Source organism: Hamadaea sp., assembly GCF_013362815.1.
GTDB lineage: Bacteria > Actinomycetota > Actinomycetes > Mycobacteriales > Micromonosporaceae > Hamadaea.
In genome coordinates this window covers 1-82,462 of sequence record NZ_JABFVK010000067.1, presented here as the reverse complement: position 1 = coordinate 82,462, position 82,462 = coordinate 1, and the positions used below count along the sequence as shown (strand labels likewise).

Genomic DNA, 82,462 nt, shown 5'->3' with positions numbered 1-82,462 from the left:
GAGCGCGCCGCAGAGGGTGGGGGTGGGGCTGCGTGCGTTGGCGTTTTGTCCGACTTCCATGATCATGGTCAATTCTGGGCTGTGATAGCGACGCAGAATTGCCCATGATCATGGGTGGCCATGATCAGCGGAAGTTTCGCGGTGTCATAGCCCTGCTTTTTCTCCGTTGATCATGGAAGTCGGACAAATTGCCAACGCGCGAAGCTCCACCCCCCACCCCCTTCGGCGCGCTCTTCCAACAACGAGCCGAACAAAGCCGCATCAAACGGTCAGGTGAAAGTGGAGCGATCAACGCCAAGCGCAAGCGCAACGCCGCCAAGAGCGGAGGCTTGAGCGCCAAGCTGAGTGGGAACGACTTCCACAGCGGAGGCGGCGGCAGCCATGGCGGTGTCGGCGAGCCCACCGCGGAGCGGGTCGAGCAGGAGTTCGGTGGCGGCGCCGAGTTCGCCGCCGAGGACGATGCGTTCGGGGTTGATGAGGTTGAGCAGGCCGCCGAGGGCGAAGCCGAGCTGGCGGCCGGCGTCGGCGAGCAGGCGGCGGCAGCCGGGATCGCCCAACGTGGCGAGGTCGACGAGGTCGACGAGGCTCTCCAACTGCGGATGGGTGGCGCGGGCGTGGCGGAGTAGCGCGCGGCCTCCCGCGGAGAGCTCGACACAGCCTCGGTTGCCGCAGCGGCATACGGGGCCTCGGGCGTCGAGCGTGATGTGGCCGAGTTCGCCGGCGGTTCCGGCGAAGCCTCGGTAGAGCCGTCCATCCAGGACGATCCCCGCGCCGATGCCGGTGGCGACTTTGACGTAGACGAGATCGGCGCTCTGCTGGCCGGCGCCCCAGACGTACTCGCCGAGCGCGCCGAGGTTGGCGTCGTTGTCGACGCGTACGGGCAGGTGGAGGCGGCCGGCCAACTCGTCTTCGGGCAGCAGGTCGGCCCAGGCCGGGAGCAGTGCGGGCGACCCGATCCGACCCGTACGCGTCAACGGCGCGGGGATGCCGAGCCCGACGCCCACCACTTCGGACCGGTCGGCTCCGATCGCGTCGAGGGCCGCGTCGACTTGCCGGGCCGCCGCGTCGAGCGCCGACTCCGGATAGTCGTCCGCGTCGAGGTCGAGGACGGCCGGATAGTCGACCAGTACGCGGTGCCCCAAATCGGCCACGGCGACCCGGACATGGCGGCGTCCGATGTCGACGCCGACGGCGAGGCCGGCTCCCCGGGCCAGCCGGAACACGGTCGCCGGACGGCCGCCCGCCGGCCCGGTCTGAGCGGCTTCCTCGGTGAGCAGCCCTGCGTTGGTGAGGTCGGCCAGCGCCGCCGAGACCGTGGGGCGGGACAGTCCGGTCAGGCCGATCAGCTCCGCCCGCGTACGCGGACCGCGAGACCGCAGCACGGTGGCGACGCGGCGCGCGGTCGAGCCGAGGTGGGCCGGCAGGGTCACGAGAGCAGGGTGCTCCGCATCCACCAGTTCTGTCAAATATTCGCATAACTTCGTTGTCGGACCTGGCAATACTCCCGGGCTGACGACCCTTTTGAGCGCTCTCCCGGCCGATTGTTGCGATCGGATCACAGAGGTAATGCGAGTGATTGACGGAACTATCTCAATGGAGTCATCGTTGCGTCGCAACACCTTCGCCGGCGTACTCCGCCGGCCGACCTAACGACTCACATGGACGTGATCCGATGGAGGGTGTCATGCAAGTCAACCGAAGGCAGCTTCTCGGCGCCGGTGTCGGCGCATCCGCGCTCCTCGCCCTCCCCGCGTGCTCCAGCAGCGGAGACTCCGGCTCGGGCGGAGACAAGAAGGTCGAGGTCTTCTCCTGGTGGTCCGGTCCGGGCGAAGGCGAGGGCCTGGCCGCGCTGATCGAGGACTTCAAGAAGAACAACCCCGGCGTCGAGTTCGTCAACGCCGCCGTGGCCGGTGGTTCGGGCACCCAGGCACGGCAGGTGCTCACCTCGCGCCTGCTGGCCAACCAGCCCCCGGACAGCTACCAGCTGCACGCCGGGCAGGAGGCGGCCAGCGACATCAAGGACGCCAAGCTGGAGGCGATCGACTACCTCTACGACGCCAACGGCTGGCGGGACAAGTTCCCCAAGGGACTGACCGAGAAGCTGACCATCAACGGCAAGATCTACGCCGTGCCGGTCAACATCCACCGGTCCAACCTGCTCTTCTTCAACCCGAAGAAGCTGACCGAGTGGGGCATCACCGCCCCGGGCAAGACCTGGTCGGAGCTGCTCGCTCAGGGCAACACGCTGAAGGGCAAGGGCGTCAAGCTGCTCAGCGTCGCCACCACCTGGGCCCAGATGCATCTCATGGAGAACGTCCTGCTGGGTGAGCTGGGCGCGGACAAGTACAACGGCCTGTGGAACGGGCAGACCGACTGGAACGGCTCGGACGTCGTCGGCGCGCTCGACGTCTTCAAGCAGCTCCTGGCGCTGTCCGCCGTCTCCACCGACGACTGGCAGCCGGCCATCGACAAGGTGATCGCCGGGACCGCCGCCTTCAACGTGATGGGCGACTGGGCGGCGGGCTACCTCCAGGGCGCGAAGGCGCTGAAGTACAAGACCGACTACGACGTGGTCGCCTCGCCCGGCTCGGCCGGGGTCTACAACTTCCTCGCCGACTCGTTCACCCTGCCCAAGGGTGCGCCGCACAAGGCGTACGCCGAGGCTTGGCTGAAGGAGTGCGCGTCCAAGGAAGGCCAGGACCTCTTCAACCCGAAGAAGGGTTCGGTGCCGGCCCGGCTCGACTCCGACAAGTCGAAGTACACCGACTATCTCGCCTGGGCGCTGGGCGAGTGGCAGAACACGTCCACCGTGGTCGTCGGCTCGCTGGTGCACGGCGTCGTCGCCAACAACGCGTGGAAGGCCGAGATCGAGAAGGCATACGGCGTCTTCTTCCAGGACAAGGACTCGAAGAAGTTCGCCGGGGCCATCGCCGCGGCGTACGCCGCCAACAAGTAGGCGCTGATCACGAGGGCCCGGTCGGCCGGCCGGGCCCTCGCTCACGGTATGTCGCGAAGGGAGGGATGACGTGCGCAGAAGTACCCGGCGCGGAGTCCGGAGGTGGCTGCCGGGCCTGATCCTGGTCTCGCCCTCGCTGCTCGCCCTGGGCGTGTTCGTCTACTACTTCATCGGGTGGAACGGGTACTACTCCCTGACCAACTGGAAGGGCCTCGCGCCGCCGGACAAGATGGTCGGGCTGGACAACTACAAGCAGCTGCTGTCCAACGACGAGACCTTCCGCAACGACGTCCGCAACCTCGTCGTCTTCACCGTGGTCTTCATGGTGGGATCGCTGCTGCTCGGGTTGTTCATGGCGCTGCTGATGGACAAGGGCGTACGCGGCGAGGGCGTTCTGCGCGCGATCTTCTTGTTCCCCATGGCGATCTCGTTCATCGCCACCGGGATCATCTGGCGCTGGCTGCTCAACAGCGACTCGGGCGCGGGCACGACCGGCATCAACAAGCTCTTCGACGTCGTGGGGCTGGGATTCCTGCACAGCGACTGGCACAAGAGCGACTCGTCCTTCGCCATCGCCTCGCTCGCCCTTCCGGCCGGCTGGGCGCTGTCGGGGTATGTGATGGCGCTGTTCCTCGCCGGACTGCGCGGCATCCCGGAGGAGCTGCGCGAGGCGGCCCGGGTCGACGGTGCGAGCGAGCTGCGCGTCTACTGGCACGTCGTACGCCCGCTGCTGCTCCCGGTGCTGATGAGTGCGGTCGTCATCCTCGCCCACATCTCCTTGAAGACCTTCGACTTGATCTACGCCATCGATCCGGGCGGCCCGCGTACCGAGACTCCCGCCCTCTACATGTGGCTGACCTCGTTCCGTGGCGGCTTCTTCGCCCGCGGCGCGTCGATCGCGACGATGCTGTTCGGCGCGATCGCGCTGGTGGTCATCCCGTATATCTGGTACTCGATGCGGCAGGAGCGCCGATGACCGCCCAAGCCCCGACCGCCCCGCAGACCCGGGAGCCGGAAGCGCCGCCGCAGCGGTCGGCGAAGCCGTTCCGTTGGGGCCGGTTCCTGCGTCAGCTGATCCTGTTCGCGCTGGCCTGCTTCTTCCTGATGCCGGTGTACGCCCTCCTCGTGACGGCGTTGAAGGACCCGGCGCACGTCGACGTGGTGAAGATGTGGAACCTGCCGGACACGTTCTCGCTGGAGTCGTTCCGGACGGTGATCCCGCAGCTGCTGCCGGGGCTGCGCAACAGCCTGACCGTCAGCATCCTGGCCAGCACGATCTCGTCGCTGCTCGGCGCGGCCAACGGGTTCGTGCTCGCGAAGTGGCGCTTCCCCGGGGCCGACCTGGCCTTCCCGATCATCCTCTTCGGCATGTTCATCCCGTACCAGGCGATCATCATCCCGATGTTCAAGCTGCTCTCCGACGTCCCGGTGATCCATCAGCGGGCGCTCGGCGACACCCTCTTCGGATTGATCCTGGTCCACATCATCTACGGTCTGCCGATCACCACGCTGATCTTCCGGAGCTACTTCGCCGGGCTGCCCGACGAGCTCATCGAGGCGGCCGAGGTCGACGGGGCGGGCATGCTGCGTACCTTCTTCTACATCGCGCTGCCGATCGCGCCGCCCGCCTTCGCCGTCGCCATGATCTGGCAGTTCACCTCGTCGTGGAACGACTTCCTGTTCGGGCTGATCCTCACCGACACCGAGCACTGGCCGGTCACCGTCGCGCTCAACAACATCGCCGGCGGGCAGACCGTCCCGTTCAACCAGGCGATGGCCAGCGCCTTCCTCGCGAGCATCCCCACTCTTCTGGTGTACGCCCTATTGGGTCGGTTCTTCATGCGAGGTCTGATGGCCGGAGCGCTCAAATCGTGATCATGTCCCGAACCGCAACCACGTCTAACGTCCTGCTCTCTGGGATGCTCCGATAGACTTCTGCACCATGAGCAGTGACATCCTGAGCACCATCACCTCGCCTGCGGACCTGAAGGGGATGAGCTACGAGGAGCTGATCCTGCTCAGTGGCGAGATTCGGGAGTTTCTGATCACCAAGGTCGCCAAGACCGGCGGCCACCTGGGCCCCAACCTGGGCGTCGTCGAGCTCACGCTGGCGCTGCACCGGGTCTTCGACTCGCCCCGGGACAAGTTCGTCTTCGACACCGGTCACCAGTCATACGTGCACAAGATGGTCACCGGGCGGCAGGACGGCTTCGACCACCTCAAGCAGCGCGGCGGTCTGACCGGCTACCCGAACCAGGCCGAGAGCGAGCACGACCTGGTGGAGAACTGTCACGCCTCGACTGCTCTCAGTTACGCCGACGGCCTGGCGAAGGCCTTCGCGCTCCGCGGTGAGGACCGTCACGTTGTGGCGATCGTCGGTGACGGGGCTCTCACCGGGGGCATGTGCTGGGAGGCGCTCAACAACATCGCCCACGCCAAGAACCCGGTCATCATCGTCGTCAACGACAACGGCCGCTCCTATGCGCCGACCATTGGCGGGCTCGCCGACCACCTCGCGACGCTGCGCCTCAACCCGGGCTACGAGAAGGTGCTCGACCTGGTCAAGGACTCCCTGGAGCGGACGCCGCTGGTCGGCCGCCCGCTCTACGAGGCGCTCCACGCGATCAAGAAGGGCATCAAGGACGCGGTCGCCCCGCAGGCGATGTTCGAAGACCTCGGAATCAAGTACGTCGGGCCGGTCGACGGCCACGACCAGGCCGCCGTCGAAAGCGCCCTGGAGCGGGCGAAGAAGTTCAACGGACCGATCATCGTCCACGCCGTCACCCGCAAGGGCAACGGCTACCAGCCCGCTCTCGACGACGAGGCCGACAACTTCCACGCCCCCGGCGCGTTCGACCCGCTCACCGGCAAGTCGCTGGCGGCGCCCAGCCTCAAGTGGACGCACGTCTTCGGCGAGGAACTGGTCGAGATCGCCGCCGAGCGCTCCGACATCGTCGGCATCACCGCCGCCATGCCCGAGTCGACCGGCATCGACCGGCTCGCCGCGAAGTACCCCGAGCGGGCGTACGACGTCGGCATCGCCGAGCAGCACGCCACCACTTCGGCGGCCGGGCTCGCCCTGGCCGGCCTCCACCCCGTCGTCGCCGTGTACGCCACCTTCCTCAACCGGGCGTTCGACCAGGTTCTGCTCGACGTCGCACTGCACAAGCTGCCGGTGACCTTCGTCCTCGACCGGGCTGGCATCACCGGTCCCGACGGGCCGAGCCACTACGGCATCTGGGACATGTCCGTCTTCGGCGTCGTCCCGGGCCTGCGCATCGCCGCCCCCCGCGACGCGGCGACCCTGCGGGAAGAGCTGCGGGAAGCGGTCGCCGTCAACGACGGCCCCACCATCGTGCGTTTCCCGACCGGCTCGGTCCCGGCCGCCCTGCCCGCCCTGCGCCGGGTCGGGCCGGTGGACGTCCTCTCCGAGGCCGACCGCAAGGACGTGCTGCTCATCGGGGTCGGTTCGTTCGCGCATACCGGTGTCGCGGTCGCCTCGCTCCTCGCCGAGCAGGGCATCGGCGTCACCGTCGTCGACCCGCGCTGGGTCCGCCCGGCTCCGGCCGAACTCGTCGACCTCGCCCGGGGGCACCGCCTCGTCGTGACCGTCGAGGACGGCGTACGCGACGGCGGCGTCGGCGACGCGGTCAGCAAGGTGCTGCGCGATCACGAGCTCGACGTCCCGGTCCGCGACCTCGGCGTCGAAGCGCGCTGGATTCCGCACGGCACCCGCAACGAGATTCTCGCCGAGCTGGGGCTCACCGCGCCGGAAATCGCGACCAAGGTCGCCGCCTGGTACGCCGGAGTCACCGCGACCGCCTGACCCTCACCGACGCCGAGTTGACCTTGGACACTTTGCGTCGCCATGGCGACGGGAACCGTTCAAGGTCGATTAGCCGGACGAGGTAGCCACGAAACACAACCGGCAAGCAACCGGCTGGCGGGCCGGACGCGTTCCTATGGCGTGACGCTGATCGACCTCGGCGAACCGAGCCGGTACGACCCCGGGCGGCGGCCGCCGCTGCGGGAAGCACTGCGGGAGTCGCTGCACAAGCATGATCCGGTGCGGGTCGGGCGAGCGGCGCTGGCCGCGTTGATGATGCTGCTCGCCGGCCTGGTCGCGGGAACGGCGCCGGTCGGCAAACCGTTGCCGGCCTTGCATCGGGTCGGCCGGTTCGCCGAGTCGCCGTGGCGGTTCGCGAAGGCGGACGTGGTGCTCAACGCCACCGCGGATGGGCAGACCATGGTCGCCTCCGGGTTGGACGGCTCGGGCGAGAAGTGGCGGTTGAACATCGGCAACGTCGGCCCGATCCATGTGATCGCCGACTTCGACTATGTGGTCGTCATCGCGGGTGGGATGCGGCTCGTCGACGAGGATACGAGCACCTACACGACTTCTTTCGTCGCGGTCGACGTGCGTACGGGACGGGAGGTCTGGCGACGTGACGAGGAGCCCGTCTTCGGCGCGGGCAATCTCCTGGTCCTGCGCACCCCGCCTGGTCGGCTGTCCGGGGTCGAGGTCGAGACCGGGCGGGTGGTGTGGCGGATCGATCTGCCGAAATTGCGCATGATGAAGCCACTCGGTGAGGAAGACTTCAGGGAGTTCGTCGTGCTGCAGTCGGACGGCACGGTCGACGTGGTCTCGATCCCCACCGGCGCGATCGAGCAGAGTTGGCGCGTACGCGAGCCGCCGGAGGCGATCTCGTTCGTCTGGCGGGATCTCGTCGGGCTGCAGTACGGCACCACGGCCGGCGTCCAAGTGTGGGTCTACCGGCATGGGGACGCGGAACCCTTGTGGCGCCGGGATTTCGGCCGGACGGAGTTCGTCTTCGGCGTTTGCGGGGAGTGGCTCTGTGATCAGAACGGTCTCGTCGATCCCTACTCCGGCAAGACGGTGACGCCTTCGCAGGAGCCGGCGACGCCGCCGAAGTTCGGCGACTGGGAACCGATCGGGGAGTACGCCGGTCACCAGTTGGTCCGGCTGGACAGCGCATCCTCCGCCGATGCGCAGATGTGGCTGGGCGTGGTGGGGCCGGGCCAGCGCGTACGCCCCCTCATGCCCCTCGGCGGCCGGGCCAACCGCTGTATGTTGATCGGGAACTGGCTTTACTGCGACGGGTCGGCCGTGGTCGACGCCGTCTCGGTGCGGCTGTCCGATCTGGACGGACTGCTGGCGGAGGTGGGAGGACCGGCGTGACGCTGATCGACCTGGGGGAGACCGGACGCGACGAGCCCGGGTGGGAGCCGCCCCGGCGCGACCTCGGGCAGTGGCGGCGCGAGATCCTCGTGGTGCTGATCGCGATCGCCGCGTTGGTGCTGCCTCAGGCCTCCGTCCCGGCCACCGCGTCCGCCCCGCCGATCGTGCTCGAACCGCTGGCCGGGGTGGTCGACGACGTGCAGGTCGTCGGCGACGTCGCGCTCGGCGTCCGGTCCGAGACGCTCGACGTCGCGGCGGTCTCGCTCGAGACGGGTGCGCTGCTGTGGGCCCGCCCCGCCGTGGCAGTCTTCCCGACCGATTCGGCCGCCGGCCACGTCGCGCTGATCAGTCCCGCCGGTGTGCGTACAAGTCGGCTGGAGATCGTGGAAGCGCGGACCGGGCAGCTGGTCGAGACCTGGCCGGACGCGCTGCTCGTCCATGCCCACGGTCGGTGGGCGGTCGCGCGGTCCGCCGTGGCCGAGCCGGTGGGCGAGCGCATGGTGGGTGTGATCGACGGCCTTCTTCTGACGGTACGCGGAAAGCCGGGAGACTACAGCGCGACTTTCTGGCGGCCGGACGGCGAGCGTTACGTTCCCTTGTGGACGGAGCCGGTGTCCCGCCCGGACCACGACTTCCTGTCCTGCGGCGAACTGATCTGCGCGATCGACAGTAGTGGCGTCCGCGGCCTCGACGCGCAGACCGGCCGGCTGGTGTGGGCGGCGGGCCGGTTCACCGTCACGGACGAGACCGACGACCTGTTGATCGGGCGGCTGAGCGACGGGCTCGGCCGGGAGCAGAACGCCGTGCTCGACCCGCGCACCGGCAGCGTCATGGCTCGCCTGGGCGCCTGGCACATCGCCGGAACCGTAGCCGGTCGCACCGCCGCCTACCTGCCCGGATCGGCCGGCCGGGCGTGGCTGGGGACGGTCGACCTGACCGCCGACCACCCCGTCGTGCGGGCCCGCGCCAACCTGACCGCGGCCGTGGACCGCTGTGTCGCCGCCGGTACGCGTCTCGTGTGCTTCAGCGGGGTGGCGGGCCAGCCCCCGTTCTCCCTGATCCTGCCACCCCGCTAGCTCTCGCCCGCGCTCTCGCTTTGCCCTCGCGCGCCGTGCTCTCCGGGACTCTCCGGGGCTCTCCGGGGCTCTCCGCGCGATCATGAACCTTCGGTCATGATCGCGCGGCGTGTCGTGTCCGGAACGCCCTGATCAACTCCGCGAGCGGGTGATCAACTCACCAGTTCGCCTGCGCGGGCGGCGTCGGCAGCGCCCGTCCGGGCGGCGTGATCACGTAGACCACCCCGCGGGACGTGGTCTGCCAGGCGGCCTCCCACTCGGCCCGGCCCACCGTCTTCACCACGACGGCGTCGCTCGCCGACGCGGGGTCGTTGACGATGGGGTCGCCGTTCGCGGCGAAGCCCGACAGCACCATGAGGTGGCCGTTCGTGCCGTAGGTCAGGCCGGGGATCTCGCCCTTCTTGAACGACAGCGAGGTCACGAGCGGCAGGCCCGCTGCGATGAACAGTTCGGCCTCGTTGAGCGAACGCAGCCGGGTGATGAACCCGGTGAGCCCGTAGCGACCGGCGTACGCGGGGTTGAAGGGCCAGTTGCCGCAGCCCGAGTACGCGTAGTCGAAAGTGCCCCGAGCCGCGTGGTCGACCCACGGGTCCTGATAGGACGGATCCACCCAGGCGTAGTCGGCCGCCGGTGGCAGGCTGTTCCAGAAGCCCATGACCATGGAGACCGAGGTCGGGCTGCACCAGGCCTGGCCGCCGTTGTCGTACTCGGGATACTGCCCGGAGTGGATGCTCTGGGAGAAGCCGGGCACGGTCAGCAGCGTGCCCTGCGCCGCCTTCGGGGTGGAGACGGTCCACTTCTTCGGGGCCGCCGGCAGGTGCGACGCCATCGCCCCGAAGCTCAGCAGCACCGGGTTGTCGGTCGTCCCCGGTACGCGCAGCAGGGTCACGCGCAGCTGCCAGCTCGACAGCTCATGACCGGCCGCTGCCGAGAACGTGTCGGTGTAGACCGTGCCGTCGGTGTCGCCCTGACCGGTCACCGAGGTCCGGTGGAAGTCGACGTTGTCGGCGGCCCAGCGGCCCAGCACGTACCACTTGGTGGTGTTGCCCAGCGCGGTGACGCCGCGTACCTCGATCTGCACCCAGCTGCCGCCGGGGGTGGTCGCGGTCCACGAGGCGATCAGCTCCTGGGCGGTGAAACCCGGGGCCACGAAGGCCGAGGTCCAGGTCGCGAAGTCATAGGTCCGCGCCGTCCCGGTCACGATATCCGTGTACGCCGTCTGCCCGGCGGCCGATGCGAAGGTGAGGTGCCCCCCGCTCGCTGCGGTCCCGTTGAACGTTCCGGTGGCATAGTCGGCGTCGGTGGCCCAACGGCGGAAGACGATGTCTTGAGTGGGGTACGGCGTGTCTTTCACCTTGTCTCCGGCCTGCGCGGGGGCCGCCAGCATAGCCGGGACACTCGCGGCGGCGGCGGTCACGGCGGCCGCACGAAGTACACTGCGTCTCTTCATCGAGGAACTCCTTCGAGCAGGGGGTATGCGAAGGACTATCGCCCGACAGCGTGGCGGACGGCTGGTCTGGGCGCAAGAGCTCGGCGGTTAAGAATTTTCTCGACCGGGTGGTTGCTGGTGAAGACGTACCAGTCGATGTCACGGCCGAGTGGCACGAATTGGGGGAGGGATTCGGGCTATGCGCGTACTCGTGATCGAGGACGAGCAGCACCTCGCCGACGCGATCGCGCGCGGTCTGCGCCGCCACGGCATGGCGGTCGACGTGGCCTACGACGGCGACGCCGGGCATGAGGCGGCCTTCGTGACCCGGTATGACGTGGTCGTGCTGGATCGTGACCTGCCGGGAGTGCACGGCGATCAGATCTGCGCGGACCTGGTGGCCTCGGGGACGTTGACCCGAGTGCTGATGCTGACCGCGAGTGGCGCGGTCGCCGATCGGGTCGAGGGACTCAGCCTCGGCGCGGACGACTACCTGCCGAAGCCGTTCGACTTCAGCGAACTGGTGGCGCGCGTGCAGGCGCTCGGCCGCCGGGCCACCCCGGTCACGCCGCCGATCTTGCATGTCGCCGACGTCACCCTCGACCCGGCCAAGCGGATCGCGACCCGGGCCGGTCAACAGCTCGACCTGACGAACAAGGAGTTCGGCCTGCTCGAGGCGTTGCTGCGAGCCGACGGCGCGGTCGTGAGCACCGAGGAACTCCTCGAACGCGTCTGGGACGCCAACGCCGACCCGTTCACCACCATCGTCCGGGTCACCATGCGTACGCTGCGCCGCAAGCTCGGCGACCCGCCGCTGATCGAGACTCTCGTCGGGGCGGGCTACCGGATCACGGCCGAGCCGACGGACCACCCGATCGCGGCCGAGCCGACGGACCAGTCGTGAAGCGCCGCCTGCCGCGGCCGACCCTCCGCCTGCGGCTGACGTTGCTCAATGGACTCCTGCTGGTCGGCGCGGGCGCGCTACTGATCGCGCTCGCCTTCCTGCTGGCGAGCGAGGCGCTCCAACCGGCCGAGCATCTCGATCCGTCCTCCCAGGTCGTGCTGGCCGACGGCCGCCAGCTGCCGGTCGAGGAATGGGAGCGGCGACTGCGTCGCGACGTCGGCGCGGAGCTGTTGGAGAAGGGTCTGCTGGCGCTCGTTTCGATCAGCGTCGTCGGCGTCGCCGGTGGGTACGCCGTCGTCGGCCGCGCGCTGCGTCCACTGCAACAGGTCACCGCCACCGCTCGCCGGCTCGGTGGGCAGAACCTCGACCAGCGCATCCGGTACGAGGGCGCCGACGACGAGGTGGCCGAACTCGCGGGGACCTTCGACGCCATGCTCGACCGGTTGAAGGTCGCCTTCGACTCGCAGCGCCGCTTCGTCGCCAACGCCTCCCACGAACTGCGTACGCCGCTCGCCGTGATGAAGACCGAGATCGACGTGACGCTGTCGGACCCGAAGGCCGATCTGGCCGAACTGCGCCGGATGGGCACGGTCGTCAGGGACGCCTCCGAACGCGCGAACGCCCTCGTCGACGCGCTCCTCGTACTGGCCCGGTCGGAAGCGCAGTCTGCCTTGGCGCGCAAACAAGCCGCAGATCTCGGGGATGGCGTACCCGGGGCGCTGGACGCGATGTCCCGGGAGATCCGGCGACTGCACCTCGACGTCGCGCTCGATCTCGCGCCGGCCCCGGTCGTCGGCGATCCCAGTCTGCTCGAACGCCTGGCGGGCAACCTCATCGAGAACGCCTGCCGCTACAACCACCGGGACGGGCGGATCTGGGTGCGTACCGGGAGTGGGGGCGGGTTCAGCCAGCTCATCGTCGGCAACACCGGCTTCGAGGTCGACCAGGCCGACGTCGAGGGGCTCTTCGAGCCGTTCCGCCGGGGCGGCCGGGAGCGTACCGGGGCGAGGGGTTCCGGCCTCGGCCTGTCCATCGTTCGCGCGGTATGCCACGCGCACGGCGGCAGCGTGCACGCGGTCGCGTTGCCCGGTGGCGGACTGGAGGTCACCGTCTCCGTTCCCTGCGCTGTTCTCGGTGCCGCCGAGGCATTACCATCTGGCCCGTGACTGCCTTGATTCGGCATATCACTGTCGACTGCGCGGACCCTTATTCGCTGGCCGGTTTCTGGAGCGAGGCCACCGGCTATCCGCGGCATCCCTCCGACGAGCCGGGCGCCGACCAGGCGCTGCTCGTCGCGCCGGACGGCGAGGGGCCGGGGCTGCTCTTCGCGCGGGTGCCCGCCGAGAAGATCGGTGAGTCGAGGGCCGGCCGCCGGATCCACCTCGACATCATGCCCACCGACGGTACGCGGGACGCCGAAGTCGAGCGGCTGAAGAAGGCCGGCGCGACCGAGTTCGAGGATCACCGCAACGCCGACGGCACCGGCTGGGTGACGATGGCCGATCCGGAGGGCAACCTCTTCTGCGTGGAGCGCAGCGCCGCCGAGCGGGTCTAGTACCGGGGGACTACTCCTACTTGGCTCCGTGGTGTGACGCGTCGTGTGGGGAAGCACCGTAGCGTCGGTCTCATGACCGAGATCAAGCCGCGCGAGGCCGCCGCGACTACGGCCGTCGGGGTACTGGCGTTGGTACCGATCGCGATGATCGCTCTACTCGTCGCCCGGGGAGCGTTCTACGGACTTGTCGATCGCGGGCCGTATGACAACTCGTGGGGCGGTCCGAGCCTGGCGGGCGCGTGGACCGCTCACTTCCTGATCAGCCTTCCGTTCATCGCCCTCGGTGTGTTCGCGCTGGCCGGGCTCAGGCGGCTGCGCCGGTCCTGGCTGCGCTGGCTGGCTGGGGAACGGCGCCGGTGGTGGGTGCTGCCGGTGACGCTTGTGCTGTACGCGGGTGCCGCGATGTTGGTGATCGCCTGGCTTCACCAGGTTTGACGGCCCCCGCCGGGGCCCGGCGGATGGCAGACTCCGCGCCATGATCGCCGACAGCAAGGAACGCTTGCACCATCAACTGCGGGTAGTCCGGGAAGCGCTGATCTGGAAGCTGGACGGGCTTTCGGAGTACGACGTCCGCCGCCCGATGACGGCCACCGGGACCAACCTCCTCGGGCTGGTCAAGCACCGGGCGTACTCGGACGCACGGTACTTCGGCGACGTCTTCGGCCGGCCGTTCCCGGGGCCGGTGCCGACGTGGAACGCGCCAGAGGCGTGGAAGAACGAGCATTGGGCGGCCGAGGACGAGACTCGCGCGGAGATCCTGGCCCTGCACGCATCCGTGTGCGCACACGCGGACGCGACGATCGAGGCTCTGACCATCGACGCGCCGGGCCATGTGCCCTGGTGGCCGCAGCCCGATGTGCAGCTGTTCACGATCATGGTGCACAGCCTCACCGACACGACTCGGCACGCCGGGCACGCCGACATTCTGCGGGAGCAGCTGGACGGGCGGACGGGAACGACGGCGGAGTACGAGTCAGTGATCGATTTCGACGCCCGCGAGTCGCATCGCGCATTGCTGGAAGAAGCTGCCCGAGCTGCGCATCTGCGCTCCGTGATGCCAAACTGACGCCTGCCTGAGCCATCTTGGCGTCATGCTGAGCCAAGATGGCTTGTGGTGGTGCCATACATGTGCCATAGTGGTGCCATGGACTTGACCACGCATGTGAACAACCTCGGTCGCCAGTTCGCCACGCTGGCCGAATCGGGTGGTGACGAGGCCCGCGCGCTGGTCGAGCGCTTGACCGGCTCGCTGGAGTCGGCGATCCGGATGACGCTGCTCGACGCGCTGTCGGCGGCCACGGACGAGATCACCCAGGATCTGGCTCCCGGCTCGGTGGAGCTGCGCCTGCGCGGGCGTGACCCGAGCTTCGTCGTGACGCTGCCCCCCGCCGAGCCGGCTTCCGCCGAGACCACGGCGACCGCGGAGCGTACGCCGGACGGCGAGTTGCTGTTCGCCGAGGATGGCCCGTCGGCTCGGATCAACGTGCGCCTGCCCGAGCAGCTGAAGGCCGCGATCGAGGAGGCTGCGGCCCGAGAAGGGCGTTCGGTGAACGCCTGGCTGGTCCGGTCGGCGGCCGCTGCCCTGCAGGGCGGCGATCGCGAGCAACGCCCGGAGCCGGCCTCGGCCAAGCGAGCCAAACAGAGCTTCACCGGCTGGGTGCGCTGACCGCACCCCGATCTGACCACCTGCTCACTTCACGTCCCTGACCAGCGGGGACGGCACACCAACCCGGGATGAGGGGACAACCATGCCTACTTTCGAGACTTACGATTCGATCGCCGTCACTCTCGAACTCAGCGTCGGATACCTGCGAGTCACCGCGTCCGACCGCGTCGACACCGTCGTCGAGGTACGCCCGAGCGACGAGTCCGACGAGTCCGACGTGAAGGCCGCGCAGCAGGTCCGGGTCGATTACAGCAACGGAACGCTTCGGGTCATCGGCCCGAAGGCCCGCATGTTCGACTTCTCGCGCAAGCTCAGGTCGGTCGACGTCACCATCGAGCTGCCGACCGGCTCGCAGGTGTCGGCGGAGACGCAGATGGGCGACCTCCGGTGCGCCGGTCAGCTCGGTCAGTGCCGGCTGAAGACGACGGCCGGCAACATCTGGGTCGAACAGACCGGCCCGCTGCGCGCGAACACCTCGGCCGGCAATGTCAGCGCCGACGTCGTCGCGGGTGACGCCGACATCTCGACGGGCACCGGATCGATCCAGGTAGGCCAGATCCAGGGCACCGCCGTCGTCAAGAACTCCAACGGTGAGACCCGGATCGGGGCGGTCACCGGCGACGTCCGCGTACGCGCGGCCAACGGCGACATCATCGTCGACCGAGCCGGCGCCGGGGTCGACGCGAAGACCTCGAACGGCAACGTCAGCGTCGGTGAGGTCGTCCGTGGATCGGTCGTGCTCGGCACCGCCATGGGCAGCCTCGACATCGGCATCGCCGAAGGCACCGCCGCCTGGCTGCAGGTGAACACCGCGTTCGGGCGCGTGAACAACCAGCTCGAGAACACCACCCGGCCCGAGGACGCCGCCGAGACCGTCGAGGTCCGTGGCAGCACCTCCTTCGGCGACATCACGATTCACCGCTCCTGATCACCGCACGACGACACCACCCCCGTGGAACGAAGGGACGATTCACGTGACTGACATGGCGATTCAGGTGGAGGGCTTGCGTAAGTCCTTCACGGGAGTCGAGGTGCTGAAGGGCGTCGACTTCGGCGTACGGCGCGGGGAGATCTTCGCGCTGCTCGGCTCGAACGGCGCGGGCAAGACGACCACCATCAAGGCGCTCGCGACACTCCTCAAGGCGGACGGCGGCACGGCCCGCGTGTGCGGCTACGACGTGGTACGCCAGCCGGACAAGGTCCGCGACGTCATCAGCCTGACCGGTCAGTTCGCGGCAGTGGACGCGATCCTCACCGGCCGGGAGAACCTCGTGATGATCGCGAAGCTGCGGGCGGTCGCCGACCCGCAGAAGACTGCGGCTTCGCTGCTCGACCGGTTCGGCTTGACCGACGCGGCCGACCGCCGGGCCGGGACCTATTCCGGTGGCATGACCCGCCGGCTCGACATCGCGATGAGCCTGGTCGGCTCGCCGCAGGTGATCTTCCTGGACGAGCCGACGACCGGCCTCGATCCGGAGGGCCGGCTCGAAGTGTGGCGGACGGTCAAGGAACTCGCCCAGGGCGGCACCACGATCTTGCTGACCACGCAATACCTGGACGAGGCCGAGCAGCTCGCCGACCGGATCGCGATCCTGCACGGCGGCCGGATCATCGCCGACGGCACGCTCGACCACCTCAAGCAGCTGTTTCCGCCGGCCAAGGTCGAGTACGTCGAGAAACAACCATCCCTCGAAGAGATTTTCCTCGCCATCGTCGGCGAGAAGAAGGGCCAGTGATGAAGGCGCTACGCGACACTTTCGTCCTGTTCGGCCGGTCGATGCGGCACATCGTCCGCAGCCCGGACACCATCATCACCGTGCTGATCACGCCGGTCATGATGATGCTGCTGTTCGTCTACGTCCTCGGCGGCGCGATCCAGACCGGCACCGACAACTACGTGAACTACCTGCTGCCGGGCATCCTCCTGATCGCCATCGCCAGCGGCATCTCGTACACCGCGGTGCGGTTGTTCGCCGACGTCCAGAACGGCCTCTTCTCGCGGTTCAACTCGATGCCCATCGGCCGGTCGTCGTTGCTCTGGGGGCACGTCCTGACCTCGATGGTGTCCAACGCCATCTCGGTCGTCGTCATCATCGGCATCGGACTGATCATGGGCTTCCGGTCGAGCGCCGGAGTGCTGGCGTGGCTGGCGGTGGCGGGCATCCTCGCCTTGTTCACCCTGGCCCTGACGTGGCTCGCCTGCATTCCGGGCCTGACCGCGAAGTTCATCGACGGTGCGAGCGCGTTCGCGTACCCGCTGATCTTCCTGCCGTTCATCAGCTCCGCGTTCGTCCCGACCGAGACCATGCCCACCCCGGTACGCGTCTTCGCGGAGAACCAGCCCGTCACGTCGATCGTCGAGACCTTGCAGGGCCTGTTGCACGACCAGCCCGTCGGCAACGACATCTGGACCGCGTTGGCCTGGTGCGTCGGCATCGCCGCGGTGGCGTACTTCTTCGCCGTTCGCGCGTACAAGCGAGTCGGCTGACAGTTCGGACCCTGGATCAGGGTTCCCGGTCGAATCACTCCTCAAGATTCGACCGGGAACCCTGATCCAGCCCTGTCTGCGGGGTTGCGGGGACTTTAGCTAACCGCTATACATTGTGTGTGCAGGACGTGGTGCTGGCGCTGCTCGTCAAGGAACCCTCGCACGGCTACGACCTGCGACGACGGCTGTCCAACGCACTCGGGCCGGTCGGCGAGACGCTCAACGCGGGGCAGATCTACGTGACCCTCACTCGCCTGGAACGAGCCGGGCTGGTGGTGCAGGAGCGGGAGGACGACCCGACGCGCGGCCCCCGCCGCAAGGTGTACGCGTTGACGCCGCCGGGCCGGGATCGGGTGGTCGAGTGGCTGGCGGAGTCGGCGGGGACGAAACCGGACGTCGCGGAGTTCCACCTGAAGCTGGTGGCGGCGGCGGTCTCCGGCCTGGCCGATCCCCGGGCGCTCGTCGCCGGTCAGCGGCAGGAGCTCATGCGCAGCCTCGGCCAGGTGCAGCGGGCCGCGCTCGAGCAGGCCCCGGAGTCGGAGCCGTGGGTGCTGTTGGAGGGGGTCGCGTTGCGGATGCAGGCCGATCTGCGCTGGCTGGACGTGTGCGAGCGGGTGTGGTCGGCCCGCGTCGGAAGGGCGGAGCGATGACGGTTCAGGATGGGGCGCCGATGGTGCGCGCGGTCGGTCTGTCCAAGGTGTACGGGGAAGACGAGAGCCTCGTCCGTGCGGTCGACGAAGTCGATCTGGAGGTTCCGGCCGGGCAGACGCTGGCGGTCATCGGGGCGAGCGGGTGCGGCAAGTCCACCCTTCTGCAACTGCTCGGTGGGCTGGATCGGCCCAGTTACGGGCAGGTGTGGCTCGGCGGGCGGCGGATCGACCAGGTCGGCGAGCGGGCGTTGGCGCGGCTGCGCCGCAAAGCGATCGGGTTCGTCTTCCAGGCGTACCACTTGATGGACGAGTTGACCGCGGCCGAGAACGTGCAGCTGCCCGCGTTGCTCGCGGGCGTCTCACCGCGGACGGCCCGTCGGCGGGCGATGGAGCTGCTCGACCGGGTGGGGCTGGGCGATCGGGCCCGGCGGCTGCCCGCGGAGCTTTCGGGCGGTCAGCGGCAGCGCGTCGCCGTCGCCCGCGCGCTGGTCAACGAGCCGATGGTGGTCTTCGCCGACGAGCCGACCGGCAATCTCGACAGTGCCGCAACCCACGAGATCCTTCGGTTGTTCGCCGACCTGCGCGCCCGCGGCCAGACCCTGGTGCTGGTCACGCATGACGAACGGGTCGCCGCCACGGCCGACCGCGTGGTCTCGATGCGCGACGGCATGGTCACCAGCGACACGGGCCACCACCCCGGCGGTCGACCGCTCGGCACCCTCCTGAGCTGGGAGGGCTGACGCCGTGGGACACCTGCTGGTGATCTGGCGGCTCGCCGTACGCGACATCCGGCGCTATCCGGTCGAGGCGCTGATCCCGCTGATCGCCGTCACGGTGGCGGTCGCCACTCTGACGGTCGGGCTGGGGCTGACGACTTCGACCGAGACGGCGTACGTCGCGACGAAGGAGGCCACCGCCGGACCGGACGTCATCGCAACGACGGTCGGGGACACGCCGTTGCCGGAGAAGCTCAGTCACGCCCCCGGCGTCGTCGCGTACGCCGGACCCTACTTCGCGTTCTCCACCACCATCCGCGTACGCGGTTTCGAGGTGCGCTCGGCGGTCGAAGGGCGCGACAAGACTGCTGCGGCGGTGGATCAACCCGTCGTGACCGAGGGGACCTGGGTCGAGGACGGCGGTGCGGTGATCGAGCGCGGCTTCGCCCAGGTGATGGGCGTACGCGTCCGCGACGTCGTCACGGTCAACGGCCGCAGCCTGACGATCGTCGGCATCGCCGTGAGCGCCGCGAGCGGCGTCTACCCGGGTTCGGACAACGCACAGGGACGAGGGCCGACCGACCGGGGCGGCAAGATCTGGGTGACCGCCGCCGACGCCCGAGCGGCTTCGGGCGGTGCTGTCGGCGTACGCCTGCTGTATCTGAAGCTGGCCGATCCCGCCGCGACGAAGGACTTCGTCCGATCGATCTCCACCGCGGACTTCCGGGGTGACACCTGGACGCATTACGCGACCTGGCAGCAGGTCGTGGAAGAGGACACCCGGATGATCCGGTTCATGGTGCCGACGCTCGTGGTCGGTGGCTGGCTGATCGCGATCGCCGCCGCGGTCGGGCTGGCGGCGCTCGTAACGTTGCGTGCCGCGCGCTACAACCGGCGTGCCGGACTGCTCAAAGCCGTCGGCGCGACGCCGAGCACGGTCGCGGCAGTGCTGCTGGCCCAGACTCTGCCTTCGGCCACCGCGGCGGCAGTGCTCGGCCTGGTGGTGGGCACGTTCGTGGCCCCACAGCTGACCGATCCGAGTGCCGGGCTGATCAGCACGGTCAGCGCGCCCACCTTCGGGACGATCGTCGCCGCAGCCGTTCTCGCGCTTCTGATCGCGCTCGCCAGTACGCTCGGGCCGGTCGTCCGGGCGGCTCGGCGGAGCACCGTCTCGGCCCTGGCCGACGGCAGCGCCGAGTCCTCGCACGCGTTGGGCCTCTCCGGGGTGATGGCTCATCTACCCACGTCGCTGCTGCTCGGCATGCAATTGATCGCTCGCCGTCCGGGCCGGGCACTGTCGGCCTGCTTCGGGACGGCGGCAACGGCGGCCATGGTGACCGCGTTGATGATCTTCCGGACGCAAACCATCCGGCCGTTGAGCTTCGGGGTGTCGTCGCTCGAAGACGTCCGCGGCGTCGCCCTCAGCCACGTGCTGACCGGTGTCACGCTCGCGCTCGGCGCACTGTCCATACTGAACACACTGGTGATCGGCTGGAGCGCGGCTCATCAGGCCCGCCGTCCGCTCACCGTCGCCCGCACCCTCGGCGCGACTCCCGGCCAGATCGTCACGGCGCTGTGCGTGGTCCAGGTGCTGGCCGCGCTGCCCGGCCTCGCGGTGGGCGTGCCGACCGGCCTCTTCCTCTACTGGATCGTCAGCGTCGAGATGCCGCCGCCACCGGTGACGTCGCTGGTCATCGCCGCGCTGGCCCTCCTGCTCACCGTCGCGGCGACGGCCGCGCTGCCCGCCTGGGCGCATACCCGCAGGCCGGCTGGGGTGTTCCTCAAGTCGGACGCGGTCTGATCCGCGTCCGCGCACGCTTTCCAGCCACGGGTACGCAGCCTGCGGCGGTCTTCGTCAGTTGAGGGAGTAGACCGAACCTGCCACAGGGCGTGGCGGCGGGAGCGACCCTGGGAGCGGCGGCGCGCCAATGATCATCACGTTGGTCATCGACACGTTCAACGTCAACAACAACGGGACCACCTTGTCGGCGACCCGGTTCGCCGAGGCCCTCGTCCACCGTGGCCACACCGTACGCGTCGTGGCCTGCGGCGATCCCGGAGATCCGGTGCCCGACGGACTGGAGGTCTTCTATGTCCCGGAGCTCGTCGTGCCGATCGCCAGCCGGCTCGCGCATCGGCAGAACACCCTGTTCGCCAAGCCGGACACGGAAGTGCTGACGACTGCGATCAAGGGTGCCGACGTCGTCCACATCTACCAGCCGTGGCCGTTGGGTCGGTCCGCCGAGCGGATCGCCCGCAAGCTGGGCGTACCGGCCGTCGCCGCCTTCCACATCCAGCCCGAGAACGTCACTTACAACATCGGGCTGGGTTGGTTCCGGCCGGCTGCGCACCTGGTGTACCTCCTGCTCCGGCTCACCTTCTACGGCCGCTTCGCCGACATCCACTGCCCGTCGACCTTCATCGCCGCTCAGCTGCGCCGCCACGGCTACCGGGCCCGGCTCCACGTGATCTCCAATGGTGTGGACGCCGCCTTCCGGCCGGGGCCTCGCCGGGAGCGTACGCGGGACGAACCGTTCCGCATCCTGATGGTGGGCCGGTTCTCCCCGGAGAAGCGGCAGGACGTGCTGATCCGGGCGGTACGCCGAGCGCGGCATGCCGACCGCGTACAGGTGTGCTTCGCCGGGCACGGCCCGACCGAGAAACGCCTCCGCCGGATGGCCGCGAAACTGCCGAATCCGGCGGTGTTCGGCTACTACTCCCAAGACGAGCTGATCGAGCTCATCCGGCACTCCGACCTCTACGTGCACGCGTCCGACGTCGAGATCGAGGGACTGTCCTGCATGGAGGCGTTCTCCTGCGGGCTCGTCCCGGTCATCTCCGACAGTCGCCGCAGCGCGACCGGGCAGTTCGCGCTCGGCTCGGAGAACCTGTTCCGCTCCGGCGATCCGTCCTCACTCGCCGACCGGATCGACTACTGGATCGACCATCCCGACGCTCGGGCCCAGGCGTCGTCCGCGTACGCCCGCCTCGGTGAACTCTACGAAGTCGACCGCAGCGTCAAGGCGATCGAGCGGGTGTACGCCAAGGCCGACGAGCCCGCGGAACGCCCGGCCGGGTACGCCCACTGGCTCTACCGGACGCTGTCGGCCGCCTTCTACTACGCGATCGTCATTCCCGTGCTGTTCGGGTGGACGCGCGTGTTCCTCGGCGTACGTGCAGAACGCCGGAACCGGCTCTCGTTGCCGGGCGGAGCCTTGACGGTATGCAATCACGTGCACTTCCTCGACAGCGCACTGGTCGCGATCGCGATGTTCCCGCGTCGCGTCGTCTTCACCTCAGCCCCCGTCAATCTCCAGCACCCCTGGTACGGCGGCCTCGTCCGATTCCTGGGCGGCGTCGCGGTGCCGACGGAGCTGTCGAAGTTGCCGCTGTTCTTCGCCGAACTGGAGCTCTTCCTCGCCCAGGGCCGTATCGTGCATTTCTTCCCCGAAGGCGAGCTGATTCCCTACGACACGACCCTGCGGCCCTTCAAACGCGGAGCGTTCCACCTCGCCGCCCAGGCGCGCGTACCCGTGGTGCCGCTGTCGATCCGCTTCATCACCCCGTCCGGCTTTGGCCGTTTGTTCCGCCGCAAACCGACGATGGTCATCGCGCGGGGCGAGCCGATCGCGCCGACGGAGACCGATCCGCAAAGCGATGAGGCCATCCGCCTAGACCTGGCCCACCACCACGTCCGCGACGCGATCCGGTGATTGATCCACATCCCTTGACGTGTCGAAACGGGGCCGCCAAATGACACGTATCGGGCTGTGGATCAATCACCGGGGTTGACGGCGCGGCCAAAATCATTCATGCTCAGAATCATTCAGCAAGAGAATGATTCTGGAGGTACGCGATGACTGCGGTTCTGATCCTGAACGCGCTGCTGGTCCTGGGTTCCGGAGTGTCGGGGGTGCTCGGCGTACTGCGGCCGACGCTCGTGCTCAGCCCGGCCGAGGTGGTGACGCCGGGGGTCACGTTCTTCGCTCAGGCGTACGCCGTGCGCGCGGTTCCGCTGAGTGCGGTGGCGCTGGTCCTCTTCGCGGCGCGTCCGGAGGGCGTGGCGTTGGCGGCGATGTTGGTGCTGCTCGGGCTCGTGCAGGCGGGCGACGGAGTGATCGGGTTCCGGCGGCGCATCTTGGGCATGACGATCGCGTCCACCGTCGGCGCGGTGGTGCACCTGGCTTCCGCGGTCTACGTGGCGGCGGCGTGACGCGTACGCCAAGTCGTCGCGATGGTGGGCAGACGTCGCCCTAGCATTACGAGCGTGAGCGACATCGGGATGCCGGCGACTGTGACCTTCCGGCTCGGCACGCTCGGCGCGCTGGTGACGGAGCGGTTCACGGCGAAGCTCGCCGACCTGGACCTCAAGCCGAAACACGTCGGCGTGCTGACCGTGCTCGCGGGCGGTCCGCCGACCAGCCAGCAGGAGCTGGCCGGGCTCATGGGGGTCGCGCCGAGCCTGATCGTCTCGCTCGCCGATCATCTGGAGAGCATCGGGGCCATCGCGCGTACTCGGGATCCGGGGGATCGTCGGCGCATGGTGCTCACGCTCACGCCGCCTGGGCGCAAGCTGCTCGCGAAGTGCGCCGGGCTCGCCCGCGATCTCGACGCCGAGCTCACCGGCTCACTCTCCGCGGATCAGCGGGATCAGCTCGCCGGTGCGCTCGGCCACTTGGCCGCGGAGAACGGCCTGCCTACCTGACAACCGCCGCGCCGCCGGTCCACACTCGCGGCCCGGTCGCGGTTCGTTCGGCAAGAGCATCAATTGCAGCTGGTACGCCTAAAGCATCGCCCATGTCGACGGTGAGCGTGACGTCCCCGCCGGAGCGATCAGCCAGGTACGCCGCCAGGCAACTGGTGCTGTTGGCGTTCGCGATGTCCTCCGGTACGCCGATCGACGGGGCGAACATCCGGGCGGCGTACCGGCCGGGCGGGGACTGGCAGTAGACATAGCAGCCGAGCAGTCCTAAGTGGTCACAGGCGTACCGGAGCCGGTCGAGATCGGGCGTCAGCCCGGCGAGGACGACCGGGGTGGCGACGGGGACGAGCAGCCGCTCACGCCCGACAGAGGCGACGCACAACCCGGCCACCGGAGTCGCGCCCAGCGCGGCCAGTACGCCGTCGCACTCTCCGGAGGCGGGTTCCCGCAGCTGGACCTGTCCGGCGTCGAAGAGGTATCTACCGCTGTCCGCCCGCCCGAGGAAGCTCCGGTCCCGCGTACGCAGCTGGAAGTCGCGGTCGCCGAACCGATCGGCCAGGTACGCCAACGCCGCGACCGTTCCGTGCCCGCACGACGGCAACTCGCCCGTGCTGGTGAAGAACCGCAAGGCCACCTCGGTCTCGCCGATGTCGACGAAGACGGCGTGCGAGGTCCGCAGCTGCTCGGGAATCGCCCGGCGCTCCTCATCGGACAGACCCGTCTCGGGGAGCACCACGGTGGGCGAGCCGCCCCGGCCGTCCCGTAGGCATGCGTCCACGATCGTCACGAGATCGACTCTAGGCCCTGCGACGAAAGTGCCGCGCGGCTCACCGGGAGCCGCGCGGCGGAAGGGGGATGGGGCTTATGCGGGGAGGGTCGCCACTCCGGCCGGGGCGAACCGGCGGCCGGTGACCTTCTCGGCGACGCCGGTCCGGTCCAGGTACGGCGTGATGCCGCCGAGCCAGAACGGCCAGCCGCCCCCGAGGATCAGGCAGAGGTCGATGTCGGCCGAGTCGGCCACGACGCCCTCGTCCAGCATGATCCGGATCTCCTCGGCGAGGGCGGCAAGCGCGCGCTCGCGTACCTCGTCGGCGGTGAGCGGCGTCTGTCCGCCCGCCAGCAATTCGACCACGGCCGGGTTGATCTCGTCGTCGACCAGCAGCGGCAGCCCGGCGGTCACGATCTTCTCCATGCTGGGGGAGACCTTGAACCGATCCGGGTACGCCACGTGCATCGTCTTGCCGACGTGCGCCGCGACCGCCGGTCCAACCAGCTGCAGCAGCTCCAGCGGCCGCATCGGCAGGCCGAGCGGGTCGAGCGCGGTGTTGGCCACGTCGAGCGGCGTACCGAGGTCGATGGCGTTGTAGATCTCCCCGAAGAACCGGGTCAGGATGCGGTTGAAGACGAACGCGGGCGCGTCCTTCACCAGTACGCACGACTTCTTCAGCTGCTTGCCCAGCGCGAACGCGGTCGCCAGGGTGACGTCGTTCGTGTGCTCGGCCCGGATGATCTCCAGCAGGGGCATCACCGCGACCGGGTTGAAGAAGTGGAAGCCGACCAGACGCTCCGGGTGCTTCAGTTCGGCGCCCATCGCGCTGACCGACAGCGACGAGGTGTTGGTGGCGAGGATGGCCTCCGGCGAGACGATCTCCTCGATCTCGGCCCAGACCTTCTTCTTGACGCCGAGCTCCTCGAAGACCGCCTCGATGACGAAGTCGGCGTCAGCGAACCCGGCCGCCTTGTCGACCGTGCCCGTGACCAGCGTACGCAGCTTGGCCGCCTTGAGCTCCGAAAGCCGTCCCTTGGCGACCGACTTGGCGATCTCGGCCTGGACGTAGGCCAGCCCCTTGTCCACGCGCTCTTGGTCGAGGTCGGTGATCACCACCGGCACCTCGAGTCGGCGAGCGAACAGCAACGCCAGCTGCGACGCCATCAGACCTGCGCCGACGACACCGACCTTGCTGACGTCCCGAGCGAGCGAGCGATCGGGAGCGCCGGCCGGGCGCTTGGCTCGCCGCTGCACCAGGTCGAACGAGTAGATGCCGGCGCGCAGCTCGTCGGACATGATCAGGTCGGTGGCCGCCTCGCGCTCCGCGGTCAGGCCCGCCTCGGTCACGCCGTCCTTGGCCAGCGCCAGCAGGTCCAGCGCCTTGGTCGCGGCCGGCGAGGCTCCATGGAGTTTCTTGTCCAATTCGGTACGCGCGAAGTAGACGACCGCGTCCCACATGTCGCGGTCGATCTCCGGCCGCTGAACCGTCGTCTGTCCAGTGACGACGGACGCCGCCCAAAGCAGCGACCGCTCCAGGAAGTCGGCCGGTTCGAACAGCGCGTCGGCGATGCCGAGTTCGACCGCCTGCTTCGGGCGGAGCTGCTTGTTCATCATGAGCGGGTTCTGCACGATCACCTGAGCCGCGCCGACGACGCCGATCAGATTCGGCAGGAGCTGGGAGCCGCCCCAGCCCGGGATGAGGCCGAGGCCCACCTCGGGGAGCGAGAGCGCCGCCGCGCCTGCGGACAGCGTGCGGTACTGGCAGTGCAGGGCCAGCTCCAGACCGCCGCCCATCGCGGCTCCGTTGACGAATGCGAAGGTGGGCACCGGCGCCGTACGCAGTTTCGCGTACACCTGGTGGCCCAGGGCCTCGATCTCGGCGGCCTGGGACCGTTCGGTGACGAACGGGATGCCGGTGATGTCGGCACCGACGCAGAAGATGTACGGCTTGCCGGTGACCGCGAGGAACGCGGGCTCGGCGGCGAGCGCCTCGTCGATGGCGGTGCTCAGGCCGGCCAGCCCACCGGGTCCCATGGTGTTGGGCTTGGTGTGGTCGAAGCCGTTGTCGAGCGTGATGATCGCGGCCGGTTTGTCCAGACCGGGTACCGCAGTCAACCGAAGCTTGGCCTGCGTGACGACCTCAGCGGGGAAGGTCACTTCGACTCTCCATTCCAGTGCGCGTTCTCCCAGATGACCGTGCCGCCCATGCCGATGCCGATGCACATGGCGGTGATGCCGTAGCGGACCTCGGGGTGCTCGGCGAACTGGCGGGCGAGCTGCGTCATGAGGCGTACGCCGCTGGACGCGAGCGGGTGCCCGACCGCGATGGAACCACCCCACGGGTTGACCCGGGGATCGTCCTCCTTGATCCCGTAGTGGTCCAGGAACGCCAGGACCTGCACGGCGAACGCCTCGTTCAGCTCGAACAGGCCGATGTCGTCGATGGTGAGCCCGGCGACCTTGAGCGCCTTCTCGGTGGACGGGATCGGGCCGTAGCCCATGACCTCCGGCTCCACGCCGACGAAGCCGAAGCTGACCAGCTTCATCGCGACCGGCAGGCCGAGTTCCTCGGCCGCCTCGGCGGAGGCGAGCAGACAGGCGGTCGCACCGTCGTTCAGGCCGGCGGCGTTGCCCGCGGTGACCCGGCCGTGCGGACGGAACGGGGTCTTCAGGGTGGCGAGCTTCTCCAGGCTGGTCTGCCGAGGTGCTTCATCCACAGTCGACAGACCCCAGGCGCCGTTCTCGTCGCGTACGGCGATCGGCACGAGGTCCGGCTGGAGCTTGCCCGCGGCGTACGCGGCGGCCGTCTTCTCCTGCGAGCGCAGGCCGAACCGGTCGGTGCGCTCCTTGGTGATCTCCGGGAGGCGGTCGTGCAGGTTCTCGGCGGTCGACCCCATGACGAGGGCGGACTGGTCGACGACCTTCTCGGCCAGGAACCGCGGGTTCGGGTCGACGCCCTCGCCCATCGGGTGGCGGCCCATGTGCTCGACGCCGCCCGCGATCGCGACGTCGATGGCGCCCATCGCGATGCTGCCCGCGACGGTCGTGACGGCGGTCATCGCGCCCGCGCACATCCGGTCGATCGAGTAGCCGGGAGTGGTCTTGGGCAGACCGGCCAGTAGGGAGGCGGTCCGGCCCAGGGTCAGGCCCTGGTCGCCGATCTGGGTGGTCGCGGCGACGGCCACCTCCTCGACGCGCTCGGGCGGCAGCTGCGGATTGCGGGCGAGCAGTTCACGGATGCATCGGATGACGAGGTCGTCGGCGCGAGTCTGCGCGTAGACACCCCCGGCCTTGCCGAACGGAGTGCGTACGCCGTCGACGAAGACGACATCGCGGACGTTGCGGGGCACAGCGCCTCCTAGGAGTGGTTGGACACTCCCGATGTTACCCGCGAGTAGTTACCGGTAGGTAGGTCGGGTCACTGTGAGGTTTCTGCGTCCGCCGGGCTCTCCTCGACCGGGGCGAGCGCCTTGGCCAGCTCGTCGGCCAGCAGCTCCCGTTGCCAGGGGCGAGCCCCGAACTTGGCGAGCAGCTCGCCGACGGTGCTCAGGTCGGCGGGCGGCTCCCAGGCCAGGCGGCGCACGTACTCGGGGGTGATCAGGTTCTCCGGGGGCATCGACAGCTCCCCGGCGACGTGGGCGACGACCTCCCGGGCGCGGGCCAGCCGGGCGGCCGCGGCCGGATCCCGTTCGGCCCACCGATGCGGCGGAGGCGGTCCCTCGTACGGCGGAGTCGTCGGCAACGCGGTGTCCGGCAGCGCCCGCGCCTCGGCCAGCGCGTCCAGCCAGGTCCCGGCCAGCCGCCGAGTCGACCGGCCGCCGAAACCGGGCAGCAGCAACAGTTCCCGCTCCGTCTTCGGGTCCATCTCGGCGGCCGCCACGATCGAGGAGTCGGGCAGCACCCGGCCGGGCGCGGTGTCCCGGCGCTGGGCGATCTGGTCGCGGGCGTACCAGAGGGACCGGACGCGGGACTGAGCCCGGGCGCCCCGGACGCGGTGCATCCCGGAGGTGCGCCGCCACGGATCGGTACGCGGCTTCGGCGGCTGCGCCCCGCTCACCACGAGGGCGGCGAACTCCTGATCGGCGTACTCGGTCTTGCTCTGCTCGGCGAGCACGGTGACGAGCGCGTCGCGCAACTCCACCAGCAGCTCGACGTCGAGCGCCGCGTAGGTCAGCCAGGACTCGGGAAGGGGACGGCTGGACCAGTCGGCGGCCGAGTGGTGCTTCTCCAGCGTGTAGCCGAGCAGATTTTCGGTCAGCGCGGCCAGTCCGACCCGCTCGAATCCGGCCAGCCGGGCGGCCAGTTCCGTGTCGAACAACTTCCGCGGGCGCAAGCCCAGTTCGGCCAGGCAAGGCAGGTCCTGGCTCGCGGCGTGCAGCACCCATTCGGTGTCGGCGAGCGCGGCGTCCAAACCGGACAGATCGCCCAACGGGATCGGATCGATCAGCGCGGTCCCGGCACCCTGGCGGCGAAGCTGCACCAGATAGGCGCGCTGGCTGTAGCGGTAGCCCGAGGCCCGTTCGGCGTCGATCGCCACCGGACCGGTGCCGGCCGCGAACCTCGCGATCACCTGCTCCAGCTCGGCGGGGCTGGTCACCGGCTGCGGTGTCCCCTCGGCGGGCTCGGTGAGCAGCGTCGAAGGAACCCCTTGCGGGGCTGCTGCGTCAAGGGGGTTGCCGCCGCCGTCGCGCGTGCGGACTCGACGCCGCAGCACGGTTTCGTCGTCGGTCACATGAACAACCTACGGGTACGCCATGCGGTGGTGGGTCAGCCGGTGCGGCGCGTCGGCCCGCCGAGTTGCGAAGCTCACTCGGAACGGGGCCGATGCAGGACTTGAAAGGGGAAGACAGAATGGCCGGTAACCGGTACCTTCTGGCGGGTCAGTGATCACGATGGGGAGGCTCTGACATGACGACGGGCTCGGATCCGACGCAACCACAGGCCCAGCCGCCATACTCACCGCCGGGGCCCTATCCACCGAAGGTGGAAACTGGATTTCAGTCGCCGCAAGTGGGGCAATCTCCGGTTCCGAACCAGCGTCCCGCGTACGCGCCGCCGCCGGTCACCGGTACCGGTTACCAAGCCCCTGCGCAGCCGGTTCAGCCGCAGCCCGCGCAGCCGCAGCCGGTTCAGCCGCAGGTGATGCCGCCGCAGCAGCAGACGCAGTCGACCTTGTCGCAGGCGACGTTGTCCCAGCCGGCGCAGCGTCCCGCGTACGCACCGCCGGTGCCGCAGTCGTCCGTCCCGGCGACCGCCCCGATGTCCGGTTTCCCGGCCGGACCGGTCTCGCCGACGGGCGCGCCCGCCACCCCGGTACGCCGGCTCAGCTGGCCCGGCATCGTCGCGCTCGTGCTTGCCGTGGTGCTGCTCGGAGTGACCGGATTCCAGGCGTACCAGGTGCACAGCCTGAGCAACGACCTGGACGCCACCCGAGCGCAGCTGGCACAGGAGGCGACCGACGCCGACAAGCGGGTCGACGCGGTCGAGAACCAGCTCGCGACGCAGTTCAACGCCGAGAAGATCGCGGCGAAGACGCTGCCCAGCGTGTTCCGCGTACGCACCTCGGACAGCATCGGCTCCGCCTTCGCGGTCGGCACCGCGGCTTCCGACGGCGGCACGAACCTGCTGACCAACTTCCACGTGATCGAAGACGTCTGGGACGACGGCACGAAGAAGGTCAAGATCGAGCACGCCGACCAGCTGTACGACGCCACGGTCGTCGCGGGCGACAAGAAGGCCGACATCGCCCAGCTGCACACCACGGCGAAGATCCCGGGTCTGAAGGTCGCCCCGGTTGAGTCCAAGTCCGGCCAGGAAATCCTGGTCGTGGGCTCGCCGCTCGGCCTGAAGGACACCGTCACCAGCGGCGTGGTCAGCGCCTTCCGCGAGGCCAACACCCAGCACGGCCCGTACATCCAGTTCGACGCGCCGATCAACCCCGGCAACTCGGGCGGGCCGGTCATCAACGCGAGCTATGAGGTCATCGGGATCGCCTCGGCGAAGTTCACCGATGCCGAGGGGCTCGGGCTGGCGATCCCGATCAAGATCGCCTGCGACATGTTCAAGATCTGCTAGCCCTCACGAGCCAGCGGGCGCACAGTCTCGGCAACCGGCCGCCAGCCGGTGCCAACCCCACACGGAGGAACCCCTATGACCAGTCCTGAGCCGGAGCCCTCGCAGGCTCCGGTCTACCCGCCCGCGACCCCGGCGCCCGTCCAGCCGGTCGTCCCGGCTCAGCCGGAAGCCCCGGCCGCCGAGGCCACCGCGCCGCTGAGCGGGTGGACTCCGCCCAGCCAGCCCGCGCAGCCTGCGTACCCGGCTCCCGCTGCTCCCGTGCAGCCGGCCACCCCGGTTCAGCCGGCCGCTCCGGTTCAGCCGACCGCGGCGTACCCGCCGGTGACGCCGCCCGCGACGCCGGCGTACCCGCAGACGACCGCCCCGACGGCCGTGCAGCCCGCGTACCAGCAAGGTGCCGCGGCCGTGCCGACCGCGCAGCCTGCGGTGAACCCGCCGGCCGGTTACCCGACCAGCGCGATCCCGACGCAGCCGGTCAGCTCGGGTGGTTACCCGGCCGCGCCGACCTCGTCGTTCCCCGCGACCGGCGCGCCTTACTCCGCGATTCCCGCGGGCCCGGCTGCGCCGAAGAAGGGCCCGGCGGTCCTGATTCTGTCCATCCTGGTCGGTGTGCTCGTGCTGGCCCTGGGCACGGTCACGACGCTGTACCTCGTGAAGTCGAGTGACGCGTCGAAGAAGGAGAAGGCGGCGGCCACCCAGGCGGCGACCGACGCGAAGAGCCTCGAAGACCTCAAGGCGCAGCTGAGCACCAGCAAGACCGAGGCGGAGAAGCTCAAGCAGGACCTCGAGGGCGCGAAGAACGCCAACGCCGAGAAGATCAAGCTGCTCACCGCGTGCGTCGACGCGGTGGACAAGATGATGTCCTCGACCACCCAGGCGGCCTTCAACAAGGCGTTCCCGGCGATGCGGGCTGCCTGCGCGGCTGCCAACATCGCGACCAACTGAGCACTTCAGCGGTAGGCGGCCGGGCTCCCCGACGGGGGCCCGGCCGTTTCAGCTTTCCCGGCGGCGGTTGGGCAGCGCGGTGACGCCCTCGGGCGGCAGTCCGGCGGTCGAGGCCAGCAGCGTGCACCAGGCCAGCATGTGATCGTCGAGATTCGGGCCGAGCGGCGTCCACGACGCCCGGATCTCCAGGTCCGCGGCGGTCGGTGAGCCGGGCGGCTCTTCTTCCTCGGTCACCCGGGCGAGGTCGCCGAACCGGGTCGACAGCGTCTGCGTCACGGTGCCGGCGATCGCGGTGTACCCCTGCTCGCGACCCGGCCCGGTGTGCGCGTCCAGCGCGTCCACCAGCCACGACCAGCCGACCTGCGGCAGCAGCGGGTCGGCGGCGTACTCGGGTTCCAGCTCCGCGGTCACGTAGGTGACCAGCCGCATCGTCCCGTGCCACGCCTCGTGCCCGGCCGGGTCGTGCAGCAGGATCAACCGGCCGGTGGCCACCTCTTCGCCGTCGCGCAGCACGGTCGCGCCCAGCGCGTGGGCGTACGGCGCGAGGCGGGTCGGCGCACCGACCTCTTCGAGGGAGATCTCCCGGCGGATGGCGGCGGATCGCAGTGCTTCGACCGCCCGGGTGAAGACGTCCGGTGGCGTGCGAAGCGTGGTCGGCATAGCGCAACCCTAGGGCGCATCGCCTTCCCTTGCGTGGTGCGGCACGCCGTGCGGTGCGACGCGCTCGCAGTGGCGTACTCCTCACCGGCGCGCCCCACCGCTCGCGGCACGGGGCAAACGTGGCACGATCTGTGGAATGACCAGCATTGCAGCTGACCCGGTCGACTCAGTCTTCGTCCGTGCGTGCCGGGGCGAGCCGGTCGAACACACTCCGGTCTGGTTCATGCGGCAGGCGGGGCGGTCGTTGCCCGAATACCGCGAACTGCGGGCCGAGGCCGGGCTGTCGATGCTGGAGGCCTGCCGCCGCCCGGATCTGGTCACCGAGATCACCCTGCAACCGGTACGCCGTCACGGCGTGGACGCGGCCGTCTTCTACAGCGACATCGTGGTGCCCGTCGCAGCGGCTGGAGTCGGCGTGGAGATCGTCGCCGGGACGGGACCGGTGGTCGCCGACCCCATCCGGTCCACCGCCGACCTCGCCCGGATCGGGCGCGCCGAACCGGCCGATCTCTCCTTTGTAGAGGAAGCCGTCCGGATGCTGATCCCGCAGCTGGAGGGCACGCCGTTGATCGGCTTCGCCGGGGCGCCGTTCACCCTGGCCAGCTATCTGATCGAGGGCGGACCCTCGAAGTCCCACGCCAAGACCAAGGCACTGATGCACAGCGACCCGCAGCTGTGGCACGGGCTGGCCGAGCGCCTCGCCCAGATCACCTCGACGTTCCTGCGGGTGCAGATCGACGCGGGGGCGAGCGCGGTGCAGCTGTTCGACTCGTGGGCCGGTGCGTTGAGCGAGGCCGACTACCGGCGGTTCGTGCTGCCGCACTCGGCCGCCGTCCTGCAGGGCATCGGCCCGGTCGTACCGCGGATCCACTTCGGCGTCGGGACGGCCCACCTGCTCACGGCGATGGCGGAGGCGGGCGCGGACGTCGTCGGCGTCGACTGGCGTACGCCGCTCGACCAGGCTGCGTCGCTGGTGGCCGACGTCGTCGACCTGCCCGTCGAGGGCGCGCCGCGGCTGGGAGCGCGATCGCGTACGGTGCAAGGAAATCTCGACCCCGCGTTGCTCGGCGCGCCGTGGGAGGTCGTCGATCACGAGGTACGCCGGGTGCTGGCCGAAGGCGAGGCGGCTCCCGGGCACGTCTTCAACCTGGGTCATGGCGTGCCGCCCGACGCCGATCCGGTGATGCTGACCCGGATCGTCGAACTCGTCCACAAGATCAGCGTCCGATGAGCAGTCGTCACGTCGTAGTCGTCGGCGGTGGGATCGCGGGGCTTACCGCAGCCCTGCGGCTTGCCGAGTCCGGCGTACGCGTGTCGCTGATCGAGGCGACCGCCCGGCTGGGCGGCAAGATCCGGACGGCCGACGACGGGATCGAGACCGGTGCCGAGCAGTTCTTGATGCGTACGCCGGACGGCGGCCCCAGCGGGGCGGCCCGGTTGGTTTCCGACCTCGGGCTGGGCGACCGGTTGACGCATCCGGCGTTGAGCGCGGCGGGCCTGTGGGTCGGCGGCCGGTTGCAGTCCATGCCGCCGGGCACGCTGATGGGCGTACCGGGGTTCTCGGCCGCGCTGGACGGCGTCGCGACGCTCGCCGACGACGACCGTGATCTCGGCGTACCGGTGCTGGCGGGTCAGGACGTCGCGGTCGGCGAGCTGGTGCGATCCCGGCTCGGCGGGGAAGTGGTGGAGCATCTGGTCGACCCGCTCCTCGGCGGGGTGTACGCCGGCCAAGCCGACCTGCTCTCGTTGCGGGCCACCATCCCCAACCTGTACGCGGCCCTGCAGACAGCGCACACCTTGCGGGACGGTGTCGGGGCCTCGCTGGTCAAGCGATCGGCGGCCGGACCGGTCTTCGGCACCCTCCGAGGTGGACTGTCCTCGCTGGTCGAGGCGTTGACCGGGCGGCTGCTCGACCTCGGCGTGACCATCCACTATGGAAAGCCGCTACGGTCCCTCGACGACGTCGACGCGGACGGATACGTGCTGGCCTGCCCGGCCAAGCCGGCGGCGGCGCTGCTGCCCGCCCCGGTCGCCGAGCGCGTGAGCGTGCTCGACTACGCCAGCGTCGGCCTCGTCACGCTGCGGCTGCCCGGCGCGGAGTTGCCGCAGCTCACCGGCTTCCTCGTCCCGGCCGACCAGGGCCTCTCGATCAAGGCCGCCACCTTCTTCTCCCGCAAGTGGGAGCACCTTTCCGGGCAACCGGAGCCCGCCGTCCGCGTCTCCGTCGGCCGCTACGGCGAAGTCGGCGCGCTCGCGCTGACTGACGAGGCGCTGGGTGAGGCGGTGCAGGCCGACCTCGCCAAGGTGCTCGGCCCGCTACCGGCTGCCTCGGCGGTACGCGTGACCCGCTGGGGCGGAGCCTTGCCGCAGTACGCCCCGGGGCACGTCGAGCGGGTCGCCGAAGCGCGGTCGCTGCTCGAAGCCGAGCACAGAGCCGGACGTGAAGCCGGACCGAAGCCCGTCGTCCTGGCCGGAGCCGCCTTCGACGGCGTCGGCCTGCCCGTCTGCATCACCTCCGGCGAGAAAGCCGCCGCTGATCTGGGAGAATTCGTCAAGTGACCGAGCAGAGCACCGAACAGGTCGTCGTCACCGAAGAACCGGCGCAGACCAACGCCGCGCGGCTGCGCGAGCTGAACGCCACCATCCGCTACACGATGTGGTCGGTCTTCCGGGCGAGCAGCCCGTTGCCGACCCTCCGGGAAGATCTGATCTCCGAGGTCACCGGCCTGTTCGACCGGCTCGCCGAGAAGGACGTCACGATCCGGGGCACGTATGACGTCTCGGGTCTGCGCGCCGACGCCGACCTGATGATCTGGTGGCACTCGTCCTCAGCCGACGCGCTGCAGGAGGCGTACTCGCTGTTCCGGCGGACGGCGGTGGGCCGGAACCTGACCGGGGTCTGGTCGCAGGCGGCTCTGCACCGCCCGGCCGAGTTCAACCGCAGCCACGTCCCGGCGTTCCTGGCGGGTGAGGAGCCGCGGAACTACATCTGCGTCTACCCGTTCGTGCGGTCTTACGAGTGGTACCTGCTGCCCGACGAGGAGCGCCGGGAGATGCTGGCCGAGCACGGCCGGATGGCTCGGGGCTACCCTGACGTGCGGGCCAACACGGTCGCCTCGTTCGCGCTCGGCGACTACGAGTGGATGCTCGCCTTCGAGGGCGACGAGCTGTACCGCATCGTCGACCTGATGCGGGATCTGCGCGCCTCGCGGGCTCGGCGGCACGTACGCGAGGAGGTCCCGTTCTACACGGGCCGGCGGCGCGACATCGCCGACATCATCACGAACCTGCCGTGACGGCGGGCGACCGCAGCCAGCGGACGGCTTCGTCGAGCGGCATCGGCGGGGAGAACAGGAAGCCCTGTCCGTAGGGACAACCGGCGTCGACCAGGACCGCCCGCGCGTGGTCGGTCTCGACCCCTTCGGCGATCTGGTCGACCCCGATCCGGCGTAGCGTCGCCGAGACGCCCTCGATCAAGCGCTTCGCCCGGGGCGTCAGGTCGCTGAGCATACTGCGGTCGATCTTCACGATGTCGACGCTGTCCTGGCGGAGGTAGCCGAGTGAGGCGTACCCGGTGCCGTAGTCGTCGATGGCGATGCGTACGCCCAGCTCGTGCAACTCGTCCAGGTAAGCCCACGGCCGTTCGTCGTCGTTCTCGATGAGGATGTTCTCGGTCACCTCGAGGACGAGCAGGCGCGGATCGGCCCGGCTGCTCTTCAGCGCTCGGCGTACGGTCGCCGTGAAGTCGCTGCGCCGGAGCTGGCGAGCCGAGACGTTGACGCTGACATAGCACGGATCCCGGTCGGGCAGCTGGAAGGACGGCAGATCGGCCAGCGCCCGGTCGAGGATCCACTCGCCGAGCTGGCCGATCAGCCCGGTACTTTCGGCGGCTGCGATGATCTGCGGCGGCGGCATGTGATCGCCGTCGTCCTCCAGCCGGAGCAACGCCTCCAGACCGGCGGTCTCGCCCGTGACGAGATCGACGATCGGCTGGTAGACCAGGATCAGCTCACCGGACGCCATGGCCGAGCGCAGCCGGCGACCCACTTCGGCGTGGTTGCGCGCAGGGATGCTCATCTCCCCGTCGTACTGCCGCCAGCGGCCCTTGCCGCCCGACTTCGCGGCGTACAGGGCCATGTCGGCCTGGCGCATCAGGAGACTGTCGTCTTCAGTGTTCGCGGCGTGCGCGAGCCCGATGCTGGCCCGGCACTCGATCACCATGTCCTCCACCTCGATCTGTTCGGCCAGCAGGTCGGCGAGCCGTTGCGCGACGTCGCGGGCGACTCCGACGTCGGTGCAGTCGCCGAGCACCACGCCGAACTCGTCGCCCCCGATGCGGGCGGCCAGGTCCGCCGGGCCGATCACGGACTCGATCCGCCGGGCCGAGGCCACCAGTAGCTGATCGCCGATGGGATGCCCGTACGTGTCGTTGACCAGCTTGAAGTCGTCGATGTCGAGCAGCAGCACGGCCGCGCCCGGGGTGCGTACCGCTTCGGCGAGCGCGTGCCGGAACAGCCGCGGATTGCCCAGTCCGGTGATCACGTCATGGCTGGCCTGATGCGCGAGGTCGCGGCGCAGATCCCGTTCGGCGGTCACGTCCCGCAACGTCGTCACGACCCCGGCGACGGTCGGATCACTGGCGAGATCTCGCCGATGCACCAGCACTGCGAGACTGCGGCCGTCTCGGTGAACCTCGCCTTCCTCCGCCTCCACCGTGTCCGGCCAGCCCGCACCACCGCGCCGTGCCACGAGATCGTCGAGGTTCGCGCCCACGACTTCGAGACCGAACAGGACGTGGGCCGACGGAGTCGCGTACTCGATGACGCCCTGCCGGCTGATCAACGTGACATCGGTGCTGGTCTGCACGAGCGTGCGGAAGTACTGCTCGCGCTGTTCGGCGGCGAGCTCCTCGACGGTGCGTACCCGGCTGTAGGCGGACGCGGCCTGGTCGGCGAGCGCTTGCAGGGTCGGCGTGAGCTCGTCCAGCCGGGCGGTCGGCCCGCGGAACACGATCTTTCCCAGCGCGCACGGTGGCTCGCCGCCCTGGAGCTTCAGCGCGAGACCTTCGGGGACCGGCCCGCCGGGCTCGGTGATCGCGACGGTCGCGGTCGGCACCAGCTGCCGGAGTGCCGCGGTCACGCCCGCCTCGATCTGCCGGCGATCGGTCGCGAGCATCAAGGCCCGCGAGGCCATCCGCAGGCTGCTCTCCCGCAAGGCTTTCTGCTGGTACGCACGCGCCGACAAGTAGATCCGCGTGATCATGACGATGCCGATCGCCACCGCAGTGAGCGCGATGGCCAGCCCGGTCGTGACCGGACCCGACGTGGCCGCCACGAGCAGCACCGTCGGCGCGACGAGCAGTCCGATCGCCACCATCACGAGGCGGGCACCGAGCATGTTGCGGGCGTGCGTACGCGACGCGACCTCGCTCATCGACGGCATCAGCGCGGCCGCTCCGCTGAGCGCGAAGAAGATCGGGAAGCCCAAGTCGGCCAGTCCACCCGGAGTCCAGGTGCCCGCGATGATCTCCGTGCCGTAGACGTAGTCGGCGATCAGGAAGGCCACCAGGCCGACGCCGAGAACTCGGAGGGCTGCGTTCGCCCGCCAGGCGACGGCCACGAGAGCCGCGCTGGCGAGGACGGCGGCGTACCCGACATTCCCTGCGATCACTATGTATTTCGCGTACCCGGACAGGTGCAGGCTCAATACGGCCGGGCGTACCAGGGTGATCCATACGACGAGCGTCGCGGCCAGCCCTACGGCGATCGTGTCGAGGATCAGCATCAGATCGGACGAGAGGGTGCGCGGACGCCCCATCAGGATCAAACCCAGCGCCAGGGGCACATACGCCGCCACGAACAGCAGCTCGGGTGCGCCGGGGAAGCTCCGGGCGTCGCCCTGTATCCCGTAAACGGCCTCGCCGAGGCTGATCATGACGATCCCGGCCGCCAGGAGGACCCAAGCCAGCCAACGGTCGGTCCGATGACGGCGTACGCCGATCAAGATCGCGCTCGCGCCGCCCAGCCCGACGAGGACCAAGGCCGTCGTCTGGAACGGAGGTATGAGGTAGTACGCGATGATCAGCCCGATCATCACGGTCGGATACAGCACCTTGCCCCAGCGTTCGATCTTCCGACGCTAACTCGGGGTCTGAGAGCGCGCCGGAGAAACCGTCTAACGTGCTGCGCGTCGCATCGGCGTATGCGGAATGCCGTCCTCGACGAATTCGGGCCCGGCGGAGGCGTACCCGAAGCGTTCGTAGAACCGGCTGAGATGGGATTGTGCGTCGAGCACGCTCGGCCGGTCGCCCACGATCTCCAGCGCCCGCTCCATCAACCGGCCGCCGAGGCCGCGACCGCGCGCCTTCGGCGACGTCACCACCCGGCCGATCCGCAGCTCGTCGCCGTCGTCGAGAATCCGCAGGTACGCGAGGATGTCGCCGGCGTCGTCGGCGGCCCAGACGTGGCGGGTGCCCGGCTCGGGATCGCGCCCGTCCAGCTCCGGGTACGCACACTCCTGCTCGACGACGAAGACGTCGACCCGGAGTTTCAGCAGCCGATAGAGGGTGGCCGCGTCGAGCTCGGCGAACCGGGCGGACCGGAAGATCGTCTCCACGTCGTCATGGTAGTCACGCGGCCAGTCGGCGAACGCTGTGCGTACCGCGACGGGGTCGGCTCCATAGCGGCGGATGTGCTCGTCGGGGCAGGTGTCGAGCTGCCGTACGCAAGCTGCGTAGTCCTCGCCGGTGAGCGCCGGGTCCATCGCGCTCACGAGGTCGAGCAACCGGGCACGGTCGAACCGCCGCAGGAAGGCCGCGACGTCGATGAAGTCGCGGATCTCGGCCCGGTTGACCATGGCGGCGACCTTGATGGCGGCCAGATCTTCCAATGAGGTGATCGGACCTGCGCCGAAATCGGTCGGTGGCGCCGACCGTGGCTGTACGCCGAGCGACACCGGCAGGAAGCCGCCGCCGGGGCCGGTGACCGCCAGCTCGATGAGGATGTCGGCGAGATCGTCGAACAGATCCGTCTCGTCGCCGACCTCCCAGACGGAGAAACCGGCGTCGGCCAAGGCGTCCATCACCGCTTCCGCGGCCGGGCGGACGGCCGAGTCGTCTGCGGTGAACAGGTCCACGCCTTCGGTCGGGCGCTCGGCGACTCCGTACGCCACCAGCGCCCGGCCACCGCCGAGCGCGAAGCCCCAGGATGCGGCGGCGCTGAGGGCGATCCGTTGAATCGCCTCCTGCTCGGCCGGGGTCATGCACGTCTTCCGAACACGTGTTCCATTATGAGCTCGGCTCGACCCCGCCTCAACCCCAGCAGATCAGGGTTCTGGGTCGAATCTTGGGCCAAGATTCGACCCAGAACCCTGATCCAGCGCCCAAAGACTCAGTGGAGGCCGGCAGCGCGGAGTGAGATCGCCTGCAGGAAGATCTCGCCGATCTTGGCGGGGTCCTTGGCGGTGAACACGCCACCCCCGGTCAGATCGGTGACCTGCTTGAGCGGCGCGGCGTTCACCGACGGGCCGATGCCGATGATGATCACCTGGATCGGGCGCTTCGGATCGGCCAGCTGCTTGAGCTTGGCGAGCAGGTCGGCGTGCGAGATGCCGTTGGCGTCGTCGTTGTCGCCGTCGGTCATCATCACGATCGAGTTCACCCGGCCGGGGTCCCAGTCGTGCTGCACCGTCTGGTACGCCGCGAGCAGCGTGTCGTAGAGCCCGGTGTCGCCGGTCTGCTTGGGCTGGATCGTCTCCAGCTTGGCCAGCAGCGACGTGCGCTGCGACGACAGTGGACCGATCGGGATGAGCTGCCGGTAGTCCTTGGTGCCTTCGAGCTCGGTGGAGAAGGTCCAGAGTCCGACCGCCCACGAGTCGTCGAAGAGCCCGAGACCGCGCCGAGCGGCTTCCAGGGTGACCTGCTCCCGGGTGGCGTTGCCCGCCGTCGGTACGCGCTCCAGCATCGAGCCGGAGACGTCGATGACGGCCAGCATCCGGGCCGGGAGAGTGACGGCGATCCAGGTGGACAGCGCCTTGTCGACTCCGGCGGCGACGGCGGCCCGCTGAGTGGCGCTAGGCGGTGTCGTGACCTGTGGTGCCGGTGCACCTTGCGGCAGGGTGAGCCCGGTGCTGGGCGTACCGTCCGGCAGGCGGAGCCCGGCCGCGGCCAGCTTCGAGCGGAAGGTCTCCGACTGGAGAGCGGTGCGGATCTGCTCGGCGTCGGACTTGCGACCGGCGTCGGCGCCCGGCAGGACGGTGAGCGGATAGTCCAGCGCCACCGGCGCGGGGTCGAGATAGAGCGCGGCGAGCTTCACCGGCGGCTTGGTCGCGTTGTACGCCAGCACGGCCTGCTCCGACATGGGTGCGGCAGACAGGCCGGAGGCCAGTGCGGCCGGTTCGGCCGACCGGGGGAACCGGGCGAGGATGTCCGAGCGCAGCGCCGACCGGCCGGCCGACAGCGCCCGCAGGGCGGCCGTCGTCGCCGTCTGCCCGCCCGCCGAGGTGGACGCGGCCTGACCGAGGGCCAGCAGCCCGGACAGGGCGGCCGCATCGCGGGCCGGTTCGGAGGTCCCGACGTGCAGCTTCGTGTCGGTCGTCATCTTCTGCAGGAGCGCCTGCCAGGTCAGCTTGGCCGTCGGCCAGCCGAGCGACTTGGCAACCGGTTCCGGCATCGCGACCACGACGGGGCTGCGGGCGATCGAGACCGTGTCGGTCGCGGCGAGCGTCGGTGAGGCGTTGGAGAGCCGGGCCAGCCAGGTCGAGGAGTCCGGGATCCAGATGTCGGGGGCCTTGGCGTCGCCGTCGGGTTGCCCGACACCGGCCAAGGTCACACTGCGCTGACCGGCGATGATCGCGGCGACGTCGGCCGGGTCGGTCGCGGTGACCTCCGCCGGCAGGCAGAGCCCGCTGATCGTCTGGCGTACGGCGTCGGCGATCTCCGGCGCGGCGGCCACCCGGATCGGCGTACCGGACGGGTTGCAGTCGGACGCGTCGTCACCGGTCAGCCGGACGACGCCGTACGCACCGGCGGCGGCCACGGCGAGGACCGCCGTCGTGAGGGCGACGGCGCGGACGGGGCGTCGAGGTGGACGGTGTCGGCCTGGCACCGAACCAGTGTTGACGGCGAAAAGGCCTGCTGCCATAGCCGTTCGGTCGAAAGTTACCGGTCGGAAACATCGGTCTGTGGCCATGTTTACCAGCAGCAACGGCTCAACTACGCGCCCCGTGTGGCGAATGGGACGACCGTGCGGTATGTTTCTGTACCGACCAGTCAGTTTAAGTTTCTCTGGAGCGGTGATGGCGTCAAGCGATGAGGGACGCGTCGACGTCGAACAGCCGCTCGAGGAGGACGAAACTGCAGAGCCCGCGGTGCCCGCCCCGGTCCTGGCGGCCCGCGGGCTCGGTCATCAAGCCCCCGGCCGTGCGAGGCGCGCCGACCGGACGAAAGGGACAGTGTTCCGGCCGTTCGACCTGGCGGTCCGGCCCGGCGAGCTGGTGGCGCTCTCGGGAGCACCCGGCAGCGGCCGGACGGCCGCCCTGCTCTCCCTGATGGGGAACTTCCGCCACAGCGACGGCGCCGTCGAACGGGCGAAGACCGCGCTCGGGCTGGTCCGGGGCGTACACGAGCCGGAGCCGATGCTGACCGCCCGGGAACACCTCGGCGAACGCCTCCGGCTGCTCCGCCCGGTCGGCCTGCCCACGCGGGCGCGCCGGGAAGAACGCCAGGCCAGGCTGGCCGACGCCGAGCGGCGGCTGCCGTTCGACCCGGGCACGAAGGCGCGCGACCTCACGCCGCTGGACCGCCATCTGCTCATGATCGAGCTGGCCCGGCTCGCCGACCCGGCGGTGATCGCCGTCGACGACGCCGACGTCCAGCTCACCGCCGACGAACAGGCCGAGCTGGCCGACGCGTTGCGAGCCACCGGCTGCGCCGTCGTGCTGACCGTGCGCGAAGCGACGGCGTACGCCCCCGATCAGATCGTGGAGATCACCCGATGAGCCCTGCTCGCTCGGAGCTGCGCCGATTCGGCCGTCATCGGCTGACCCGGGCCGCGCTCGCCGTCCTCACCGTCGTACCGCTGCTCTACGGCGCGCTCTACCTTGCCGCCTTCTGGGATCCCTATGGCAACCTCAAGCGCATCCCGGTCGCGTTGGTCCAGGAGGATCGGCCGGCCGCGACGAGCGACGGGGACATCGTGCACGCGGGACAAGACCTCGCGGACGAGCTCGAGGATCGCCAGGTCTTCGGCTGGGTTCCGACCACTCGGGCCGACGCCGAGCGCGGTCTGGCGGCCGGGGAGTACCACCTCGTCCTCGTGATCCCGGCGGACTTCTCGCAGCATTTGGCCGACGCGCCGGACCCCGGTCGTACTGCGCTGGCCGGTCGCCTGGAGGTCACCAGCGACGACAGCACCAACTACCTGTCCGGGTTGCTGGCTCGCAGCGCGTTCACCGAGATCCGGGCGGCCGCGGCGAGCAGCGCCGCCGTGAAGTACTTCGACCGGATGCTGCTCGGCTTCACCGACCTCAAGACGCAGACCGCCGAGGCCGCCGACGGTGCCGCCCGGCTCGCCGACGGCGCGGACGACGCGAACGCGGGCGCAGGCAAGCTCGCCGACGGCGCCGGTCAGGCGGAGAACGGCGCCGGGCAGCTGGCCGACGGCACCGCCACCGCGGCCTCCGGCTCGGCTCAGCTGGCGTCCGGTTTGGACACTCTGGCCGCCGGCTCCGACCAGCTCGCCGATGGCACGGCGAAAGCGGCGGCCGGTGGTCGCCAGCTCGCGGCGCTCGTGGACAAGGCGGCCAACGCCGCCGAACCGGTCCTCCGCGAGCACGCCGACGACATCGCGGCGGCTGCGACCGCCATCGCCGCCGGAGCCGAAGCGATCGCCGATCACCTCGACGAATTGCCTACGGTCGCCGACCGCGCCGTTGTGCGTACCGCTGAGGTCGAGGCGAAACTGGACTCGTTGGTCGCGGCGAACCCGGAGCTCGCGCACGACGCGGCCTTCATCGCCACCCGCCAGGCCGCCGCCGAAGCCGCGCAGACCGCCCGTGACCTGCGCGGACGGCTCCAGTCCGCGGACTTGGACCGGCTCGCGGGCCAGTTGCGCAGCGTGGCGGCGCAAGCCCGCGCCGTGGCTGAGGCAGCGCCCACGCTCGCCGACCGCGTCGCCGCCGCCCGGTCCCAAGTGGACCAGCTGGCCGCCGGACTTACGGCACTAGCCAGTGGCGCTTCTCAATTGCAAGAGGGTACGCACACCGCAGCGACCAGCGCGCACCAGTTGTCGGGCGGGCTTTACCGGCTCTCGTCGGGAGCCCGGCAGCTGGACGGCGGATTGGCCGACCTCGCCACCGGCACGCGCACCCTGGCCACCGGCTTGGCGACGCTGGACTCCGGCGCGGCGCGACTGGCCGACGGGCTGGCCGACGGAGCTGCACGGATTCCCGGTTACGACGCCGACGATCGGGCCACGCGATCCGGTGTGCTCGGCGATCTGGTGGCGCTTCAGCGTGACACCCGGCATGCGGCCGCTACTTATGGCGTCGGTTTCGCGCCGTACTTCCTGTCGCTGGCGTTGTGGGTCGGCGCGATGCTCACCTACATGCTGTTGCGTCCGCTGACCCGGCGGCATGCCATCTCGGGCGCGCCCGCTTGGCGCGTGGCGTACGCCGGATTCGTCCCCGCCGCCGTCGTCGGCACCGCCCAGGCGATCGTGCTCTACCTGGTCCTCCGGTACGCCCTCGGCCTGATCCCGGTCCACCCGCTCGGCACACTCGGGCTGCTCGTCGCCACGTCCCTGACGTTCACCGCGATCCTGCAGATGCTGGGCGCCGTCCTCGGTACGCCGGGCCGGCTCGTCGCGCTGGCACTGCTCATGTTGCAGCTGACCTCGTCCGGCGGCACGTATCCGGTGCAGACCTCACCCGGGTTCTTCCAGGCGTTGCACCCTTGGCTGCCCATGACCTACGTCATCGGAGCCTTGCGGCGGCTGACCGTCGGCGGTTCCCTCTCCTCCGTCGGGGTTGCGCTCGCTGTGCTCGCCTCTTTCGGCTTCGCTTGCTTCGCTCTGACGGCGTACGCCGCGCGTCGCTCGCGCCGCCTCACCCTTCGCACCCTCCACCCCACCCTCCCTTAGCGTTGATCATGAACCTGTGGTCCCGGTCGTCCGGCGTGTCGTGTCCCGGGCTCCCTGATCAACTCCGCGAGCGGGTGATCGACTCCGTCGGAAACCGGGCATGTGAGACTGGGGGTGTGGAACGGCGTACCCTCTCCAACTCGCCTGACGGGCGTACTCGGCGACGCGACGCGACTCGGCTGAAGATCTTCGAGGCCGCCGTCGGGCTCATCGCGGAGCAGGGTTTCACCGCGACCACCGTCGACGAGATCGCCGAGCGAGCCGGCGTCGCCAAGGGCACGGTGTTCTACAACTTCGCGTCCAAGACCGCGCTCTACGAGGAACTGCTGCGCTACGGCGTCGGGCTGCTCGCGGAGGAGTCGCGAGCCGCGATCGAAGGCCTGCCGCCCCGGGAGGCGATCACCGCGCTGATCGGCGCGCAGCTGTCCTACATCCAGCGCTATCAAGCCTTCGCGCAACTACTGCTGGCCGAGATGTGGCGGACCAACCGCGAATGGCAGCAGACCATCCTCCTGGTACGCGAACAAGCCATCAGCGTGATCGCAGAAGTGCTCCAAGCGGGAGTGGAGTCGGGCGACTTCCCGCCGGAGCTGGACCCCCGGATCTCGGCGTCGGCGCTGTTCGGAGCGGGTCTGGTCGTCGCGCTCGACTGGCTGATCTTCTCGCCCGAGCGTCCGGTCGAGGAAGTCCAGGCCGGGCTCGTCGCGGTCCTGCGCAGCCGGCCGTCCCTCTAAACGGCCTCGACCGGCCGTCCCGCTCGCCGCGCGCCCGCCCGGCTGTCGCTGTGGGAGAACGCATTCGGCCGATCCTGCCGGGCCGGGCGACCATTCGGCCGATCCAGGCGACGGGGAAGGTGCGCATCCTAAGAGGAAGCCGCGCATCCCTAGACCGTGCGGACCACGGGGGAGGCATGCATGCCCGAGTTCCCGTTCGGATCGATCGTGCCGTTCCCGCGTGACGAGGTCTTCGCCTACCTGGCCGACCCGCGGAACTGGCCGGCACTACAACCGGAGATCGAGGCGATCGACGACCTCGACGGCTGGGACAAACCGGGCGGGCGCTGCGTACTGCGGTTGCGGGGTGGCCGGACGCAACATCATGAGCTGCTCGACTTCGACCAGCCGCGGCTGCTGCGAGAGGTCGCCCGGTCCGACGGGCTGCCCGAGATCGAGCACGAGCGAGTCTTCGCCGAGCTCGCCGACGGCACCTGGCTGCAGAATTACGCCCGTTACGAGCCGCGCCGCGGCTTCGTCGGCCTGTTCGACCGTACGCTACTCGCCTGGCTTCTGCGGCGGCGCTTCCAGCGGCTGTGGGCGGTGGCCGCCGGACGGCTGACCGACGAGCTGGCCGCCCGGCATCGCCCCACCCGCTGACCCCCGACAGTTGCAGATCACGGTTATGCATGCTTCAAGCGGCAGCGGAAGCATGCGCAACTGTGATCCGCAGGGAACGCGCGGTGTCCAGCGCGGAAGGCGGCGCGGGAAGAGGCGCCGAAAGGGTTTGCAAGCTGCGAAGATAACCCGCACCATTGCCCGGTGCTGCTGACGATCACGATGACGGGGACCCCGGAGACACCCGGGACCGATCTCGGCTACCTGCTGGTCAAGCACCCCGATCGGGTGCATCGTTTCGATCTGCCGTGGGGCGAGGCGACGGTCCTGTTCCCGGAGGCGACGCCGCAGCGCTGCACGGCGGCCCTGCTCCTGGAGGTCGATCCGCAGGCACTGGCGGAGACTCGGAAGGACGCGGCGGGGCAACTCAACCGATACGTCAACGATCGGGCGTACGCGGCGTCCAGCCTGCTGGTGGCGGCGATGAACCGGGCATTCCGGTCGGCGATGCGGGGCAGTTCGAAGGATCGCCCGGAGTTGGCGGAAACCCCGGTCCAGCTGGAGATTCGCGTACCGGTGTTGCGGTGCAAGGGCGGGCCGGCGGTCGCCGAGCGATTGTTCGCGCCGTTGGGCTGGGTCGTCGAAGCCTCGTCCATCCCGCTGGACGAGCAGCTGCCCGAGTGGGGCACGAGCCGCTACGCCGACATCCGCCTGACCGGACGCGTACGCCTAGCCGACGCGCTCAACCACCTCTATGTGCTGCTGCCGGTGCTGGACGATGCCAAGCACTACTGGGTCGCGCCCGACGAGATCGAGAAGCTGTTGCGCGCGGGCGACGGCTGGCTCGCCACTCATCCCGAGCGCGCCCTGATCACGCGGCGCTACCTGGTACACAGCCGTGCGCTCACCGAACGCGCCCTCAACCAGCTCGCGACCGACGAACCCGATTCGGTCGAGCCGGAGAAGGAGGAGCCCGACGAGAAGCGCAAGCCGCTCAACGCCGTGCGGCGGGCGGCTGTGCTGGCCGCGCTGGCGGACACGGGCGCGACGAAGGTGCTCGACCTCGGCTGCGGTCCGGGCGCGCTGATCGGCGACTTGCTGCGTGATCGGCGGTTCACCCAGATCGTCGGGGCGGACGTGTCGCCGGCGGTGCTCGAGATTGCCGCCCGCCGCATTCGGCTCGACCGGCTGCCCGATCGGCAGAAGGCCCGGATCAAGCTCATTCAGTCGGCGCTGACCTACCGCGACGACCGGCTGCGCGGTTACGACGCGGCCGTGCTGATGGAGGTCATCGAGCACGTCGACGAGGCGCGGCTGCCCGCGTTGGAGGATGCGGTGTTCGCCCACGCCCAGCCCGGCGCGGTCGTCGTGACCACGCCCAATGTCGAGTACAACGTCCGCTACGAGTCGCTGCCCGAGGGCAGTCATCGGCACGGCGACCACCGGTTCGAGTGGACGCGTGCGCAGTTCGCGGCCTGGGCCGGTGGCGTCTCGGCGCGCCACGGCTATCGCGTCGAGTTCCGCGGCGTCGGCGACGACGACCCCGAGGTAGGTACTCCGACCCAGCTCGCCCTGTTCACGAAGGAGGCAAACCGGTGACTACATTGGACATTCCCGAGCTGTCGCTCGTGGTCCTGGTCGGCGTGAGCGGTTCCGGCAAATCGACCTTCGCCCGCCGCCATTTCCGGCCGACGCAGGTGCTTTCTTCCGACGCCTTCCGCGGTCTGCTCGCCGATGACGAGAACGACCAGACCATCACCAAAGACGCCTTCGAGGCGCTGCACTACATCGCGGGCAAGCGGCTGCGTGGTGGTCGCCTCACCGTAGTCGACGCCACGAACGTGCAGCACCACGCCCGGGCCGAGCTGGTCAAACTCGCGCGCGAGCACGACGTCCTGCCGGTCGCGATCGTCCTCGACACCCCCGAGGCCACCTGCTGGGAACGTACCCAGGAGCGGCCCGATCGCACCTTCGGCCGTGAGGTGGTCCGCCGCCAGCATCGTGACCTGCGGCGCTCGCTGGGCTCTCTCGGCCGTGAAGGGTTTCGGAAGATCCATATTGTACGCCCAGAGCAGGTCGAGAGCATCGAGCTGCGATACGAGAAGCTCTTCAACGACCGCCGGGAATTGACCGGGCCCTTCGACCTGATCGGCGACGTGCACGGCTGCTTCGAGGAGCTGCTCTCGTTGCTGGCCGAACTCGGCTACACCGTCGAACGGGACGAGCGCGGCCGGGTGGTGAACGCCGTGCACGCCGCTGGGCGTATCGCCGTGTTCGTCGGCGACCTGGTGGACCGCGGACCGGACTCGCCTGCGGTCTTGCGCCTGGTCATGGGCATGGTCGCGGCCGGCACCGCACTGTGTGTGGCGGGTAACCACGAAGCGAAGCTCCTGAAGAAGCTGCAGGGCCGCAACGTGCAGGTACGCCACGGCCTCGCGGAGACGCTGGAGCAGCTCGACCGGGACCCGGTCGACGGCCTGGAGCCGTTCCTGACCGGTCTGATCAGCCACTACGTCCTGGATGAGGGACGGCTTGTGGTCGCGCACGCCGGGCTGAAGGAGGAGTACCACGGGCGGGCGTCCGGCCGGGTCCGCAGCTTCGCGATGTTCGGCGACACGACGGGGGAGACCGACGAATACGGCCTGCCGGTGCGGTACCCGTGGGCGCAGGAGTACCGCGGCAAGGCAATGGTCGTCTATGGACACACGCCGACGATCGAGCCGGAATGGGTCAACAACACGATCTGCCTCGACACCGGCTGCGTGTTCGGTGGCAAGCTGACCGCATTGCGCTACCCGGAGCGGCAGCTCGTCACCGTGCCCGCAGTACGCGAGCACTACGCGCCGGCCCGGCCGCTCGCGCCCGCCGAGCCGGTCGTCGCTCGCGCGCTCGACTTGAAGTCGGTGACCGGTCGCCGTCACATCGAGACCGGGCACGGCACGATGACCGTACGCGCGGAGCACTCGGCTGCGGCGCTGGAGGTGATGAGCCGGTTCGCCGTCGACCCGCGCTGGCTGATGTGGCTGCCTCCGACAATGGCCCCGGCCTCGACGTCCACAGTCGACGGATACCTCGAACATCCGACGGCGGCGTTGGCCGACTACGCCGCAGCCGGGATCGACCGCGTCGTCTGCGAGGAGAAGCACATGGGCTCCCGTGCGGTCGTCCTCGTGAGCAAGTCGGCCGACGTCCCGTCGCGCTTTCCCGAGGATGGGGCTTCCGGGGCGATCTATACGCGTACGGGGCGATCGTTCTTCGGGCCTGAGATGACCGAGGAACTGCTGGCGTCGGTGCGTACCGCCGTGGAGTCGGCCGGACTTTGGGACGAACTGGGCACCGATTGGCTGCTGCTCGACTGCGAACTGCTGCCCTGGTCGGCCAAGGCCGACACGCTGATTCAGCAGTACGCCGCGGTCGGTGCGGCTGGGCGGTCGGTGCTCCCCGCTGCCCTGTCCGTTCTGTCGTCGGCGGCTTCTCGTGGCTTGGATATCTCGGCGCTCCAGGCTCGGCTGGCCGACGGCCTGTCCGATGTGGAGGCATTTACCTCGGCCTACCGCGCCTACGTACGCCCGACGTCCGGTCTGGACGGAGTCACGTTGGCTCCGTTCGCCGTCCTGGGGCCGGGTTTCTACGACCGCGACCACGGGTGGCACCTGTCCATCGCCGACCGCCTCGTGGCCGCCGACCCGAAGACGTTCACGCCGACCCGTCGCCTTGTCGCCGATCCGAAGTCACCGGCTGACGTGGCCGCCGTGACGGACTGGTGGCTGTCACTGACCGAATCCGGCGGCGAAGGCATGGTCGTCAAGCCCTACGCCGGACTCACTGTCACCGGCGAACGAGGTCTGCATCAGCCCGGCCTCAAGTGCCGGGGGCGGGAGTACCTGCGGATCATCTACGGACCCGGCTACACCGAGCCGACCCAGCTCGCCCGGCTACGGCAGCGCAGTCTCGGCCGCAAGCGCGGTCTCGCCCTGCGCGAACACGCGCTCGGGCTCGCGGCGCTCGACGCCGTCGCGTCGGACGGGCCGCTGTGGCGGGTGCACGAACTCGTCTTCGCCATCCTGGCGAGCGAGTCCGAACCTGTGGACCCCCGCCTCTAGCCCCGACAGCTGCAGATCACGGTTGTGCATGCTTCAAGCGGCAGCGGAAGCATGCACAACCGTGATCCGCAGGGAACGCGCGGTGTCAGGGGCGGAGGGCGAGTTTGCCCACTGTGGACCGAGACTCCAGGGCGGCCAGCGCGGCCGGACCGTCGGCGAGGGCGTACGTGGTCGGAGAGCCGGGCGGGATGACGCCGGCGGCGATGAGGCCGGTCAGCTCGTCGAGCAACTCGGCGAACAGATCGGGCGCCTCAGCCATGAGTACGCCGAGATGCAGGCCGATGAGCTGCACCGGACGAAAGTTCAGCGCCCGGTTGGTGACCGTGGCGTCGCCGCCCGCCATACCGTAGACGACCACGCGACCGGTGATCGGGCGGGCGGCGGCGAGGCTGCGGGCGAAGTCCGGTCCGCCGACCGATTCGAGGATCACATCGATCCGCCGGTCCGGTACCGTCGCGAAGACTTCGTGCGCGCCCGCTGTGCGTACCAGTTGATGTTTGGCGGGAGAGGCGGTCGCGAGCACGGTGGTGCCGAAGTGACGCGCGAGCCGGACCGCGGCCTGGCCGACCCCGCCCGCCGCGGCCTGGACCAGGACGGTCTCGCCGGCGGCGACGCGGCCGAGCCGGAGCGCGGCGAGGGCGGTGGCCCAGTTGAGCATGAGTCCGAGCGATTGCTCGCCGGACCAGCCGCGGGGGAGCGGCATGGCGGCCGAGGTGGAGAGGACGAGGTATTCCGCGAACGCGCCCGGGCCGATGCCGAGAACCTGGTCACCGTGGGCGAAGGAAGTCACGCCGGGGCCGAGCGCGACGACCTCACCGGCGGCTTCGAAGCCTGCCACATAGGGCGCAGTAGGACCGTCCACATAGGTGCTATAGGTTTGCATGACGTCGGCGAAGTTGACCCCGGCCGCAGTGACCCGGACGAGGATCTCGCCCGGACCCGCGGTCGGCCTGGCGATATCGACGAGGCGCAGGTCGGCCGGGCCGTGCCGCGAAGTCTGCTGAAGTGCTCGCATGCGCCGACGGTAAAACCCTGACACTTACCGCAAGGTCAAGCGACCGCAGCCAAGTAAGCCGCCAGCGCATCCCGGTTGCGGGACAGCACATCGATGCGGTGGTCGAGCTGGGCCTTCTGCTTGGCGAGCTGATCGACCACTTCGGTCGGGAGGGCGGAAGCGCCGAGATGCGGCAGGACGTCGCGGATGATCCGCGTCGGGAGACCCGCCTCGATCAGCCCGTGGACTTGGCGTACGCGGTCGACGGTGGGCGTGCAGTAGTCGCGATAGCCGTTCTCGCAGCGGCCGGGTTCGATCAGGCCCTCCGCCTCGTAGTGCCGCAGGGAACGGACGCTTACTCCGGTCTGCCGGGCGACCTCGCCGATCTTCACCGGCCAACGGTAGCTCGGGCTCCTCGCCGCGACCGCCGCTTTGCGCGCCAGATCAGGGTTCTGGGTCGAATCTCGCGCCATGATTCGACCCAGAACCCTGATCTGGCGGCCGGAAGGGAGCGACCTTGACACCGATGATCACGAGGACGACACTCGCCGGAAACGATTACGGAACTGTGCTGTAAACGTTTCCGAAACCCCCGAGGAGCCCAAGTGAAGCGTTTCCTCATCCCCGTCCTGTCCGTCCTCGTGCTGCTGATCGGCGGCGTCGGCACTGCGGAAGCGGGGCGTACGCGTCCCGGCGAGCTCGTGACCGGCAGCGCCCCGAGCGCAGCGCTGGGCGAGGACATCGACTACACGGCCTATCTCCCGTACGGGTACGAAGCCGGAACACAGCGGTACCCCGTGCTCTACCTGTTGCACGGCCGGGGCGACACGATGACGGCGTGGACGACCGTGAAGTCCACGTTGGACGAGTTGATCCAGGCCAAGAAGATTCCGGCGTTGATCGCGATCCTCCCCGACGCGCCGTGGAGCGACCGGGGCAGCTGGTACGTCGATTCCCGATACCAGAGCGGCAAGTCCGTCGAGACCGCCCTGACGCGCGATCTGATCAAGCACGTCGACAGCACCTGGAGGACCGCTCCGATCAGGCAGGCGAGACTGGTCGGGGGGTATTCGATGGGAGGAGCGGGCGCGCTCCGCTTCGCTCTCGCGCACCCGGACGTGTTCAGCGCGGCGATCGTGCTGAGCCCGGCGGTCTACACCCCGTTGCCGCCCGCCGACTCCTCGGCTCGCGAATTCGGGGCGTACGGGGTCGGCGATCAGCTCTTCGACGACCAGCGCTATCAAGACCTGAATTACCCAGCGCTACTTGCCAAGACCAGTCCCGACCTTCCGGTGCAGCTGTTCATCGCGGTCGGCGACGACGAGTGGGCCAACCCCGATCCGGCCGACGCGCGGCACGACCTCGACTTCGAATCCGAGGCGCTCTACAACGCCGCCCGCCGCGCACCCGGCGTGAGCGCGCAGATGCGCATCCTCGACGGCGGACACGACTGGACCGTGTGGGCGCCCGCGTTCGCCCAGGCCATCCAGCATCTCGGTCCGACGCTGAGCACTGTTCCGCCGCAGCCGCTGCCGACTCCGCTGCTGGGCACGGCCGGCACCGATTGGGCGGGCGGCATCGCGAGCGTCGGTGGCGACGCGTACACCGTCGGCTTCGCGGCGAGCGCCAGTGTGGACGGTCAGGCGTACCACGGGAAACTCGACGCGGTCGTGACCAGGCCGGGGAGCTGGACCACCGAGTTCGGGACCGCGGTGGACGAGCGTCTCTACGGCGTGGCCGCGCAGCCGGACGGTGGCGTGCTGGTCGCCGGTTACACCAAGGGCGACCTGGACGGACAGCACGCGGGCAATGCCGCGGACGACGCCTTCGTGGCCAGTCTCGACGCTTCGGGATCGATCCGCTGGATCACGCAATTCGGGTCCGCGGGGGTCGCCGACCGCGCTTACGGCCTGGCCGCGAGCCCCGACGGCGGCGCTTACGTCACCGGCTACACCAAGGGCGCGCTCGACGGCGCCAACGCGGGCGACAAGGACACGTTCCTGGCCCGCGTGGCTCCTTCCGGTCAGCTTCAATGGGTACGCCAACTGGGCGGACCGGGCGAGGACAAGGCATTCGCAGTGACCGCTGGTATCTCAGAGGTCTACGTCTCGGGAACCGCCGGATCGCCGTTGCCCGGCACATCCGGGTTGGGCGGCTACGACGGCTTCGTCGCGCGGTACACCGATGCGGGCGCGCTGAGCTGGGTCAAGGCCGTCGGCGGCAGTGGAGACGACCGGCTCGACGGAGTCACCGTCAGCGGCGGGTACGCCGTGGCGACTGGAGCGGCGAACGGCGACCTGATCGCAGTCTCGTTCAGCAGCAACGGTTCCGAGCGTTGGACCACCACTGTGGACAGCGGTGCGGCGGACGGCGGTGTGGCTGTGGTGGCGCGCGCGGACGGCGGAGTCGACCTCGTCGGGTACACCCGGGGACGGGTGACCGTGGCGGCCGGAGGTTCCGACGTGTTGTGCGTACGCCTCTCGGCCAAGGGGGCGGTGCTGGCCAAGAGCCAGTTCGGCTCACCCCGGGACGAGGTCGTCGACGCCTTCGCGGAGCCCAACCTCTATGCGGCCGCAGCGCCGGACGGCCGCCTCCTGATCAGCGGCCTCACCTTCGCCTCGTCCCCCTCCGGCGACCTCTTCATCGCGCGTTGATCATGAACCTAAGGTCCGCCTCGGCGGCGTGTCACGCCCCCGAACGCCGTGATCAACCGGCGCGCCGCGCCGTGATCAACCCGCCGCGCCGCGCCGTGATCACCGGCGCGCCACGCCGTGTTGATCACGGGCTTGTGGGGCCGACACGCCGCCCGGCGGAACCTTAGGTTCATGATCAACGCGGCGGCAGGGTGAGCTTGTAGCCGACGTGGCTCTGCGTGAACCCGAGTTGGTCGTAGAACCGGTGTGCGTCCGTCCGCGACTTGTCGCTGGTCAACTGCACCATTGCGCAGCCTTCCGTCTGGGCGGTGTCGATCGCCCAGCGGATGAGCTGCTTGCCGAGCCCGCCGCCGCGCAGGTCGGAGCGGACGCGTACCGCTTCGATGAGCGCGCGGCGGGCTCCTTTGCGCCCGATGCCGGGGATGATGGTGAGTTGCATCGTCGCCATCACCTCACCGTTCAACTCGCCGACGACGAGGCGCTGATGCGGATCGCCGTCGATCTCCGCGAAGGCTTCGGCGTACGCCGGATCGTCGGGCGAGCCCTCCCGGGTCGCTCCCAAGTGGTCATCGGCGAGCATGGCCACGATGGCGGGCAGGTCGGCTGCGGTGGCGCGGCGTATCGCAAGATCAGTCACGGCTTGGACGATATCGGCCTGCCGCCTTGATCGGGTTTCCTACGCTGGTTGTCATGAACCGCATCACCCGCCTGTGGGCCGCGCTGGTCGCCGGCCTGTTCACCGTGCTGGCCCTGCCCGGGGTCGCCTATGCCGCCGAGGACGAGTACCTGCGTCGCGGCCGTGGCATGGGCTTCTGGGGCTGCAGTGCAGTCTGCTGCATCGTCGTGGTCGGCGGTATCGTCGCCGCGATCTACCTGATCACCCGCAACCGCCGCCGGTAACCTCCGCCCGAAGAAGGGCGGTGGCACCAGCAGGCGGGCTGGTGCCACCGCGTACGCCGTCGCCTCAGGCTGCGGCGGGCTCCGTCGCCGGGCACCTCGGCCTCTTTGCGCGTTTGCGCGGCCTCTTTGAGCTGCAGATCACGGATGTGCATGCTTCCTGGGGCATCGGAGGCCTGCATATCCGTGATCCGGTGGCGCCTGCGTGGTCCGGTGGGGCCGCGTGATCAGGTGGGAAAGCGGGCGGGCGGGTTCAGCCGACGGTGACGACGACCTTGCCCGAGGCGTGTCCGGCCTCGACATAACGCATGGCGGTCGGCAGCTCCGCGAAGTCGTACCGCCGGTCGATCACCGGTTTGAGGTCGCCGTCATCGGCGTACCGGGCCAGTTCGGTGAGGTTGCGCGCGCTGTCCGCCCCGATCTTCGTGTCGGTGCCCACGATGCGCTGGGAACTGAACCGGCCGACCAATTCGCCCGCGATCCGGTGATCCATCGGCCGGAACCAGCGGCCCGCCTGCCCACCGATCACCACATAGGACCCCTCCAGGCGCAATACGCGTTTCGCCGCTCCGATACGGGGACTGCCCGCGATGTCGATGAGCGCGTCGAAGTCCCGCGCGGTCTTGGTGAAGTCCTCGGCGGTGTAGTCGATGACGGCGTACGCCCCGAGGCCCTTGACCAGGTCGGCGTTGCGCCCGCCGCAGACACCGGTGACCTCCGCGCCGGCGGCTCGGGCCAGTTGCACTGCGAACGTGCCCACTCCGCTGGAGGCTCCGTTCACCAGCACCCGCTGGCCGCTGCTCACCTTCGCGTCGTCGCGTACGGCTTGGAGGGCGGTCGCGGCGGCCATCGGCACTGCGGCCGCCTCCTCGAAGGACAGGCTGCGCGGCTTCAGCGCCAGCAACTCCTCCGGTACGCACGCGTACTCGGCGTAGCTGCCGTGCTTGACCAGGGCGTACGCCTCGTCGCCTGGGTGGAAGCCGGTGACGCCGTCGCCGACCGCCTCGACGACGCCGGCGAGATCGCAGCCGAGGATCGAGTGGGTGGGGCGGCGCTTGCCGAACCCGCCCGGCACGAACCGGGCCGCGATGGGCTCGCCGCGCATGTGGTGCCAGTCGTAGGGATTGATGGACGTTGCGCGGATCTGTACGAGCACCTCGCCGGGGGCGGGTTCCGGCTTCGGAACCTCACTGAGCAGCAGATTCTCCGGCGATCCGTACGCGTGGAGCAGGTACGCCTTCATCGAGAACTCCTGACCTTACGTTGTAAGTCTTACGTTGTAAGGTAGCCTTACGCCGTAAGGGCGGTCAAGAGGTCAGGCGGAGAAAGTCAGCGCAGCCGATCGAGGCCGTCGAGCACGATGTCGAGCCCGAACTCGAATTCGGCCTGGTCGTCGCACCAGCCGAGGGTCGAGTCGGGATCGTCGTGAGCGATCTCCGACAGCATGCCGACGAGGTTCGGCAGTCTCGCCGCCATGGCGGCCATGATCGGATCGGGTTCGCCGGTGGTGGGCCCGTTCCCCGGTGCTCCCGGGGTGAACAGCTCCTGGCTGAATCCGACTGCGCGGCTGCCCAGGGCATGCAACGCGTGATGGGTCTGATCGTGGGTGAACCCGCCGTTGCGCATGATCCCGACGAGCGCGTCCATGTGCAACAGGATCTCGGGGCTCGCATTCGTTCGCGACTCGATCACCGCGGGGGCCCACGGGTGGCGCAACAACACCTTACGCGCGGCAAGAATGCGTACGCGTGCCGCCTTCTTCCAGCCGTCGCCGTGACTCGGCAGCTCGACCCGCGCGGCGGCCTCGTTGATCTCCGCCCCGATCACGTCGACGATCCCGTCGAGGACCTGCTCCTTGTTGGCCACGTGGTGGTAGAGCGACATCGCCTCGGCGCCCAGCTCCTCGGCCAGCCGGCGCATCGTCACGGCGGAGATCCCGGCGGAGTCGGCGAGCTCGACCGCGGCCCGGAGGACCCGGTCCCGGCTCAGGGCAGGTCTCGACACGCGGCCATCTTATCGCGGCCGTCTTACAAGGTAAGGCGGGTCGATCATGACTGCGCGGAGTCGATCACCCACGAGTGGGATTGGCGACCTGCGAAAACGCTGTCGATCACCCCGGTTAGTTCATGATCAACGCGAAAGGGCAACGCGAAAGGGCAACGCGAAAGGGAGCCCGGGGCCGGTGGCCCCGGGCGTAGAGTCAGCTGAGCTTGGCGTTCAGGGAGATGGCCGCACCCGGCGACAGCAGCCGCGAGATCGGGCAGTTCTCCTTGGCGCCAATGGCCAGCGACTGGAACTGAGCGTCGTCGATGCCGGGTACGGTGCCGACGGTGTCGAGGTCGATCCGGGTCACGGTCATCCCGGCGTCGGTCTTGTCGAGGTGCACGCTGGCCGTGGTCTCGACGGAGGTGGGCGGGAAGCCCGCGTCCGACAGCGCCTTGCTGAACGCCATCGAGAAGCAGCCGGCGTGCGCGGCGGCGATGAGTTCTTCGGGGTTGGTCCCCTCGCCCTCCTCGAAGCGCGACTTGAACGAGTAGTTCCCCTCGAAGCCGCCCTTGCCGGTGCGGATCGTGCCGGAACCTTCGGTGAGCGTGCCCTGCCAGCGGGCCGATGATGAGCGGATAGGCATAGTCACGACCCTACTGCGGGACGCTCGGGAAGTACGCGGGAACCGTCACGCCACCCGGATCAGGCCGGTGAGGCCCGGCAAGGCGACGTCCCCAAGAGACGATCCACGCCAGGTCACGCCCCCTTCGCGGGCGGCGTACACCCGGGTGAGGTCGCGGGACACGGCCAATCCGCGTACGGCCGGTGTGGACCACTTCTCGATCGGCGTACCGGCCAGGTCGAGAACTTGAACTCCCTGGTCACCGCCCAGATACAGCTGTTTGTCCGAGGCGGTGGCGTACGCCGTCCCGGAGTCGGCGGTGACCTTGACGACGTCGAGCACTTTCAGAGTTTCGGTGGAGATCCGGGCGAGCGCGCCGGCGGCGAGGTCGACCACGAACAACAGCGTCCCGTCGGCGCTCAGCGTGATCGAATAGGCGCTGCTCGGCGAGTGCCCGAACGGGTCGGGCAGGTCGATGCAGTACGCCCAGTTCTGCTCGGTTTCCAAGGTGTGCACGAACGCGTGCACGTTGCCGGGGCGGCCCGACAGCAGGTCGCGGGTGTGCTGGTGGCCAGGTTGGTGGGTGTAGAGCGTGTAGAGCACGCGCCCGGACGGCGACGCCACCGCGGTCCGGCCCTCGCCGCGCATCTCCTCCTCCGCGCCCGGTGGAACGGGCACCTTGTCGCGGGTCCACAGCGGTTCCAGGCGCTGCGTAGCGAGGTCGAGGCGGCGTACTCGGTAATGGTCCGGGGCGTTGGCGGGCAGCCATTCCAGCACGAACAGGCCGGTCTGATCGGCGGTGAAGGCATCCGGCTCGACGACTCCCGGCACCGTGATCTTCTGCCGGATCTTCGCCGAGTCCGCGATCACGATCGTGGTCTTCGCCCGCGCTTGCGGCTTCAGTGGATCACCCTCCGGTGCGACCAGCGCGACCAGGCTGCCGCCCGCGTGCACGACCCGCGGCGTCCACCGGCCGTCGACGGCATACCCGCCCAGGTGCGTACCGGCCAAGGTGGTCGTGAAGTCCAGCCGCGTCGTCTTGTCAGTCGCCGTGGCCAGGCACAACATCGAGCCGGTCGCCGACAGGGCCCCGGCCCGCCCCGGGGTCAGGCCACCGTCGCGGGCCACTGCCAGGCCGTCGCGAGTCTTCACGACAAGCACATCTGGTACGCGTAAAGCAGCGGGCCGGGTCTCGTCGGTTGCTTTGCAGGCAGCCGTCGCGGCCGCGGCAGCCGCGGCTCCGGCGAGCATGAGCAGGTTCCGTCGTGTCGTCATGTTCTGCCGACACCGGTGGAACCATCCGGGTTCCCGCGGTGTCATGTCATGTGTCGAGAGGCGTCATCCTGGAGTCCATGGAATCGCAAGCCGTCACCGAGGCCGCGCTCGTCGAGCGGGCCGCGGCCGGCGACCAGCAGGCGTACGCGGAGCTGGTCGCCCGCACGAGCGCGCTCGCCCGGCGTACGGCGACCCTGCTCGGGGCGGGTGACGACGCCGAAGACGTCGTGCAGGAGGCCTACGTCAAGGCGTACCGGCGGCTGACGACCTTCCGCGGCGAATCGTCGTTCCGGTCGTGGCTGCTGACGATCGTCGCGAACGAGACCCGGAATCTGCATCGCACCCGCCAGCGTCGGGCCGGGCTGCTGGAACGGGCGGCGGCCGTCGAGGGGCCGCCGATCGAACACGACGACGCCGTCGACGGCGCGTTGTCGGCCGAACGGCGGGCGGAGCTGGTCTCGGCGCTTCAGCAGCTCAGCCCGGCCGATCGGGACGTGCTGGTCTACCGCTATCTGCTGGACATGTCCGAGGCGGAGACGGCCGAACTGCTCGACCGGCCGAAGGGCACGGTGAAGTCTCGGGCCAGCCGGGCGCTCGCCAAACTGCGTACGCAGCTGATCGTCGCCGGGTTGGTGATCGCCACCGTCTTGACGGTCGTCTTCGTCCCACCCGTACGCACAGCGGTCGCCGACGTCGTGACCTCGATCCTCCGGCTCGGCGGCGTCGAGGTACGCCGAGGCGAACCCGCGCCGAGCATCGCACCGACCCCGAGTCCGCTGCCGAACCTGACCAGCGGGGATCTGGCGCGGGCCCGAGCGCAGGCGGCGTTCCCGATCGGCGTACCGGCGGCTCTCGGCGATCCGCAGCGGGTGGAGCTCGCCGATCCCGGTCCCGACGGACATCCGCGCGTGGTGACGCTCGTCTATTCCGGCGTACGCCTCGACGAGTTCGACGGCCAACTGGATCTGGCCTTCTCGAAGACCGCCGACGGGGTCGAATGGGTCGGCGCCGACATGATCTGGGTGAGCAAGCCGCACCCCATCGTCTACGTGGACCGCTGGGGGAGATCGCATCAGGAGACCGCCCGGCTGTCCGGGCCCTGCCTGGTGTGGCAGCGCGGTTCGGTCACCTACCGGCTCGAAGGGGTGCCGACGATAGACGAGGCGCTGCGGATCGCCCGATCCGTGTCATGACCGCCGCAGGGGGCGCAGGAGATCACCCGATTGACACCGATCGAAGTCACGCGTACACGTAGATCATGCCCAATGTCTCCCGTTCCCGCGCGTCCCTGCTCTTTGTTCCGGTCTTAGTTTTAGCCGGGATGACCCTCCCCGGCAGCGTCCACGCTGCCGGGCTGCCGTACCAGGACCCGTCGTTGCCCGTCGCGACGCGCGTCGCCGATCTGCTGTCGCGGATGACGCTCGACGAGAAGATCGGCCAGATGACCCAGGCCGAGCGCGGCAGCGCGAGCGCCACCGACGTCACCACCTACCGCCTCGGGTCGATCCTGTCCGGCGGTGGCTCCGCGCCGACGCCGAACACCGCGACGAGCTGGGCCGACATGTACGACTCGTTCCAGACGGGAGCCATGGCGACGCCGTTGCAGATCCCGATGATCTATGGCGTCGACGCCGTGCACGGCCACAACAACGTGGTCGGCGCGACGATCTTCCCGCACAACATCGGGCTCGGCGCGACCCGCGATCCCGCGCTGGTCCAGCAGATCGGGCAGGCCGTGGCCGAGGAGGTCAGCGGCACCGGCATCGACTGGGACTTCGCGCCCTGCCTCTGCGTCGCGCGGAACGACCGCTGGGGGCGTACTTATGAGTCGTTCGGCGAGGTGCCCTCGATCGCCTCGTCGCTGTCGACGATCATCACGGGCTTGCAGGGCACGTCGCTCAACGGCCCGTCGTCCGTCCTCGCCACCGCGAAGCACTACGTCGGCGACGGCGGCACCGAGGGCGGCGACGACCAGGGCAACACCGTGCTCTCCGAGGCCGACCTCCGGGCGATCCACCTGCCGCCGTTCCAGGCCGCCGTCCAGCGGGGCGTCGGCTCGGTGATGATCTCCTACAGCAGCTGGAACGGCGTCAAGATGCACGGCAACAAGTACCTGATCACCGACGTCCTCAAGGGAGAGCTCGGCTTCTCCGGGTTCGTGGTCTCGGACTGGAACGGCATCGACCAGATCGACGGCACGACCGGCTTCACTGCGGCCGAAGTCACCGCCGCGGTCAACGCGGGCATCGACATGGTGATGGTGCCGACCGCGTGGAAGAACTTCATCACCACCCTTCGGGCCGAAGTGGCCAACGGGCACGTGCCGCTGAGCCGGATCGACGACGCGAACCGGCGGATCCTCACGAAGAAGTTCGAGCTCGGGCTGTTCGAGAAGCCGTACACCGACCGGTCGTTCACCGCGACCGTGGGGAGCGCAGCCCACCGCACGCTCGCCCGGCAAGCCGTACGCCAGTCGCAGGTGCTGTTGAAGAACGCCGGCAACGTGCTGCCCCTGGCGAAGGACAACAACAAGATCTTCGTGGCGGGCAAGAACGCCGACAACATCGGCAACCAGTGCGGCGGCTGGACGATCTCATGGCAGGGATCGTCGGGCAACATCACGCCCGGAACCTCCATCCTGCAAGGCATCCGGGCGGCGGCCGGACCGGGCACGACGGTCACCTACAGCCAGCGCGGTAGCGGTATCGACAGTACTTACAAGGTGGCGATCGCAGTCGTCGGCGAGACCCCGTACGCCGAGGGCCAAGGGGACCGCACCGGCACCATGAGCCTCGACCGCGACGACTTGCGCGTCATCAACACGTTGCGGGGCAAGGGCGTACCGGTCGTGGTGGTGCTCGTCTCCGGACGCCCGCTGGACATCGCGACGGAACTGCCGAACTGGAACGCCCTGCTCGCCTCATGGCTGCCGGGCACCGAGGGCGCCGGAGTGGCCGACGTCCTCTTCGGCGACTACAAGCCGACCGGGAAGCTGCCGTCGACGTGGATGACCAGCGTTTCCCAACAACCGATCAACGACGGCGACGGCAAGACCCCGCTGTTCCCGCTCGGCTACGGCCTCACCTACCCGTAGCGCCCGACCCTTTCAGCGCTGGATCAGGGTTCCGGGTCGAATCTTGGCCCAAGATTCGACCGCGAACCCTGATCCAGCGCCATCAAGGGCGCGCATAGCGGGCCGATTCGAGGAGCCACTCCAGGTGGCCGCGCGGCGCGCCCAGCAGCACCATCGCTACTTTGCTGGCGTCCCGCGCGGCCCCCGTGCTCAGATCCAGCCGGGTGAACTCGGCCGGCAGCGCGCGGGCGGCGGCGGTCAGGTCGTCGATCCGGGCGGCGATCCGATCCAGCACTTCATCTGCGGCGGCTGCCAAGGAGATGCCGCGATCGGCCGCCAAAACTAGGACGTAGTTGTGCACGTCGCCCCGGGCGCTCTCCTTGGCTGCCGAGGCCACGTCGTTGCACCACGCCGTCACGTCGTTGCAGGCCGACAGCAGTCCGCGCCACGCCGCCGAGGTACGCAGCTCGCCCGGCAGTTCCGCGCCCAGCACCGGTTCCGGGAGGTCGAAGAGGAACGAACCGTTGGCCTGCCGGCGCAGTTGTGCGTACTCGTCGGGCGAAGGAATGCGCCGCGTGGACCGGAAGCGCGCCTCGTAGCGGCACGCGGCCCGATGCTCGGCGAGATGGACCCGGAACATGGACCGCCAGCTCGCGCTGGAGCGTGGCGCGGTCCGGGCCCACAGGTCGCGGAAGGACCGGACGACCGGGTGAGCGTCGAGTGCCGGCGGTGTGTCGCAGGAGCTGAGAACGGCGTCGTAGAGACGGTCGACGGCGTTCTCGTCCCAGCCGAGCGGCCCGTCATCGCGCAGGTCGTCGAAGACGAACAGCCAGACCAGCCACTGTCCGAAGAGGATCACCTCGGGCGTCTTGGTCTCGGGGAAGGCCCGCGCGGCCATCTCGCCGAAGCGGGCGGCGCGGAGCCGGGCCGGATAGAGCTCCGGGAAGCTGCGCAGCGCCCACTCCTGGACGGCCAGCTCGATCGCGGCCTCGTCGCGGTGATGACGGCACGGCGCGGCGAGCGCGGGCACCCGTTCCACGAGGGGCAACAGGTCGAGCGCGCTGGGCATCCCGGCCGCGCGCGTGGGCGCGGCCGGGACAGCCGCCGGAGCGGTGGTCACAGCGGACCGAACAGATGGTTGCCCGGCAGCTTCGGATCGCCGCCGGTGTAGTACTCGTACGCCGCCTGCACCAGCTCGTCCACCGACAGGCTGCCGTTGGCGTCGAGGTCGAGCCGTTCGAAGGCAGCGATCGCGTCACCGTCGCCCGTGCCGAACGCCGACTGCAGCACCTGGAACTCCGAGAGCGAGACGGCACCGTCGGAATCGGTGTCGCAGAGCGCCGCGATCGCCACGGCCGCCGGGCGGAACGTCTTGTCGAACTTCTGCCCGTCGATGTACGCGCTGATCATCGCGGTACGGAACTCGGCGGGCGAGATCGATCCGGACTCATCGGTGTCGGCGTGCTGAACGATCTCCGACCACAACTCGTCGAACCGGTCGATCAGTTGCCTGCCCTTGCTGGACGTCGGCGACTCGCCGAAGCCGAGCAGCACCCGGGAGCCGAGGCCGAGCATGTCGTCGCGCTCGATCTCGCCGGAGTGGTTTGCGTCGATGTGGTCGAAGGCTCGGTCGAGCTTTTCGATCTGCAGGTCGTTGGCCATGGCTCCTTCCTACCGGACCAAAACCGACCTTCCCTCACATATTGACCCACTTCAACCCACCGGTTCTTTCCGCGCGATCCCGCCGCCCTTTCCGCGCGATCATGAACTATCGGGCGTGATCGGCCGGTGTGTCGTGGCCGCGGGAGCCTGATCGACTCCGCGAGGAGGTGATCGACTAGCGGTTGCCGAGCGCGACGATGCCGCCGGCGCGCGTACCGAAGTAGATGCGGCCGTTCCAGGCAGCGGGGGTCGACTCGATGCAGCCGCCGATCTTCATCGACCACAACAGTTTCGGCTCCGCATGTGTGTCCGCGACGTCGTACGCGCGCATCACGCCGGTGCAGTCGCCCAGGTAGAGCACGTCGTCGACGACCACCGGCGACTGCCACGTCTCACCGCCCGGTACGCGGAACTTCCAGCGGACTTCGCCGGTGGCCCGGTCGATGCCGAGCACGTCGCCGGGATGGGTGTCGAAGATGACGATGTCTTTGTAGAGCGCGGGCGAACCCCAGATCCCGGACTTCGGCGGATGCTGGTCCTTCTGACTCCAGACCAGGGGATTGGTCTTGTTTCGTGGGTCGAGCTTCATCATCTGGCCGACCTGCCGGGAGCGCGCGTTGTTCCGCTCGAACTCGGAGCCGACGTAGAGGAAGCCGTCGGCGTCCACGGTGATGGAAGCGTCGGTGTCGTCGCCGGTCCAGAAGCGGAACACCCGGGTGGGCTTCTTCCCGGTCTTCAGGCCGCTGATGTCCCAGCCTTGCACCAGGCCGCCGGAGTTGGCGAAGTACACCGTGTCCTGATAAATGGCGACGGAGTTCTCGATCGACACCATGCCGTCGCCGATCGCCTTGAGCAGCTCGGAATCCCAGCCCGGTGCGTTGAAGACCAGCTTCGGCTTGACCGTGACCTTGCCGTTGGCGTCGTAGCCCCGGTTGAGCTTGACGATGTGGAACTGGCTGTTCTCGCCACCCTCGAAGAGGTAGTCGTCGATGATCAGCCCGGCGCCGTCCCAGTCGTCGTTCCACTTGGTCGGCGAGACCGCGTGCGCGGAGAGCTTCCAGAGCTCGACCGGCTTGCCGCGGTCGATCGCGATGATGTGGTAGTAGTTGTCGCGCGAACCGGAGTAGACCAGCGGGAATCCGTCGGGATCGATGGTTACCGAGCCCTTGATGATGTCACCGGTGGGGAAGTCCGGGAGGATGCGCTCGCCGGTGTTCGCGTCGAGGAAATGCACTTTCGCGTCGTACGCCCCGAAGACCACCCAGGTCCGGCCGTCGCGTTCGAAGACGGCGGGCTGGCCGGTCCACCCGGAACCGCACCAGATCCGGGTGCCCTTCTCATCCGTCGACGGGTGGCACAGGCTGCCTGACTTGGGGAACCGCCACAACTGCGTCGGCTTCGTCCGGAGCGCCGGACCGGTGCCGAAGTACGACCGGGTGGGGTTGCCGCGGAAGGTCAGCAGCCCGTTCACCTTGGTCCCGTACGGCTTGCCGACCCCGGCCGGATCGGAGAATCCGGCGTACGCCGCTGGAGCCGCCGAACTGCCCGGCGTCGGTGATGTGCTCGCCCCCGGCAGTACGCGTACGTCGTCGGGATTGCTGCAGGCCGCCGCTGAGATCAGGCACAAAGCGGCCGTCAGCGCGATGATCGATCTTGAGAGCCCCCCAGTCACGGGCACAGTGTGCTGAGGTTGTCACGCTCCGCCTATCCTCCGACCGGTCGACCGTGCATGACAGGTCGGATGCTTGATCGAGGTCGGTCCGAGCGCCGGATGGCCATAGTTGCCCGTAGGAGTGACGATGGAGGCATGGAGCCCGAGTCGATCACCCCCATGACGGACGACGAGGCCGAGCTGTTCCGCTTCATCCGCTATGGGCAACTGCCCGACCGCGTCCCGCCGAACAAGATGGTGGAGACCGTGGAGACCTCCGCGCCGCGGGAGGACCCGGTCCCGTACACCGACCCCGGATCCCCCTACTACCACGGCAACGCCTGACCTCAGGCGGCTGCCGCCCGTCGCGCCACCACGGCGCGGGCCAGCGTGGCCAGCGCCTCCTCGGTCGCGGCCCAGCTCATGCAGGCGTCGGTGACGCTCTGGCCGTAGGTCAGCGGCCGCCCGGACTCGAGCTCCTGACGGCCGCCGACCAGGAAGCTCTCCAGCATCACGCCGCCGATGCCGCCCTGCCCGGCCGCGATCTGGTCGGCGATCTCGACCGCGACGGCCGACTGGCGTACGTGGTCCTTGTTGCTGTTGCCGTGGCTGGCGTCGATCACGAGGCGGTGCTTCAGGCCCGCCTTCTCCAGGGCGATCAGCGTTGCGGCCACCGGGCCGGGCAGGTGGTTCGGCCCGGTCTTGCCACCACGCAGAATCACGTGGCAGTCCTCGTTGCCGGTGGTCGTGACGACGCTTGCCCGCCCGTCGGCGTCGACGCCGAAGAACACGTGACTGCTTCGGCCGACGTGGCAGGCGTCGATCGACACCGAGACACTGCCGTCGGTGGCGTTCTTGAACCCGACCGGCATCGACAGGCCCGAGGCCAGCTGCCGGTGCACCTGGCTCTCGGTGGTACGCGCGCCGATGGCACCCCAAGTCACCGCGTCGGCGATGTACTGCGGACTGATCGGGTCGAGGAACTCGCAACCGACCGGCACCCCGAGATCAAGGATGTCCAGCAGCAGTTCCCGGGCCATGCGCAGGCCCCGGCGTACGTCGTAGGTGCCGTCCAGGCCGGGGTCGTTGATCAGGCCCTTCCAGCCGAGGGTCGTCCGGGGCTTCTCGAAGTACACGCGCATCACGATGCGCAGGTCGCGGGAGTGCTGTTCGGCGGCGGCGGCCAGACGGCGGGCGTAGTCCAGCGCCGCCTTCGGATCATGGACCGAGCACGGCCCGACGACCACGAGCAGCCGATCGTCTTCGCCGGTCAGCACGTCGCGGACTTCTTGTCTGGTGCGTTCGACCAGCTCCGCGCGTACGCCGCCGAGGGGGAACTCCGCGAGCAGCTCCGACGGCGGCTCGAGCGGCTCGAACGCGGCGACGTGCAGGTCGTTGGTGACGGTCATCTTCGATACTCCCGTTCTCAGGGGGACGGGACCCGGTCGACCCAGCGCCAGCCCGTCCTGGAATGACGAAAGGCGAAGACCGGGAGGTCTCCGCCTTACTGGCTCTGGGTGGTGTCGGTCAGCGCATGAGACCGCCGGCTCCACCCAGAGCCAGCGTAAAGCGCCAATACCGACGTGCCACGTCCGGAAGCATACCCGACGCCGCGCAGGGGTATGCCAGCCGAATGGACGTGTTCCGCGTCGCCACCCTCAACCTGTTCGGTCATCACGCCGACTGGCCGCGCCGCCGGGACGTCCTCCGGACCGAGTTCCTCCGGCTGCGGCCGGACCTCGTCGCGTTGCAGGAGACGGTGGAGACCGCGTACTCGGACCAGGCCAGCGAGATCCTCGGTGAGGGATATCACCTCGTACGTCAGCCGGGCGCGACCGCGGACGGCTGCGGAGCGAGCCTGGCGAGCCGCTGGCCGCTCGGCGAGGTACGCCACGTCGACCTGCACGTCACCGAGCGGGTGGATGCTGCTGTCGGCTGGATCGGGTCGGCCACGCTCGCCGAGGTCGAAGCGCCGGAACCGATCGGCCGTCTGCTGTTCGTGCACCACAAACCGAGCTGGGAGGTCGGCCTGGAACGCGAGCGCGAGCTGCAAGCGGTGACGACTGCGCGGGCGGTCCTGGAGCTGGCGGGGGACACCCGGGCGGATGGGAGCCCGCGGCATGTGATCCTCGCAGGCGACTTCGACGCGACGCCCGATTCGGCGAGCGTACGCTTCTGGACCGGCCGCCAGTCGCTGGACGGATTGAGCGTCTGCTATCGGGACGCGTGGGAGTCGCTGCACCCGGTCGACCCCGGCTACACCTTCACCCCGCGCAACCGGCTCGTCCTCGCCGGGGACATGGCTCAGCCACTTCCCCGGCGAATCGACTACATCATGGTCCGATGTGGACCGCATGGTCCGACCGCGGCGATCGTCGCGTGCTCACTGTTCGGCATCGGCGACGCGACCGGGCCGGGCAGCGATCACTACGGCGTCGTGGCCGAACTAGCGGTCGGTGACGGCTGAGGTATCCGCGGCCGGTTCGGGCTTGCGCGGCGACGGCGTACGGCTTCCGGCCACCAGGGCATCCCGGATCTCGCGCAGCAGCTGGATCTCCTCGGTCGGCAGCGCCGGCGCGGCTTGGCTGCCGTTCCTCTTGAAGCGCTCGGCGAACTTGTTCATCGGCAGGACGACGAGGAAGTAGACCACCGCCGCCGTCAGTAGGAACGCGACGATCGCGCTGACAAAGCTGCCGACCGGAATGCCGTTCGGCTCACCCTTGGCGGTCTGGCCGGGGAGCTTGATGAAGCCGCCGATCTTGTCATCGCCCGTGCCGATCATGTTGATCAACGGGGTGAGGAAGGTGTCGGTGAACGAGGTGACGAGCGTGGCGAACGCCGCGCCGATGACCACGCCGACCGCGAGATCGACGACGTTGCCGCGCATGATGAAGTCTCGGAAGCCCTTGAGCATTCCGCCACCCTAACGGGTCGGACTAGGCGTCACCGGTGTTCGCCGCGAGCCTTCTGTGGAGAAGCTCACGCAGCGAGATCGATTCGCCGTCCTTGGCGCCCCGGCCGATGACCAGCATCGGGTCGCTCGGTGCGGGGCGGGCGCCGAGCAGCCGCGAGCGCAGCGAAGCCGGCACCCCGAGCACGTAGAACTCGCCGTCGACCCCGATCGCGAGCGAGTGATTCGGGTGGATGTACCAGCCGTGCAGCCCGGTCCGGTAGTGCGATCGGCCATTGAAGGCGAACGCCATCAGCCGCTCCGGCGGAAGGAGTCTCCGCCGGGCCTCCTCGACGAACTCGGTGACGAGCTTGCGCGCTTGCGTCGTCTCGATCTCCCGGGCCCGCGCCACCGCCGCGGCATGCTTGGCCACGGCGTCGTCACGCCGCTGTCGCCAGTCGTCGTCCTCCCGGGCCGTCATGGCACGCAACGATAGCTCGCCGATTGTCAGGGGGTGCTGGTAGATCTGGATCGTGCCCGGTGTGCTTTCCCTGCGCGATCTCAACCGCGCGACCCTTGACCGCCAGCTCTTGCTGCGTCGCTCCAGCCTGTCCGTGGTCGAGGCCGTCACGCACCTGTGCGGCTTACAGGCTCAGACCACACACAGCTGGTACGCCGGACTCTGGGGCCGGTTGGCGAAGTTCGATCCGCAGCAGGTCGTCACTCTGATGGCGGACCGGGCACTGGTCCGGATAGCGGTGCAGCGCTCCACGATCCACCTCGTGACCGCCGCCGACGCCCTGACGATGCGGCCGTTGGTGCAGTCGGTCGGCGAGCGGAGTTTCGCCTCGAACTGGGCCAAGTTCCTGCCCGGCGTCGAGCTGGCCGAAGTCGTCACCGCCGGGGTGAAGCTGCTCGAGCAGCAGCCGATGACCTTCAGTGACCTCGGCAAGCGGCTGACCGAGGTCTGGCCCGATCGCGACGGACCGGCGATGGCGCAGGCTGTGCGTACGTTCGCCGCACTCGTTCAGCCGCCGCCGCGCGGGTTGTGGGGCCGCAGCGGTTTGGCGGTGCACGTTCCGGCCGAGCAGTACCTCGGCCGCCCGCTTGCCGTCGACCCCTCGATCGACGAGCTCATCGTCCGGTATCTGACCGCGTTCGGTCCGGCTTCCGTGCAAGACGCGCAGACCTGGTCCGGGCTCACGCGGCTCGGCGAGGTGTTCGAGCGGCTCCGGCCACGGCTCATCGCGTACGCCGACGAGCAGGGGAGGGAGCTGTTCGACGTCCCGGAAGGTCCTCGGCCGGAGGCCGACGTCGAAGCACCGGTCCGGTTCCTCTACGACTTCGACAATCTCCTGCTGTCGCACGCCGACCGCACCCGTGTGCTCGATCCGGCGTACCGGCCGTTGTTGTGGCCGCAGAGCAACACGGCGTTGGGCAGCGTACTGGTCGACGGCTTCGTCCGGGCCAGCTGGAGGCCGGAGAAGAGCAAGGGCAAGGCGCACCTGACGGTCATCTCCTACCAGCCGTTTCCGACCCGGCAACGGTCTGCGGTCGAGGCGGAGGGGCGGCGGTTGCTGGAGTTCCTCGTCCCCGGGGCGGAGCACGACGTCCGGTTCACGACCGCCGGGTAGCGGCCGCTGGTTACCGGCAGGTAACTTATCGGCATGACCCTTGACGTGGCCGCCCTCGCCGACGGCATGACGCAGTCGGTGCCGCTGGTGAAGACCCTCGGCATCACGTTCGCCTCGGTATCGCCCGACGGCACCGAGGTGGTGGCCGATCTGCCGGACCGGCCGGATCTGCACAACCACGTCGGCGGCCCGCACGCCGGGGCGATGTTCTCCCTGGGCGAGACCGCTTCGGGCGGCGTCGTGCTGGCGGCCTTCGGCGAGCAGCTCACGGAAGCGGTCCCGTTGGCCGTCAACGCCCAGATCGCCTATCGCAAGCTCGCCGTCGGCGCGGTACGCGCAACCGCCCGCCTGACCCGCCCGGTCGCCGACGTCGTCGCCGAACTCGTGGGCGGCTCCCGTCCGGAGTTCGACGTGGCGGTCGCGATCACCCGGGGCGACGGTGCGGTGGCCGCCGAGATGACGGTGACCTGGACACTGCGGCCCAATCGCTGACCCGCCCTTCGGGGCGCTCCCGACGGCGGCAGATCAGGTTTCTGGGTCGAATCATCGCGCAAGATTCGGCCCAGAACCCTGATCCAGTGCTGAGGCCGCGGCAGCGAGCGGGACGCGGCAGGGCTCAAGCGCGACGCGGCGGCTAGCGGGTGGCGATCAGAGCGCCGATCCCGTCGAGGATGCGGGCGAGGCCGAAGTCCAGCGCGTCGTCCTGACCTCCCTCGGTCAGGGTCGACGTCAACGCTGCGTTGACAGCCGGGAACCGGTCGGCGTGCTCACGCATGATCTCGAAGAGAACGATGCCGAACTGACGCTCGGGATCGCCGTTCGGGGTGGCCGAGAGCTGGGTGGCGATCGTGCGTACGTGACCGGAGAGGACGACGACCACGTCCATGCGCTCCCAGCCCGCCAAACCCGTGCCGTCCAACGCCGACAGTGCCGCTTCCAGCCAGGCCACTTCGTTCGGCCCGATGATCCGGGGCCCGGTCGTCGCCTCGATGGCCCAGGGGTGCCGGGCGAATCCCGGCAGTAAAGCCTGAGCCCAGGCACTCAGCTGCTCACGCCAGCCGTCGCCGGGCAGCGAAGGCGGTGCCCCGATCGCCAGGTCGGCCATGAGGGCGACGAGTTCCGCCTTGCCCGGCACGTACCGGTAGAGCGACATCTTCGTGTAGCCGAGGTCGGCCGCGACCCGCTGCATCGACACGGCGGCCAGCCCTTCGGCGTCGGCGATCTCGATGCCCTTGAGAGCGATCTGCTCCGTCGTCAGCGCCGGCCGGGGGCCGCGCTTCGGCTGAGGGCGAGCGTTCCAGAGCAGCTCAAGACCGTCCACGGAGAACCTCTCGAAATCAGGGTTGCGAAAACTGTATCCAGCGTACACACTAATAACTGTATCCAGCAGACACAGTTTTGGGGGAGTCATGAAGATCCTGATTTCGGGCGCGAGCATCGCCGGGCCGGCGTTGGCCCTATGGCTGGCGCGATACGGGTTCGAGCCGACCGTCGTCGAAATCGCTCCGAACCTGCGTGGCGGCGGGCAGGCGGTGGACTTCCGGGGTCCGGCGCACTTCACGGTCCTGGAGCGGATGGGCGTCCTCGACGATCTGCGCGCCCGGCGTACGCACGGCAGCCCGATGACCTTCGTCGACGAGCGCGGCCGGACGCGGTTGCACCTCCCCAGCGACTTCGCCGCGGGCGAGTTGGAGGTGCTGCGGGAGGACATCGCCCGGGTGTATTACGAGCACGGCATCCGAGCCGGTGCCGGGTACGCCTTCGGCGACTCGATCGCCGAGCTGACCCAGCGGGAGGACAAGGTGGACGTCGTCTTCGCCTCGGGCATGCGGGAGGCGTACGACCTGGTCATCGGGGCCGACGGCGTGCACTCCAACGTGCGGCGGCTGGCGTTCCCGGACGGCCGGTACGAGACCCATCTCGGCTACTACGTCGCCACCTGGGAACTGCCGAACTACCTCGGGCTGCCCCCGGGTTCGCTGAACTACAACGTGCCCGGGCGGCTCGTGTCGGTCGGGCGGGCGTACCGGGATTCCGCTCGAGCGGGCGCCTTCGTGATGTTCAAGTCGGATCCGATCGAGTACGACCGGCATGACGTGGAGCAGCAGAAGGACATCTTGCGGCGGGCGTTCGGCGACCTGGCTTGGGAGACGCCACGGCTGCTGGCCAGCCTGGCCGACGCCAAAGAGCTGTACTTCGACTCGATCAGCCGGGTCGACATCGAGCCCTGGTCGACGGGTCGCGTGGCGCTGGTCGGTGACGCCGCCTGCGGCGCGACGATCGGTGGCATGGGCACCGGCACGGGGACGGTGGCGGCGTATGTGCTGGCGGGAGAGCTGGCCCAAGCCGGAGGCGACCATCGGGCCGCCTTCGAGCGTTACGAGCGCCTGGTCCGCCCGTACGCCCAAGGCACTCAGGTCGGCGGCGACCGCACCGGCAAGTTCCTCGCGCCGGCCACCACGTTCGGCCGGGTCGCCCGTGACGGGCTGCTCAGCCGCAAGATCCTGCTCAACCTGATGCTGAAGGTGGGTCAGGAGGTCAGCAGCAAGATCGAACTGCCGAGCTATGTGACCCCGGTCACCGCCCGGAATTGAGTCGATGCGACTCAAGTTGTGCCAGATAGCCACCGAGACTTGAGGAGACATCGATGAACAACGTTTCGCTCTGGACCCGCCGGGACCCGTTCGCCGAGTTCGACCAGATCGTTCGCCGGGCGTTCGGCCCGACCGTGCGTACCAGCGGCTTCACCCCGGCCGCCGAGATCGACCGCGACGGTGACGACGCGGTCGTCCGCCTGGAGCTGCCCGGTCTCGACGTCGCCAAGGACGTCGTCGTCGAGATCGAGCGCGGTCACCTCGTCGTCCGCGGCGAGCGCCGGGACGAGCGAGCCACCGAGAACGACGGCCGTACGCTGCGCGAGGTCCGCTACGGCAGCTTCCGCCGGTCGTTCGCGCTGCCCGCACATGTGACGTCGGAGGCGATCACCGCCGAGTACGACGCCGGCATCCTGACCATCAAGGTCGCGGGCGCGTACGCCGGCACTGCCGCGAAGCGCATCGAGATCACGTCGACCGCCGAAACCCCGGCAATCGAAGCGGCCGAGTAGGTGAGGCACTGGCCGAGGGTCAGCGGGGCGTACCGCTGACCCTCGCGTTTCGGTTAGCCTCGCGGTGTGCTGATCACCGTTCCCGAGCAGCTTGTCGCCACCTTGCCCAAGTACTACGGGGACCGCGGCCGCGCCTGGATCGCCGACGCCCCGCGCGTCGTCGCCGAGCACCTGGACAAATGGGAGCTCACGGTGGACGGCCCGGTCATGAACGGGGTGGTCGCGCTGGTCGTCCCGGTCCAGACCGCGGACGGCCCGGCCGCGCTCAAGCTGCAGATCGACGATCCTGATCACCCCGGCGAGGCTGCGGCCCTGCGCACCTGGCACGGTGACGGGGCAGTGCGTCTGCTCCGCGAGGATCCGGTCGCGGGCACGATGCTGCTGGAGCGCCTCGACTCAGGCCGCGACCTGCTCAGCCTCCGCGATGACGTCCAGGCCGCACAGATCATTGCAGAGCTACTGGTACGCCTTAACGCGTACAAGTCGCCGGAAGGAATCCGGACGCTGAGTGAGATCGCCGCGGGCATGCTGGATTTCGCGCCCGAGGCGGCCCGCAAGCTGGCCGATCCCGCCGAGGCCGAGCTGATCCGGGGCTGGGCCGCGGCCGTGGGCGAAGTGGCGGGCGAGTGCGGCGATCAGCTGTTGCACTGGGATTTGCATTTCGAGAACGTGCTGGCCGCGGACCGGGCGGACTGGCTCGCGATCGACCCGAAGCCGCTGTCCGGCGACCCGGAATTCGAACTGTTGCCCGCACTGCACAATCGCTGGGACGAAGTGCTCGCCAGCGGCGATCCGCATCGCGTGGTACGCCGCCGCTTCGACGCGATGGTCGAGGTCATGGGGCTGGACCGGGAACGGGCGGTGCTCTGGACCCTCGGCCGTACGCTCCAGAATTCACTGTGGACGATCGAAGACGGTGCGGATCGGCTCGAAAGCGCTCAGATGCTTGTGGCCGAAGCCATTCGCCATCGACCTCTATAGTGGCCGCATGACGGTCCTCGCCCCTCCGATCGCCCCGGAGGCCCCTCGTCCCCGTCGTGGCACGGGACTGATTGCGCACCTTGGCTGGGAGGCGATCCTCCTCCTGCTCGCGCTGGCCGGTTTCGGCTACATCGTGCTGCAGGAGGGCATCGACGCCATCGGCCGCGGCGTCTGGCTGAACTTCGCCTCGATCGGCCTATTGTCGAGCGCGCTCGCCCTCTCCGTACGCCTCCGTGCGGTGAATCTCGCAGTCGCCGCCCAGGCGATGCTGGCCGGAATCATCTACGCCAAACTCGTCGCCGAAGACTGGCCGGCGGTAGTCGCCGGCGCAGTCGGCGTCCTCGCGGTGCTGTTCCTCGGCCTGATCCTGGGAGCGATCACCGGGCTGACCGGCGCGCCCGCCTGGGCCGTCTCGCTCGGCGGGCTCGGGCTCGCGGAGGCGATCTCGTACGCGCTGTCGGACGCGCGCGGCGTCATGGTCCACGGCGCAGGCCGTTACGCGGTGTGGCTGGTCGCGGTCTGGGCCCTCGTGTTCGTGCTCGGCTCGATCGGGGGCGCGGTCGTATTTCTGGTCTCCGGCCTCCCCCGCGACAGCGCCTCGTTCGGCTCCCGTGTGCTGCGGTCGATCGGCGCGTTCGGCCTGTCCAGCCTGATCGCGGGCGTGGCCGGCGTGATGTACATCGGCTACATCGCATACGCCGCCGCCACCGGCGACGGCCTACGCCTGCTCGAAGCGGCGGCGGTTGTCCTGCTGGGCGGCGTCAGCGCCGCGACCGGGCGTGGCGGCGTACTCGGCACCGTTCTGGCCACCCTTGTAGTGGTCGCCCTCACCACTTCGCTGATGATCAACGGGATCGCGACGTGGGCGAGCATCGTGCTGCCTGCTTCGATCGCAATCCTGATCGGGGCGGTCGTCGGCGCTTTGCTGGACAAGGTGTCGGCTCCGCCCGCTCCCGCTCCCGCCGCTCCTCCTGCGGTTTGGTGAGCGTCTTCGCGTTCGCGCTTTCATGATCGTCGGCTTCCGACATTCTTGGGGCTGCGTGCTTCCATGATCGTCGGAAGCCGACAATCGTGGGCGTATACGTGCGTTGATCGTCGGCTTCCGACGATCACGAAGGCGTCCGATGAGTGGCTATTCGGCGGGTTCCAGCGTCAGGCTGATCGAGTTGATGCAGTACCGCTGGTCGGTCGGCGTCGGGTAGCCCTCGCCCTCGAAGACGTGCCCGAGGTGGGAATCGCAGTTGGCGCAGCGCACCTCGACGCGGACCATGCCGAACGAGCGGTCTTCGCGCAGGGTGACGGCGGCGTCCTTCGGGTCGTAGAACGAGGGCCAGCCGCAATGCGAGTCGAACTTGGTGTCGCTGCTGAACAGCTCGGCTCCGCAGGCCCGGCAGCGGTAGACGCCCTTGGTCTTGGTGTCCACGTACTCGCCGGTGAACGCCGGTTCGGTGCCCGCCTCACGGAGTACGCGGTACTCCGCCGGGCTCAGCCGGACACGCCACTCGTCCTCCGAGATCTTCTCCATGCCTTCACGGTACGGGGTAGCGTCGCCGTATGCCCAAGGCCGAGGCGCAGACGTATGAGGTCGGTAAGCGATCCGTAAGACTGAGCAGTCCTGACAAGATCGTTTTTCCGCGAGCGGGGTACACCAAGCGGGACGTCTTCGAGTATTACCAGGCCGTGGGGGAGGCGATGCTGCGTGCCGTCGGCGACCGGCCGACGACCTTGCAGCGGTTCCCCGACGGCATCGAAGGCGAGGCGTTCTACCAGAAACGCGTACCGGAACGAGGGGCGCCGGACTGGCTGACGACCGCCCAGATCACCTTCCCGAGCGGGCGCAAGGCGATCGAGTTGTGCCCGACCGAGGTCGCGCACCTCGTCTGGGCGGCCCAGATGGGGACCATCGTGTTCCACCCCTGGCCGGTGCGCTCCGAAAAGCCGGATCATCCGGACGAGCTGCGGATCGACCTCGACCCCCAGCCGGGTACCGACTTCTCCGACGCGGTCGAGGTCGCGTACCTCGCGCGGGAGTTGTTCGCCGAGGCTGGGCTGACGGCGTACCCGAAGACTTCCGGCGGGCGGGGCATCCACCTGTTCGTCCGCGTACGCCCGGAGTGGGACTTCATCGAGGCCAGGCATGCCGCCATCGCCTTCGGCCGGGAGCTGGAGCGGCGGCACCCCGAGCGCGTGACGATGGCGTGGTGGAAGGAAGAGCGCGGCGAACGCATCTTCATCGACTTCAACCAGATGTGCCGGGACCGGACCATCGCGGCGGCGTACTCGTTGCGGGCCAACGAACGGGCGACGGTCAGTGCTCCGGTGACGTGGGAGGAACTGCGGGGCGTCGACCCGAACGACTTCGATCTGCGTACCGTGCCGAAGCGGCTGGCCGAGTCGGGCGATCCGTGGGCGGACCGCGAGGCTGAAGTCTTCGGGTTGGAGACCCTGATGGAGTGGTGGGCGGCTGATCCGGTCGAGCAGCCCTACCCGCCGGACTATCCGAAGATGCCCGGCGAGCCGATGCGCGTGCAGCCCAGCCGGGCGCGCACGCCGTCCGAGTGAGTCTTGAACTTTTTGTTAACGCGGATCGGGCGCGCTTCCAGTGAGCGGCGAGGCTTGTCGCCGACAATTCGGGGGCAATGGCCGATAATGGTACGGAACGTCCGATCTTTGTGATGGGGTGCCCTCGCTCGGGCACCACCATGCTGCAGCTCATGCTGCATCGGCATCCCCGGATCGCCATCCCGCCGGAGAACCGGTTCGTGCTATCCGGGTACCTGGCCCGGCGTACGTTCGGCGACCTGCGTCTCACGGCGAATCGCGCCCGGCTCGCGAGCTGGATCGTCGACCGGCCGCAGTCGAAGTTCCAGGATCTGCGGCTCGACGCCGAAGACATCCGGGCGCGTCTCGTCGACGGTCCGCCCGACCTCGGCTCGCTCTTCGCGATCGTGCTGCGGGCGTACGCCGAGCGGTTCGGCAAGCCGCGTTGGGGTGACAAGCGGCCGGCGTACGTGAACAACGTGGACATGATCCGGCGGCTGTTCCCGACGGCGCAGCTGGTCACCATCGTCCGCGACGGCCGGGACTGCTGCGCTTCGTTGAAGGAGATGCCCTGGCAGACCCGCAAGGACATCGCGTCGCTCGCCGCGCAGTGGGCGTACGCGGTCGACTGCTCCCGCCGAGCGGCCCGCACTCTGCCCGCCGACTCCTATCACGAGCTGCGATACGAAGACCTCGTCGCGGATCCGGACGGGACTTTGCGGGAGCTGTGTGCGTACCTGGGAGAGGAGTTCGATCCGGCGATGACCCGGCCGTCGGAGATCGCTGCCGACGCGGTGCCGACCGGCAAACGCTGGCACTCGCGTACGCACCAGCCAGTGGGCCAGGCTCGAACCGGGTCCTGGCGGACCCGGTTGACGCCTGACGAGATCGCCCTGTGCGAGTCGGTCCTCCGGGGCCGGTTGACCGCGCTGGGTTACGAGCCGTCCGACTGCCCTTCACCACGACTTGGCCAGCGCCTGCGGTACGCCGTCGCCGATTCCGAGCGGCGGGCGCGGCTGGTCCGGCAGCGCGTACGGGACCTGACGAGCCGGCTCACGCCTCGTTGATCATTACCTTGGGGAGTTGATCACGGGCCTAAGGACGCCGACACGCCGTCGAGCAGGACCGTAAGTTCATGATCAACCAGAAGGACAAGGGGGCTAGGCGGGGCAGGTCTTGCCGTCGGCGGGGACGGTCAGGTTGATCAGGTACGCGTTGACGGCGCTCGAGATGCACGAAGTCTCCGGGTACGCCGTATGCCCCTCGCCCTCCCAGGTCAGCACGTGCCCGACGCCCAGCATGTTCGCCAGGGCCGGCGTCTGCTCGTAGGGAGTGGCCGGGTCGCCCTTGGTGCCCACCACCACGATGGGCGGCGCGCCGATCGCCTTCCCGGTCGGGACCGGGTCGCGGCCGCCGGACCAGAGCGAACACGTCATCGAACCGATCGCGAGCGGCGCTCCGAACAGCGGATACTTCGCGCGCCACTGCGATTGCAGGGACCGGATCTCGGTGAGGCTCGGCGGCGCCTCGTCGTCGGTGCAGTTCACGGCGGCGTTCGCGTCGAAGAGGTTGCTGTAACTGCCCCCGGGGGTGCGTTCGGCGTACGCGTCGGCCAGGTCGAACACCTGCTCGGCGTCCCCGTCGTGCAGGGAGTCGATGGCGTCGGACAGATCGGTCCACCGGTCCTTTGTGTACAGAGCCGAGATGACGGCGTAGAACACCCAGCCGGAGGTGGCCTTGCGTCCCTCGTAGGTCACCGGGTTGGCCCGCGCCTCGTCCAGCGCCTTGGTGATCGCGCCCCGGGCGTCCGGCGCGATCGAGCAGCGCGACGTGTGGTTCTTGCACCACGAGTCGAAGTTCGTGAAGGCGCGCTCGAAGCCCTTGGCCTGGGACTCGCTCGCCTCGACGGAACTCATCGTCGGGTCGACCGCGCCGTCGAGCACCATCGCCCGGATGTTCTTCGGGAACAGCTGGGCGTAGGTCGCACCGAGCAGCGTGCCGTAGGAGTAGCCCAGGTAGGTGAGTTTCTCGTCGCCGACGGCCTGCCGGATGGCGTCGATGTCCTTGGCCGCCTGCACGGTGCCGTAGAGCTTGAGGTCGTCGCCGTACTCCTTCTTGCAGCCCGCGTCCATCCGCTTGGTCAGCGTCACGATCTGGTCGAACTGTGACTGCTCGACCGGGTCGGGTTCGGAGCCGAACGACGCGTCGAGGTCTTCGTCGGTCATGCACTTGATCGGGGCGGACCGGCCGACCCCGCGCGGGTCGAAGCCGACGAGGTCGAACCGGCGGAGCACCTCGACCGGCAGCGCGCTGGTCAGATAGACCGCGGTGTCCACACCGGACCCGCCCGGACCGCCCGGGTTGACCAGCAGCGATCCGATGCGATCGGTCTGGCTGCCGATGCGGGCGCGGATCAGCGAGATCTGGATCTTCGGGCCGTCCGGCTTCGCCCAGTCCTTGGGGACGTCGACCTTGGCGCAGTGGTACTGGAAGCTGCGCGAGGCCTGCGGATAGATCTTGCGAGCCTCGTCGGTGCAGGGCGTCCAGATGCCGTCCTTCGTCGGCGAAGGCGCGGCCCCTTCGTCGGAACCGCCGAGGCCTCCCGGCAGGAAGCAGGCGGCCGAGAACAGCGCGGCCACTACCAACAGCACGATCCGGCGCACGTGGGGTCCCTCCCGGTGATCGACGTCGACCCCGTGAGCCTACTTGCCGCTCGCGAGGACCTCTTCGACGTCCAGCCGGATCGGGCGGTCGAGCTGCTCATAGGTGCAGGACCGGGGGTCGCGCTCCGGCCGCCAGCGCACGAACTGCCCGGTATGCCGCAGCCGGTCGCCCTCCATCGCGTCGAAGCCGATCTCGACCACCCAGTTCGGCGCGAGCGGCTCCCACGAGGTGTCCTTGGTCGAGTTCCACCGGTTGGGGGCCGACGGCAGGCGCTGGCCCTCCTTCGGGTCGAGCCACGGGTGCTCGGCCGGATCGCGCAGCTCGGCGATCTCGTCCAGCAGCTCCTTGCGGCGCGCGGCGGAGAAGGCGGACGTCACCCCGATCGAGTGCAGCAGACCGTCGTCGTCGTAGAGGCCGAGCAGCAGCGATCCCACGATCGGGCCGGACTTGTGCCAGCGGAATCCCGCGACGACGGCGTCGAGCGTCCGGGCGTGCTTGATCTTGCGCATGAGCCGCTTGTTCGGCACGTAGAGCAGGTCGGCCGGCTTGGCGATCAGCCCGTCGAGACCGGCTCCCTCGAACTCAACGAACCAGCGGCGCGCCGTCTCGGGGTCGGTTGTCAACGGCGTGACGTGAACCGGGGGGCGTACGCCCGACAGCTCGGCCTCCAGCCGAGCCCGGCGTTCGGGAAAGGGCGTCTGGGTGAGGTCCTCGTCGCCGATCGCGAGGAGGTCGAAGGCCACCATCTCGGCCGGAGTCTCCTCAGCGAGCTTGCGGACGCGGCTCGCGGCCGGGTGAATCCGTTGCGCGAGCAGCTCGAAGTCGAGGCGCGGCAGCTTGCCCTCTTCGCGCCGGATGACCACGAGTTCGCAGTCGACGACGCAGCGCTCCGGTAGCTGCGCCTTGACCTGGTCGATGACCTCGGGGAAGTAGCGCGTGAAGTCCTTGCCGCCCCGGCTGGCCAGGGCAACCTCGTCGCCGTCCCGGAAGACGATGCATCGGAAGCCGTCCCACTTGGGTTCGTAGCTCATCCCCTCGGCCACGGGAATCTCCGGGACGGCGGTGGCGAGCATGGGCTCCAGCGGCGGCGTGAGCGGCAGTCTCATGGCTCCCAGTCAACCATCCGGGTCCGACACCGCGCCGCAACGCACGGCGGAAACGCCCCCGCGCATGTCTATACGATGGGGCGTATGGCAGACGGGGAACGTGCCAAGGGTTACCGCAAGGTCCAGCTGAAGCCGGGCGATCCGACCTCGCTGGATCCCAGGTACATCGTGGCCGTCCCGGACGAGGTGGCACTGCCCGGCGAGACCGGCGCGCTGGCGTACGAACCCGGCCGGGGGCCGGTGACCGACGACGAGGCGCTCGGCGTCCTGCGCCGCCGTAAGGGCGCTCAGCTGGCTCGCATGTACGCCGAGTCCGAACCGCGAGTGCTCGAACAACGCGGTCTACCGCCCACATTGGACGAAGCGCTGACCGACCTCCTGCCGCGGGAGCTGCCGGCCCGGGACAAGGCGAAGGAAGTCACCTCGATCAGCCTGCCGCCCCGGCTGATGGCGCGCCTGGTGGCCCGGGCCGAGATCGAGGGGCGGAACCTCAACGCCCTCATCGAGATGATGCTGTGGCGGTTGGACCGGCAGCCGCCGCTCGACCCCGACGACGTACGCCGCGAGTACGCCGAGATGATGGACGACCTCAAAAACCGGGCGGGCTAGCAGATCGGGACTTCGGCGGCGACCGCGTGCCCGAGGTCGAGCAGCACCGCGAACTGTGCCCCGATCGTCCAGCGATCGCTGGTCAGCCCGCTGGACAGCAGGCCGACCGTGCACGACCGCTCGGCGAGCCAGCGGCGCTCGGCCACCACCGCCCGGCCCACCCGAGTGTGTCCGATGTGGAGGTACGCCTGCCGCAGCCCCGAGCGTACGTGGGCGTCGGGGTGGCGGGGGATCTCCAGATGGTCGTCGAGCTGGCGGGCGAACCAGGGTCGTAGCCGGGCGAGGATCGGATCCTCCACCTCGGCGACGAGCAGCGGCCGATCGGATTCGGGCCACCACGTCGCGGTGAGCCGCCCGGGAAACCGCAGGGCCAGCCGCCGCATCGCTCCTTTCGGCACGACATGTGTCCGGACGACGCTCGTCACATAGAGCAAGGCATATCCCCCCAAGTCCCGATGTGGAAGCGTACAGCCTACCCGAACATGTGTACGAACGGAGGAGGGAGGCGACCTCGAAAACATATTACGTTTTAGCGGTTGTCCTGAACGTGCCGAAAGAGGGGAGAACCGATGAGGGTGCTCGTCCTGTCCAACCACACCGCGGTGATGGAGCAGGCGCTGATGGCCGCCGGTCACGAGGTCGTCGTCTGCCTGTCCAAGCCGAACGCGGCGCTGCGTGCCGCGCAGAACCCGCCTTATCCGATCCGGTCGGTGACTCATTGGACCGACTTCACCGAGTTGGCCGCATTGGCCCAGGAGGTGCGCGGCCGGATCGACGCCGTGGCCACCTTGTGGGAGGGCGCGATGGTCGCCGCCGGATTCCTGCGCGACCTGCTCAACCTGCCGGGCCAGGCCACGGCCGAAGCCGTGCGGTTCACCGACAAGGCGGTGATGAAGTCGGTCCTCCACGCAGCAGGCGTCCCGGTCGCGGCCCACCGGGTCGTGCACGAGGCCGCGGAGATCCCGGCCGCCGCCGCGGAACTCGGCGGCTTCCCGGTCGTCGTCAAGCCGCTCACCGGCTTCGGGTCGACCAACACCCACGTGATCCGGGACCGGCTGGACCTGGAGCGGATGCGGGCCGAGATCTTCACCCGCCGGCTGGACGCCTCGGCGTTCTTCCGGGCCGAGCCGGCCTTCCAGCCGCTCGACGACCAGGGTGGCTTCGTCGTGGAACAGTTCGTGCGGATCCGGAACGAATACCACTGCGACGCCTTCTGGTCCGGCGGCGACTCGATCTATCAGATCCCGGGCCGCTACAACGTCCCGCCGCTGCGCGGAATGGGTGGCACGCTCGGCTCGGTGCTGCTCGACCCGGCTGCGCCCGAGGGCATGGCCGTCGCCGACCTGGCCGAACAGGCCGCCCGAGCACTCGGCATCCACGAGGGCTTCACGCACGCCGAGATCTACCTCGACACCGAAGGCCGCTGGCTGCTCGGTGAGATCGCCGCTCGGCCGGGCGGCGGCGGCATTCAGCACGCGCTGCTTCACGCGTACCACGTGAACGTGCCGGAGATGCTCGGCCGGTTCGGGGCCGGTGAGCCGGTGCGCGTCGAGCCTCGCCCGGAGCCCGGGGCCTGGGGCTGGGCGGGGCCTTACGTGCCGCCGGGCCGGGTCGTGCACATCGCGAGCCGGGACGAGGTGCTCGCGCAGCCGGGTGTGGTCGACGCGAGCGTCGTCACACAGGTCGGCGGCGAGGGCGGGCTGACCGGGTCCGGACAGTGGGGCGGCCTCGCCGGGTACGCCTGGCTGCACGGCGACACGCCGCAGGAAGTGCTGGCGCTGATGGACCTCGTGACCGAGCGGTACGAGATCGAGGTCGAGGCCTGATGAAGTGGTGGCAGCGCCGGTTCGGCGGCCTCCCGCGTGCCTTCTGGGGCTTGATGAGCGGTGTCGGCCTGGCCCGCTTGGGCTTCTTCGCCGTGCCGTTCCTCACCTTCTGGCTGGTCGCGGACCGGCGCTTCACCGCGGCCGAGGCCGCGACCGTGATGACGGCGTTCGGATTGGGCTGGACGCTGTCGATGCCGCTCGGCGGCTGGCTGGCCGACCGGCTCGGCCGCCGCCTCGTCATCGTCGCGAGCGCGTTCGGGGCGGCGGGGGCGTACGTGGCGATCGGGGGCGTGCACGGTCTGCTGTGGACCTGCGCGCTCGCTTTCGCCACCGGTCTGACCTTCGACCTCTATCGGCCGGCGGTGCAGGCGTACCTGACCGACGTCGTTCCGGGTGATCATCGCAAGCGGGCGCTCGGGCTGCTCTACCTCGTGATGAACGTCAGCCGCATGGTCGCCTGCGTACTCGGTGGGCTGCTCGCTTCGCGGGCGTTCTTCGTGCTTTTCCTGGTGAACGCCTCGGTCAACGTCCTCTTCGGACTTCTTGCGCTGCGATTGCCAGCCACTCCATCGGGCACGGCTGCTGGGCGAAATGTTGGATTCGGCGCGGCGTTGCGAGATCCGGCACTCGTCGGCTTCACCCTGGTGACCGCCGTCTTCTACGCCGTACACATGCAGAGCATGGTCAGCCTGCCGGTGGTGTTCAGCTCCGTCGGCGCGACCCCATTGCAATACGGTCTGCTCCTGGCGCTCGACCCGCTCGTCGTGGTCGTCGTTCAGCTGCTCTTCCAGCAATGGCTGCTGCGTACACCGGCTTTGGTGGTGTGCGCGCTCGGCGCGGGAATGGTCGGCATCGGGCTCGCGCTGACCGGCATGTCCGGCTCGCTCCGCGAAGCGGCGCTCACGATCCCCCTGTGGGTGGCTGGGGAA

The 82,462-nt window shown here is 69.3% G+C and carries 77 protein-coding genes and 1 pseudogene; 49 read left to right on the top strand and 29 right to left on the bottom strand.

Annotated elements, in window-relative coordinates; all coding sequences use genetic code 11:
• Positions 1–269: 269 nt before the first annotated feature.
• Positions 270–1,430: an ROK family transcriptional regulator gene (locus tag HOV77_RS27630; RefSeq protein WP_290866727.1), complete on the bottom strand. Its 1,161-nt coding sequence runs from the start codon at positions 1,428–1,430 to the stop codon at positions 270–272.
• A 254-nt stretch (positions 1,431–1,684) separates the two neighbouring features.
• On the opposite strand from HOV77_RS27630, the gene HOV77_RS27625 reads away from it, so the two are divergent.
• The 6 genes from HOV77_RS27625 (at position 1,685) to HOV77_RS27600 (ending at position 9,232) form a co-directional block, all read left to right on the top strand.
• Positions 1,685–2,956, top strand: coding sequence for an ABC transporter substrate-binding protein (locus HOV77_RS27625; RefSeq protein WP_290866724.1), 1,272 nt, complete (start codon positions 1,685–1,687; stop codon positions 2,954–2,956).
• Positions 2,957–3,026: 70 nt separating this feature from the next.
• Complete coding sequence (locus tag HOV77_RS27620) at positions 3,027–3,932, top strand: sugar ABC transporter permease (RefSeq protein WP_290866721.1); 906 nt, start codon at positions 3,027–3,029, stop codon at positions 3,930–3,932.
• Entirely contained in the window at positions 3,929–4,831 is a 903-nt protein-coding gene (locus HOV77_RS27615) for a carbohydrate ABC transporter permease (RefSeq protein WP_290866718.1), read from the top strand. The genes HOV77_RS27620 and HOV77_RS27615 overlap by 4 nt, the downstream gene beginning before the upstream one ends.
• Positions 4,832–4,898: 67 nt before the next feature.
• Positions 4,899–6,782: a 1-deoxy-D-xylulose-5-phosphate synthase gene (gene dxs, locus HOV77_RS27610; protein ID WP_290866715.1), complete on the top strand. Its 1,884-nt coding sequence runs from the start codon at positions 4,899–4,901 to the stop codon at positions 6,780–6,782.
• A 141-nt stretch (positions 6,783–6,923) separates the two neighbouring features.
• Positions 6,924–8,156: a PQQ-binding-like beta-propeller repeat protein gene (locus HOV77_RS27605; RefSeq protein WP_290866712.1), complete on the top strand. Its 1,233-nt coding sequence runs from the start codon at positions 6,924–6,926 to the stop codon at positions 8,154–8,156.
• The gene (locus tag HOV77_RS27600) at positions 8,153–9,232 is read left to right on the top strand and encodes a hypothetical protein (RefSeq protein ID WP_290866709.1); all 1,080 of its coding nucleotides are present in this window, start codon (positions 8,153–8,155) and stop codon (positions 9,230–9,232) included. Before HOV77_RS27605 ends, HOV77_RS27600 begins: the two co-directional genes overlap by 4 nt.
• Before the next feature lie 157 nt (positions 9,233–9,389).
• On the opposite strand, the gene HOV77_RS27595 is transcribed toward HOV77_RS27600, so the two are convergent.
• On the bottom strand, positions 9,390–10,682 hold the full coding sequence (locus HOV77_RS27595; RefSeq protein ID WP_290866706.1) for a C39 family peptidase: 1,293 nt from the start codon (positions 10,680–10,682) through the stop codon (positions 9,390–9,392).
• A 178-nt stretch (positions 10,683–10,860) separates the two neighbouring features.
• Between HOV77_RS27595 and HOV77_RS27590 the strand changes: the two genes are divergently transcribed.
• From HOV77_RS27590 to HOV77_RS27520, 15 genes are all read left to right on the top strand, one after another.
• Positions 10,861–11,565, top strand: coding sequence for a response regulator transcription factor (locus tag HOV77_RS27590; protein WP_290866704.1), 705 nt, complete (start codon positions 10,861–10,863; stop codon positions 11,563–11,565).
• Positions 11,562–12,731, top strand: coding sequence for a HAMP domain-containing sensor histidine kinase (locus HOV77_RS27585; protein WP_290866701.1), 1,170 nt, complete (start codon positions 11,562–11,564; stop codon positions 12,729–12,731). Before HOV77_RS27590 ends, HOV77_RS27585 begins: the two co-directional genes overlap by 4 nt.
• The gene (locus tag HOV77_RS27580) at positions 12,728–13,120 is read left to right on the top strand and encodes a VOC family protein (RefSeq protein WP_290866699.1); all 393 of its coding nucleotides are present in this window, start codon (positions 12,728–12,730) and stop codon (positions 13,118–13,120) included. Before HOV77_RS27585 ends, HOV77_RS27580 begins: the two co-directional genes overlap by 4 nt.
• A 72-nt stretch (positions 13,121–13,192) precedes the next feature.
• A complete protein-coding gene (locus HOV77_RS27575; protein WP_290866697.1) occupies positions 13,193–13,555 on the top strand; it encodes a hypothetical protein in 363 nt (120 codons plus the stop codon).
• Positions 13,556–13,595: 40 nt separating this feature from the next.
• Positions 13,596–14,186 carry a DinB family protein gene (locus HOV77_RS27570; RefSeq protein ID WP_290866694.1) on the top strand — a complete coding sequence of 197 codons (591 nt, stop codon included), beginning with the start codon at positions 13,596–13,598 and terminating at the stop codon, positions 14,184–14,186.
• A 78-nt stretch (positions 14,187–14,264) separates the two neighbouring features.
• On the top strand, positions 14,265–14,786 hold the full coding sequence (locus HOV77_RS27565) for a YlcI/YnfO family protein (protein WP_290866691.1): 522 nt from the start codon (positions 14,265–14,267) through the stop codon (positions 14,784–14,786).
• Between the two features lie 82 nt (positions 14,787–14,868).
• Positions 14,869–15,714 (top strand): hypothetical protein, encoded by an 846-nt coding sequence (locus HOV77_RS27560; RefSeq protein WP_290866689.1) that lies wholly within the window; start codon positions 14,869–14,871, stop codon positions 15,712–15,714.
• 55 nt (positions 15,715–15,769) lie between these two features.
• Entirely contained in the window at positions 15,770–16,522 is a 753-nt protein-coding gene (locus HOV77_RS27555) for an ATP-binding cassette domain-containing protein (protein WP_290866740.1), read from the top strand.
• The gene (locus tag HOV77_RS27550) at positions 16,522–17,274 is read left to right on the top strand and encodes an ABC transporter permease (RefSeq protein WP_290866686.1); all 753 of its coding nucleotides are present in this window, start codon (positions 16,522–16,524) and stop codon (positions 17,272–17,274) included. The genes HOV77_RS27555 and HOV77_RS27550 overlap by 1 nt, the downstream gene beginning before the upstream one ends.
• A 119-nt stretch (positions 17,275–17,393) precedes the next feature.
• The gene (locus HOV77_RS27545; RefSeq protein ID WP_290866683.1) at positions 17,394–17,924 is read left to right on the top strand and encodes a PadR family transcriptional regulator; all 531 of its coding nucleotides are present in this window, start codon (positions 17,394–17,396) and stop codon (positions 17,922–17,924) included.
• The gene (locus HOV77_RS27540; RefSeq protein ID WP_290866680.1) at positions 17,921–18,664 is read left to right on the top strand and encodes an ABC transporter ATP-binding protein; all 744 of its coding nucleotides are present in this window, start codon (positions 17,921–17,923) and stop codon (positions 18,662–18,664) included. Before HOV77_RS27545 ends, HOV77_RS27540 begins: the two co-directional genes overlap by 4 nt.
• A gap of 4 nt (positions 18,665–18,668) precedes the next feature.
• Positions 18,669–20,441: an FtsX-like permease family protein gene (locus HOV77_RS27535; protein WP_290866677.1), complete on the top strand. Its 1,773-nt coding sequence runs from the start codon at positions 18,669–18,671 to the stop codon at positions 20,439–20,441.
• 127 nt (positions 20,442–20,568) lie between these two features.
• Positions 20,569–22,353: a glycosyltransferase gene (locus HOV77_RS27530; RefSeq protein WP_290866674.1), complete on the top strand. Its 1,785-nt coding sequence runs from the start codon at positions 20,569–20,571 to the stop codon at positions 22,351–22,353.
• A 143-nt stretch (positions 22,354–22,496) separates the two neighbouring features.
• Entirely contained in the window at positions 22,497–22,853 is a 357-nt protein-coding gene (locus HOV77_RS27525) for a hypothetical protein (RefSeq protein WP_290866671.1), read from the top strand.
• A 54-nt stretch (positions 22,854–22,907) separates the two neighbouring features.
• On the top strand, positions 22,908–23,345 hold the full coding sequence (locus HOV77_RS27520) for a MarR family winged helix-turn-helix transcriptional regulator (RefSeq protein WP_290866668.1): 438 nt from the start codon (positions 22,908–22,910) through the stop codon (positions 23,343–23,345).
• Here HOV77_RS27520 and HOV77_RS27515 read toward each other — a convergent pair.
• From HOV77_RS27515 to HOV77_RS27500, 4 genes are all read right to left on the bottom strand, one after another.
• Positions 23,338–24,129, bottom strand: a complete 792-nt coding sequence (locus HOV77_RS27515) for a PhzF family phenazine biosynthesis protein (protein ID WP_290866665.1) — start codon at positions 24,127–24,129, stop codon at positions 23,338–23,340. The genes HOV77_RS27520 and HOV77_RS27515 overlap by 8 nt on opposite strands.
• Before the next feature lie 75 nt (positions 24,130–24,204).
• Positions 24,205–26,286 carry a 3-hydroxyacyl-CoA dehydrogenase NAD-binding domain-containing protein gene (locus tag HOV77_RS27510; protein ID WP_290866737.1) on the bottom strand — a complete coding sequence of 694 codons (2,082 nt, stop codon included), beginning with the start codon at positions 26,284–26,286 and terminating at the stop codon, positions 24,205–24,207.
• Positions 26,265–27,461: a thiolase family protein gene (locus tag HOV77_RS27505; protein WP_290866662.1), complete on the bottom strand. Its 1,197-nt coding sequence runs from the start codon at positions 27,459–27,461 to the stop codon at positions 26,265–26,267. Before HOV77_RS27505 ends, HOV77_RS27510 begins: the two co-directional genes overlap by 22 nt.
• Positions 27,462–27,529: 68 nt before the next feature.
• Complete coding sequence (locus HOV77_RS27500) at positions 27,530–28,744, bottom strand: ribonuclease D (protein ID WP_290866735.1); 1,215 nt, start codon at positions 28,742–28,744, stop codon at positions 27,530–27,532.
• 377 nt (positions 28,745–29,121) lie between these two features.
• Between HOV77_RS27500 and HOV77_RS27495 the strand changes: the two genes are divergently transcribed.
• Both HOV77_RS27495 and HOV77_RS27490 read left to right on the top strand, forming a co-directional pair.
• Positions 29,122–30,186, top strand: a complete 1,065-nt coding sequence (locus tag HOV77_RS27495; RefSeq protein WP_290866659.1) for a trypsin-like peptidase domain-containing protein — start codon at positions 29,122–29,124, stop codon at positions 30,184–30,186.
• Between the two features lie 75 nt (positions 30,187–30,261).
• A complete protein-coding gene (locus HOV77_RS27490; RefSeq protein ID WP_290866656.1) occupies positions 30,262–31,131 on the top strand; it encodes a hypothetical protein in 870 nt (289 codons plus the stop codon).
• A 48-nt stretch (positions 31,132–31,179) separates the two neighbouring features.
• Here HOV77_RS27490 and HOV77_RS27485 read toward each other — a convergent pair whose 3' ends face one another.
• Positions 31,180–31,791, bottom strand: a complete 612-nt coding sequence (locus HOV77_RS27485; RefSeq protein ID WP_290866653.1) for a DUF3000 domain-containing protein — start codon at positions 31,789–31,791, stop codon at positions 31,180–31,182.
• A gap of 136 nt (positions 31,792–31,927) precedes the next feature.
• Here HOV77_RS27485 and hemE point away from each other — a divergent pair, with 136 nt between their 5' ends.
• The 3 genes from hemE (at position 31,928) to hemQ (ending at position 35,087) form a co-directional block, all read left to right on the top strand.
• The gene (hemE, locus tag HOV77_RS27480; RefSeq protein ID WP_290866651.1) at positions 31,928–33,022 is read left to right on the top strand and encodes a uroporphyrinogen decarboxylase; all 1,095 of its coding nucleotides are present in this window, start codon (positions 31,928–31,930) and stop codon (positions 33,020–33,022) included.
• A complete protein-coding gene (gene hemG, locus HOV77_RS27475) occupies positions 33,019–34,350 on the top strand; it encodes a protoporphyrinogen oxidase (protein ID WP_290866648.1) in 1,332 nt (443 codons plus the stop codon). Before hemE ends, hemG begins: the two co-directional genes overlap by 4 nt.
• 95 nt (positions 34,351–34,445) lie before the next feature.
• Positions 34,446–35,087 (top strand): hydrogen peroxide-dependent heme synthase, encoded by a 642-nt coding sequence (hemQ, locus tag HOV77_RS27470; RefSeq protein ID WP_290866732.1) that lies wholly within the window; start codon positions 34,446–34,448, stop codon positions 35,085–35,087.
• On the opposite strand, the gene HOV77_RS27465 is transcribed toward hemQ, so the two are convergent.
• From HOV77_RS27465 to HOV77_RS27450, 4 genes and pseudogenes are all read right to left on the bottom strand, one after another.
• Positions 35,071–37,902, bottom strand: a complete 2,832-nt coding sequence (locus tag HOV77_RS27465) for an EAL domain-containing protein (protein ID WP_290866645.1) — start codon at positions 37,900–37,902, stop codon at positions 35,071–35,073. The two genes, hemQ and HOV77_RS27465, sit on opposite strands and share 17 nt — an antisense overlap.
• 63 nt (positions 37,903–37,965) lie before the next feature.
• On the bottom strand, positions 37,966–38,406 hold the full coding sequence (locus HOV77_RS27460) for a GNAT family N-acetyltransferase (RefSeq protein WP_290866729.1): 441 nt from the start codon (positions 38,404–38,406) through the stop codon (positions 37,966–37,968).
• A gap of 162 nt (positions 38,407–38,568) precedes the next feature.
• Positions 38,569–39,051: pseudogene (locus tag HOV77_RS27455) on the bottom strand (nucleotidyl transferase AbiEii/AbiGii toxin family protein); the annotation flags it as partial.
• A gap of 128 nt (positions 39,052–39,179) precedes the next feature.
• A complete protein-coding gene (locus tag HOV77_RS27450; protein ID WP_290866642.1) occupies positions 39,180–40,895 on the bottom strand; it encodes a VWA domain-containing protein in 1,716 nt (571 codons plus the stop codon).
• A 346-nt stretch (positions 40,896–41,241) separates the two neighbouring features.
• Here HOV77_RS27450 and HOV77_RS27445 point away from each other — a divergent pair, with 346 nt between their 5' ends.
• The 6 genes from HOV77_RS27445 to HOV77_RS27420 all read left to right on the top strand — a co-directional run bounded on the left by HOV77_RS27445 (position 41,242) and on the right by HOV77_RS27420 (position 49,362).
• Positions 41,242–41,787, top strand: a complete 546-nt coding sequence (locus HOV77_RS27445) for an ABC transporter ATP-binding protein (RefSeq protein ID WP_290866639.1) — start codon at positions 41,242–41,244, stop codon at positions 41,785–41,787.
• The gene (locus HOV77_RS27440) at positions 41,784–43,928 is read left to right on the top strand and encodes a YhgE/Pip domain-containing protein (protein WP_290866637.1); all 2,145 of its coding nucleotides are present in this window, start codon (positions 41,784–41,786) and stop codon (positions 43,926–43,928) included. Before HOV77_RS27445 ends, HOV77_RS27440 begins: the two co-directional genes overlap by 4 nt.
• A 116-nt stretch (positions 43,929–44,044) precedes the next feature.
• Positions 44,045–44,662 (top strand): TetR/AcrR family transcriptional regulator, encoded by a 618-nt coding sequence (locus HOV77_RS27435; protein ID WP_290866634.1) that lies wholly within the window; start codon positions 44,045–44,047, stop codon positions 44,660–44,662.
• 180 nt (positions 44,663–44,842) lie between these two features.
• On the top strand, positions 44,843–45,301 hold the full coding sequence (locus HOV77_RS27430; RefSeq protein WP_290866631.1) for an SRPBCC family protein: 459 nt from the start codon (positions 44,843–44,845) through the stop codon (positions 45,299–45,301).
• A 162-nt stretch (positions 45,302–45,463) separates the two neighbouring features.
• Positions 45,464–46,858 (top strand): 3' terminal RNA ribose 2'-O-methyltransferase Hen1, encoded by a 1,395-nt coding sequence (locus HOV77_RS27425; protein ID WP_290866629.1) that lies wholly within the window; start codon positions 45,464–45,466, stop codon positions 46,856–46,858.
• The gene (locus HOV77_RS27420) at positions 46,855–49,362 is read left to right on the top strand and encodes a polynucleotide kinase-phosphatase (RefSeq protein WP_290866626.1); all 2,508 of its coding nucleotides are present in this window, start codon (positions 46,855–46,857) and stop codon (positions 49,360–49,362) included. The genes HOV77_RS27425 and HOV77_RS27420 overlap by 4 nt, the downstream gene beginning before the upstream one ends.
• Before the next feature lie 85 nt (positions 49,363–49,447).
• On the opposite strand, the gene HOV77_RS27415 is transcribed toward HOV77_RS27420, so the two are convergent.
• Both HOV77_RS27415 and HOV77_RS27410 read right to left on the bottom strand, forming a co-directional pair.
• Positions 49,448–50,377 (bottom strand): zinc-binding dehydrogenase, encoded by a 930-nt coding sequence (locus HOV77_RS27415; RefSeq protein ID WP_290866623.1) that lies wholly within the window; start codon positions 50,375–50,377, stop codon positions 49,448–49,450.
• 35 nt (positions 50,378–50,412) lie between these two features.
• On the bottom strand, positions 50,413–50,748 hold the full coding sequence (locus tag HOV77_RS27410) for a MerR family transcriptional regulator (protein ID WP_290866621.1): 336 nt from the start codon (positions 50,746–50,748) through the stop codon (positions 50,413–50,415).
• Between the two features lie 213 nt (positions 50,749–50,961).
• Here HOV77_RS27410 and HOV77_RS27405 point away from each other — a divergent pair, with 213 nt between their 5' ends.
• Positions 50,962–53,010 carry an alpha/beta hydrolase-fold protein gene (locus HOV77_RS27405; protein ID WP_290866618.1) on the top strand — a complete coding sequence of 683 codons (2,049 nt, stop codon included), beginning with the start codon at positions 50,962–50,964 and terminating at the stop codon, positions 53,008–53,010.
• 175 nt (positions 53,011–53,185) lie between these two features.
• On the opposite strand, the gene HOV77_RS27400 is transcribed toward HOV77_RS27405, so the two are convergent.
• A complete protein-coding gene (locus HOV77_RS27400) occupies positions 53,186–53,647 on the bottom strand; it encodes a GNAT family N-acetyltransferase (RefSeq protein ID WP_290866616.1) in 462 nt (153 codons plus the stop codon).
• A 53-nt stretch (positions 53,648–53,700) separates the two neighbouring features.
• Here HOV77_RS27400 and HOV77_RS27395 point away from each other — a divergent pair, with 53 nt between their 5' ends.
• On the top strand, positions 53,701–53,910 hold the full coding sequence (locus tag HOV77_RS27395) for a hypothetical protein (protein WP_290866613.1): 210 nt from the start codon (positions 53,701–53,703) through the stop codon (positions 53,908–53,910).
• Between the two features lie 250 nt (positions 53,911–54,160).
• Here the strand turns inward: HOV77_RS27395 and HOV77_RS27390 are convergent, their stop codons facing one another.
• From HOV77_RS27390 to HOV77_RS27375, 4 genes are all read right to left on the bottom strand, one after another.
• Positions 54,161–55,150 (bottom strand): NAD(P)-dependent alcohol dehydrogenase, encoded by a 990-nt coding sequence (locus HOV77_RS27390; RefSeq protein ID WP_290866611.1) that lies wholly within the window; start codon positions 55,148–55,150, stop codon positions 54,161–54,163.
• Positions 55,151–55,236: 86 nt separating this feature from the next.
• Positions 55,237–55,911 carry a TetR/AcrR family transcriptional regulator C-terminal domain-containing protein gene (locus tag HOV77_RS27385; protein WP_290866608.1) on the bottom strand — a complete coding sequence of 225 codons (675 nt, stop codon included), beginning with the start codon at positions 55,909–55,911 and terminating at the stop codon, positions 55,237–55,239.
• A 196-nt stretch (positions 55,912–56,107) separates the two neighbouring features.
• The gene (locus HOV77_RS27380) at positions 56,108–56,536 is read right to left on the bottom strand and encodes an OsmC family protein (RefSeq protein ID WP_290866605.1); all 429 of its coding nucleotides are present in this window, start codon (positions 56,534–56,536) and stop codon (positions 56,108–56,110) included.
• Between the two features lie 45 nt (positions 56,537–56,581).
• On the bottom strand, positions 56,582–57,790 hold the full coding sequence (locus HOV77_RS27375; RefSeq protein WP_290866603.1) for a hypothetical protein: 1,209 nt from the start codon (positions 57,788–57,790) through the stop codon (positions 56,582–56,584).
• A 77-nt stretch (positions 57,791–57,867) separates the two neighbouring features.
• Here HOV77_RS27375 and HOV77_RS27370 point away from each other — a divergent pair, with 77 nt between their 5' ends.
• Both HOV77_RS27370 and HOV77_RS27365 read left to right on the top strand, forming a co-directional pair.
• On the top strand, positions 57,868–58,983 hold the full coding sequence (locus HOV77_RS27370) for an RNA polymerase sigma factor (protein ID WP_290866601.1): 1,116 nt from the start codon (positions 57,868–57,870) through the stop codon (positions 58,981–58,983).
• Positions 58,984–59,111: 128 nt separating this feature from the next.
• Positions 59,112–60,884 carry a glycoside hydrolase family 3 protein gene (locus HOV77_RS27365; RefSeq protein WP_290866599.1) on the top strand — a complete coding sequence of 591 codons (1,773 nt, stop codon included), beginning with the start codon at positions 59,112–59,114 and terminating at the stop codon, positions 60,882–60,884.
• Between the two features lie 82 nt (positions 60,885–60,966).
• Here the strand turns inward: HOV77_RS27365 and HOV77_RS27360 are convergent, their stop codons facing one another.
• The 3 genes from HOV77_RS27360 to HOV77_RS27350 all read right to left on the bottom strand — a co-directional run bounded on the left by HOV77_RS27360 (position 60,967) and on the right by HOV77_RS27350 (position 64,197).
• Positions 60,967–61,983: a terpene synthase family protein gene (locus tag HOV77_RS27360; protein WP_290866596.1), complete on the bottom strand. Its 1,017-nt coding sequence runs from the start codon at positions 61,981–61,983 to the stop codon at positions 60,967–60,969.
• Positions 61,980–62,525 carry an EF-hand domain-containing protein gene (locus HOV77_RS27355; protein WP_290866594.1) on the bottom strand — a complete coding sequence of 182 codons (546 nt, stop codon included), beginning with the start codon at positions 62,523–62,525 and terminating at the stop codon, positions 61,980–61,982. The genes HOV77_RS27360 and HOV77_RS27355 overlap by 4 nt, the downstream gene beginning before the upstream one ends.
• Positions 62,526–62,700: 175 nt before the next feature.
• Positions 62,701–64,197: a PQQ-binding-like beta-propeller repeat protein gene (locus HOV77_RS27350; RefSeq protein ID WP_290866592.1), complete on the bottom strand. Its 1,497-nt coding sequence runs from the start codon at positions 64,195–64,197 to the stop codon at positions 62,701–62,703.
• A 135-nt stretch (positions 64,198–64,332) separates the two neighbouring features.
• Here HOV77_RS27350 and HOV77_RS27345 point away from each other — a divergent pair, with 135 nt between their 5' ends.
• Positions 64,333–64,521, top strand: coding sequence for a hypothetical protein (locus tag HOV77_RS27345; protein WP_290866591.1), 189 nt, complete (start codon positions 64,333–64,335; stop codon positions 64,519–64,521).
• 2 nt (positions 64,522–64,523) lie between these two features.
• On the opposite strand, the gene HOV77_RS27340 is transcribed toward HOV77_RS27345, so the two are convergent.
• Positions 64,524–65,585, bottom strand: a complete 1,062-nt coding sequence (locus HOV77_RS27340; protein ID WP_290866589.1) for a 3-deoxy-7-phosphoheptulonate synthase — start codon at positions 65,583–65,585, stop codon at positions 64,524–64,526.
• A gap of 224 nt (positions 65,586–65,809) precedes the next feature.
• On the opposite strand from HOV77_RS27340, the gene HOV77_RS27335 reads away from it, so the two are divergent.
• On the top strand, positions 65,810–66,643 hold the full coding sequence (locus HOV77_RS27335; protein WP_290866587.1) for an endonuclease/exonuclease/phosphatase family protein: 834 nt from the start codon (positions 65,810–65,812) through the stop codon (positions 66,641–66,643).
• Here HOV77_RS27335 and mscL read toward each other — a convergent pair.
• Both mscL and HOV77_RS27325 read right to left on the bottom strand, forming a co-directional pair.
• Positions 66,623–67,090 carry a large conductance mechanosensitive channel protein MscL gene (mscL, locus tag HOV77_RS27330; protein ID WP_290866584.1) on the bottom strand — a complete coding sequence of 156 codons (468 nt, stop codon included), beginning with the start codon at positions 67,088–67,090 and terminating at the stop codon, positions 66,623–66,625. The two genes, HOV77_RS27335 and mscL, sit on opposite strands and share 21 nt — an antisense overlap.
• Before the next feature lie 22 nt (positions 67,091–67,112).
• Positions 67,113–67,547 carry a hypothetical protein gene (locus HOV77_RS27325; protein ID WP_290866581.1) on the bottom strand — a complete coding sequence of 145 codons (435 nt, stop codon included), beginning with the start codon at positions 67,545–67,547 and terminating at the stop codon, positions 67,113–67,115.
• Positions 67,548–67,608: 61 nt separating this feature from the next.
• Here HOV77_RS27325 and HOV77_RS27320 point away from each other — a divergent pair, with 61 nt between their 5' ends.
• A complete protein-coding gene (locus HOV77_RS27320) occupies positions 67,609–68,700 on the top strand; it encodes a winged helix DNA-binding domain-containing protein (protein ID WP_290866579.1) in 1,092 nt (363 codons plus the stop codon).
• Between the two features lie 33 nt (positions 68,701–68,733).
• On the top strand, positions 68,734–69,192 hold the full coding sequence (locus tag HOV77_RS27315) for a DUF4442 domain-containing protein (protein ID WP_290866576.1): 459 nt from the start codon (positions 68,734–68,736) through the stop codon (positions 69,190–69,192).
• Positions 69,193–69,334: 142 nt separating this feature from the next.
• Here the strand turns inward: HOV77_RS27315 and HOV77_RS27310 are convergent, their stop codons facing one another.
• Positions 69,335–70,021, bottom strand: a complete 687-nt coding sequence (locus HOV77_RS27310) for a TetR/AcrR family transcriptional regulator C-terminal domain-containing protein (RefSeq protein WP_290866573.1) — start codon at positions 70,019–70,021, stop codon at positions 69,335–69,337.
• Positions 70,022–70,109: 88 nt separating this feature from the next.
• Here HOV77_RS27310 and HOV77_RS27305 point away from each other — a divergent pair, with 88 nt between their 5' ends.
• The 4 genes from HOV77_RS27305 to HOV77_RS27290 all read left to right on the top strand — a co-directional run bounded on the left by HOV77_RS27305 (position 70,110) and on the right by HOV77_RS27290 (position 73,772).
• A complete protein-coding gene (locus HOV77_RS27305; protein ID WP_290866570.1) occupies positions 70,110–71,294 on the top strand; it encodes an FAD-dependent monooxygenase in 1,185 nt (394 codons plus the stop codon).
• Between the two features lie 53 nt (positions 71,295–71,347).
• The gene (locus tag HOV77_RS27300; RefSeq protein ID WP_290866567.1) at positions 71,348–71,806 is read left to right on the top strand and encodes an Hsp20/alpha crystallin family protein; all 459 of its coding nucleotides are present in this window, start codon (positions 71,348–71,350) and stop codon (positions 71,804–71,806) included.
• Between the two features lie 66 nt (positions 71,807–71,872).
• Complete coding sequence (locus HOV77_RS27295; protein ID WP_290866564.1) at positions 71,873–72,787, top strand: aminoglycoside phosphotransferase family protein; 915 nt, start codon at positions 71,873–71,875, stop codon at positions 72,785–72,787.
• 7 nt (positions 72,788–72,794) lie between these two features.
• Positions 72,795–73,772: a hypothetical protein gene (locus HOV77_RS27290; protein ID WP_290866561.1), complete on the top strand. Its 978-nt coding sequence runs from the start codon at positions 72,795–72,797 to the stop codon at positions 73,770–73,772.
• A gap of 147 nt (positions 73,773–73,919) precedes the next feature.
• Here the strand turns inward: HOV77_RS27290 and msrB are convergent, their stop codons facing one another.
• Positions 73,920–74,312: a peptide-methionine (R)-S-oxide reductase MsrB gene (gene msrB, locus HOV77_RS27285; protein WP_290866558.1), complete on the bottom strand. Its 393-nt coding sequence runs from the start codon at positions 74,310–74,312 to the stop codon at positions 73,920–73,922.
• 29 nt (positions 74,313–74,341) lie between these two features.
• Here msrB and ligD point away from each other — a divergent pair, with 29 nt between their 5' ends.
• The gene (ligD, locus tag HOV77_RS27280; protein ID WP_290866555.1) at positions 74,342–75,349 is read left to right on the top strand and encodes a non-homologous end-joining DNA ligase; all 1,008 of its coding nucleotides are present in this window, start codon (positions 74,342–74,344) and stop codon (positions 75,347–75,349) included.
• A gap of 77 nt (positions 75,350–75,426) precedes the next feature.
• Positions 75,427–76,395: a sulfotransferase gene (locus HOV77_RS27275; protein ID WP_290866552.1), complete on the top strand. Its 969-nt coding sequence runs from the start codon at positions 75,427–75,429 to the stop codon at positions 76,393–76,395.
• 93 nt (positions 76,396–76,488) lie between these two features.
• Here HOV77_RS27275 and HOV77_RS27270 read toward each other — a convergent pair whose 3' ends face one another.
• Positions 76,489–77,991 (bottom strand): alpha/beta hydrolase, encoded by a 1,503-nt coding sequence (locus HOV77_RS27270; RefSeq protein ID WP_290866548.1) that lies wholly within the window; start codon positions 77,989–77,991, stop codon positions 76,489–76,491.
• Positions 77,992–78,030: 39 nt separating this feature from the next.
• Positions 78,031–79,098, bottom strand: a complete 1,068-nt coding sequence (locus HOV77_RS27265; protein WP_290866545.1) for an ATP-dependent DNA ligase — start codon at positions 79,096–79,098, stop codon at positions 78,031–78,033.
• Positions 79,099–79,182: 84 nt separating this feature from the next.
• Here HOV77_RS27265 and HOV77_RS27260 point away from each other — a divergent pair, with 84 nt between their 5' ends.
• Positions 79,183–79,707 carry a hypothetical protein gene (locus HOV77_RS27260; RefSeq protein WP_290866543.1) on the top strand — a complete coding sequence of 175 codons (525 nt, stop codon included), beginning with the start codon at positions 79,183–79,185 and terminating at the stop codon, positions 79,705–79,707.
• On the opposite strand, the gene HOV77_RS27255 is transcribed toward HOV77_RS27260, so the two are convergent.
• On the bottom strand, positions 79,704–80,132 hold the full coding sequence (locus tag HOV77_RS27255; protein ID WP_290866540.1) for a hypothetical protein: 429 nt from the start codon (positions 80,130–80,132) through the stop codon (positions 79,704–79,706). The two genes, HOV77_RS27260 and HOV77_RS27255, sit on opposite strands and share 4 nt — an antisense overlap.
• A gap of 144 nt (positions 80,133–80,276) precedes the next feature.
• Between HOV77_RS27255 and HOV77_RS27250 the strand changes: the two genes are divergently transcribed.
• Positions 80,277–81,533, top strand: coding sequence for an ATP-grasp domain-containing protein (locus tag HOV77_RS27250; RefSeq protein ID WP_290866538.1), 1,257 nt, complete (start codon positions 80,277–80,279; stop codon positions 81,531–81,533).
• Positions 81,533–82,462: MFS transporter (locus HOV77_RS27245; protein ID WP_290866537.1), on the top strand; the 930-nt coding region annotated here is incomplete at its 3' end. The genes HOV77_RS27250 and HOV77_RS27245, both read left to right, overlap by 1 nt.

Excerpts from the sequence above, each read along its gene's own strand:
- HOV77_RS27625 (WP_290866724.1), top strand. The coding sequence starts at position 1,685 with ATGCAAGTCAACCGAAGGCAGCTTCTCGGCGCCGGTGTCGGCGCATCC.
- HOV77_RS27615 (WP_290866718.1), top strand. The coding sequence starts at position 3,929 with ATGACCGCCCAAGCCCCGACCGCCCCGCAGACCCGGGAGCCGGAAGCG.
- dxs (WP_290866715.1), top strand. The coding sequence starts at position 4,899 with ATGAGCAGTGACATCCTGAGCACCATCACCTCGCCTGCGGACCTGAAG.
- HOV77_RS27595 (WP_290866706.1), bottom strand. The coding sequence starts at position 10,682 with ATGAAGAGACGCAGTGTACTTCGTGCGGCCGCCGTGACCGCCGCCGCC.
- HOV77_RS27590 (WP_290866704.1), top strand. The coding sequence starts at position 10,861 with ATGCGCGTACTCGTGATCGAGGACGAGCAGCACCTCGCCGACGCGATC.
- HOV77_RS27575 (WP_290866697.1), top strand. The coding sequence starts at position 13,193 with ATGACCGAGATCAAGCCGCGCGAGGCCGCCGCGACTACGGCCGTCGGG.
- HOV77_RS27570 (WP_290866694.1), top strand. The coding sequence starts at position 13,596 with ATGATCGCCGACAGCAAGGAACGCTTGCACCATCAACTGCGGGTAGTC.
- HOV77_RS27565 (WP_290866691.1), top strand. The coding sequence starts at position 14,265 with ATGGACTTGACCACGCATGTGAACAACCTCGGTCGCCAGTTCGCCACG.
- HOV77_RS27560 (WP_290866689.1), top strand. The coding sequence starts at position 14,869 with ATGCCTACTTTCGAGACTTACGATTCGATCGCCGTCACTCTCGAACTC.
- HOV77_RS27555 (WP_290866740.1), top strand. The coding sequence starts at position 15,770 with ATGGCGATTCAGGTGGAGGGCTTGCGTAAGTCCTTCACGGGAGTCGAG.
- HOV77_RS27550 (WP_290866686.1), top strand. The coding sequence starts at position 16,522 with ATGAAGGCGCTACGCGACACTTTCGTCCTGTTCGGCCGGTCGATGCGG.
- HOV77_RS27540 (WP_290866680.1), top strand. The coding sequence starts at position 17,921 with ATGACGGTTCAGGATGGGGCGCCGATGGTGCGCGCGGTCGGTCTGTCC.
- HOV77_RS27530 (WP_290866674.1), top strand. The coding sequence starts at position 20,569 with ATGATCATCACGTTGGTCATCGACACGTTCAACGTCAACAACAACGGG.
- HOV77_RS27525 (WP_290866671.1), top strand. The coding sequence starts at position 22,497 with ATGACTGCGGTTCTGATCCTGAACGCGCTGCTGGTCCTGGGTTCCGGA.
- HOV77_RS27490 (WP_290866656.1), top strand. The coding sequence starts at position 30,262 with ATGACCAGTCCTGAGCCGGAGCCCTCGCAGGCTCCGGTCTACCCGCCC.
- HOV77_RS27485 (WP_290866653.1), bottom strand. The coding sequence starts at position 31,791 with ATGCCGACCACGCTTCGCACGCCACCGGACGTCTTCACCCGGGCGGTC.
- hemE (WP_290866651.1), top strand. The coding sequence starts at position 31,928 with ATGACCAGCATTGCAGCTGACCCGGTCGACTCAGTCTTCGTCCGTGCG.
- hemG (WP_290866648.1), top strand. The coding sequence starts at position 33,019 with ATGAGCAGTCGTCACGTCGTAGTCGTCGGCGGTGGGATCGCGGGGCTT.
- hemQ (WP_290866732.1), top strand. The coding sequence starts at position 34,446 with ATGTGGTCGGTCTTCCGGGCGAGCAGCCCGTTGCCGACCCTCCGGGAA.
- HOV77_RS27440 (WP_290866637.1), top strand. The coding sequence starts at position 41,784 with ATGAGCCCTGCTCGCTCGGAGCTGCGCCGATTCGGCCGTCATCGGCTG.
- HOV77_RS27430 (WP_290866631.1), top strand. The coding sequence starts at position 44,843 with ATGCCCGAGTTCCCGTTCGGATCGATCGTGCCGTTCCCGCGTGACGAG.
- HOV77_RS27415 (WP_290866623.1), bottom strand. The coding sequence starts at position 50,377 with ATGCGAGCACTTCAGCAGACTTCGCGGCACGGCCCGGCCGACCTGCGC.
- HOV77_RS27395 (WP_290866613.1), top strand. The coding sequence starts at position 53,701 with ATGAACCGCATCACCCGCCTGTGGGCCGCGCTGGTCGCCGGCCTGTTC.
- HOV77_RS27390 (WP_290866611.1), bottom strand. The coding sequence starts at position 55,150 with ATGAAGGCGTACCTGCTCCACGCGTACGGATCGCCGGAGAATCTGCTG.
- HOV77_RS27380 (WP_290866605.1), bottom strand. The coding sequence starts at position 56,536 with ATGCCTATCCGCTCATCATCGGCCCGCTGGCAGGGCACGCTCACCGAA.
- HOV77_RS27375 (WP_290866603.1), bottom strand. The coding sequence starts at position 57,790 with ATGACGACACGACGGAACCTGCTCATGCTCGCCGGAGCCGCGGCTGCC.
- HOV77_RS27370 (WP_290866601.1), top strand. The coding sequence starts at position 57,868 with ATGGAATCGCAAGCCGTCACCGAGGCCGCGCTCGTCGAGCGGGCCGCG.
- HOV77_RS27365 (WP_290866599.1), top strand. The coding sequence starts at position 59,112 with ATGACCCTCCCCGGCAGCGTCCACGCTGCCGGGCTGCCGTACCAGGAC.
- HOV77_RS27355 (WP_290866594.1), bottom strand. The coding sequence starts at position 62,525 with ATGGCCAACGACCTGCAGATCGAAAAGCTCGACCGAGCCTTCGACCAC.
- HOV77_RS27345 (WP_290866591.1), top strand. The coding sequence starts at position 64,333 with ATGGAGCCCGAGTCGATCACCCCCATGACGGACGACGAGGCCGAGCTG.
- HOV77_RS27340 (WP_290866589.1), bottom strand. The coding sequence starts at position 65,585 with ATGACCGTCACCAACGACCTGCACGTCGCCGCGTTCGAGCCGCTCGAG.
- HOV77_RS27335 (WP_290866587.1), top strand. The coding sequence starts at position 65,810 with ATGGACGTGTTCCGCGTCGCCACCCTCAACCTGTTCGGTCATCACGCC.
- mscL (WP_290866584.1), bottom strand. The coding sequence starts at position 67,090 with ATGCTCAAGGGCTTCCGAGACTTCATCATGCGCGGCAACGTCGTCGAT.
- HOV77_RS27325 (WP_290866581.1), bottom strand. The coding sequence starts at position 67,547 with ATGACGGCCCGGGAGGACGACGACTGGCGACAGCGGCGTGACGACGCC.
- HOV77_RS27315 (WP_290866576.1), top strand. The coding sequence starts at position 68,734 with ATGACCCTTGACGTGGCCGCCCTCGCCGACGGCATGACGCAGTCGGTG.
- HOV77_RS27305 (WP_290866570.1), top strand. The coding sequence starts at position 70,110 with ATGAAGATCCTGATTTCGGGCGCGAGCATCGCCGGGCCGGCGTTGGCC.
- HOV77_RS27300 (WP_290866567.1), top strand. The coding sequence starts at position 71,348 with ATGAACAACGTTTCGCTCTGGACCCGCCGGGACCCGTTCGCCGAGTTC.
- HOV77_RS27290 (WP_290866561.1), top strand. The coding sequence starts at position 72,795 with ATGACGGTCCTCGCCCCTCCGATCGCCCCGGAGGCCCCTCGTCCCCGT.
- msrB (WP_290866558.1), bottom strand. The coding sequence starts at position 74,312 with ATGGAGAAGATCTCGGAGGACGAGTGGCGTGTCCGGCTGAGCCCGGCG.
- ligD (WP_290866555.1), top strand. The coding sequence starts at position 74,342 with ATGCCCAAGGCCGAGGCGCAGACGTATGAGGTCGGTAAGCGATCCGTA.
- HOV77_RS27275 (WP_290866552.1), top strand. The coding sequence starts at position 75,427 with ATGGCCGATAATGGTACGGAACGTCCGATCTTTGTGATGGGGTGCCCT.
- HOV77_RS27265 (WP_290866545.1), bottom strand. The coding sequence starts at position 79,098 with ATGAGACTGCCGCTCACGCCGCCGCTGGAGCCCATGCTCGCCACCGCC.
- HOV77_RS27260 (WP_290866543.1), top strand. The coding sequence starts at position 79,183 with ATGGCAGACGGGGAACGTGCCAAGGGTTACCGCAAGGTCCAGCTGAAG.
- HOV77_RS27250 (WP_290866538.1), top strand. The coding sequence starts at position 80,277 with ATGAGGGTGCTCGTCCTGTCCAACCACACCGCGGTGATGGAGCAGGCG.